Raw genomic sequence first — 115,343 nt, 5'->3', positions numbered from 1 at the left:
TCATTTGAATTTGAAATTATTTTTTTCAATTTCTTTAAGGTTGTATAGCGGTTTTTTCACATTTGCGCTGATTTTGTATTTTTTAATAATAAGGTTTCAAATAGTTCAGTATCTATAAATATTCAATGGACAAGATAATCGTTGTAAAAATTGGGATATGTTTGGCGGTTTACTTGGTGGTGGATGTTGTGATAAGGATAATGTATTTTTAGGATTTGTACCTTGTAAAGAAGATAAGAAAAAGCTTGCTAAATTAAACGATGCAGGAAAATGTCATGAAGTAGGAACTTATTGTTCTAAAAAGGTTAGTTTAGGTTTTACTAAAATTTGCGTTGAAAAAAGAAAAGTTTTTGTTGCTTCAATTCTAAATTAGGAAGAATTTTCAATGAACAAGGACGCCCTCAGCTTGGAAAAGGGTGGAGTAGTGCGGAAGGTCCGCAATGCAAAGGCTTCACTCCTGAAGAATTTCAAAAATTAGATTTTAGCGAAATTGATTTAAGTGAATTCATTGCTGATATTGTAGGAAGTTTTGACACAGGAAAAATACAAGCTGATTCTGTGAAAATACAAGAAAAGATTCAAAACAATATCGAGAATGTAACGAAAAAACCTACAAATTAAAAAAGAAAATAAATTATTAGAAAGGAGAGAAGCTTAGTTAAAAGTTTGTTTGGTAAGCCACAAGGGAGTTTCGCCCCTTAAGAAAAGGGGCAAGGCTAATAAGCCTTGACAGTAATTATACAAATTAGTATAATTATAAGTATGAGTCGTGTCATATAGTTCACCCCCTTTCTAGGGTGTGATTATGCCACAGGGTTGCAGCCTTGTGGCAAAACCCTTAATGCAATTATACCAAACAAACTCTTTAACTTCTTTAATATAGTCCATGAAAAGATTTTACTTGTTATTCCTTAGCACTTTGTTTTTTGCACCTTCATTTTTATTTGGTGCAACTGAAATAGCTAATGGAAATCTAATTTATACTTGGGGTTACGGCGATGTAATGAATGAAATCATGCAAGCGGTTAAAGGAATAACCACTGAAACAAGTTATATCGTTAATGCAGCCTTAGCTATTTCATTATTACTTTTTAGTATTAAAAAAGCAATGGATGGACAAACAAACCCTGTGTTTGAATTTGGAAAAATGTTTGTACTTTTTGCTGTAGTGTGGGTCATGTTTTTAAAAGCACCAAATGACAATAATCACCGCTTCATGATTCATGATGAAGTCACTAGCAAAGATTATGTCATTTCTCAAATTCCTATAGGTATAGGAAAAAGCTTTGCATTAATGACACAATTTGAGAAGGTTATCTTAGAAGCTATGGAAAAACATTTTTCAACTCCACAATCTACAAATTTCTCTAATGCAGGTTTAGGTTTTTCACTTCAAGTAATGAGTACTTTACCAAGTGTAAAGCTTTCGGCTATTGATGCAACTTTGCAAAAAAATATTGATTTTTACTTTAGAAACTGCGTTTCAGTAGGTATCTTGCTTAATCAACAAGGTAGAAATCTTTTTCAAAACTCTGATAATTTAATGCAAGATCTTTTCACAAACATAGGCAATGGCTCTCAGCTTACTCCTTTGTTCACAAATAACAATAATATTGAAGAACAAAGTGTTGTGCCTTGTTCTGATGCAGGTCCTCAAATCGTTGAAATGATTCAAAAAGATACAGATGAAGCTATGAAGATCCATGCTGCTTTGCTTGGTATGGTAGATGATATGACAAATTATGAGCAAAAGTTCTTAGGCGCTGCACAAATCTATAACGAACAAGCTGTAAGTGCTAGATCTTATTTGCAACAATCCATGATAATGCTTGCTTCTCAAAATGCAATCATTAATACCGCTAAATCAGTAGGATTAAATCCTGCTTCTGTGGCTGCAAATACTGCTTATGCGGATCAGCAATTTTACGCAAGTATGCACAAGCACAAGGATACTTGGCGCAAACTTATTTGCCTTTAGCTAAAGCTTATTTAACAGCTATCATCATAGGTTTGTCTTGGCTTGTTGCTTTGCTTTCTATTGTGTTTGGCTCTTACGCACATATTAAGATGTTTTTTACTCTATGTATTTGGATAGTGCTTTGGACTCCTATACTTTGTATTATTAATTTTATAAATGATTTTAATCTTATGAATGTTGCACAAGTAATAACAGGTGGAAAAGCAGCTTTAAGCTTAGGAGATAACATGCTTATCTTTAAAGAAGTAGCAAATAGATCAAATTTCATGAATTACCTTGTAATGAGTACTCCTGTTTTAGCTTATGCTATAGCTAAAGCAAGTGAGCAAGGATTTGTAACTTTTGCTTCTGGATTATCTCAAGCTCTAACAGGTGCTTCAAAAGCTGCTGGAAGCTTTGCAAATCAGCAAGCCTTATCTACACAAACTAGCATTGCTACTCCTAGAGGAGATGAAGTTTGGTCGATGAATGCAGGGGTAGCATCGCTTCAATATGCAAGAAATATAGATGGTGTGGTTACTAAATTTAATACTCAATCAGTTATGGGTGATAATACAAAGAATTCTGAAATCTCTAATGCAAATATGACAGGAACAAATGTTGATGGTATGATGTCAGGCGCCAAACTTAGCGCAGGAACTATGACAACTGTTAATAGCGTATCTCAAGCAAATTCTGATGCTTGGAATAAAAACTTTAATGATCAATATTCACATATGAGTCAAAGCGGTAGAGCAAGTGCATTTAAATGAAGCTAAAGGATTTATGGAGAAAGGAGATGAAGCATTTAAGAAGGCTTTTGCAAATAATATTGGACAAGAGATTCAAAATAGAACTGATTTAACTAGCGAAGAAAAGGCGGAAATTGCATTAGCAGCTTCTGCTCATGCAGGTTTTAGCGTTCTTGGAAATGGTGCTGAAATTCAATCAAGTGCAAGTTCAAAAAGAGGTATAGGAAATGTTGAAACTTTTTCAGAAGCTCAAAAAGCTGCATATAATGAAATAATGGAAAGAGCTTCTCTTAAAACTCTATCTACCACAAAAGGTATGGATTCTTCTTGGAGTAATACGCTTTCAGGTGGCGATTCTACAGCTTATTCAAAAATGGTTGGATATACTCAAAGCTATACCCAAACAGAACAAGGTATTCAATCTGTTAGTACTAATAATATTGACAATACACTTAATGTGGTTGCAAGAGATCTTGCTGCTGGAGATAATAAAGACTTTAGCAATCTTAATACAGCTCAACAAAATGAATACTTTGCAAAAGCAGATAATTATGTATCCGATATGGTTAAGAATGATCCTGCACAACTTGCACAATATAATAGTCAATATGGCGCTCAAAGCATTGTTAGTCCAAATAACACTACTATGCCACACGCTGCAGGTATGAATTTTAAAACCATTGATGGATCAGAAAGAAGTGTTTTAACTCAATCTAATTTAAATCAAGATCAAGTAAATCAAAGTAGTAAAAGAACAAGCAACACTACAACAATGCCAGATAGTCAAGAAGTTAAAAGCGGAGCAACTCACTCGCAAATAGCTCAAGATAATAAAAAAGGAAGTAATGCTATTAGGGAAACTTCTAAAAATTGGAATCCTATTGGAAAAGATACTCCTTCTATTTAAACAAAAGGCTTTATAGCCTTTTGTTTAAAGATAAAATAGAATCTAAAATAGCACAATTTACAGAAAAAGCTATAAAAAACAACGATAATATAAAAACTAATGCAATAAAAGCAATTACGACAGATTTAACAGTTGTTAATACTCCTAAATAAACTCCAATTAAAATCGAAATTGAAATTAGTAAGAGAAAACATAAGAGAAATAAAATTTTATTAATTATTTTAGTTTCCCTTTTTTCTGTATTTCTGTTTTTTAGAAAAATCATATAAAAACTTAAAATTGAAAAAAACAACACAATAAATATTAAAAAGCTAACAACTAAGTATGTGGAAAGCATAATATTACTCCTTGACTAATAACTTATTCATATTTTTAATAAAATTATACCATATTTTAATAAATTTTGAAAGTATTTTTGCTATAAAATGCCTATTTTTTAGTGGTTTGAAACGGATTTCTTTTTTTTATTTAACTATGTCAATTTTTAAGTGCTTATTTTATAAGACTTTATAGCGCTATTTGCAAGATCAGCTAAGAATTTACTTCTATTATCGCTTATTGTATCTATTGCCTCTACTAAGCTTTTAGGCAAGGTAATATTAATTCTAATTTTTGCTTCATTATCAATAGGTTCTTTAATATAATCACCTTTTTCAAGCATAACTTCTAATGCTCCTTTAAATGCTTCTTTGAGATCTTTTAAGGCTTCTATTTCATTTTCACCATCTCCCATAATATAAGGGAAATCTTTATATCTTGCAAAATATCCTCCGCCATCTTTTTCATCAAGTTTTTTTATAATAATTTCATAAGGTAGATTAAGATAGTAATCTAAGTCTTTCATCATTCATTCTCCTGTTATAGCTTTTAAAACCATTTTGACATATATAGCCTTTATAGGGCGTTTAAATGGAATAGTAATAAGATCACATTCTTCTTTTCTTGAATTGATAATGTGATCCGCCTTTATTAAAACATTCATAACCTTCGCTTTCTAATAAAATCTTAAGCGTTTCAAAGCGCACATTGTTAGGATTATTTTTTAAATCTTTAATAATTTTATCTTTTTTACTCACTATAATATTCTTATGAGTATGTATTATACACACTTTTTATTAAGTATCACTTATAAACCGATCGCAATTCTTTTAATCTTGTTGTCTTTGTATGTTTAATTGAAAGTATTAAGACTGAGATTATTGAGCTGCGTTTTGAAACGGATTTCTTTTTTATTTGACTTGGAAAAATGAATGAGAATTTGTAGTTTCATGTACTAACAAAGGCAAGGGGCTTTTCTGTCCTGCGGTTTTGTTAAAAATACTTCCATTTTAAACTTAAAAAACCTAAAGTTTAGATATAATCTCACAAAACGCTTACTATGTCGTTTCATAGTTAGCCTTGATTGATAAATTTCCGCCAAGAGTGAAAACTCAAGGCGGATTTTTTATTATAGCGAATCTTGTTTTTTGCTTTTCTAATTTTTTACCAATCTTTTCTATTTTTTTGTAAAAGTATTTTTGCTATGAATTTCTCATAACCGAAAGCCACGTCTCTTTCGGTTAAATGTTTTTTAGTATAAATGTATTAAGCTTAGACTAAGCGTGGTTTTTATAAAATTTTTCAATGATTATATCAAATGAGCTTGATTATCTCATTAATTAATTCTAAGACAAGAACTAAAAATTCAATGATCTTACTCATCATGTCTCTTTCTTGTAACCGAAAGAGTAGCCATGCCTAATATGCTTTAATTATAGTATTTTTGAATAAATGTTTTATCATCTTATTGATTATTTGTGTGATAGAATTTCCTTTCCGCAAATCAATGCACCTTAATACTTTTAGTCTCTTGTTAATTTTCTTATTTTTGGATATCTTTATAATCAAATACAAAAAACTTCTTATAAAAATAGTTTTTATCTTTTTTATTATGTCTTTTTGTGTAAGCATTTAAAATAAACTCCTTAAGCTAATTTCTCCTAACTTTTTAAAACAAAAAATAAAAAGTTAGGAGAAAAGTTAGGGAAAAATTTTTAAAATGGATTTTAACGGAAAAATTTAATTTAGATTTTAGATAGTTTTAAAGTCCTATTTTATAGATATTTTTTAAGTTTTATATTTATGTTAATTTATGTAGTTAGCAGTATAAATGGTGCGGTTAGCGAGATTTGAACTCGCACACGCGGAGCGCACCACCCCCTCAAGATGGCGTGTCTACCAATTCCACCATAACCGCATAGAAAAAAGCCCAAAAAGGGCTTTGATAAGTTTTATTGTAAAACTATAAAAGGATTTGCGTAAAGTGCTATTAGCGCGATAACAAGAGCATAGATAACTTGTGCTTCAATCATCGCTAAAGCGATAAACATAGTTGTCATTAATTTTGGCCCAAGACCAGGGTTTCTAGCTGTTCCTGCAATTGTTGCCGCTGCAGTATTACCCATACCGATAGCACCACCAAGTGCTGCAACGCCAAGACCTAAGCCTGCTGCAAGAACTGAAAATGCTTTAATCCATACATTAATAGCTTCTTGCTCTACTGGAGCATTAGTTTCAGCTGCAAAAGCTACTGCTGCACATGCTAATAATAAAAAAAGAACTTTTTTCATTATCTTAACCTTTCTATAAAAAAAATTTTTTTCAATTTTTAAATCAGTTCGGCTTGCGTATCCCTACTTAAGACTTAAAAATAAAGCCGAATTATAACCAAAAGTATCTTTATTTTTATTGAAATTTACAAAAATTCACATTTTTGATTTAAATTTGATTGTTTTCAATAAAGCTTAAAAGTTTTTTTGCTTTAATAATATTTTAAAATAATTTTTAAGTTAAGGTTGCAACATTGAGTTCTAAATTTTCAAAAATAGGTTTCATTTTAGCGGTAGCAGGTTCAGCAGTGGGCTTGGGTAATGCTTGGAAATTTCCAACACTAGTAGGTCAAAGTGGTGGATCTGCTTTTATCTTGCTTTATATAATTCTTACTTTGGGTGTAGGTTTTGTGATATTTTTAGCTGAGCTTAGCATAGGAAAAATTAGTGAAAAAGATCCGGTTAATGCCTATGAAAAGTTAGCACCTTCAAATAAAAAAGCTTGGTCTTATGTTGGTTTTACTATGGTGGGGGCGATTTTAATAGTTTCTTTTTATACCTTGGTGATTGGCTGGATAGTTAAATATGTGTTTTTAAGTATCACTGGAAATTTGCCTATGGATCTAGAAGTAAGTAAAGCACAGTTTGGATTTTTTACAAGTGAGGATTTTTTAAGTCAGTTTATTTGTTTTACTTTGGTTTTTTTATGTGTTTTTTATATTGTTTCTAAAGGTGTTAAGAATGGGATTGAAAAGTTAAATGTTTGGATGATGCCTTCATTATTTATTTTACTAATCTTGATGCTTGTTTATGCTATTAGTAAAGATGGTTTTATGATGGCGGTTAAATTTCTTTTTGTGCCTGATTTTTCCAAAATCAACACTTCAAATGTTCTTGAAGCTTTAGGACTTGCCTTTTTTAGTCTTTCTTTGGGTGTTGGGACGATTATTACTTATTCTGCTAGTCTGCCTGATAAAACTAATTTTATTACCAGTACTTTAAATATTATTTTTATCAATCTTTTAGTTGGTCTATTAATGGGTTTGGTTGTTTTCACTTTTATCTTTGAATTTGGTTACAATCCTAATCAGCAAGGACCAGGGCTTGTTTTTATTTCCTTGGCTACTTTATTTGAAAAAATTGGGGTGATCGGTTGTATTTTTGGAGCAGCGTTTTTTATTTCTTTAATCTTTGCTGGTATTACTTCAGCTGTTTCAATGATAGAGCCTTTTGCTTTTTATCTTATTAATACTTTTGGTATGAGCCGTAAAAAAGCTTTGATTTTAATAGGAATTGTTGTTTATATTTTAGGAATGTTGTGTATTTTATCTTCTTTAAAAAGTACTCAGTTTGGATTTTTTGGAATGAGTTTTTTTGATTTGCTTGATAGTATTTCAAGTAAGGTTATTATGCCTTTAGGTGGAATTTTGGCAGCTATTTTTGTGGGATTTGTGATGAAAAAAGAAGCTTTAAAAATTTTATTTGAACCTTATATGAGGGGTATATTTTTTGAACTTTGGTATGTGTTTTTGAGATTTATTTCCCCTTTGGCTGTTGTTATAGTTATGATAGCCGCTTTTTTAAAGTGAGTTTGAAAAATAATGAGAACATATTTTTCAAAAATCGGTTTTGTATTGGCTGTTGCTGGTGGAGCTGTTGGTTTAGGTAATGCTTGGAAATTCCCAACTTTAAGCGCAGAAAATGGCGGTTTTGTTTTTGTGCTTTTATATTTGTTTTTTACTTTAACCATAGGATTTAGTATTTTTTTGGCTGAAGTGGCTATGGGACGTTTAAGTAAAAGTGATCTTGCAAATGCTTATTCAAATCTTGCCATAAAATATGGCAATAGATGGCGATATGGCGGCGTTTTTATGTTAGGTGGTATTTTTGTTCTCTCTTTTTATCTAGTTATTATGGGATGGGTTTTAAAATATACTGTAGTTAGTCTTTATTATCTTCCTAAAACCTTAGATGAAGCAGCAAGTAATTTTCAGAATTTAATTACTACAAATTTGACAAGTTCTGTTTTTTTCTTCATTTTATCTTTTTTTCTTACTTTATTAATAGTATCTAAAGGTTTAATCAAAGGGATTGAAAAATTAAACGTTGTTATAATGCCTAGCTTATTTTTAATGCTTGTTTTTATGTTGTTTTATTGTATGGGATTTAAGCAAGGTTTTGCAAATGCTTTTTCTTATTTATTTTATCCTGATTTTTCACATTTTAAATTTAGCTCTATTGCCGAAGCTTTAGGGCTTGCATTTTTTACCTTATGCTTGGGAATAGGTTGTATAGTTACATATTCATCAGCCTTGGATAAAAAAACAAATTTTATAAAAAGTTCAGTGTATATTGTTTTGATTAACTTATTGATTTCTTTTATCATGGGACTTATTGTTTTTACTTTTATCTTTGAATTTGGAGCCGATCCGCATACTCAAGGAGCAGGAATTGTTTTTGTATCCTTGATGAGTTTGTTTAATCAACTTGGAGCTTTAGGCTATATTTTTGCATTTTGTTTTTTCTTAGCACTTTTTTTTGCTGGTATTACTTCAGCTGTTTCAATGATAGAGCCTTTAACTTTTTATATGATTAATAACTATCAAATTTCTCGTGTTAAAGCTCTATTTTTAATAGGTTTATTTGTTTTTGTTTTTGGAATTTGTTGTATCTTGTCATTAAATTTAAATTTTTTTTCTATGTTTAGTTTTTTTGGCAAAGATTTTTTTACTTTATTAGATAAATTAACTTCAAATTTTTTACTTCCACTTGGTGCTATAGTATGCTCTATATTTGTAGGTTTTTTTATGAATAAAAAACAAATTTATAAAATTTTTTCTAAATTTATAAGTAGAAAAATTTTCTTAATTTGGTTGTTTTTTATTCGTTTTATATCGCCTATAGCAATAATTTTGGTAATGTGTTATCAAATTTTTGTATAATAATGAAAAAATATTTTTTTTAAGGAAAAATAATGGCTAAAAAATTCATCGATGTAATGGATACAAGCTTTAGAGATGGTTTTCAGTCCGTTTATGGGGCTAGGGTTTTAATGGATGATTTTTTTCCTGCAGTAGAAGCAGCAAAAGAAGCAGGCATTACACATTTTGAATTTGGCGGTGGTGCTAGATTTCAAAGCTTGTATTTTTATCTTAATGAAGATGCTTTTGCCATGATGGATAGATTTAGAGCTATTGTAGGAAAAGATGCCAATCTTCAAACTTTAGCAAGAGGGGTCAATACCGTTACTTTAGACACTGGAAGTAGTGAGCTTATTGATTTGCATGCAAAACTTTTTGCAAAACACGGTACTACAACGATAAGAAATTTTGATGCCCTTAATGATGTAAATAATTTAAAATTTAGTGGTGAATGTATAGTAAAATATGGGTTAAAGCATGAAATTACTATCACTTTAATGGATTTACCGTCAAATTGTAAAGGTGCCCATGATGTGCCTTTTTATGAAAAAATTTTAAAAGAAATTTTAGCAGCAGAAATTCCTTTTCATAGTATTTGTTTCAAAGATGCAAGTGGAACTTCTAATCCAAATAAAATTTATGAAACCATTAAAATGGCTAGAAAAATTTTACCTCAAGATACACACATTAGGCTTCATACGCATGAAACTGCAGGAGTGAGTATAGCTTGCTATCTTGCAGCACTTGAAGCAGGTGTTGATGGTATCGATTTGGCTGCAGCTCCTGTAAGTGGTGGAACTTCTCAGCCTGATATTTTAACCATGATGCATGCCTTAAAAGATAAAGATTATGATTTAGGTGGATTTGAAGAAGAAAAAATTCTAAAATACGAAGAAGTTTTAAAAGATTGTTTAAAAGAGTATTTTTTACCCCCTGAAGCTACTATGGTAAATCCACTTATTCCTTTTTCTCCTATGCCAGGAGGAGCTTTAACGGCAAATACACAAATGATGAGGGATAATAATATTTTAGATAAATTTCCACAGGTCATTCATGCTATGAGAGAAGTTGTAGAAAAAGGTGGATTTGGTACTTCGGTTACTCCAGTTTCTCAATTTTATTTTCAACAAGCATTTAATAATGTTATGTTTGGGCCTTGGAAAAAAATCGCAGAAGGTTATGGAAAAATGGTGCTTGGTTATTTTGGAAAAACTCCAGTTGCACCCGATGCAAACATTATTGAGCTTGCTTCAAAACAACTTAATTTAGAACCTACTACAGAGCTTGCTATAAATATAGCTGATAAAGATGAGAGTAAAAGTATAGCTTATACCAAAACCTTGCTTGAAAAAGAGGGTATAGAAACGAGTGAAGAAAATATATTTGTTGCAGCAGCTTGTAAAGAAAAAGGTATAGCATTTTTAAAAGGAGAGGCAAAGGTAAATGTACGCAAATTAGCCAGTATGCCAAAACCTATGAGTGTAGATGAAAACAAATTTACCGTAGCTGTAAATGGTAATAAATATCATGTAGAAGTAAGTTATGGTTTTGATAAAGATGTTAATGTTAAAAGTGTGAAAAAAGTAGAAGAAAATAAAAATATTATTTCTTCAAATTCGACAAGTTCTGTCGATGCTGAAAATGAAGTTTTAGCGGGTATTTCGGGTAATGTTTTTAAAATTTATGTTAACGAAGGCGAAGAAGTAAAATCAGGTCAAGCTATCATGGTTTTAGAAGCAATGAAAATGGAGATTGAGGTTAATGCTCCAAAAGATGGAATTATTTCAGAGCTTTGTATTAAAATAGGCGATACTGTTAATGAAGGCGAAGTATTAGCTATTTACAAGAATTAAAGTGAGGGAAAAATGAAAAAATTTGATAATTTAGGTTTAGATAATATAAAGGAAATTTTTCATAATTTAAGTTATGATGAATTAAATGCTCATGAAAAAGCAAATAATGAAGGTTTAAGCACGGATAATGATACTTTTTGTGTGGATACGGGAATTTTTACAGGTAGAAGTCCTAAAGATAAATATTTTGTAAAACAAGATCCATCTAGTAAATATATAGCTTGGGGGAAGATAAACCAGCCTATTACAAAAGAATTATTTGATAAACTTTTAACTAAAGCAAAGCAAGAGTTAAGTGGAAAGAAAATTTATGTTCAAGATGCTTTTTGCGGTGCTTCTTTGCAAAGTCGCAAAGCAGTAAGATTTGTTACTGAAATTGCATGGCAAGCGCATTTTGTTAAAAATATGTTTATTCGCCCAAGTCAAGAGGAACTTGAGAATTTTAAAGCAGATTTTATTGTTTATAATGCTTGCAAATGTATTAATGAAGATTATAAACAAGATGGTTTAAATTCAGAGGTTTTTGTGATCTTTAATGTTGAAGAAAATATAGCGGTTATTGGTGGAACTTGGTATGGTGGAGAAATGAAAAAAGGTATTTTTTCTATGATGAATTATTGGTTGCCACTAGAAAATAAACTTTCTATGCATTGTAGTGCAAATGTCGGAGAAAAAGACGATGTGGCACTTTTCTTTGGACTTAGCGGTACAGGAAAAACTACGCTTTCAACCGATCCAAAAAGAAGACTCATAGGTGATGATGAGCATGGCTGGGATGATGAAGGTGTGTTTAATTTTGAGGGCGGTTGTTATGCAAAAACAATCAATCTTGATCCTGAGCATGAGCCTGAAATTTATGGCGCGATTAAAAGAAATGCACTTTTAGAAAATGTAGTTTTAAGAGCTGATAAGAGTGTTGATTATGCTGATGCTTCAAAAACAGAAAATACGAGAGTTTCTTATCCTATAGAGCATATTGAAAATCATGAGCCTAGCTTAAAAGCAGGGCATCCAAAAAATATTATATTTTTAAGTGCAGATGCTTTTGGAATTTTGCCTCCGGTGAGTAAATTAAGCAAAGAACAGGCTATGTATTATTTTTTAAGCGGTTATACAGCAAAAGTAGCTGGAACTGAGCGTGGTATAACAGAGCCTCAAGCAACTTTTTCAGCTTGCTTTGGAGAACCTTTTATGCCTTTACATCCAACGGTTTATGCGAGATTGCTTGGTGAAAAGATTGAAAAACATGAAGTTAATGTTTATCTTGTTAATACGGGTTGGAGCGGTGGAAGTTACGGTGTAGGTAAAAGAATGAGTATTAAGGCTACTAGGGCTTGCATTAATGCTATTTTAGATGGGAGTATTGCAAAATGCGAATTTGAAAATTTTGAAGTGTTTAATTTAGCTATTCCAAAAGCTTTAGAAGGTGTAGAAAGCACGCTTTTAAATCCTATAAATACTTGGTTAGATAAAAATGCCTATACTGAAACAAGAGATAAGCTAGCACATATGTTTGTGCAAAATTTCAAACGCTATGAAGATGTCAAAGAAGGTATTGAATTTAGCAAATTTGGACCAAAAATTTAAGGTATTTAAATGAAAAATGAAATGTGGTCAGGACGCTTTAGCGGTGCAAGCGATGAGCTTTTAAAAGAATTTAATGCGAGTTTAAATGTAGATAAAACTTTGTTTAATGAAGATATACAAGGATCTATAGCGCATGCTACAATGCTTGAAAGTTGTGGTATTTTAAAAAAAGAAGAATTAGATGCTATTATAAAAGGCTTAGAACAAGTTAAAAGTGAAATAGAGCAAGGTAAATTTGTTTTTGATATCAAAGATGAAGATATACATATGGCCATAGAAAAGCGTTTAAGCGAGATTATAGGCAGTGAAATTGGTGGAAGACTACATACTGCAAGAAGTAGAAATGACCAAGTGGCTACTGATTTTAAACTTTTTGTAAAAAAATCTCACATAGAACTTTTAAAACTTTTAAAAGAATTGATTCAAACCATGCTCGAACATGCTAAAGTGCATAAAAAAACTATTATGCCAAGTTTTACACATTTACAACACGCTCAGCCTGTGAGTTTTTCTTTTTATATCTTAGCTTATGCTTTTATGTTAATGCGAGATATTAAGCGTTTACAAAATAGCCTAGAACTTGCAGACTTTTCGCCACTTGGTTCTTGTGCATGTGCAGGAACAAGCTATGCTACCAATCGTGAGTTGAGTGCTGAAATTTTAGGATTTAAAGATATTATGCCAAATGCTATGGATGGAGTGAGTGATAGGGATTTTGCTCTTGATTTGCTTTATGATATAGCAGTTATTTTTACACACACTTCAAGACTTTGTGAGGAAATGATTTTATTTTCAAGCTCAGAATTTTCTTTTATAACCATAAGTGATAGTTTTTCAACGGGAAGTTCTATTATGCCTCAGAAAAAAAATCCCGATGTTTGTGAGCTTATACGTGGAAAAACAGGGCGTGTTTATGGAAATTTGATTTCTCTCTTAACTATAATGAAAGCTTTACCTTTAGCTTATAATAAAGATATGCAAGAAGATAAAGAGGGGCTTTTTGATAGTGTAAAAACGGCTAAAGATAGCTTAATTATCTTAAATGCAATGTTAAAAGAAATACAAATCAACAAAGAAAATATGCTTAATGCTTGTAAAAAAGGTCATTTGTTGGCTACCGATTTGGCAGATTATTTGGTGCGTGAAAAAAATATTCCTTTTAGAAAAGCACATTTTATAGTGGGAAATGTTGTTGCACAAGCTGAAGCACAAGGCATTGATATAAGTGAAATTAAAGATCTTTCAAAAATAGATCCTGTATTTGATGAAAAAGCTATGGAACTTTTAAATTTTGAATTTTCTTTAAATTCTAAGCAAAGTGAAGGCTCAAGTTCTATTGCAAGCGTAGAAAAGCAAATTCAAATTTTGGAAGGTTTTATTCAAAATTTATAAATATTGTTTAGGCTATTTTGCCTAAACATTGAATCTAAAATGCATTACATCGCCATCTAAAACGATATAGTCTTTTCCTTCAAGGCGTAGCTTTCCTGCTTCTTTGGCGCCATTTTCGCCTTTGTATTGGATATAATCTTCATAGGAAATAACTTCAGCTTTTATGAAACCTTTTTCAAAGTCATTGTGAATTACACTTGCTGCTTTTGGTGCTTTCCAACCTTTTTTGATTGTCCAAGAACGCACTTCAACTACACCAGCGGTAAAATAACTGATCAGTCCAAGCTTAGCAAAAGCAGTGCGTATGATTTGATCAAGACCGCTTTCGTTAACTCCTAGAGAACTTAAAAATTCATGACTTTCTTCATCACTTAATCCTACTAATTCTTCTTCGATTTTTGCACAAAGCTTGATAACTTCATGATCATTTTTTTTAGCATATTCTTTTAAAGCTTTTACATAATCATTATCTTCACTAATACCATTTTCATTAACATTTGCACCATAAATCACTTCTTTAGCAGAAAGCAGTCTTAATTCTTTGATTAAGGCTTGATAAATTTCACTTTCTTTTTCAGGGTAAGAACTTGCAGCTAAGCCTTTGTTTAAATGATCAAGTAAGGAATTTGCAAGTTCGAGACTTTCTTTAGCACCCTTTTGATTGGCTTTGGCTTCTTTGGTGAGTTTTTCTATTTTTTTACTAAGTTGCTCAATATCTGCTAAAATAAGCTCTGTATTGATAATTTCTACATCACGTAAAGGATCAACTCCACCTTCAACATGGGTGATATTTTCTTCATCAAAACAACGCACTATGTGTAAAATAACCTCAGTTTCACGTATATTTGAAAGAAATTTATTTCCCAAGCCTTCGCCTTTACTTGCACCTTTAACAAGTCCAGCGATATCTACAAATTCTATTAAAGAATGCATAATTTTTTCAGGTTTTACGATTTTGGCAAGTTCATTAAGTCTTAAATCAGGAACTTCAACCATGGCTTTGTTAGGCTCTATGGTGCAGAAAGGATAGTTTGCGCTTTGGGCATTTTGTGCTTTAGTTAAAGCATTAAAAGTCGTTGATTTGCCAACATTTGGAAGTCCTACTATACCTACACTTAAACTCATTTAGCTTTCCTTAAAATTTGAATTAAATAATTAACGCACATTCTAACTCCAGCTCCACCTGCGCCAAAACTAGAATATCCCCAAGATTTTTCTGTATAAGCAGGTCCTGCTATGTCAAGATGTAGCCATTTGTCTTTATATTCTTTACGAATAAATTTATCTAAAAATAATCCTGCGGTAATTGCACCTCCGTAGCGACTAGAGGCAGTGTTGCTAACATCAGCAATATTTGATTTTATAAGTTCTCTTAAGTGAGGGTTGAAATGTAAGATTGTGGTATATTCTCCACTTTTTTTGGAGCTTAGATAAAAATCATTTTGCAATTCTTCATTATTTCCCATAATAGCGCTTGTAAATTCTCCAAGTCCTACAACGCAAGCTCCAGTAAGAGTTGCCATATCGATAAGTAAATCAGGTTTTAAATCCTGTGCAAAAGAAAGACAATCGGCTAAAACCAAGCGTCCTTCAGCATCTGTATTTCTTACCTCTATGCTTACACCTTCACGACTGATTAACACATCATCAGGCTTATAAGCATTGCCGCCTATCATATTTTCAGTTGCACCTAAAATGCAATGCACTTCTAAATCTAAAGCAAGTTCAGCTACGGCTTTTATGATTCCCATTGCTGCTGCTGCACCGCTTTTATCAGCTTTCATTGTAAGCATAAAATCAGCTGGTTTTAAGCTTAATCCACCGCTATCGTAAGTTAAGCCTTTTCCAACAAATACAACACGTTTTTTTGCATTTGTGGCTTTATAACTTAGATGAATGAGGCGTGGAGGATGTACTGAGGCGCGATTTACTGCTAAAAAGGCATTCATTTTTTCTTTAGCTAAAAATTTTTCATCATAAATTTTACAAGTGATGTTTTTATTTTCTTTAGCTAAATTTTGTGCATCTTCTGCCATTTTTAAAGGGGTGTAAATTTCAGGAATTTCATTGACTATATTTTTGGTAAAATTTGTAGCATTGGCTAAAATTTCTCCACGCTCTAAACCTATCTTAGCTTCATCTTTATTAAATTTTTTACCATTTAATTCTTCACTTGAAATAATAAATCTTTCTAAAGTTCTTGTTTTTTTCTCGCTTTTATATTTGTCAAATTTATAAGCTCCAAAAAGTACGCCTTCAACTAAAGATGCAAAACTTCTAACTACACAATCTCCTATTATGCTAGGAAGTTTTACGCTTTTAATATTAAGTTTCTCAAGAGTTTTATATGCTGTGCAAAGACTTAATCTTATATCCTCATAAGCAAGACTTTTAAGCTCTAAATAAAGCTTTTTATTGTTTAAGTCTAATAATGCACCTTCACCTTTGTAATTATTAAGTTTAAAAAAATCTTTTTCTTTGTTAAAAATTTTTAAATTTTTATCCTGTATAAAAACAAGTTCAAAGTCTGCTTTTATAGCATCTAGTTTTTTATCGTTTAATTCAAATTTCATGATTTTTTCCTTTTATCTTTAAGTATAGCTTTTTCCATTTGTTTAAAACCAAATAATAAAAGGGATAAAAAAGCTATAATAATAATGGCTGCATAATACCAATGTTCTTCAGCCCAAGTCACCATCTTCCAAATTTGTTCTCCAAAATACCAAGCTAAAAGTATAGTGATTGATGCCCAAACCCAAGCACTAAAAAGATTGATAATAGCAAATTTTTTTGCACTATAACGCGTGATTCCTATACTCATAGGTATAATGGTTCTAAAGCCATACATATAGCGTTGTATAAAAATAATAGGCCAACCAAAACGTTGTAAAAGTAGGTGTGCTACTGCAAATTTACGCCTTTGAGTTTTTAATTTTTTTTGTATGTAGCGTTTATTATATCTTCCTATATAGAAATAAATTTGATCGCCTACAAAACCGCCAAGACCTGCTATAAATATAACAAAGCCTAAATTTACATGTCCTTGATGGGCAAAAATACCTGCTAAAATTAAAGCTAACTCTCCTTCTAAAATACACCATAAAAAAATAATAATATAAGCTAGATCTTTGTATTGGTAAAGTAAATTTTTTAAAAATTCTTCCATTTGTACCTTTCTATAGTTTTAAATTTCTAAAACACTATAAACTGAAGTAAGTTTTTCAAGTTTATTTGCTCCATTTAAATCTTTAAGATTCATTAAAAAACAAGCTTCAACACATTTTGCTCCAGCTTTTTGAATGAGTTCATATGAAGCTATAGCTGTTCCGCCAGTTGCTATTAAATCATCTACAAGTAAAACTCTTGCATTTTGAATATTTTTAAATGCATCTTTATGAAGTTCTACTTTATCGCTGCCATATTCAAGATCGTATTCGCAGCTAAAGGTTTCAAAAGGGAGTTTTCCAGGTTTTCTAATAGGCACAAAAGGAAGATTAAGTTTTGCACAAATCATAGATGCAAAGATAAATCCTCTGCTTTCTGTTCCTGCTATGAAGTCTAGATTGTAATCTTTGTAGCGTTCTTTTAAATGTTTAAGTAGAAAATTTAAAGCCTCTTTGTTATTTAGTAGAGTGGTAATATCTCTAAAGATAATTCCTTTTTTTGGAAAATCAGGAATAATTCTAATGCTATCAAGCAGGTATTTTTGTTCTTCTTGTGTTAGTTTTATCATAATAATGCCTCGATTTTTGCTTCTAATTCTTTAATTCTTTGTCTTAGTTTGTCATTTTCCAAACGATATTGAGAATTTCTAGTTCTTAAAGATGTAAGGTCTGCTTTGATTTTATTAAGTTCTTCTGTGAGTATATCTATATTTCCAAGACTTCTTTGAAGTTGAATTTGTAGTTTTCTAATGACAATCTCAGTATCATCAAGATTGTTTTTGATAAAATCTTTTGATGTTTTTTCTTTATTAAGTAGAGTTTTATAGTAAAACAACATTACAATAAGATAGATAGTTGCACAAATCAATATAGTTAAAACAAGCCAGTTTGTAAACATTATATTTTTACCTCAATTTTTTGAATTCTTTGCATATGTCTCCCTTCTTCAAAAGGAGTTTGAATGAATTTTTCTATAATATCTATAGCTAATTCAACCCCGATTAATCTTCCGCCTAATGCCAAAACATTGGCATCATTATGCCTTCTTGCAAGTTCTGCACTTAAGCTTTCATGACATAATGCACAACGAATGTTTTTATGACGATTTGCTGCAATAGAAATTCCAATTCCACTTCCACAAATAAGAATGCCAAAGCTTCGTTCGTCTATTTTTTCGGCAAGTAAATGTGCATAATCAGGATAATCGCAGCTTGCGCAAGTGTTTGTTCCTAAATCGTTAAAAATTATATTTTTTTCTTTTAAAAATACGCAAATTTTTTCTTTTAATTCAAAACCAGCATGATCACTAGCAATATAAATTTTTTCCCTAAGCATTGGTTTCCTACATTACTATATAAAATAAGATAAAAACCTAATCTTATCATATTAAATCATAAAAACAGCTTTTCTTTTTTTAAAAATAAGCTTTATTTTTCTTTATATATGTTAGAATTACGTGACAAGAAAAATAAAATTTCAATAAATTAAGGGGAGAAGAAAATGAAGCTCATACTCATAGGATCTTCAACAGGTGGTCCTAATCAGCTTAAATTTCTTTTAAAGGATATTGATATAAAAAATACTTGTGTAGTTATAGCTCAACACATGAGTGCCAGTTTTATTCCATCTTTTGTGGGGCAATTTAATAAAGAAGCTTTTAGTGAAGTGTGCTTATTGAATGATAAAGAGATATTAAGCAATAAAATTTATATTTGCCCTAAAAATACTATTTTATCTGGAAATTTAAATATTGTAGCCGCTTGGCAAGATGTGGCTTCAAGCTTTAAACCGAGTGTGGATTTACTTTTTCATTCCGCTGTTTCTTTGGTAAAAACAAATAAAATACTTGCTATTATTTTAACGGGCATGGGAGATGATGGTGCAAAAGGTTTATTTGAGCTTTATAAAACAGGAGTTAGATGTTTATGCGAGAATGAAGCAGATAGTGTCGTTTATGGTATGCCAAAAAGAGCAAAAGATATGAATCCGCATTTAAAACCTATGAGCTTAAAAGAAATTAAAAAAGAAATTGTAAATTTTATTGATCAGGATTAATAAAAGGAAAATTGCATGGAAAAAAAAATAACTCCTAGCGAATTAGAACTTAATGAATTTATAAAAATTATCAACGAAATGAGCGGTATTGATTTAACCGATAAAAAAAATATACTAGCTTTAAAGTTGAATAAATTTCTTGAAGGAACTAATACTAAAAATTTTTCCGAATTTTTGGGAAAATTAAAAAGCAATAGACAACTTAAACAAGAAACTTTAGATTTTGTAACCATAGGTGAAACTTATTTTTTAAGAGAATTGGCTCAATTGAAAGAAATAATTTATTATGCCAAAAGCTTAGAAAAGAGAGTAAATATCCTAAGTGCCCCTTGTTCAAGTGGAGAAGAGGTATATTCTTTGGCATTATTGGCTGCACAGAATTTTATTAAAGATATGTATATTTTAGGCATTGATATTAATTCAAGCGTGATTGAAAAAGCAAAACTTGGAAAATATCAAGGAAGAACTTTACAGCGATTGAGCGAGAGTGAAAAAAGAAGGTTTTTTTTAGAAAGCGAAGATAAATTTTATACTATTAATAAAAATGAGCTTTGTACTTGTAAATTTGAACTTTGCAATGTTTTTGAAGAAAAATTTTCAAGATTGGGAAAATTTGATATTATAGCTTCTAGAAATATGATTATTTATTTTGATCATGAATCAAAACTAAAACTTATGGAGAGATTTCATAGAATTTTAAATGATAAAGGAAGGCTTTATGTTGGCAATGCTGATTTAATTCCAGAGACTATTTATTTTAAAAAGATTTTCTCTCCAAGAGGTGTTTACTATGAAAAAGTATAAATTCTAAAAATTACTAAAAGTTACACTTTAGAAATTTATTAGTAAAAATAAGTTACATTTTGAAGTAGTTTTCTTTATTTAATGATAAAATAATTTTAATTAATTTTATATTTAGTTAAAAATAAAGGAAAAAACTTGATTGAATTAAAAAATGTAAACAAATACTACGGAACTCATCATGTTCTAAAGAATATTAATCTTTCTGTTAAAGAAGGTGAGAAGCTTGTTATTATAGGTCCAAGTGGAAGTGGAAAAAGTACAACTATCCGTTGCATGAATGGGCTTGAAGAAGTTAGTTCAGGCGAGGTCGTAGTTAACAATCTTGTTTTAAATCATAAAAATAAAATTGAAATTTGTCGAAAATATTGTGCAATGGTTTTTCAGCATTTTAATTTATATCCACATATGACGGTTTTGCAAAATTTGACCTTAGCTCCAATGAAACTTCAAAAAAAATCTAAAAAAGAAGCTGAAGAAACAGCTTTTAAGTATTTAAAAGTCGTAGGTTTAGTGGATAAAGCAAATGTTTATCCAGCAACCCTTTCAGGCGGACAACAACAACGCGTTGCTATAGCAAGATCACTTTGTACTAAAAAACCCTATATTTTATTTGATGAACCTACTTCAGCCCTTGATCCAGAAACCATACAAGAGGTTTTAGATGTAATGAAAGAAATTTCACATCAAAGCAATACTACCATGGTGGTTGTTACACACGAAATGGGTTTTGCAAAAGAAGTAGCAGATAGGATTATTTTTATGGAAGATGGTGCTATTGTGGAAGAAAATATTCCTAGTGAATTTTTCTCAAATCCAAAAACTGAAAGAGCGCGACTCTTTTTAGGGAAAATTCTTAAAAATTAACCAAAATTGAAAGGAGAAAAAATGGTTTTTAGAAAATCTTTGTTAAAGTTGGCAGTTTTTGCTCTAGGTGCTTGTGTTGCATTTAGCAATGCTAATGCAGCAGAAGGTAAACTTGAGTCTATTAAATCTAAAGGACAATTAATAGTTGGTGTTAAAAATGATGTTCCGCATTATGCTTTACTTGATCAAGCAACAGGTGAAATTAAAGGTTTCGAAGTAGATGTTGCTAAATTGCTAGCTAAAAGTATATTGGGTGATGATAAAAAAATAAAACTAGTTGCAGTTAATGCTAAAACAAGAGGCCCTTTGCTTGATAATGGTAGTGTAGATGCAGTGATAGCAACTTTTACTATTACTCCAGAGAGAAAAAGAATTTATAATTTCTCAGAGCCTTATTATCAAGATGCTATAGGGCTTTTAGTCTTAAAAGAAAAAAATTATAAATCTTTAGCTGATATGAAAGGTGCAAACATTGGAGTGGCTCAAGCTGCAACTACAAAAAAAGCTATAGGTGAAGCTGCTAAAAAAATTGGTATTGATGTTAAATTTAGTGAATTTCCTGATTATCCAAGTATAAAAGCTGCTTTAGATGCTAAAAGAGTTGATGCGTTTTCTGTAGACAAATCAATATTGTTAGGCTATGTGGATGATAAAAGTGAAATTTTGCCAGATAGTTTTGAACCACAAAGTTATGGTATTGTAACCAAAAAAGATGATCCAGCTTTTGCAAAATATGTTGATGATTTTGTAAAAGAACATAAAAATGAAATTGATGCTTTAGCGAAAAAATGGGGTTTATAATATGAATGAAAGTGTAGGTTTTGTTGAACATTTAAGACAAATTCTTACTTCTTGGGGTTTATATGATGAAAATAGTATAAGCCCTTTTGCGGTATGGAAATTTTTAGATGCTTTGGATAATAAAGATGCTTTTATTAATGGTTTTATTTATACTTTAGAAGTAAGCATTCTTGCTTTGCTTATAGCTACAATTTTTGGAACTATAGGCGGAGTTATGGCTACAAGTAGATTTAAAATTATCAGAGCCTACACTAGAATTTACGTAGAGCTTTTTCAAAATGTTCCTTTGGTAATACAAATTTTCTTTTTGTTTTATGCCTTGCCTGTTTTAGGTATAAGACTTGATATATTTACTATTGGTGTATTGGGTGTTGGAGCTTATCACGGAGCTTATGTAAGCGAGGTGGTTAGAAGTGGAATTTTGGCTGTGCCAAGAGGTCAGTTTGAAGCTTCTGCTTCTCAAGGGTTTACTTATATTCAACAAATGCGTTATATTATAGTACCTCAAACCATTAGAATTATTTTACCACCGATGACAAATCAAATGGTAAATTTAATCAAAAATACCTCTGTATTGCTTATTGTAGGTGGAGCTGAGTTAATGCATTCTGCTGATAGCTATGCAGCTGATTATGGAAATTATGCGCCAGCTTATATATTTGCAGCGGTTTTATATTTTATAATTTGTTATCCTTTGGCTTATTTTGCAAAGGCTTATGAAAATAAATTAAAAAAAGCACATTTAACGAGATAAAGGATTGTTAATGGAAAATGTTTTTAATGCACAAAATATTGAATTTTTAATGCAAGGTTTATTTCTGACATTAAAAATAGCCTTAGCAACTTGTATTATTTCGATTGTTTTTGGAACTTTTTTAGCTATAACTAAAAATTATGGGGATAGATTAAGTAAATTTTTAGCAGCTTGCTATATAGATATTTTTAGAAATACTCCTTTATTATTATGGATGCTTGCAGCTTGTTTTGTTCTACCTGTATTTTTTGGACAATTTCCTCAAGCTTTTTGGGGTACTATAGGATTTTCACTTTATACGAGTTCGGTTATGGCTGAAATTATTAGAGGTGGATTAAATTCTATACCAAAAGGTCAGTTTGAAGCAGCTTATTCTCAAGGTTTTGGTAAATTTTTTACTCTTTTTTATATTATTTTACCACAAACTTTTAGAAAAATAATACCTGCTTTATTATCTCAAATTGTAACCACTGTAAAGGATACAGCTTATTTAGCGGGTTTAGGTATAGCTGAACTTACTTATAATTCAAAAACTATATTGGCAAAACTAACAAGTTTTGAAGAAATTTTAGCGATGATAGGTGTTGTTGCGGGAATTTATTTTATAATATGTTTTTCACTTTCTATGTTGGTAAGATATTATGCCAAAAAGACAGCTTACATTTCTTAAAAAAGCTTATATTTTTATATAAGCTTTTTAAATTTACAGCAGTTTTTAACATTTTTTTTATTAAAATCTTTTGTATTAATTCATAATTTTATTGATTAAGGTTTTTTATGCGAGGTTATAAAATTTTTTCAGGCTCAGCTAATGTCGAATTTGCAAGACAAGTTTCTAAATATCTCTCCCTGCCTTTAAGTGATGCTGGAGTAAAGCGGTTTAGTGATGGAGAGATTAGTGTTCAAATTGATGAGAGTGTACGCGGAAAGGATGTTTTTATTATTCAAAGTACTTGCGCTCCTACAAACGATAATTTAATGGAACTTTTAATTCTTACAGATGCTTTGCGTCGCTCAAGTGCAAATTCAATTACGGCTATTATCCCATATTTTGGCTATGCGAGACAAGATAGAAAAGCAAATCCTAGAGTGCCAATTACTGCTAAACTTGTGGCTAATTTGATTCAAGCAGCTGGGATTGATCGCGTAGCTACGATAGATTTGCATGCAGGACAAATTCAGGGTTTTTTTGATATTCCAGTAGATAATCTTTATGGAAGTATAGTTTTTAATGATTACATTAAAGCCAAACATTTTAAAAATGCTATTATAGGAAGTCCAGATATAGGGGGTGTTGCAAGAGCTAGGAGTGTTGCAAAGCATTTAGGACTTGATATAGTTATAGTTGATAAGCGTCGTGAAAAAGCCAATGAAAGTGAAGTAATGAATATCATTGGAGATGTAAAAGATAAAGAAGTTATCTTAGTGGATGATATTATTGATACTGCTGGCACTATAGTTAAAGCCGCGGAAGCTTTAAAAGAAAAAGGTGCAAAATCTGTTATGGCTTGCTGTACTCATGCAGTTTTAAGTGGAAAAGCCTATGAGAGAATAGCAAGTGGAGCTTTAGATGAGCTTGTGGTAACAGATACTATACCTTTAAAAGAGCAATTACCAAATATTAAAGTATTAAGCGTTACACCTGTTTTTGCTGAAGTAATACGTCGTGTTTATCATAACGAAAGTGTAAATTCTCTCTTTATTTAGATTAAAAAAGCTTAAAGATTATTTTTAAGCTTTTCATTTTTATGCTACTTAAAGAAACAAAAAACATATATTTTTTTAAAAATGTGAAAAAACTAAACATCTTTCTATACAATTTAATCTATAAATCTGCTATTCTTTGAAAATATTTTATTTTCTTAGGAGAAATATGACTCAGTTAAGTACTAAAATTTTATGGTTGTTTGTTGCAACTTTAGGCGCTATTTGTTTTGGTTATTTAGCTTTACAAAATGGCGAAAGTGTATCAGCGATTTATTTGGTGGTTGCTGCTGTATGTATTTATATGATAGGATATAGATTTTATGGGCGTTTTGTAGCTTATAAGGTTTTAGAACTTGATAAAAATCGTGCAACACCAGCACTTGTAGAAAATGATGGGCGTGATTTTGTGCCTACAAATAAAGCTGTATTATTTGGACATCATTTTGCTGCTATTGCAGGAGCAGGTCCATTAGTAGGACCTATCTTGGCCGCTCAAATGGGGTATTTGCCTTCTATGCTTTGGATTTTAGTAGGAGGAGTTTTAGCGGGTGCTGTGCATGATTTTGTTGTTCTTTTTATATCTACTCGTAGAAAAGGTAGAAGTCTTGGCGAGATGATTAAGGATGAGATGGGTAAATTTACAGGTGGAGTTGCTATGGTGGCGATTTTTGGCATTATGCTTATTATTATTGCCATTTTAGCTATGGTGGTTGTAAAAGCTTTAGCAGAATCTCCATGGGGTTTATTTACTATCGCAATGACTATTCCTATAGCAATATTTATGGGAATTTATATGCGTTTTATCCGTCCAGGTAGAGTAGGGGAGGCTTCTATAATAGGTTTTGTGCTTTTAATTTTGGCTATTCATTATGGTAGTGTTATAGCTGCTGATCCTTATTGGGCTAAAATATTTACTTTAGAAGCTCCAACTTTGGCAATTGTTATGATGGCTTATGGTTTTATTGCTTCTGTTTTACCTGTGTGGTTTTTACTTGCTCCAAGAGATTATCTTTCAACTTTTTTGAAAATCGGTGTTATTGTGGTAATGGCTGTAGCTATTGTTTTGGTTGCTCCTGATTTACAAATGCCAAAAGCAAATACTCAGTATTTTGATGGAACAGGTCCAGTATTTGCAGGTGGAGTGTTTCCATTTTTATTTATTACCATTGCTTGTGGTGCGATCAGCGGTTTTCATGCTTTGATTTCTAGTGGAACTACTCCTAAAATGCTTGAAAACGAAACTCATGCTTTGGCTGTTGGATATGGCTCTATGCTTGCTGAAAGCGCTGTGGCGATTATGGCTTTAATTTGTGCTTGTATTTTACATCCAGGTCTTTATTTTGCTATAAACTCAAGCTCTGCTTTGATAGGAACAGATGTTGTAAATGTAGCACAAACCATTTCAAGTTGGGGATTTAGTATTACTCCTGAAGAAATTACTACTTTAACCACAAATATAGGAGAGCATACTATACTTTCAAGAACAGGTGGAGCTCCAACTTTTGCTATAGGTGTAGCTTTGATCTTGCATGAACTTTTTGGCGGCGTGGATTTGATGGCTTTTTGGTATCATTTTGCTATATTGTTTGAAGCTTTATTTATTTTAACAGCGGTGGATGCTGGGACAAGGGCTTGTCGTTTTATGGTGCAAGATATATTGGGTAATGTTTATAAACCTTTAGGAGATATTCATAATTATCCAGCTGGACTTTTGGCTACGGCTTTAAGTGTTGCAGGTTGGGGATATTTTCTTTATCAAGGTGCCATTGATCCTAAGGGAGGAATTTATACGCTTTGGCCTCTTTTTGGCGTGAGTAATCAAATGCTTGCGGGTATGGCTTTGCTTCTTGCTACAACTATACTTGTAAAAATGGGCAAGGCAAGATATACTTGGGTTACTTTAGTACCTGCGGTATTTGTCTTAGTGGCAACTCTGTATGGAGGAATTCAAAAAATTATGCCTTATGAAGAAGGCAATAAAGTAGCAAATGCGGTAAGTCATGTAGCCGCCGTTAGCATACAAAGTCAAAAAATTAAAGATTTAGAATTTAAATTAAATAATACTAAAGATGAAAAAGAAATTTCTACAATTAAAAAAGAAATTTCAATAGCCACTCAAAATAAAGTTGGAAATTTACTTAATGCAATTCTTTGTGTGTTCTTTATGATAGCTACCTTGCTTGTTATAATTTCTTGTATAGGAATTTGCTTAGGTAAAATTAAAATTCCTCTTAAAGAAACTAAGTATATTAAGATTGATGAATTTCAAAAAATTTAAGTATTATTATGAAAAAGCCGAAAGGTTTTTTCATCCCTTGGTGGGACTTTCTAGTTATGATAAGTATTTAGAACACATGAAACAAAAACATCCAGGAAAAATTCCAAAAACCAGAGGGGAATTTTTCAAAGAATGTCTAGATAAAAAATATAATAGCGGCGGTTTAAATAAATGCTGATAAGCTTAAAGGATAAAGTTTTATCATACAAAATAAGCTTTAAGCATTTAAAAAGCCATGAATTCTTTTAAGTTCTTCACTAATAGGCTTTTTCTTTCCATCTCTTGTAACACTTACATAAGTTACTAAAGCCGAAGTTACATTAATGCAAGAAGTACAACCTTGAGAATCCACTCTTTGAGCTGTGACTTCTACTTCAACGCTGATTGAAGTGTTGCCCACATTTACAACTTTAGAGTAACAAGAAATTATATCGCCTATAAAAACAGGTTCTTTAAAAACTACTTTATCCATAGAGATGGTTACAACGCGTTCAGGAGAAAGTTCTCTTGCTGCGATAGCTCCTGCTAAATCGATTTGTGAAAGTATCCATCCGCCAAAAATATTTCCTGCTGGATTTGTGTCACTTGGCATAGCTACAATTTTTAATTTTGGTTCTCCCATATCTCTCATTTTTACTCCTTATTTTAAAAAATGAATTATAATTAAAAAAGTTAAAAAGGAGAATAAAAGTATGAATAATTTTAAAGAAATAGCTAAATTGGTTAGAAAATACAAAGAAAGAAATAATGCATTATATGAGTTTTTAGACAAAGAAGATGTGGGCGAGTATTTTAGATCTTTGATTTCTTTAAGTGAGTTAAAACAAGATAAAACAACTATGCTAGCCATACTTAGGCGTTTGATTGATTTAAAAGAAGAAAATTTAGTTCAAGAGTGGAAAAAAAACAACTTTAAGGAAGATAAGATTATAGAGTTAAAACATAAGTTCTATGAAGAGGTTAGAAAGTTTTATGAAAAAGAACATCAAAATTTAATTAATGAAATAAAAGAGAAAAAGCTTTTAAATAATTTTTATCAGTCCTTAATACAAGGAGTGCATAATATAGGTTTAATTATGAATATTTTTGAAATTTCTTGGACTAAAGAAATTATAGAAAAAAATAATAAAATTTTATCTACTCAATTTCCAAATTTAGATGATGCAATGGAATTTTTACGTAAAAATCATTTATATCAAAAAACTCCAGAAGGAGAAATTTGTGAGCGAAGCTATGGTGTTTTAGTTAGAATAGGAAATTTATGGAAATTTGTTCCTTATGCGAGATTTTTCGAGAATGAAATTTTAAAATTAGAATTTGCTTTTGAAAATATGATTGATCAGCTTAAAATATTTGCTAGCAGCGAAGAGGAAAAAGCTTATATAGAATATTTTGAAAAATTAAAATTAGCGTTTTGTGAAAAAGATGAAGATAGGGTTATAAAAGCTTGGCAAGAAGCTGAATTTGCTTGGATGAAAGTAAAATCACCTTTACAAGTGGGACATCCTTTAGAATATTATGAAGATAATTATACTCATGCGGTGGCATTAGAATGGGATATAAGAATAGAAGATGAAAATGATTTTGATGTTTTGAAATTTGGTAGTGAAATTAAGGAAAGTTTTGAACATGTTTATAAAAATATAGGACTTGAAGATTGTGAATTAGAAAAAGAAGTTTTATCTAATATAGAAAAAACTCAACTTTATATTTGCACTCCGATGATATTTTATGGTGCTGAACTTAAAGGTTTATTCTCAGCTCAAGTCGTTCCAAATGATGAGTTTGTAAGTTCTAAGGCGGGCAAAAAAATATTTGCCTTTATAAATTTTGTATATGAAAATGCTAAAACAAAGCCTTTTATGAAAATTTCTAGCGAGGTTTTTGATAAAGAATTTTTGGATTTTGGAAGAAATATTTTATTTTATCAGGAAAAAATTTGGAAAAGGGTTTATGAGGTATCAACTATAGGCCATGAATTTGGTCATATATTTTTTATTGCTAATGATACCGAAAAAACAATGAATCAGAGTGGTTTTTTTAAAAATATAGAAGAATATAAAGCTACTACAGGTGGACTTATAAATTTCTTTTATCATGAACAAGATGACTTGATAATGCCTGTTTTTCATGAACTTATAAAAAGAGCTATTGGACTTATTTCTTGGCAAAGGGTTGATGAAGTTAGACCTTATTATACAGAAGGACTTATTCATCTTAGTTTGCTTTTTGAAAGTGAAGTATTGATTTTTGAAAATAATAATTTGAAGATAAATTTTGATTTAGGGCATTATGAAAAATTTAAAGAACTAACTTTAAAAAATTATCATGAATTAGCAAAACACTATGCTTTAAGACTTGATGCAAAAGAGTTTTTAAGTAGATTTTGTGAAATTAAAGATAATATTTTTCTTCCTATTATGCCTAAGTGTAAAGAATTTGTTAAATTTTATTATGATTTATACGAGAAAATTGGCAATGAAATTGATAATAGCGGAGAATTTGAAAGATATAAGAAAAAATAATAAAGTTTTTTGAAAAAAACTTAAAAAAAGCTGTTTTTTACTTGATATTGTTTTTTAAATATGCTAAAATTAGGCGTTTCAATTAAAACAAAGGAGCTTTTATGACTAAAGCAGATTTCATTTCATTAGTTGCTCAAACAGCTGGGCTAACAAAAAAAGACGCTACTACTGCTACTGATGCAGTTATTTCTACTATTACTGATGTTTTGGCTAAAGGTGATAGCATTAGTTTTATTGGTTTTGGTACTTTTTCAACTCAAGAAAGAGCTGCTAGAGAAGCTAGAGTACCAAGCACAGGAAAAACAATCAAAGTTCCTGCCACAAGAGTTGCAAAATTTAAGGTAGGTAAAAACCTTAAAGAAGCTGTTGCAAAAGCAAGCGGCAAAAAGAAAAAATAAAACTTCGGCTAGATAAATTCTAGCCTTCTTTCTTAATTAATTCAGATATTTTGTATCTTTTATTTACTTTATTTTTTTAAACTTTTATAAAACTATCATTATTAAACAAAAAAGGATATTAAAATTATGAAAGTACATGAAAAAGTAAGTGAGCTTATAGGAAATACTCCTATTATACATTTGAAAAAATTTGGTATCAATGTTTTTGCTAAATGTGAATTTTTAAATCCTAGTCATTCTATAAAAGATAGAGCAGCTTTTGAAATGATTAAAGATGCTTTAGATAGTAAAAAAATTAATCAAGATACTACAATAGTTGAAGCAACTAGTGGAAATACTGGAATTTCTTTGGCTATGATTTGTGCAGATTTGGGACTTAAATTTATTGCTGTAATGCCTGAATCTATGAGTTTAGAAAGAAGAAAAATGATAACACTCTTTGGCGCTAGGTTAGAATTAACTCCTGTAAATTTAGGAATGAAAGGAGCGGTTGATAAAGCAAATGAAATATTATTAAATACTCCAAATTCTTTTATGGTTTCTCAATTTGAAAATATTTCAAATAAAAATGCGCATCGTAAGAATACGGCTTTAGAAATTTTAAGAGATTTGGATAATGAACTTGATATTTTTGTAGCTGGTTTTGGAACTGGCGGTACTATTAGTGGAGTTGGGGAAATACTAAAAGAAAAATTAGAAAAAGTGCATATTGTTGGAGTCGAGCCTCTAAATTCTCCATTGCTTAGCAAAGGTGAAGCGGGAAGCCATAAAATACAAGGAATAGGGGCGAATTTTATACCTGCTATTTTAAATAAAGAAATTATAGATGAAGTGATCACGGTAAGTAATGAAGATGCTATAAATACAGCCAAAGAACTTGCCAAAAGTGGTTTAATGGTAGGTATATCAAGTGGAGCAAATGTATTTGCCGCAAGTATGCTAGCAAAGAAATTTCCAGATAAAAGAATTTTAACTATGCTAAACGATACGGCTGAAAGATACCTCTCAACTGATCTTTTTGCTTAAGTATAATTATTGAGAATTTAGAAAAATTCTAAGTTCTCTTAAAATTTCTTGTGGATTTAAATCGCTAATTTCTTTATAAAAATGACCTTTTTCATCAATAAGATAAAGCATATTGCTATGTGTTATAGAATAACCCATAAAAGAATCATTTAGATCTATTTTTTGATATTGAACATTATATTGTTTTGTTATTTTTTGAAGAGTTTTTTCATCTTTTGCAATTAAAGCATCTGCTTTTGGATAAAAGTATCGTAACCATTCGTTTGTATTGCTTAAGTTATTATCTCTATTTGGATCTAAAGAAATAAAAAGAAGGTGAGCCTTAGGATTATTGATTTGCTTTAAGGCTTTGCCTGCTAAACTAAGAGTTGCTGGACAAACATCAGGGCAATAAGTGTATCCAAAATAGATAATAAGCTTATCTCCTTTAAAATCTTTTAGGGTGGTTTCCTCTTTTAAGTCTGATTTTAAGATAAAATCATAAGAATTTTGATGATTTTTAATAAAAAATATTACACCTAAAATAATGGCAACTATAACTATAAACAAAATAATATTTTTTTTCATTTTTTTAGCTCAAAATCAAAATAAAACCCTATGGGTTTATTATTATCCATAAATTCTACCCTAAAACGCATAGTATCTAAAACGCAAGCAGCAAGAACTATTTTACTTTCATAGTCTGTTGAATTTAATCGATGTATTTTAGGTTTAATTTCACCCATATACATATTTAATCCATAAATTTTAATTCCTAAGTTGTTATAATTTCCTAGATTTACAATCTTTAGATTTGTAACATCTAAAGATTGTAAGGGTTTGGGATTTAGGGAAATTAAGACTTCTTTATTATTAAAACTATATGTGCAGTCTTTAACATTAAGATCGCAAGTCAATGGGGTAGAAAAATCAGCTTTTGTTATTTTTTTAGAATCTTTTATTATATAAAAATCAAAAATAATATATAAAATAACAATAACAAAAGCAAAAGCTAGGATAAAAATAATTTTTCTCATTAATTAAAATTCTTTAGAATCAATATTTTTTAACTCTATGATTTTATGATTATTAAATTTTAAATCTAAATTTACCTTCGTGTCTTTAATAATAGGTTTTTTTAGTTTTAAAAGCATTATATGATAACCTCCTGATTTAAGCTCTGTGCTTGAATGAGCTTTTATAATAATTTCAGGAATTTTTTGCATCATCATTTTTCCATCTTTATGTATATGTGTATGCAGTTCACTGACTTCACTGATATCGCTTTTGGCACTTATTAGAGCAATATCCTTATCAGTATTATTAAAAATGGTAAGAAAAATAGCACTATTTTGTGCATGAGGTGGAGTTTGTTTTACAAAGGCATTTTTTACCTCTATATCATTAACAGCCCAAAGATTTACAGCAAAAAGAGCACCTAAGAGAAGAATTTTTTTCATATTGTATCCTTATTTTTATAATATTAAATATTTGTTCATTATATCAAAAAATATTTTTATTTGAATATAAAATTTTGAAAATTTTTCAATGTGTGTTACCTGTTTGAAAATTTTTTTGCATAGTAACATCAAAATCAAAGAAAAAACCAGTTGGAGCATTATTGTTTAAAAATTCAACCCTAAATCTAGAATCATCGGTAATGCTTCTACCTATAAAATTTATAAGAATATCACCATTAACTATATTAAATTTAGGAATGATATCGCCTATATAGGAATTTAAACTATAAATTTTAATCTTTAAATTAGAATAATGAGGAAAATTTTTAATTTTTATAGTAGTTTTATTGAAAATTTTTATAGGTTTTGGGTAGGCTGAAACTTCAATATTTTTTTTATTAAAAGAAAAAACACAATCTTGTAAATTTAAGTCACAAGTTAGAGGTTGGCATGTATTTAAGCTAAATACACTTTCTTTCTTTTTATCATATAATGCATAAAAAGCTAAAAACAAAATGCCTAAAAAAGACATTCCTATAAAAAAATTTCTTATCATTATAGACAACCTTTTAAAACAAGCCTTTATGATTTATAAAAATTATATCATAAATAAGGCCGCATTGTTAATATAATTAATATTTTTTAAGAAAAAAAATATTATAATCACAAACATTTTTGACTTAAAAAATTTTGAAATACCTAAGGAAAAACATTGTTAAAACGACTTGCTTTATTAATTACACTTTCTTCATTGATGTTACATGCCTCAGATCTTGTTAAAATTTATCTTAATCAAGGGTTAGATGCTGTTGGTGTAGCGATTGAAAAAGAATTAACTCAAAAGGATTTTTGGTTAAGTGAAATAGGAGATAAAAATATTTCACTTGGATATTATGATGATAATGTTGCTATCGTGCTTACAAATAAAACAGATAAAATTCTCCGTGTTTATTCTTATGAGGACGGAAAAATAAGAAAAGATTTTGAACAAAAAGAAATAATAACTGGATTAATGGGCGATAAAAAAATAGAAGGAGATTTGAAAACGCCAGTAGGTTTTTATGAGTTAGGCCGTAAGTTTAATCCAGGTGATCCTTATTATGGTCCCTTTGCTTTTGCCACAACTTATCCAAATTTACTTGATAAAGTACAAGGAAAAACAGGTGGTGGTATTTGGATCCATGGCTATCCTTTAGATGGTTCTAGACTTGATGAATTTAAAACAAGAGGGTGTATTGCTTTATTTAATAATAATTTAGAGAAATTTGCACAAGTTGTACAAGATAAAAAAGTTTTTGTTATGACAGAAGAAAAAGAAAAAATTAGAGCTAAAAAGGATCAAATAGCTAGTTTATTGGCTGATCTTTTTACATGGAAACTAGCTTGGACAAATAGTGACACTAATACCTATTTAAGTTTTTATGATGAGCAAGAATTTAAACGTTTTGATAAAATGAAATTTGAACAGTTTGCTTCCATGAAAAAATCTATTTTTTCTCGTAAAGAAGATAAAAAGATTAAATTTTCAGATATTAATATCAGCCCTTATCCGAATTTAGAAAATGAAACTATGTATAGAATTTCATTTTATGAGGATTATTACACTAAAAACTATCAGTTTAGAGGCGATAAAATTTTATACGTTAAGATAGATAGTAAAGGTAAAATGAAAATTTTAGCAGAGCAATAAATGTCTTTAATAAAAATTGATCAAAAAGCTTATGAATATAATTTAAGACATATTGCTAAAAAAATAGGGAGTTTTCAAAGATTAATTTGCGTTTTTAAAGATAATGCATATGGACATGGAGCTAAGCTTTTAGCTCCATTAGCCAAAAATTTAGGAGTTTCTTTTGTTGCTGTTAAGAGTGAAGAAGAAGCTCAAGAAATCGAAGAATTTTTTGAGAATATATTAATACTATCACATCGTCCTCATGGTAATGAAAATTCTCGATTTATTTATGCTTTAAATGATATTTCCCAAGTAAAAAAATACAAGCAAGATATAAAAATACATCTAAAAATAGATACAGGCATGCATCGCAATGGAATTTGTGTAGAAAATTTAGAACATGCTATAGATCTTATTCGAAGTAGTGATTTAAAACTTACTGGAATGTTTACACATTTTGCTAGTGCAGATGAAATGGATGGAAGTTTTTTTGTTCAAAAAGAAAATTTTCAAAAAGCTAAAAAGATAGTAAAAAAATATTTTTCAAATTTATTATTTCATTCGCATAATTCTGCAGCATTATTTAGAGGGAAAATTCCCGAAGATGAATATTGTAGAGTTGGGCTTGTTCAATTTGGATATGGGGATTCAAATTTAAAAAGAGTTTTAAGCTTGTATGCTCATAGATTAAGTCAAAGGATTTTGCAAAAAGGACAGAGTATAGGATATGGAGGCATTTTTACTGCTGCAAAGGATATGGAAGTAGCAACTTATGATTTGGGTTATGCTGATGGTCTTTTCCGTTACAATGGAAAAGGGGAGTTGGTGCTTGGAAATGGAAAAGTAATGCTTGGAAAGATGTCAATGGATAGTTTTTCTTGTGAAAATTCTGGTGAGGAAATTTGCGTGTTTAAAGATGCTGATATTTGGGCTGATTTTTTTCATACTATTAACTATGAAATTTTAGTAAAATTAAATCCTAACATTCAAAGAGTTCTAGTATAAATATGTTTAATATAGTTTTAGTTCACCCTAGAATACCGCAAAATACAGGTAGTATAGGTAGAATGTGTTTTAATGCTGGTTTTAAACTTCATATCATTAAACCAACTGTTTTTGATATTTCTCAAAAGGCTGTTAGAAGGGCAGGGCTTGATTACTGGGATAAATTAGAACCCATTATTTGGGAGAATCTTGAAGAATTTTTGAATGAAAATATGATTTATAAAAATCGCTTTTTTTTCGCAACAACCAAGAGTCAAAAAGCTTATTTTGATGCAGAATTTCAGAAAAATGATTTCTTATTCTTTGGAAGTGAGAGTTATGGCTTACCTATGGAATTAATGCAATTAAATTGGGAAAATGCTATAACTATACCTATGAAATCTTATGGAAGAAGTTTAAATTTAGCTACAAGCGTTGGTATAATCTCTTATGAAGCTTTAAGACAAAATTTTAGCAATTTTGTTTCTTAAAAGTTTCAAATTTACACAACAACTTAAAACAAATAAAATCATAAAGTCCTTTTTATAAAAATTATGTTAAAGTAAAATTTAGATTATTTTTTGAGGAGTTTGGATGAATTTAGATATTATGCTAGATTTTGCCAATAAAGCGTCTGATATTATAGCTAATAAGATTGTCCCAAATACAGACATTATTATGGTAGTTTTACTTATTGTTTGTGGGCTTTATTATAGTTTTTTAACTCGCTTTGTTCAGTTTCGTATGTTGAGTTCTGTATTTAAAATTCTTACAGAAAAAAACGAAGGACACACTAAAGAACATATTTCACCTTTTCAGGCATTGATGATCTCAACTGCTTCTAGAGTTGGTATAGGAAATATCGCTGGAATTTCTTTGGCATTGGCTACAGGTGGAGCTGGTGCTTTATTTTGGATGTGGGTTATGGCATTTTTTGGTGGTGCTTCAGCATTTGCTGAAAGCACCTTAGCTCAAGTTTATAAATCAAAAGATGATACAGGCGGGTTTAAAGGTGGTCCAGCTTATTATATAAAAAAAGCCTTAGGCTCACATTTTTTTGGAGCTTTTTTTGCTTTTATTCTTATTATTACTTATGCTTATGGATTTAACGGACTTCAAAGTCAAACAATGACTTCGTCTTTTAAAGTTTATTATGATATGTTTAATCCAAATGCTGCTGTAGATTTTGCATCAAGCTCTTGGCCAATGATTATTGGTATTGTTTTAACTATTTTTGGTGCATGGATGTTTTTTTCTCACCATACTAAAATAGGTAAAATTAGTTCTTTAATTGTTCCTTTTATGGCTTTAGCTTATGTTTTACTTGCTGTGATTGCTGTTTTAATGAATTTTGATAAAATTCCTTCTGTGGTTCATATGATTTTACAAAGTGCTTTTGATTTTAAAGCGATTTTTGGTGGTTTTGCTGGTTCTGCTTTAGTTATAGGGATTAAAAGAGGACTTTTTTCAAATGAAGCGGGTATGGGCTCGGCACCTAATGCAGCTGCAGCAGCTTTGACAAGTCATCCAGCCAAACAAGGTGTTATACAAGCCTTTTCAGTTTTGATTGATGTTGTTGTTTGTACAAGTTCTGGATTTTTGGTTCTTTTTTCTATGGCATATTTAGGACTTGGAGAAAGTAAAATCGATGGTGGAATGCCTTTAGTTCAAGAAGCTATGCGTGAGTATTATGGTAGCTTTGGAATCCATTTTATTACTATAGCTATTGTTCTTTTTGCAATAACTTCTTTAATAGGAAATTATTATTATGCTCAAGCTAATGTTAAATATTTAACAAATTCCAAATTTGTAATGAATTTGTTTAGAATTACAGCTGTGGCTATGATTTTTATAGGCTCGCAAATGAATTTAAAACTTGCTTGGAATTTGGCTGATTTGACTATGGCTTTCATGGCAACGACAAATATTATATCTTTATTGCTTTTAGGTGGTATAGTAAATAAAGTTTTAAAAGATTTTAATACGCAACAAAAATCTGGTATAGATCCTAAATTTAACGCTAGCAAACTTGGAATTAAAAACGCTGAATGTTGGGATTAAAATTCATAAGCCTTAATGGCTTATGAATTAATGATTTAAAACCTTGTTTAAAAATTCTCTCAATCTTTCATTACTAGGATTTTCAAATACTTCTTTAGGGCTTGCATCAACAGCAATTTTTCCTTTATCCATAAAAAATATACGATTGGCAACATTTCTAGCAAAGCCCATTTCATGAGTTACTACAAGCATAGTTAAACCTTCTTTTGCAACATCTTTCATAATGCTTAGAACCTCGCCTATCATTTCAGGATCTAGAGCTGAAGTAGGCTCATCAAATAAAATAACATCAGGATTCATCATCAAGCTTCTAGCAATAGCTATGCGTTGTTTTTGTCCGCCAGAGAGCTTATGGGGCATTATATTTTCTTTGTCTGCTAAACCCACCTTAGCAAGAAGTATTTTTGCTTTTTTTATGGCTTCTTCTTGACTTAAAATTCCTGTTTTAATGGGTGTTAAACATAAATTTTCCATAACATTTTTATTAGCAAAAAGATTAAAATGCTGAAATACCATGCTAACTTTTTGCCTGATCTTATTAATATCAATTTCTTTATCAAGTATGTTTTGCTTATTGATTAAAATTTCCCCACTATCAGCTGGTTCTAAGCGATTGATGCAGCGTAAAAATGTACTTTTTCCTCCTCCACTTGGACCTATGATAGCTATTACATCGCCTTTTGAGATTGTAGTGTTAATATTTTTTAAAACTTCTAATTCTCCATATTTTTTTTGTAAATTTTTAACTTCAATCATTTTTATTCATCCTAAGTTCAAGTTTTTTTGCAAAATAGCTAAAAATTTTTACACTTACGTAATAAACAAGTCCAGTGAAAATAATAGGTTTTGGATTGTAAAGTACGGCTTGCAAGCTTTGACTTTGCATGGTAATATCAATAACACTAATAAATCCTACAACAGAAGTTTCCTTAAATAAAGAAATAAATTCATTAGCTAATGCAGGTAGAATGTTTTTAGTAGCCTGAGGAAGAATAATTTCTTTCATTGAAGTTTTGTAATCAAGTCCCATTGCTCTTGCAGCTTCCATTTGTCCTTTATCTACACTATTAATGCCGCTTCTTACAATTTCTGCTATATAAGCCGAGCTATTAAGTCCTAGTGCAAGAATGGCTGCATAAAGGTTATCTATAAAAGTAAAAATTACAAAAGCAAAAATCATCAATTGTAAAATTACCGGTGTTCCTCGTATAATGTCTATATATTCATCTATAATAAAATTAAGTGTTTTAAATTTAGAGAAGCGTAAAATAGCTAAGCTAAAACCAATAATCACTCCGATAATAACAGCACAAGCAGTTAATAAAAGCGTAATAAGATAGCTTTTTAAATAAGCTTTTGCATTTTCTGTATAGCCATAGCTTACAACTCCACTAGGATCTTGAATTTTTAATATTTCTATCGGGAAAGAAAAATAGCCCCATAAAATAATAATAACAAAAAAAACAAAAATTCTTATATTTTTCTGATTCAATTTGTAAACCTTTTCAGAGAAATTATTTAAAAAAAGATTTTATAGAAATATCTTTGAATTTTCTCTAAAGATTTAAAAAAATGTGTTAGAATTTCCCAAAAATAAGGTTGTATTTATGGAAATTTTAGATTTCATTCTAATAGTTATTTTTGTGTTTTTAATGATTGTTTTGGTCATAGGTTTTAATCGTCAAATGATGCAAAAAAACAAAGAAAGAGAAGAAAGATTTAAAAAATATAAAAAAGGAGAACAAAATGAGTAAAAAAGTATTAATTCCATTGGCTCAAGGTTTTGAGGAAGCTGAATTTATAGGAATTGCGGATGTTTTAAAACGAGCAAGAGAATTAAATCCAGATTTGGAAGTTGTTATAGCTTCGTTAAACAGTGAGTTATTAGTAAAAGGTGCTAACGACATTAGTATAAAAGCAGATTGTTCTATAGAGGATGTTGATATAGAAAATTTAGATGCCATTGCTTTGGCGGGTGGCTTTGAAGGTATGATGAATCTTAAGAATTCAAATGTTATTTTAAATATCATTAAACAACTTCATAGCAAAAATAAAATTGTTGCCGCAATCTGTGCTTCTCCTATAGTCTTAAATGAAGCAGGTGTTTTAGAGGGTGAGTTTGCTTGCTATCCTAGTTGTGAAGTTGGACTTAATGGAAATCGTGTTAACAAGGCTGTAGTTGTAAATAAAAATGTTATAACTTCAGCAGGTCCAGCTACGGCAATTCTTTTTGGTTTAGAACTAGCTAAAAAGTTATGCGGTGATGAAATTTATCAAAAATTATATGAGGGAATGTTGCTACCTTTGACAAAATAGTTTAAATGGTAGTTTTTCTACCATTTAAATTAAAATAAAGCTTGAGGATTTTCTTTTTTTGTTTTTTCCTTAGGTAGTTCAAAACCTCCAAGCATATGAAAATGCAAATGAAAAACTTCTTGTCCACTATTTTTTCCACAGTTTGTTACCAAGCGATATCCACTTTTATCTACGCCTAAAAGAACAGCTAATTCTTGTATGAAACTTGTCATTTTGGCCATAAGTTCAGGATCAAATTCTTGAAAGTCTTTAAAGTGTTTTTTAGGGATTATAAGTATATGTATGGGTGCTTTGGGTGCAATATCATGAAATGCTAGAAAATCGTCACTTTCAAGCACTTTATTGCATGGAAGTTTACCTTCAACTATGAGTTCAAAAATTGTTTTTTTTTGCATTATTTATCCTTTTTTATTGTTGGTTTGATACAATTATATCTTTAAAGTTTGGTTTTTATGCTGAATTTAAAATAGTTTTTAATAGAATTAGAACTTGAAATATTTTATTTAAGGTAAGAAAATTGCAAAATTTTATAGAACAGATTCAAAAATGTGAGAATTTAAATGATTTGGAAGCCATTAGGATTTCCGTTCTTGGAAAAAAAGGTATTTTAACAGAAGGCTTTACAAAGCTTAAAGAGTTAGAAGATGAGGCGAAAAAAGAATTTGCTGCTAAACTAAATGCACAAAAAGAAATATTTAATGAGGCTTATTTAGCCAAATTTAAAGATTTGGAAAATCTTGCTTTAGAAGAAAGAATGAAACAAGATGCTTTAAATTTTAACTATTTTGATGAAAGTATTACAACAGGTGCCTTGCATCCTGTTATGAGCACCATGGATAAAATCATAGAGTATTTTATAGCTTTGAATTTTAGCATAGAAAAAGGGCCTTTAATAGAAGATGACTTTCATAATTTTGAAGCGTTAAATTTACCTAAATCTCACCCTGCAAGAGATATGCAAGATACCTTTTATTTTGATGATAAAAGGCTTTTAAGAACACAAACTTCGCCAGTGCAAATACGGACAATGCTTGCACAAAAACCTCCTATTAGGATGATAGCCCCTGGTGCTGTATTTAGAAGAGATTTTGATATTACGCATACTCCTATGTTTCATCAAGTTGAAGGCCTTGTGGTGGAAGAAGGGCAAAAGGTTAGCTTTGCAAATTTAAAAAGTGTATTGGAAGATTTTTTGCGTTATATGTTTGGAGATGTGAAAGTTCGTTTTCGTCCAAGTTTTTTTCCATTTACAGAACCTTCTGCTGAAGTTGATATTTCTTGTGTATTTTGCAAAGGAAAGGGTTGTAGAGTTTGCAAACATACAGGTTGGCTTGAAGTTTTAGGATGTGGAATAGTTGATCCCAATGTTTATAATTTTGTTGGCTATGAAAATGTAAGTGGTTATGCCTTTGGATTGGGAGTAGAACGTTTTGCAATGCTTTTGCATCAAATTCCAGATTTAAGATCTTTATTTGAAGGTGATTTGAGATTATTGGAGCAGTTTAGATGATAATTACTAAAAGTTGGTTGAATGATTGGTTAGAACTTGAAGAAATAAGTTCGGATAAAATAGCTAAAACTTTAAACTCTATAGGTATAGAAGTTGATAGGGTTGGCGCTTTAAAAGCTCCAGATAAAGTTGTTGTAGGCTATGTTAAGGAAAAAATTAAACATGAAAATTCAGATAAATTAAGCATTTGTCAAGTTGATATCGGAAGTGAAACCTTGCAAATTGTCTGCGGTGCTGCGAATGTTGATGCAGGACAATTTGTAGCTGTTGCAACTAAAGGTGCTATCATGCCAAATGGTATGGAAATAAAAGAAGCAAAATTACGAGGAGTGGATTCTTGTGGTATGCTTTGTTCTAGTTTAGAACTGGGTTTTGAAAAAATCAATGAAGGAATTATGCTTTTAGATGAGAGCATAGGGAAATTAGAACTTGGGAGAGCTTTAAATACTTATGAAATTTTTAATGATGAGCTAATAGAAGTAGAACTTACTCCTAATAGGGGTGATTGTTTAAGTATTTATGGTATTGCTCGTGATTTGGCTACTGCTTTAAATTTAAATTTAAAAGAACCAAAACCATTCAAAGAAAGTGAAAATGTTTTAGGTATCGGTAGAATTTTGCGCTTAGCAGCTGAGAAAGAACTTAATGGACTTTATAATTATCGAGCTATAGAGTTAAAAGAAGAAATTCAAACAAATTTATTGCTTAGTTTAAGACTTGCTCAAATTGAAGGTTTGGGAAAAAATTCCATAGAAAATTTATTAAATTATGCAACGCATTCAACTGGTGTTCTTTTTAATGCTTATGATTTAAGTAGTTTTTCTGAAAAAGATGAAGAATTTACCATTAATTTAAGCAAGCAAGTGCATGGAGAAACAAAAGTATCTTGCAAAGATAAACTTTTAAGCTTTAGCGGAATTTTCCAAAATAATGAAAGTAGATGTAAAGATGATTCTAAAATAATTATTATTGAGGCTAATTATACCGATCCATTGGTAATTGCAGATGCTAAAATATATCATAAAGATCAAGATGAAAAAATGCTTTATAGAAGTTTTAGGGGAAGTGAACCTAAATTAAATTTAGGAATGGATTTTTTGCTTAGTATTTTTGAGCAGATTCCAAATCTTGTTATTTATAGTTCTTCTCAACAAATTTTAACCGACAAAGAATTACCAATCATACCAATAAGCATTGAAAGTATTGGCGATATAATAGGGCAAAATGTTGATAAAGATGAAGTATTAAAAATATTGAAAAAATTAGGTTTTGAACTCATACTTTCAGGTGAAGGGCTTATAAATGTTAAAGCACCTTTACATCGTCCTGATATTAAAAATTTATCAGATATTTGCGAGGAAGTTGTAAGAATTATAGGTATTGATAATATTGCTTCTAAGGGTTTAGAATTTATAGAAAAAAATCGTTTAAATTCTGCATATAAAAATTATATTGAGTTTTTGAATTTAAGGAAAAGAGCAGTAGCTAGTGGTTATTTTGAAAGCTTACATTATGTTTTGGATAATGAAGAAGAACTTAAAAGATTGGGTTTTGACTCTGTTAAATTAAAACTAATTAATCCAATTACAGCAGAACTTAATACTTTAAGAACAACCCTTTTAAATCATTTGTTAAATGCAGCAAGTTTAAATGCAAAAAATTCTAAAAAAATTATTAAACTTTTTGAACTAGGGGCTGTTTTCAATGTTAATAATCAAGAATTAAATCGTATCGCATTTATCCATTCTGGCTTAAAAGAAGAAGCTAAAATTTCCAACAAGGCCAAACCTGAATCGGTGCAATTTTATGATTTTCTTTTAGACATTAAAAATATTATAGGTGATTTTAAACTAAAATCATCAAAATATAATATTTTAAGCCCTTATGAACAAGCAGATATTTACCTATCGGATATTAAAGTAGGTTTTATAGGCCGTTTGCATTTAAAAATAGAAAATGAGAGAGATTTACCAAAAACATATATTTGCGAACTTGATTTAGATTTAATCAGGCAAGATTTTAAAATAGCTAAGCCTTACTCCAAATTCCCAGCTATCACTAGAGATCTTAGCGTGTTAATACCTAAAGGTTTTGAATACAATCAGATTAAAAATTGTATCGAAGAATTGAATTTAGAAATACTTGAAAATTTTCGTTTAGTTGATATTTATAGTGATGAAAACCTTAAAGAATTTTATAGCATTACTATAAGTTTTTCTTTTAGGGATATAAATAAAACTCTAGAGGATAATCAAGTCAATGAATGTATGGATAAAATTTTAAATACTCTTAAAAATTTGGGTCTTGATTTAAGATGAAAATTTACAAATTGCAAACCCCTGTAAATGCTATACTTGAAAATATAGCAGCAGATAAAAGCATATCTCATCGTTTTGCTATATTTTCGCTTTTAACACAAGAAGAAAATAAGGCTCAAAATTATCTCTTAGCTCAAGATACTTTAAACACTCTTGAAATTATAAAAAATCTTGGAGCTAAAATTGAACAAAAAGATTCTTGCGTCAAAATTATACCCCCTAAAGAAATTTTATCTCCAAATTGTATTTTAGACTGTGGAAATTCAGGAACTGCTATGCGTTTGATGATAGGATTTTTAGCAGGAATTTCTGGTTTTTTTGTTTTAAGTGGAGATAAGTATTTAAACAATCGTCCTATGAGAAGAATAAGCAAACCACTTACTCAAATAGGCGCTAGAATTTATGGAAGAAATGAGGCAAATTTAGCTCCACTTTGTATAGAAGGTCAAAATTTAAAAGCTTTTAACTATAAAAGCGAAATTTCTTCGGCTCAAGTTAAAACAGCTATGATTTTATCTGCTTTTAGAGCTAATAATGTATGCGCTTTTAGTGAAATTTCTCTTAGTCGAAATCATAGCGAAAACATGTTAAAGGCTATGAAAGCTCCAATAAGGGTTAGCAATGATGGCTTAAGTCTTGAAATAAGTCCTTTAAAAAAACCTTTAAAAGCTCAAAATATAATCATTCCTAATGACCCTTCTTCGGCTTTTTATTTTGCTTTAGCAGCTATTATTTTGCCTAAATCTCAAATTATTTTAAAAAATATTTTACTTAATCCTACTCGTATAGAGGCGTATAAAATTTTGCAAAAAATGGGTGCCAAACTTGAAATGACAATAACTCAAAATGATTTTGAAACTATTGGTGAGATCAGAGTGGAGTCTAGCAAGCTTAATGGCATAGAAGTTAAAGATAATATTGCTTGGTTGATAGATGAAGCGCCTGCTTTGGCTATAGCTTTTGCTTTGGCTAAGGGTAAATCTAGTTTAATAAATGCTAAAGAATTACGCGTTAAAGAAAGCGATAGGATTGCTGTGATGGTTGAAAATCTAAAGCTTTGTGGTGTTGAAGCTAGAGAACTTGATGATGGTTTTGAAATAGAAGGTGGATGCGAACTAAAATCTTCAAAAATTAAAAGCTATGGAGATCACCGTATTGCTATGAGTTTTGCTATTTTAGGTTTGCTTTGTGGAATTGAGATTGATGATAGTGATTGTATAAAAACTTCTTTTCCAAATTTTATAGAGATTTTATCAAATTTAGGAGCTAGGATTGATTATTGAATTAGCAAAAAACTATGGTTTTTGTTTTGGTGTTAAAAGAGCTATTAAAAAAGCAGAACAAATAAAAGATGCTGCAACTATAGGCCCTCTTATTCATAATAACGAAGAAATTTCTCGTTTACAAAAAAATTTTAATGTCAAAACTTTGGAAAATATACAAGCTTTAAGCAATGAAAAAAAGGCTATTATAAGAACTCATGGTATTACAAAGCAAGATTTAGAAGAATTGAGAAAAAAAGATATAGAAATTTTTGATGCCACTTGTCCTTTTGTTACAAAACCACAACAAATTTGCGAGCAAATGAGCAAGGAGGGTTATGAAGTTGTTATTTTTGGAGATGAAAATCATCCCGAAGTTAAAGGAGTAAAAAGTTATGTAAGTACAAAAGCTTATGTGGTTTTGGATAAAAAAGAACTTCAAAATATAAAACTTCCTAATAAAATAGCTGTGGTAAGCCAAACAACTAAGAAGCCTGAGCATTTTATGGAGATAGTAAATTTTTTAATACTTAAAACCAAAGAAGTAAGGGTTTTTAATACTATATGTGACGCAACCTTTAAAAATCAAGATGCCATTAAAGAACTCTCGCTTAAAAGTGATGTTATGGTTGTTGTAGGGGGTAAAAACTCAGCCAATACAAAACAACTTTTTTTGATTGCAAAAACCAATTGTGAAGATAGCTATCTAATTGAAACCGAAGAAGAGTTAAAAAAAGAATGGTTTTTGGATAAAAAACATTGTGGCATTAGTGCAGGTGCTAGTACTCCTGATTGGATCATACAAAAAGTTATCGCCAAAATAGAAAATTTTAAGATTAATTAAAAAATGTTTTCAAATAGAATAAAAAAGTCAAAAATTTAAAAAAAATTAACAAAAATAAAAAAACTTAACACTAATTAAAGAAAAATAAGGTAAAATCAATCAATTTCTAAAAATTATTTTAAAGGACCATAATGAGCGAGGTGAACAAAAAAGTTCAAGGCGGCGTAGATGATTATCTTGAGGAAGAAGATTTTGGACAGCTTTTGGAGGCTTTCGATAAATCAAGAGAAGAGGCTACAACAGAGGGTGTGATTGTAGAGATCAAAAATGATGAAGTTTATGTAGATATAGGTAAAAAATCTGAAGGTATTTTAGCTCTTAGCGAAATACAAGATGATAATTCTAAGCTATTATTTAATGTAGGCGATAGTATTAAAGTTGCTGTTATGGGTTCTCGTGGTGGCAGATCTTTACTTTCTCATAAAAAAGCTTTGAGAAAAGAAAAAGTTATTGAATTTATTAAAAACTATCAAGAAAATCAAGATGATATTTTTACCGTAAAAGTAGTTGGAAAAAATAAAGGCGGATTGATAGTTGTTGATGAAAATGATGTTGAATTTTTCTTACCAAAATCTCAATATGGCTTTAAAGAAACAAATAATATTATAGGTAAAACATTTAAAGTTAAAATTATTAAAATCGACAAAGATGAGCAAAGTATTATTGTTTCTCGTAAAAAAACTTTAGATGACGAGAGAAGAAAACGCAAAGAATTGATCAATAATGTAGCACAACAAGAAGATTTAATTGAAGGTATTGTGAAAAAAATTACTACTTATGGTATGTTTGTGGATGTAGGAGGTGTTGATGGTCTTGTTCATTACAGCGAAATTTCTTACAAAGGACCTGTAAATCCTGGAACACTTTATAAAGAGGGTGATAAGGTTCCAGTTAAAGTTATAAAGTATGATAAAGAACGCAAACATTTATCCTTGTCTATAAAAGCGGCTTTACCTGATCCATGGAGCGAGATAAAAGATACTCTTGATGTAGGTGATACCATTAAAGTAATAGTATCAAATATAGAGCCTTATGGTGCTTTTGTGGATTTAGGAAATGATATAGAAGGATTTTTACATATCAGTGAAATTTCTTGGGATAAAAACATTAAAAATCCAAAAGATTATATCAACAAAGGTCAAGAAATTGATGTTGAAGTAATTGAAATCAATCCAAATGAAAGACGCTTAAGAGTTTCTTTAAGAAATTTACTTTCTAGACCTTTTGATGAATTTATGAAATCTTATAAAATTGCAGATGTGGTTGAAGGAGAAATCACCTCAGTAACTTCTTTTGGTGCATTTGTTAAACTTGGTGGTATTGAAGGTTTATTACATAATGAAGATGCTTCTTGGGATAGAAACGATAAATGCAAAGACAAATTCTCTCAAGGGGATAAAATCAAGGTAAAAATTATCAAAATAGATGAAGAAAACCAAAAAATATCATTAAGTACAAAAGAATTAAGCAGTTCTCCAGTGCAAGAATATGCTAAAATTCATAAAGTCGGCGATATTGTAAAAGGCGCTATCCGCGATATTAAAGATTTTGGTGTTTTTGTAGAACTAAGTAAAAATGTTGATGCTTTAATTCATAAAGAAGATATAAGCACTTCTATGCTTGAAAATTTAAAAATTGGCGACGATATTGAAGCTGCTATAGTTTTTATTGATGAAAAGAAAAATAGAATTCGCCTAAGTGTTAAAAATCTTGTTAGAATGAAAGAAAGAGAAGTTCTTAATGAAATCAATAATGATGATAAAGTGACTTTAGGTGATATCATTAAAGATCAGCTAGCTTAATGAAAAAATACATTACAATAAGCATTTTGAGTATTTTATTACTCATTTTGCTTGCTGTTGTTTTTACATTGCTTTGGCAATTTAAAGCTAATGTAAATTTCATTCCACAATTTGCTAAAGATACAAATACACAGCCAAGCATTCAAACCCAAAATCAAGATCTTTCATGGCAAGAAGAATTAGCAAAATGGCCTACAAGAGATTTTACCCCAGCAGCAGAAAAATTTACCTTATATTTTGATGCGGATACTAGCGAGCTTAAGGAGAAAAATAAATATTATCAACTTATAGTTGGAAAATATGATATTTATTCTATGTTTTGCTTAAGACAGACTTTAAATTCTTTTAATGTGAAGTATTTTCTTCTTAAATCAGGTGATAGTCCAGAAATCTTTTTGGATACAGGTAATGAAAAACTTATAGATGATATTATCAAAGAATTAAAAAAATATAAAATAAATACAGAAGTAAAGGAAATTTGGTTATGAAAAAAAAGATTATAGTATGTGATGCTATTTTGGATAAAGGTGTCGATATTCTAAGAAAAGCTGAAGATATTGAGCTTATAGAAGCTGCAAAAGTTCCAAAAGATGAACTTATGCAAATGCTAAGCGATGTTGAAGTTGCTATTACTAGAAGTTCTACAGATGTAGATATAAATTTCTTAAATCATGCCAAAAAATTAAAAGCGCTTGTGCGTGCTGGGGTGGGCGTAGATAATGTTGATATTCCAGAGTGTTCTAAAAGAGGAGTGATTGTGATGAATGTCCCAACTGCAAATACTATTGCCGCAGTTGAACTAACAATGGCACATCTTTTAACATCAGCTAGAAGCTTTGTCAATGCTCATAATTTTTTAAAAATTGAAAGAAAATGGGAAAGAGAAAAATGGTATGGCATTGAATTGATGAACAAAACCCTAGGGGTTATAGGTTTTGGAAATATAGGTTCAAGAGTAGCTATCCGCGCTAAAGCATTTGGTATGAAAATTTTAGCCTATGATCCGTATATTTCTGCTTCTAAGATTACAGATTTAGATATGGAGCAAGCAAAAAATTTGGATGAAATTTTAGAAAAAAGTGATTTTATTACCATTCACACACCAAAAACCAAAGAAACCAATGGTATGATAGGAAAGCAAGAAATTGCAAAAATGAAAGATGGAATAAGATTAATAAATTGTGCTCGCGGAGGATTGTACACAGAAGAGGCTTTATATGAAGGTTTAAAAAGTGGTAAAATAGCATGGCTTGGTATAGATGTGTTCGATAAAGAACCCGCGACTAATCATCCTCTTTTAGACTTTGAAAATATTTCGGTTACTTCTCACCTAGGAGCAAATACTTTAGAAAGTCAAGATAATATCGCAAGAGAAGCTTGTGAGCAAGCATTAAGTGCAGCACGAGGCGTGGCTTATCCTAATGCCTTAAATTTACCAATTAAAACTGAAGACTTACCACCTTTTGTAGCTCCTTATATAGAACTTGTTTCTAAAATGGCTTTTTTAGCTGTTCAAATTGATAAAAATCCGATAAAAAGTATTAAATTAGAGGCTGAAGGAATTATTGGCGAGTATGCAAATTCTATGCTAACCTTTGCAGCTGTTGGTGCTTTGGGTGGAATTTTAGGAGAGAAAATTAATTATGTTAATGCAGAATTTGTAGCCAAAGAAAAAGGAGTTGAATTATCTTGCGAAACTCTTCCAAATAGTGGTTATAATAATAAACTTAGTGTTAAAATTATCACCGAAAATTCAAATATCAGTGTTTCAGGAACAGTGTTTAATGAAAATGAACAACGCATAGTTGGATTAAATGGCTTTAAAACTGATTTTAAGCCAAAAGGGAAAATGATTATTTTTAAAAACAAAGACATACCAGGAGTTATAGCTAAAATCAGTTCCGTTTTGGCAGCTAAAAATATCAACATAGCTGATTTTAGGCTTGGTAGAGATGGTTTTGGGTATGCTTTGGCTGTTGTTTTGATTGATGAAAAAGTTCAAAAAGAAGTATTAGATGAACTAAAACAATTAGAGGCGTGTGTATTTGTCCAATATGTTGAAATTTAAAATTTTAATTATAGAAGATGATATAGATTTAAACGAACTGCTTGTTTTAAAGTTGAAATCTAGTGGTTATGAAGTTATATCTTTAGTGGATTTTTTTGGAGTTGAAGATTTGCTCGATAATGAGCAAATCGATCTTTTAATAGTCGATAGAAATTTGCCCAGTGGAGATTCTTTAGAAAAAATTCAAGATTTAAGAGAGCAAGGATATAAAGAAGCAGTTATTTTTCTTACAGCCAAGGCTTTGCATCAAGATTTGCTCGAAGGCTTTGAAAGTGGTTGTGATGATTATGTTTGCAAACCTTTTGATTTCAATGAGCTTTTGCTTCGCATTAAAGCAATTTTAAAACGCCATAAAAAAGAAGAAGAAAAACTATCTTTTGGTGATTTTATTTTAGATTTGGCTAATTATGAATTCTTTTACAAAAATCAAAAATTAGAAATCTCAAATCTTGACTATGAGCTTTTAAAATGTTTTTTTGAAAATCCAAATACCTTGCTTACTAGACAATTTTTAAGCGAAAGTGTTTGGAAAGATGATACTACAAGTGATAAAACAATCAATATAGCTCTAACAAGACTTAGAAATAAATTTCCAAAACTAAAAGATCATATTATAAGTGTTAGGGGTGTTGGCTATAAATTATGCTAAAAACTAAAAATATTTTTATAGTTTTTTTTGTTGTATTGGCTTTGATTTTTGGGTTTATTTTTTATACTTTTACTAATTCTTATCTTAATTTCTTGCTTATAAAACAATATGAACAAAAAATCAAAAGTCTTGATGATGTTTTAAAATTTTCTCTCTTAGAGCATTTAAATGATGCTAATATCAAGGATTTTGCTAAAGATACTAGGGCTGATTTTATTATCTTAAACAATGATATGAAAATAAGTTCTGTAAAAAATCCTGATTTTTTTTCTAATCTTAAAGAAGGAGAAATTTTAAATTTCAATTCAAAAAAAATTCTTACTAAAAGCTTTATTTACAAAGGATATAAATATATTATTATTGTTTATCCTCGTTTTTTAGATTTAGAACTTTTTTGGACAAAAATAGCAATCGGTTTTGGAGTGTGCTTGCTGTTTGTTTTTATTTTAATGTTGTTGCTAGGTAGAAGAATAGAGAAAAATTTTAATAAAATTTTGGATTTTTTAGATTCTATAGGGGATCATAAAGTTGTTATATTAGAAAAAGGAATGTTTAAAGAATTTAATTTACTAAATGAGAAACTTTTAAAAACTAAGGATAAAATTCTAAAGAATACCCAAAAAAATAAAAAACAAAGCGATAAAATTACTTTAAAAAATACTCAGCTTGCTAGTGTGATTTCTGCTATTTCTCATGAGCTTAAAAATCCATTAAGCGTGATTGATCTTAGCTTAGAGATGCTAAAAGATGAGAAATTGGAAGATAAAAAATTAAAAAAGGAATTACTAGAAAAAATTTCGCGTCAAAGTATTAAACTTAATGCTTTAACCCATAAGCTTAATTTTGTTTTTAATCTTAATAGTGAAGCCTTGCAAATGCAAGAATTTGATCTTTTTTTTCTATGTGAAAAAATCACTAAAAACCCAGGCTTTGAAAGAGTTGTATTGCAAGGTAAAAGCACGAAAGTTAAGGCTGATGAATTTTTAATCGAGCAAGTGATTATAAATTTGCTTTCTAATGCTTTAAAATATAGTCAAAAAGAAGTCATTTTAACAGCAAGAGATCAAAAGATAATAGTGCAAGATTTTGGAAAAGGCATAGAAGAAGATAAAATAAAATTGATTACAAAAAAATTTTATAAAATTGATGTAAAAAGCGATAATTCTTTTGGTTTAGGACTTTTTTTAGTAAAGAAAATTTTAAATATACATAAAAGTTATCTTGAAATTTCTAGCACTTTAGGCTATGGTTCTAGTTTTAGCTTTAAACTCAGTCAAGGATAAAAAATGGCTCTTATAGATTTAATTGAAGCTTCAAAAAAATTTGGAGACAAAATAGTTTTAAATGAAGCAAATTTTAGTGCAAACGAGGGAGAAAAGATTGCTATTATAGGGAAAAATGGAGAAGGAAAATCTACTTTTTTAAAAACGCTTTTAGGCACACTTCCTTTAGATAGCGGTAGAGTAATAAGACAAAATGGAAAAAGCATAGCCATGCTTTCACAAAGCGTTGATTTTAACGCAAATTTAAGTGTAAAAGAAGCTATCAAGCAAGAGCTTGCAGAAATTTACAATGCTTTAGAAGAATATGAAATACTGCATAAAAAATTAGAAGAAGATCCTAGTAATAAAGATTATCTTAAAAAAATAGATACACTTATGACTTTGATTGATAGTAAAGATGCTTGGAATATAGAATCTAAAATAATACGCGTTTTAAAAGAATTTAGTTTGCTTGAGTATGAAAATCGCATTATATCTACTTTAAGTGGCGGAGAAATACGCCGCGTTGGGCTTTGCATACTTTTACTAAAAAATCCTGATATTTTATTGCTTGATGAACCAACTAATCATTTAGATGTATATATGACAAGCTTTTTGGAAGAATTGCTAAAAAATTCAAAGATGTGTGTGATTTTTATTTCCCATGATAGATATTTTATTGACGCTATAGCACACAAGTGTGTAGAAGTAGAGCAGGGTAAACTTAGTATTTTTAAAGGCGGATATGCAAACTATTTAGAGAAAAAAACACAAATTTTACAAAGCCTTGCTAAGAGCCATGAAACTCTTTTAAAGCAATTAAAAAGCGAAGAAGAATGGCTTAGAAGAGGGGTTAAAGCAAGACTTAAAAGAAATGAAGGACGAAAAGAACGCATTTTTAAAATGCGTGAAGAAGCGAAAAAAAATCCTGGAGCAATCAAACGCTTAAAACTTGAAATTTCAAGAGCGGCTTTAAATTTTAATGGAGAAAAAACGATCAATCGTAAAAAAATGCTTTTTGAGCTTAAAAATATAAGCAAAAATATAAACAATAAAAATCTTTTTAAAGATTTTTCAACGCGTATTTTACAAGGTGAACGTATAGCTATCGTAGGAAGAAATGGTTGCGGGAAATCAACATTGTTAAAAATTCTTCTAGGGCAAATAAAACAAGATTGCGGTGAAATAAAACGCGGAGAGCTTAAGATAGGATATTTTGATCAGGCTAGAAGCTTGGTAAATTCTGATAAAAGCTTGCTTGAAATTTTTTGTCCCAATGGTGGAGATAGGGTTGAAGTTCGCGGTAAAAATATGCATGTTTATGGATATTTGAAAAATTTTTTATTTCCTAAGGAATTTTTAGATAAAAGCGTGGCTCTTTTAAGCGGTGGAGAGAAAAATCGCGTTGCTTTAGCCTTGCTTTTTACTAAAGAATATGATGTTTTGATTTTAGATGAGCCAACTAATGATCTTGATATAGCTACGATTAATATATTAGAAGAATATTTACTTAGTTTTGAAGGGGCTATTTTGCTAGTATCGCACGATAGATACTTTGTTGATAAAATCGCAACAAAACTTTATGCTTTTGAGGGAGATGGATATATAAATATTTTACACACTCTTTACACTGAATATCTTGAAAATGAAAAAGAAATTGAAGAATTGGATAATTTTGCTTTAGAACTTCAAACCCAAGAGCAAAATAATAACCAAAAAGAAAAAAGCTCTAAAAAATTAAGCTACAAAGAAAATGAGATATTAAAAAACCATCCTGAAAAAATAGATTTTTTAGAGCAAAAGATAGCTAAATTAAATCAAGATTTATCCGATCCAAATGTATATCAAGAAATAGGTATTAACAAGCTTTATCAAGAACTTGAAGTAATGCAAAAAGAACTTGAAATTCTAGAAAATGAGTATTTTTTAGTATTAGAGAAAAGCGAGAATTTATAATTAAAAAGATTTTATATTTTTTTACTCTATGGAGCGGGAAACGAGATTCGAACTCGCGACCCCAACCTTGGCAAGGTTGTGCTCTACCCCTGAGCTATTCCCGCAAAAAATAAGTGGTGCCCGAGGTCGGACTCGAACCGACACAAGGTTGCCCTTACCAGATTTTGAGTCTGGCGCGTCTACCAGTTTCACCACTCGGGCTCATTTTTAAGATTTAAAGCTAAAATTATACTTTTTTAGGCTAAAAAATACTTTAAAAATAAAAAGTATTTTCAAAAAGACGATATAAAATTATATAATTTAAATTTTTGGAACAGTTATTGCTTTTGTTTATTAGCAATGTTTGAAAAGATTTTAACTTTAATACTTTAGAGGAAAAAAATGAGAATTACAAATAAACTTAACTTCACAAATAGCGTGAATAATTCTATGGGCGGTCAAAGTGCTTTATATCAGATATCTCAACAACTTGCTTCAGGTTTAAAAATTCAAAATTCATATGAAGATGCAAGCACTTATATAGATAATACGCGTCTTGAATATGAAATTAAAACATTAGAGCAAGTAAAAGAATCAACTAGTAGAGCTCAAGAAATGACTCAAAATAGCATGAAAGCTTTACAAGACATGGTTAAACTTCTTGAAGATTTTAAAGTTAAAGTAACTCAAGCTGCAAGCGATAGCAATTCTCAAACCTCAAGAGAGGCTATAGCAAAAGAACTAGAACGCATAAAAGAAAGTATAGTTCAGCTTGCAAATACCAGTGTTAATGGTCAGTATCTTTTTGCAGGTTCTCAAGTTGCAAACAAACCTTTTGATTCTAATGGAAATTATTATGGAGATAAAAATAATATTAATGTAGTAACTGGAGCTGGAACTGAAAGCCCATACAATATACCAGGCTGGGATTTATTTTTTAAAGCAGACGGAGACTATAAAAAACAAATAAGCACCAATGTTAGTTTTACAGATAATCGTTGGGATTTAAATAAAGACCCTGATAAAACTAAATATCTCACAGGAGATTCTAAATGGCAACAGCTTATCGGACAAGGTTATGTAAAAGATAATGGTTTGGATCCTGATAAAGATTTTGAATATGATGATAAACTAGATTTTCCTCCAACAACTCTTTATGTTCAAGGTACTAAACCTGATGGAACAAGCTTTAAAAGCGCTGTACTTGTAAAACCTGAAGATACTTTAGAAGATGTAATGGAAAATATCGGAGCTCTTTATGGTAATACTCCAAATAATAAAGTAGTAGAAGTAAGCATGAATGATAGTGGTCAAATTCAAATTACAGATCTAAAGCAAGGCAACAACAAACTCGATTTTCACGCTGTAGCTTTCACACCACAAGCCGATGATAGAGCTGAACTTACAGGTATTATTGATGCTGCCAAACAAGAAGGCATTTCAATGGATGAAGTTACAAATAGGGTTATGCAAGCTGCTACAGCTGCTCCTAGTAACGGAGATATAACAAAATTAAACAGCCCTGTAACTGTAACAATCAATAATCAACAATTCACAATCGATTTAAAACAAACTGATTTTATCAAAAGTAAAATGACAGATACAGATGGAAATGCTACTAATGGGGCTGATTATGATAATGTATATTTTGAAAAAAATGGAAATACTGTTTATGGTAATGTTTCTCAAGTTATCAAAGGAAGCAATGCTTATGCGACTGATTCAACCAAACTTAGTGAGGTAATGGCAGGAGATAGCCTAAATGGTACTACTTTAAATTTAAAAGTCAATTCCAAAGGTGGAAATTCTTACGATGTTACTATAAATTTACAAACTTCAACTGTAAGCTATCCTGATCCTAATAATCCAGGTCAAACTATAAGTTTTCCTATAACCCATACCGATCCTGCAACTGGAAATAGTGGAGTTGTTACAGGATCAAATGATATTACTTATGGTCAAATTAATGATATTATAGGTATGTTTGCTGCAGATAAAATTCCAACCCAAAGCATAACAGCTACAAATGGAAAAGTTGATGCAAATGGTTATAATAATTTACAACAACTCATGAAAGATTCACAAGCTACTGTTGATGTAAGTATGGATTATAAAGGCCGTATTAGTGTTACTGATAAACTTTCTTCAGGTACTAATATAGAAATTTCTCTTAGCGATTCTCAAAGTGGCCACTTTCCACAACCACCATTTAGCACAACTTCTTCAGTAACAAATGGTCCAAACTTTAGTTTTAGTGCAAACAACTCTTTGGTTATTGATGAGCCAAATGTGGATATTATTAAAGATTTAGATTCAATGATTGATGCTGTTTTAAAAGGCAATATGAGAGCAGATTCTGAAAGTGAAGATCCTAGAAATACAGGTATGCAAGGAGCTTTAGAAAGGCTTGATCATTTAGCAGATCACATTAGTAAGCTTAATACAACCATGGGTGCATATCACAACACAATAGAAGATGTAAATACTCGTTCTACTTTTTTAAGCGTGAATGTACAATCTATCAAATCAAATGTTATTGATGTAGATTATGGTGAAGCAATGATGAATTTAATGCAAGTTCAACTTGCATATCAAGCTTCTCTTAAAGCTAGTACAACAATTTCCCAACTTAGCTTATTAAATTATATGTAAAATTTTTTATGGTATAATTTGGCTTTGATTTTATTTTCAAGGAAAGAATATTAAAAAAGAAGCCATTTTTACCAGCTCTACACTTGTTATTTTTTATCTTTGTCTTTGTATGCTAGCACCTAGCATGGGAGAATGGGTTTACAAGGCTAATTTATTTTTATTTGGAGAATTTGGGTATTATTATCCATTTTCTTTGCTTATATTAAATTATCTCTATTATAAAAAAAATTATAAAATAGAAAATTTTAAGCGTAGAGAACTTTTTGGTTTTTCTTTAGCCTTTTTTTCTACTTTACTTTTATTTTCTGTCTTTTATAGAGGGTTTGGGTATATTTTAGAAATTGTATATGGATTTTTTTCTATAATCTTAGGGCATACAGGGAGTGGAATTTTCGCTCTTTTGCTTTTACTATTTTCTTTGATCTTATTGTTTCCAAAATTTGCAAAAGAAATTTTAAAAATAGAATTAGATTTTACTTATTTATTAAAAGTAGAGCAAGCTTTTAAATCTTTACTTATGCGTGTATTTGGTGGAGAAAACGAGAAAGAAGATATAGGCAAATCAGAACCTATGGTGCCAAAATTAAATATTTTACAAGATAATATATACGAAAATTCACAAATAAATGAAAAAGAAAAAACCAATAACTTAGAACAGATAATTAAAGATAGCAATATCAACGCAAGTAAAAATTCAATTACCACAGCTAAGGAAAACTTTGAAAAACTAAAAAATCAAATTTTAGATGAAACCATAGAGATTGATAAACAAAGCTTAAAAGAATCGAGAAGTTTTGTTTATGAGCATTCTCAACAAGTGCGAAATTTCGCACAAAAAGCTAGTAAAATGAGCATTAGTCTTGATGAAGATTTTAATTTTATTTCAGAAGAAGAGGTAGATATGATTCCTGAACGTTTTTTAAAACCTAAAAAACTTGAAGATATAAAGCAAATAGATACAAATAAAAATTTAGATGAGCCAAGTTATAAGCGTAAAAATATTGAAATTCCAGTTTCTAAACAAGAAGTTAAACCAAAAATTTTTACAAAAGAGCTTGAACTTAGAGAGAATTTGATAAAAAAAGAAAAACTAGAACAAGAATACAAAGCCTATCAAAATGAAATTTTAGAAAATAAAGTAAAACAAGAAATTAAAAAATTAGAAGAATATGATGCGATAAATTCAAGCGATATTATAGAAGGGAATAAATATAGTTTTAATAGCCCAAAAACAATTAAAACAGAAACAGAAGAATCAAACAAAATAAATGAAAATAAAAATCCAGATAAAACAGACAATATCTTTGAATTTGCTCCCATTGTAGAAGAGTTAAATCATCCTTATATAGAACCTACTCCTATAAAAAATATAAATGAAATAGTTATAGAAGAAAAAAATACACTCGATTTTATCCAAAATACAGAAACTAAAATTGATGATAAAAAAACAAATGATCAAGAAATTAAACTTCAAAAAGCAGTTTTAGCCAAAGAAATTGCTATTAACCAAGCTTTATTGCGTGAAATAGAGCAGGGCGAAGTAGAAAAACCAAAAGATTTCACCTTGCCGCCATTAGATTTTTTAGCTAATCCAAAAGAACATAGACAAGAAATCAATGAAAGTGAAATAGATAAAAAAATTTATAATCTTCTTGAAAAGTTGCGTCGTTTTAAAATAGGCGGTGATGTTATAAGCACTTATGTTGGTCCTGTTGTAACTACTTTTGAATTTCGTCCTAGTGCAGATGTAAAAGTAAGTCGTATTTTAAATTTACAAGATGATTTAACTATGGCTTTAATGGCAAAATCAATCCGTATTCAAGCTCCAATACCAGGAAAAGATGTTGTAGGCATAGAAGTTCCAAATGATGAAATTCAAACCATTTATCTAAGGGAAATTTTACAAAGTGAAGTTTTTAAAAATGCTAAAAGCCCTTTAACCATAGCTTTAGGTAAAGATATAGTAGGTAATGCTTTTGTAACCGATCTTAAAAAACTTCCGCATTTGCTTATTGCAGGAACTACAGGTAGTGGTAAAAGTGTGGGGATAAATTCTATGCTTTTAAGTCTTTTATATCGCAACTCTCCTAAAACCTTGCGTTTGATGATGATAGATCCTAAGATGCTTGAATTTAGCATTTATAATGACATTCCTCATCTTTTAACTCCTGTTATCACAGATCCAAAAAAAGCAGTCAATGCACTTTCAAATATGGTAGCCGAAATGGAAAGACGCTATCGTTTAATGGCTGATGCAAAAACCAAAAATATAGAAAATTACAATGAAAAAATGAAAGAATTAGGTGAAGAAGAACTTCCTTTTATTGTAGTAATTATCGATGAACTTGCTGATTTAATGATGACTGCGGGTAAAGATGTAGAATTTTATATAGGAAGACTTGCTCAAATGGCAAGAGCAAGTGGAATTCACTTGATTGTAGCCACACAACGGCCTTCTGTTGATGTTGTAACAGGACTAATTAAAGCGAATTTGCCAAGTAGAATTTCTTATAAAGTAGGGCAAAAAATTGACTCTAAGGTTATCTTAGATGCTATGGGTGCTGAGAGTTTACTTGGAAGAGGAGATTGTTTATTTACTCCTCCTGGAACAAGTTCTATAGTGCGTTTGCATGCACCTTTTGCGAGTGAATTTGAAATAGAAAAAATCGTGGATTTTCTAAAAGATCAACAAAGCGTAGAATATGATGAAAGCTTCTTAAAAGATCAGCAAAGCGCGGGTGTTACAACAAATGAAAGCTTTGATGGGGAAGTAGATGAGCTTTATGAAGAAGCTAAAAGAGTAATCTTAGAAGATGGAAAAACAAGCATTTCTTATTTGCAACGCCGTTTAAAAATCGGCTATAACCGCTCTGCAAATATTATTGAACAACTTACTCAAAATGGAGTTTTAAGCGAACCTGATGCCAAAGGACAAAGGGAAATTTTATAAGATTTTTTTTATTTTGATATAAAAACTAATTACATAAAGAAGAATTTATAAAGATAAAAGCCCAGTAAAAAGGGCTTAAAATTATTTATCTCTAAGATTTAATTCGGTAATTAACTTACTATAAGAATTATAATCTTTTCTTTTAAGATAAGATAAAAGTCTTTTTCTTTGACCTACAAGTTTTAAAAGTCCTAATCTTGATGAAAAGTCTTTTTTGTAGATTTTTAAATGTTCTGTAAGTTCTGCAATTCTTGCAGTTAAAAGAGCCACTTGAACTTCTGTTGAACCAGTATCACCTGGTTTTTTAGCGAATTTCGCAACTATTTCTGCTTTTTTGGCCGAATCCAAAGCCATGATAGACCTCCTGATTGGTAAAATAATAAAATTAAAGAACTATAATTTTACCTTAAAAAGCAAAAAATAAACTGAATTTATCTTTTTTAGAAGGTTTTGTCAAAATTTAAGTCTTTTTCTAAGAATTATTTATTATAATTACAGCTATTTCTGTAGTTATAATAAGGAGAATCTGTGCTATTTACCAAAGCTAGCGAATACGCTTTACTTTCTTTAATTTATATTTCTCAAAAAGAAACACCTCAAGATGTAGATTCTTTAGCTTTAGAGCTTGATATTCCTAAAAGTTTTTTAGCTAAAATTTTACAAACTTTAGCTAAAGATGGCTTGTTAAAATCCTTTAAAGGGGCAAAAGGTGGTTTTGTTTTAATCAAAGAACCAAGTCAATATACTATAAAAGAAATTGTTAATAGTGCCGAAAAAAAGGATATCAGTGTATTTGAATGCAGTGGTGGCACTTGTCCAAATAATAAAGAAGAAAATTGCACCTTAATGCCTATGTTAGTAAATTTACAAAATAAAGTAGATGAATTTTTAGATTCTATTACTTTAGAAGATATTATGAAAAATAATGGCAAAAAATAAAATAGTCGATTTAGTTTTTCCTTTCTTGGGGCCTTTAATTGCTCCTGTTTTAAAAGCTAAAAGCTTAACTATTGTTGGTTTTTTAGTTTGTATTTTAGCTATTATTATAGTTCCTTTACCAAGTCCTATTTTGGACTTTTTCTTAGCTTTAAGCATAGCTTTATCGGTATTAATTATTTTAATTTCTATTTATATACCCAAACCGACAGATTTAACAACTTTTCCAACTTTAATCTTGATTATTACTTTATTTAGACTTTCATTAAATATAGCTACTACAAGGATGATTTTAAGCGAAGGGCAAAACGGCCCTGAAGCCGTGAGTGAGATTATAGCAGCATTTGGAGAATTTGTTGTTGGTGGAAATATGGTCATTGGTGTGATTGTATTTTGTATCTTAGTATTGATTAATTTCATGGTTGTAACAAAAGGTAGTACAAGGGTTTCTGAAGTACAAGCAAGATTCACACTTGATGCGATGCCAGGTAAACAAATGGCTATTGATGCGGATTTAAATGCAGGGCTTATTGATGAACAAACCGCTAGAGCAAGACGTCAAGAAGTTATTGCTGAAGCAAACTTCTATGGCGCAATGGATGGTTCTTCTAAATTTATCAAAGGAGATGCTGTTGCAGGAATTATCATAACTATTATAAATATCATAGGTGGTTTTTTAATAGGATCTTTTCAGCACGATATGGCTTTAAGCGATGCTGCTTCTACTTATACTATTTTAACCATAGGTGATGGACTTGTATCGCAAATTCCAGGGCTTATTACTTCTACTGCAACCGCTATAATTATCACTCGTGCAAGCAAAGATGAGGAAAATTTTGCAGAAGGAACTTTAACTCAACTTTTAAGCGAATATCGCACGCTTTTAATAGTAGGTTTTGTACTTTTTATCTTTGCGTTAGTACCTGGCTTGCCAACTTTATCCTTGGGCTTTATGGCTTTAGTTTTTTTAAGTCTTGGCTATCTTACCAAGCAGGTTAAGGAAGGTAAAATTGATATAACTACAGTTAAAAAAAGCAAACCAAGTGCTGCAGCTGCATCTCAAAGTGGAGCAGGTGGGACAACGGCAGCGCCTGCTAAGAAAAGCGAAGAAGAAATTCTCAAAGAAGAAGAACACAAGATTAACGACATACTTAAAGTTGAAATTTTAGAACTTGAACTTGGATACGGACTTATTAAGCTTGCTGAAAACGAACTTACAGAAAGGATTCGCTCAATGAGAAGAAGTATTGCTGAAAGTTTAGGATTTTTAATGCCAAAAATAAGAATAAGAGATAATTTAAGACTTAAACCAAATGAGTATAGTTTTAAACTCAAGGGCGTGTCTATAGCAAGTGCCGAAATTTATCCGGATAAATATTTAGCCATGGATAGTGGTTTTATCACAGAAGAGATAGAAGGGATTGCTACAAAAGAACCCGCTTTTAACTCTGATGCACTTTGGATTGATGCGAATTTAAAAGATGAAGCAACATTAAATGGCTATATAGTAATAGATCCTGCAAGTGTTATTTCAACACATATGAGCGAACTTATCAAAGCACATGCAAGCGAACTTCTTACACGCCAAGAGGTGCAAAATCTTCTTGATAAGATTAAAAATGATTATCCAATCATCGTAGAAGGTGCTTTAGGTGTTGCACCTGTAAGTCTTATTCAAAAAATTCTCAAAGACTTGCTTAAGCATCACATACCAATTAAAGATATGCTTACTATTTTAGAATCTGTAAGCGATATAGCAGAAGTAAGCAAGAGTTTTGATATGATTATTGAACATGTAAGAGCGTCTTTAGCTAGGATGATTACAAATATGTATTTAGATGATAAAGGAAATTTGGATATTTTTATCTTAGACTCTGCTAGCTCTGCAGTTTTAATGGAAAATGTACAATTTAGAGATGGAAGTTATCACTTGCCTTTAAGTGTAGCTCAAACAGGCACTTTAGTAGATACTCTAAGGGCTGAAGTTGCCGCGGTAGCAAATGGTCGTATCAAGCCTTTTATACTTTGCGTTGAACCGCAGCTTAGAAAATTCATTGCTGATATTTGTTATAATTTTAGCATTAATATAGTAGTGTTAAGTTTTGCAGAAATTGCAGAAAATACAAATTTTAATACCGAGGGTATTATTAGGATAGAACTTTAAGGAATATAATGAAAATTTATCATCTTTCGCATACAGATCTTGATGGTTATGCTTGTCAATTTATAGTAAATTTTTATTTTAAAAATGTGAGATTTTATAATTCTAATTATGGTAAAGAAATTAATGAAAATTTTAACTCTATTATAGGCGATATAGAAAAAGATGAAAATTTCGGAAAAGCTATTATTCTAATAACAGATTTAAATTTAAATTTAAATCAATGTGAAGAATTTGAAAAAATTTGCAAAGAGAAAAATATTAAAATTTTTCTTCTTGATCATCATCAAAGTGGCGAAGAATGTGCTCAAAAATATTCTTGGTATTTACTTGATTCTAAAAGATGTGCAACTAAAATCGTTTATGATTTTTTCTCTAAAATCTGCACCCCTGTTTTAGAGCTTTCAAAATTTGTTGATGTGGTTAATGCTGTTGATATTTGGCTAAGCGAGGATGAAAATTTTGAACTTGGAAAGGTTTTTTTAGGCTTGATTGCCAATGCAAAAGAAATAAATCGTGTGATGTTTAAAGAATCTCAAATCGATTATATGTTTTTCTTGCTTGATAAGGCTTGGAAATTTATAGGAAAAGAAAATGCAAATATTTTACTCGATAATGCTACTCATTTTATAAAAAAGGATTATTTTGCCAGAAAAAATGATGATACTCTTTCTAATTTAATTTCTTATTTTGTAGTTGAAAAACTAAGTGAGCTAAAAGAAAATTTCAGTATAGAATATGAAGGCCATAAAGGCATCTTAACTTCAAATATAGGCAATACTTCTGTTATTGGAAATGATTTTTTAGTAAAAAATCCTGATTATGACTTTTTTATTGATGTTAGTTCTAGAAAAACCTTAAGTTTTCGTGCAAATGGAAAAATAGATGTAAGTTTAATGGCTAAAAATTTAGTAGGTGGCGGTGGACATAAAAATGCTAGTGGTGGACTTTTTGCGACATTTAAAGATGGGGCAAATTATAATTATATTAAGGCTCAAATTATTGATTTAATTAAGAGCAAAGAACTTAAAAAGGAAAACAATGAATCAAAACAATAATAAAACCTTAAAAAATGAACTAGAAGATTTACAATATGAGCTTAGCATAGTTTTAGAAGCTATGCTTTTATACGCTGGAGTTAAAAGAGAAAAATTAGAAAATGCAATAGAAGCTTATATTGATAATATAGATAATGTGCTCGAAAATTCCAACAAAGAAGGGGTTGATGAAATTTTAGAAGTTGTGGAATTTCTAAAAAATAAATACAAAGATTTTTTTCAATGAAAAAGTGTATTTTATTTTTTTTTAGTTTATATTCTTTAAGTTTTGCCAATATTTATGAAAAATTAAATGATTTTGCTTATGAAAAAAAACCAAATAAAGATTTTAAGATTCAAGAAGTTAAATTAGTGCAATTTTCACAAGAAAATAAAGATTGCCTTGAACTTTTAATAGAAGCTGGTCAAGTTAGAATTTTAAATAGCTATAATTCTTGTCAAAAATTATCTAAAGATGAAAGTTTTCAAAAATTTCTTAATGAAGATTTTTTAAAACTTTATAAAAATAATGGATACTTGATTAATGAAAATTTACAAAATTTGAAAAATACCATGCAGGATATTATGATATATTATAAACTCCGATATTCTTTTAGTAAAGATGTAAAAGATATGAGTAAAAATAAGAATTTGGATATTTTAAATATAGATGAAAAAGACGGTGGCACTTTACTTTACAAAATCAACAATCAAGCTTGCGTTGGAATAGAACTTACAAGACATGACTCAAGAATGGCTATGAAAATATACGGAATAGAAAATTTGGATAAAGAGTGCAAACTATTTATCCAATCACCTTCTTTTAAAGATCTTTCCTACACAAAAAAAGATTTTAAGTGGTATTATTTAGAATAAATAAATGCTTTAATTTTTAAATAAAAATTTTTAAAAATCGCGCTTAAAGTAAAAGTATCTTGCCTTCCAAGATTTTGAAAAACACAGTTGTCTAAGTCTTTTTTTTCTTGAATGCTTAAATTTTTCATTAACCTAACCTTTAAAAATATTGCAAGATTTTATTATAGCGAAAAAACTTTATTTTTGCTTTAAATATTTATAAGTTCTATTTTAAATATAAATGAATATTATTTTAAGGTTTAAAGCTTTTTTCTTAAAATGTAATTAGGTTTTATTGACTTTTTCTAAATAAAGTCTTATACTGAATTTAAATTACGCAAAATAAGGAGGAAAATTGATGAATAAATTTTCTATAGTTTTAACTTTGTTGTTATGTGGAAGTTGTGCTTTAGCCTTAGATCCAAATTTGGAAAAAACCAAGAGTGCAACAGGTATTGACCTGCCTACTGCTAAATGGAATTTGCCTAAGGCTTTAAATGAAGATGGCACTATAGATGAAACTAAAATGCCAAAAAATTCAGAATATAGCAAAATGGTTATTTTAGGAAATAAAATTCTTAATGAAACAAGCAAATATGTGGGTCCACAGGCCAAAGATCCTAAAAAAAGATTTGCGGGAAATAATCTTTCTTGTTCAAGCTGTCATGCTAATGGTGGAAGTGTGCAAAATCAATCGGGTTTTGTAGGAATTTGGGCAAGATTTCCACAATATAATGCCAGAGGAGATAAAGTAATTACCTTAGCAGATAGGATCAATGGCTGTTTTGAACGCTCTATGAATGGCAAAAGAATGCCTAGCGATACACCTGAAATGAAAGCCATGCTAACTTATATGCAATGGTTATCTCAAGGAGTTCCAGTAGGAGCTAAGATAGAAGGGCAGGGACTTAAGAAGATAGATTTTATCTCAAGAGCAGCTGATCCTAAAAAAGGTAAGGCAATTTATATGGATAAATGTGCCGTTTGTCATCAAGAAAATGGCTTAGGGCTTAAAAATGAGGATAGCGCAGGGGCGTATTATCTTTATCCACCACTTTGGGGTGATGATAGTTATAATACAGGAGCTGGAATGTATCGTCTTATCAAAGCTGCTTCTTATATTAAAGAAAATATGCCTCAAGGTGCGCCTGACTTAAGTCTTGAAGATGCTTATGATGTAGCAGCTTACATGAATTCACAAGCTCGCCCTATTAAAGCAAATAGAGATAAAGACTTTCCAGATAGAAAGGTTAAGCCTTTAGATATGGATGTAGGACCTTATGATGATAGCTTTTCTACAACCCAACATCGCTATGGACCTTATACAAATATGATCAAAAAATAATTTTAAGGCAATTTTTATTGCCTTAAAAATTTATTATTTCATATTGCTTAATTTTTTAACTAGATCTTCTAAATCTTGCATTGAATTGATTGCGCTTGGGTTAATTTGATATTTTCCATTAACAACAAAAGCAGGGGTGCCATAGGTTTTAGCTATATCATTAGCTCTTTGAAACTCGCTTAAAATTTCTTTAGCTTTTGGGGTATTTAAAAAATTTAATACTTCATTTTTATTTACATTCATAGCCTTTAAGCCTATGTCGTAAAATTCATCTAAATTTGAAAAATTTCTTTGCTTGTTTAAAAAATAAGAAACAAAATAAACATCAGCAAGTTTATGAGATAAACTATCAGAATAACTCGCATCTTTACCATTTTGCTCATCTTTGTATTGAGCAAAGGCAAAAAGCTCATTCATTTCTTTGGAAAATTCCCCATTCATTAAACTTACAGGATAGAGTTTAAAATGTAAATTTGGAAAAGCTTCTCTTAGTTTTTCAAGAGTTCCAAATTTATGATGATTATAACAATGTATACATTTATAAGAAAATGCTTCTATTACACTATTTTCAGAGTTGGGTAAACTTGGATTAAGGGTAATAAAACTATTATTTGCTAATGCAAAACTTGAACAAAATACAAGCGTTAAAACAAATTTGCAAAAAAATTTACGCATATTATATCCTTGGTTAAATAAAATTTTCAAAGATAATTTTATTTAAAAAAAATAAATAAGCCCAAATTTATTTTTGGGCTTATTGTTATTTTTTAAGATTGAATGCTTGATCAACACTAAAAGGCATTGCTTGGTAACCCGTGCCTGAACCGCTAAATTGAATTTGAACCGAAGGTTCCTTAGCGCCCCAGTTAAATTCATCAATTTCAGGTTTTGGTTCCCTAAGACTTACACCTTTGCTAAGATCAAAAGCCATTCCAGCTGTTGCGCTATAAACCATAATAGAATCTTTATCTGGTTCATATTGAGTTAGAGAAGTTACAGGAGAAAACCATTCATTTCCACGATTTTTACCATATTCCCAAATTTGTTCCACAGTTTTATTTTGCTGATCGATTTTATAAATTACAGCACGAGAATATTTTTGACTTGCAAATGCAGGTTGTTCAGCTCCTCTTGCATCACCATTATCAAAAACACTTATATAAATATAACGCTTGTTTGATTTACTATCAATTCTCCAGCCTGTATGTTGCGTCCAAGTGAAATCAAATCCACCATTGTCATTTTCATAACCTGGGCATTTGCTATAATCATCATCACAAACAATTTTTTTGCCATTTTTATCTACAGGTTGCAATAAATATTTTTGAAATTCTTTATTCCACCCTTTATGTGCTCCTAAAATCCATTTTATTTTTTTATCACGACCAATTTTAACAACAGCACTTTGATGGCGACTAGAAATAATAATACTGTCATCACTTGGATCATAATCAACGCTATTTACATGAGCCCAATTCCTACCTATACCTGTACCTGCTATATCTCCAAATTTGTCGCTTTCATCCATTTTGGCAAGCTCTTCATCGCTTAAAGTTTTACCCGCTTTGCTTGCATCTATATTTAAACACACTGCACCTTGATCTAAAGCTTTGATAATGGTACTTCTATAAGGATCTAAAATCTCATACAATCTCCAATCATCAACAACATTACCATTCTCATCTACTTCTACAATAGTATCACGCACTGTGCGTACATGCTTACCATCTGGACGCAAAGTATTTGCTGAAGCTACTCTTAATAAATAATGCCCATTTTGCATATTGTCCATAGCATGAGAAAAATCTATATAGGCAGCAGGTAATTTGCGATTGAAAATTTCTCTTCCTAAGATATCATATTTTACATATCTTTGACCAAATCCCCAAGTTAAAGCTCCATCTTTGTTTTGATGAAAGCCCATCATAATTCCACGATTGTAAATATTATCCCAGTTCATTAGTTTATCGTTATCAAAATACCATCTGATTTCACCCTTAGTATCTATGATAAAGACATTTGAATTTTCATCCCATTCCATAGCACCACCTACAGGATTATTCCATACAGATTGTGAGCCTTTGCCAGATTGTTTTCCAGGAGCATTATTTACTAAATATAGCCTATCTGAAAATTTTGGATCCATTTTTAATACTTTCACATTTTCAAAAGGAGTTCCTCTTTGATCAGTACTTCCACTTGGTTCTATGCTAACCCCTGGAGTTGTAATTTTATAAATCTCATCAATGACTTTTTGACTTTTACCATTTGCAGTTTTAGTATAACTTACCTTTACCGTATTTAAATAAGAAGGATAAAGTCCAAAAATAGGAATTCCACCGTAAGTCTTAGCCATTTTAGAATTCACATTATAAGAAATAGTTTGACCATTTGGTTTAGGAACAATGGTTACTTTTATATCGCTTAAGACATAACCATTGTCCATAATAATAGCGGTCAAAGGAGACAATCCATAAGGATTCATTTTAATCGCGCCTATTTGTCCTTGAATTTGCCAATCTATTTTCGCTCCACTAGGACCACCCATGGCCATTAAAGCATTAGGTGCAAGTAGGGTAGAACCCGCCAAAAGTGCCATGCAAAGAGTTTTGCTAAGTCTCATGATCAATCCTTTAAAATTATTTAAGCCATCCTAAAATAGCTTAATAAAATTTTAATAATACGCAGCAAAAATAATTTGTTGCGTATTTTAAGAGTATCTTTAAACGACTTGATTTAAATGATTTAAACTAGCTATATTTTGATTTGGATTTTTTGGTTCGCCTATAAATTTAAGCACTAAAACCAAAATAACAATCACCAATGCAAAAATTTTAGCATTAAGTTTATTTTTATCTAAAACATAGGCTATAAACATTGCAAAAAGCACAATAAAACAACATAAAAATGCTATAAGACAGCAAATTGCCATATTCATAAACTTTAAACTAGGAATCAAATACCAACCATTGCTATAAAGCCCATTTTCAAAATCAGGTGGAGTTCCTATAAAAAATTTTTGAAAAGCATTAAGATGATTATAAGCGTTTTCTGGAGCTACAGGGGTATCCATCCCACATTCTCCTGTTGGCAAAAACCAACTAGGAGCCCACTCATGCAAAGGTAAATTAAATGGATAAATAGGAATTTCACGACATCCATCTACACCTGCAAAAGGATTTTCAGAATGAACCACTTCATGAATATGATTTAAAGTTAGACAATGCTCCAAGCCAAGCCAAATTCCATAAAAAGCTAAGCTATAAGAAAAAATTTTTATAATATTATTTGTAGGGTTGATTAATGCAATCATACCGCCTATAGCCATAACAAGCATATCAAATCTTATATACACACATTGTTCACAAGGTTCCATAAAAAGATATTCTTGAAATAAAAAATGTGCTATACAAGTAAGTCCTATAGTAACTATAATCAAAATTAACCAAGGTTTGCGCGTATCTTGCCATTTAGAAAGTGAAAATTTTCTGCAATTATCTTTCATTTTTATACAACTCATTTTTGTTTGCTAAGTTCTTTAGTAATTTCAATCAAAGCCTCTGGAGAGTTGATTGCACTTGGAATGATTTGATATTTTCCATTAACAACAAAAGCAGGGGTGCCATAATTTTGCGAAATAGGATTGGCAATTTCATAACTTTTTAAAAGCTCTGCAGCCTCTGGAGTTTTTAAGAAATTTTCCAAATCAGCCTTACTCACATTCATTGCTTTTAAACCGACACTATAAAAAGCTTCAGGATTTTTACCATTTTCCCATCTTTGTTTTTTCTTAAAATATGCATTAAAATAAGCTTTAGCAACTTTATGAGTTAAGCTATTTTTATCCGTAGGATCAATTTTATTTACACCATCCTTAAATGCCGCAAAAGCAAAAATTTCATTAGCTTGCCTTCCATAATCTCCCATAGAACTTACAGGATAAAATTTGTAAGTTAAATTAGGTAATTTTTCTTTAACTTTACCCATGGTATTAAATTTGTGATGATCATAACAATGAGTACAGCGATAAGAAAAAATTTCAATCAATGAATTATCAGCGTTAGCAATAGGATTTTTAAGAATTATATATTCTTTACCTTCACTTAATGCACTAGCACTTATACCTGCTAAAAAAGCACATACAACAATAGATCTTGCTAATTTTACTGGAAATTTCATTACCTTCTCCTTGAAATTTGGTTTTGATAAAACTTTTTATTAAGTTTTTATGTAATAACCATTATAAAACTATTAAAATAAAAATATTCTTAAAAATTTTATAACTAAGAATATTTACTTTAACTAAAAATCAAGAATAGGGGATTAAAAAATTTAATGCACAAGTTATCATTTTTATGTATATTTTGATAATAATATAAAATAATTTAATTTTTAAATATTCTTTATAGTTTTCAAGAAAAGTAAAATATAATTTTAATTTACAAAATAAAATTATCAATTTTTTACATTATATTTTATGGATAAGTTTATTTCACTCAAAAGGTAAAATCATAAAAATATGTAAAAATAGTAATTTAATCCATATCAAAGTAGAATTATCTAGGCGTATATAAAAAAGTTTGAAAATTACAGTTTTCAATACAAAATTATAAATTTTACATATTTTTACCTTTTATCATATCTTTTTATGATTGATATAAGATTTATTTAATAAAAATATTTTAATCTTTTTGCCTTGTATATAAAAACAAACTTTTTCCTAAAAAAGCTTTTTTTTACTAAGTTAATACTAAAATACCTTTTCTAGTTAAAAAGCTAAAAATTTTAGATTTAGGAAAAGTTTTTATGAAATACCCTTTAGATTGTGAAGAAAATTTTGAAAAATCATTCTTATTTTGGCTAGCAAAATATGTAAAATTTAAACTCAACTCACTATCTAACAAAGAGTTAAAAAATCCACAAGCTTTAGCAGAAGTTAATTTTGCTCTTACAAAAGGTGTAAAAAACATTGATGAACTTGACGCTCTAGCAAAAAAAGCAAGAAATGCTGGTTTAAGTGGAGTTAATACTTATTTTAATCCTTTAAAAAAAGTATTCGAATATTTAAATTTTTACAAGCTTTATTCTTTAAAACAGATTGATGAAGAACTCATTGTAGAAGTTTTAGCAAGTATAACAGGTGCTTTATCAGATGCAAGTAAAAAAAATTACCGTATTGCTGTGATTAATTTTTTTGATTTTTTAGACAAGCAAAATGAAGAAGATGAAAAAGCGCATATTTTCGATATCAATCTTAAAAACTGGGCAGGTATAGCGGGTTCTAAAGGGGTAAAATTACCTGAATTTATGAGCGAAGAAGAGCTTAAAAAATTTCTTGATGCTATTGAAAATGCAGATTTTAGAAACAATACTGTACGCAATAAACTTATTATTAAAATCATCATTTTTACAGGCATACGGGTAAGCGAAGCTATCAATATCAAAATGGGTGATATTAGCGAAGAAAATGATCTTTATATCATAAGAATAAGAGCTAAAGGCAATAAATATCGTGTTGTAATGATAAAAAAAGAACTTATTTACGATTTGCTTAAAAATGTAAGTATTAATTATATGAGCAAAGACGCCCTACTTTTTGTCAATAAAAAAGGCACTCCACTGACTCAATCTTATGTCAGTCGCATAGTAGAACAGCTTTTATTTCGTGCAGGAATTCGCAAACAAAAAAATGGTGCTCACATGTTGCGTCATACTTTTGCCACCCTACTTTATAAAAAACAAAAAGATTTAGTTTTAGTTCAAGAAGCTTTAGGGCATGCAAGTTTAAATACCTCAAGAATTTACACTCATTTTGATAACGATAAATTAAAACTTGCCGCACAGGTTGCAAAGGAATTAAGTGACTCTTGAAAACTATGCTATTTTTGGTAAATATTTTTACCATGATTTAAAACACACTTTAAAAGCCTTTAATCACAAAGAAAGTAAAAAGTGCTTTAAATTTATAGAAAAATATAAAAATGATTTTTATATTTTAATGCTTGCTGATTATGAGCTATATAGATATTTTCAAGATAAAAATTTCACAAGCAAAAAAGCTTATTTGTCTGTATTTGCTTTTAAAAAAAGAAAAAAATTTCAAAAAGAAGATATCGATGAAGAAAAATTTATTCCTGAATTTATAAATTTTTTAGATCAAGATAATTACAAAGAAAATTTCATCAAGGTTAAAGAGGCAATCTCCAAAGGAAGAGTTTATCAAATCAACCTCACTCAAAATTTTAAATTTCATAGCAAAATGGATTCTTTTGAACTTTTTAAACTTTTACTTTCTAGACAAGATACTGAATTTAAAGCTTTTATAAAAGATGAAACAAGAGAAATTTTGTCCTTCTCACCTGAACTTTTCTTCAAGACCAAAAAAAGAAAAATATTTACAAAACCTATGAAAGGCACAATTAAGCGTGATAAAGATCCTATAAAAGATGAAGAAAATAAAACCTTCTTGCAAAATGATACAAAAAATCTAAGTGAAAATGTTATGATTTGCGATCTTTTACGCAACGATCTTTCAAAAATCATCACAAAAAAAAGCTTAAAAACCAAACTTTTTGAAATTCAAAGTCACCCTACTTTACATCAAATGACTTCAAGCGTACAAGGAAAACTTAAAAAAAATATTTCTTTATATCAAATTTTTAAAGCTCTCTTTCCTTGTGGTTCTATTACAGGTGCTCCAAAGCTTGAAAGCATTAAATTTATTGAAGAATTAGAACAAAGAGATCGTGGTATTTACTGCGGAACTATAGGTTTAATACACAAAAATAAAAATAAATTTAGCGTAGCCATACGCACCTTAGAAAAACAAGATGAAATTTATACTTATAGCACGGGTAGTGGCTTGGTTTGGGACTCAAAATTCAAAGATGAATTTGAAGAATTAAAACTTAAAAGTGCGATTTTAAATCCTTGTGATTTTCATCTTTTTGAAACCATATATTTTAAAAATTCTCAAATTTTATTTTTAAAAGAACATTTATTAAGGCTTATAAATTCAGCTCTTAAATTTAATTTTAATACTCACAAGCTCTTTAAAGATTTTTATAATATTTTAAATCAAAAAAGTTCTTATAAAGAATATCAAAATTTTACACTTTTTAAACTCGATGAAAAAATTTTCCACAAAAAACACTCTTTATTTTATAATTTTCCCCTACCCTTTAAAAATCCACACAAAGAAGGAATTTTAAAGCTTATTTTATACAAAGACGGAAGATACGAATTTCAACAAAGTGCCTTAAAACAAAATTCAAACGATATTCTGCTTTTAAGTGATGATAAAATTAACTCAAAAAGTGACAATCTCTATCACAAAAGCTCGTTGCGTACTTTTTATAATCAACACTCATACAAATGGCAACAAAACTTGTGTTATGACATAGCTTTTTTTAACGAAAAAGATGAACTTTGCGAAGGCTCAAGAACCAATCTCATCTTAGAAAAAAACACTCAATTTTATACTCCACAAATTCAAAGCGGTATGTTAAATGGCGTATATAGAAATTTCTTAATCAATCTTGGTTTGATAAAAGAAAAAGCATTATTTAAACAAGATTTATTTGAAGCAGAAAATATTTATTGTATTAATTCCGTGCGTGGTTTAAAAAAGGTAAAATTGCAATGAAGAAAATTTTATTTATAGATAATTATGATTCTTTTAGTTATACCATCATCTATTATCTTAAAGAACTTGGTTTTGAATGTAAAGTGATAAAAAATGATGCCTTTAAAAAAGCTAAAGAATTAGAAAAATTTGATTTCACTCATCTTATCATCTCTCCTGGCCCTCATTCTCCTAAGGAATCTAAATTAAGCTTAAAAGCAATCAAATATTTTAAAAAAAATAAAAAAATTTTAGGTATATGTTTAGGACATCAGTGTATAGCTGAAATTTTTGGCGGTAGGGTTTCTAAAATGCAAAATCCCATGCATGGCAAAATTTCTAAACTTTATTTTAAAAAAGATCCTATTTTTAAGGGTATTAAAAAAGAAATTGAAATTTGCTTATATCATTCTTTACACATTAGTTCTATGCCTAAAAAATGCAAAATTTTAGCTCATAATTCAGAAAATATTATTATGGCAATTAAACATAAAAAATATCCTATTTATGGATTGCAATTTCACCCTGAAGCGGTTTTAACTCAAAAAGGCAAAAAAATACTTAAAAACTTTATGAAGCTTTAGTCTTTTTTGCATTTAAAATAACACTCAATATAATCAAAACAAAAGCAAAAATATCAAGCAAGCTATAACGGGTTTTTAAAAATAAAAAACTCATTAAAGCAGCTGCTACAGGTTCTATGGAAGCAATCATACTAGCTCTTAGAGCGCCTATATATTCCACTCCTTTTAAATACAAACAAAAAGCCCCTATAGTTCCGATAAAGACAATCCCGCCCATAGAAAAAAATGCTTTTAAGTTAAAAGCATAGTGAATTAAACCCTTATCAAATTGCAAGATTAATAAAAATACAAAAGAAGCAAAAAGACTCGCCCAACCCATTATCCAAAAAAGACCATATTTTAATATCACTTCTCTAGCACTTAAAGAATAAAAAGCAACTCCAAAAGCTCCTATAACAGCCCAAAAAATACCCCAATAATTTAAAACCACCGCTTCAATATCTCCTTTAGTTGCAAGCAAAAACAAAGCAAAAATAATCAAAATCAAAGCAAAAATTTCTATCAATTTAGGAAATTTTTTATTTTTAAAGCACAAATAAAGCATTATAATTAAAGGTGCACAATATTGTATCATAGTTGCAGTTCCAGCATCGGTATAATAAATAGCCTTAAAATAACCAAATTGTGTTAGCAAAAGCCCAAAAAATCCAAACATACAAATACTTAAGCTTTCTTTTAAATTTGTAAAAACTAAAATCTTTTGAGCTTTAAAACTTAAAAAAATCAAAATCAACCCTGTAGATAAAAGCCTATAAAAACAAACCCAATCTACGCTATAATTATTTTTAAAAAGGTATTCAGCTAAAACACCGCTAATAGCCCAAAAAATACCTCCCAAAAGAACTAAAAATACGCCCATTGCAAACCTTAATAAAAATTATTTTAAATTATAGTATATTTTTTTTAAATAATGTCGATTTAGTGTAATATATATTATAAATTAAGGAGAAAATATGCAAATTAACAATTCCTTAAATAGCTTAAGTCAATATGTTAAAGTCAACTCAAACGAAGAAAATCAAAACTCTAAAAATCAAGAACAAAACGCTTTAGCGCAAGATCCAGCTGTAGAGGTAAATATCAGCAAAGAAGCCAAAGAAAAATCAAATACTTCTAATCAAAACAATTCTCAAGCTCCAGCTCAAGCTTTAAACGCACAAAACAACACACAACAAGATAGTAGCAGCGATAGTGAAGATAAACTTACAGAATTAACACAAAAGCTTGCAGAAATTCAAGCAAAAATTGTTGAACTAACTGCGAAAATGTCTAAAGCTAATGAGGATCAAATCAAAAGTATTGAAAGTCAAATAGCAACATTAAATGCCCAAGCTTCAACTATTCAAGCTCAAATTCAAGAACTCCAAAGCCAACAAGCTTGATTATATTTTTTCAAAAGTTTAAGAATGCTATAATGATGCATTTTTAAACTTTTTCAAGGAAAAATATGACTTATCTAGAAATCGAAGGCACAAATCATCTAAGCGGAAATGTTACAATAAGCGGAGCAAAAAATGCTGCCCTACCCTTGATCGTTTCAAGTATACTTGCTAAAAATGAAGTAAAAATCAACAATGTTCCTAATGTTGCTGATATAAAAACTCTTATATCTTTGCTAGAAAATTTAGGCGCTAAGGTCAATTTTCAAAACAATAGTGCTTTATTAAACACAAACACTCTTAATCAAACCATAGCCAAGTATGACATTGTGCGTAAAATGCGTGCTTCCATACTTACTCTAGGGCCTTTACTTGCTCGTTTTGGGCATTGTGAAGTATCTTTGCCTGGTGGATGTGCCATAGGACAAAGACCTATTGATTTACATCTTTTAGCCTTGGAAAAAATGGGGGCAAATATACAAATCAAACAAGGCTATGTCGTAGCTAGTGGAAATTTAAAAGGCAATGAAATTCTTTTTGATAAAATCACGGTTACAGGTAGTGAAAACATCATCATGGCAGCAGCTCTAGCTAAAGGTAAAACCAAACTCTTAAATGTTGCAAAAGAACCCGAAGTAGTTCAACTTTGCGAAGTTTTAAAAGACGCAGGACTTGAAATTAAAGGCATAGGTACAGATGAACTTGAAATTTATGGCACTGATGGAGAACTTTTAGAATTTAAAGAATTTAGCGTTATACCTGATAGAATTGAGGCAGGAACTTATCTTTGTGCTGGGGCTATTACAAATTCTAAAATTACTTTAGATAAAGTTAATGCCACTCATCTTAGTGCAGTTTTAGCAAAACTTCATCAAATGGGTTTTGAAACTTTGATTGCAGAAGATAGTATCACCCTACTTCCTGCTAAAGAAATTAAACCTGTAGAAATCATGACAAGTGAATATCCAGGCTTTCCAACCGATATGCAAGCGCAGTTTATGGCATTAGCCTTAAAAGCTAATGGAACTAGTATTATCGATGAAAGACTATTTGAAAATCGTTTCATGCATGTAAGTGAACTTTTAAGAATGGGTGCGGATATTAAACTCAACGGTCATATTGCTACTATAGTAGGCGGAAAAGAACTTAACGCTGCTGATGTCATGGCTACAGATTTGCGTGCTTCTTCAGCCCTTATCTTAGCAGCTCTTGCAGCTAAAGGCACAAGCAAAGTCCATAGAATTTATCATCTTGATAGGGGTTATGAAAATTTAGAAGAAAAATTTAAAGGCTTAGGGGCTAAAATCACAAGGCTTGAAGAATGAAAAATATCTTTGAAACCTTAAAAGACTTAGAAGATCAAATTTCATGCTTAGATGAAAGTGAACTTATTAGCCTTGAAAAAGCAAAAGATAGAATTTTAGCTAAAGATTTATACGCTAGAAAAAATCTACCCAGTTTTGACAATGCTGCTCTTGATGGCTATGCTTTTAATTATACTGATATCAATGAAGCTTTGGAGATTAAAGGGACTATTTTTGCAGGAGATAAAAATTTTTATACAGTTGCTAAAAATGAATGCTATAAAATCATGACAGGGGCTAAAATGCCCAAAAATGCTGATACTATCTTAATGTTAGAAGATGAGTATATAGAAGAAAATAAACTCATCATTAAAAAAGCTCCTAAACAATACAATGCCTATCGCTATAAAGGCGAAGAATTAAAAAAAGGTGAAATTTTACTTCAAAAAGGCACCAAACTTAATGATAAACATATCGCCCTGCTTGCTTCTCAAGGGCTTTATAAAATAGAAGTCATAAGAAAAATTCGTATAGGTATTTTTTCAAGTGGAAATGAGCTAAAAGAACCTTGGCAAGAATGCGATGAAGAAAGTATTTATAATACCAATGCTTTGTCTTTACTAACCATGCTTCAAAATACTTCTTATTTGGGCATCATCAAAGATAATTTTAAAAGCACTAAAGAAGCTTTAGAAAATACAAATTTTGATCTTTTAATCACTTCAGGAGGTGCAAGCGTTGGCGAGGCTGATTTTATGGAAAAAGCTTTAGATGAATTAGGCTTTACTCCGCTTTTTAAAGGACTAAAAGCACGCCCTGCAAGACCTACTAAACTTTATAGAAAGGGTAAAAATTTCGTATTGATTTTACCAGGAAATCCTATGGCAGCTTATCTTTCTTGTTTTATTTTTGCTAAAAAAATTATTGCTTTATTAAGTGGAAACCTAGACAATCCTTTAAAATTTCATGCTACAATGGGTATGGATTTAAAGCTTAAAAGTGGAAGAAACAATCTCATTTTAGGAAATTTAGAAAAAGATATTTTTACACCATTTAATGAAAATAAATTTGGATCTGGTATGATACTTCCACTTATTAAAAGTGAGTTTTTACTTATAAGCGAAGAAAATACAAGTGAATTAAAAAAAGGTGATGAAATCACGCTTTTAAAAATATAATGTTTGTGTTTTTCACAAACATTAGCTTAATTTATCCTCATCATCATGATCATGGATATATTGTTCATCATTTTCCAAGGTGTCAACAAAACGCCCTATCCTTTCCCAGCGAACATTTTTATCTTTATCCCAAGAGAAATATACAAACCAAGGTTTACCTACTATCAACCTATAAGGAACAGAACCCCAAAAACGACTATCATAAGAATAATCGCGATTATCACCCATCATGAAATACTCATTTTCAGGTACATCAAAAACATAAGCATTTCCGCCGCTAAAACCTATATGATTTCCAAGTTCTTTAATATAAGTTGGAGACATGGCAAAATCACCTATGCTAAGAAAGCGTAAAATATCGCTTTCTATATCTTTTTTTGGATCATAATGAATACCTTTTTGTTTATAAGGTTCTTTTACATAAATTTGCCCTCCAAGAGTAACAAGATCATTCGGATAATGTTCTTTCATAAATTCATCACCCTCATGCATTCTTACATAAAGTGTTTTATTTGCATAAACTATCCTATCTCCTCCTGTGCCTACACAACGCTTTACAAAGTGTTCTTTTTCATTTCTAGGATTTCTAAAAACAACTATATCTCCTCTTTGTGGCCCTTGTGCTTTTATCAAATGCCCATCTTTATTAAAATCAGGCAAAACAGGAATTTCCAACCAAGGAATATGAGGAGTTGGGATACCATAGCTAAATTTTTTAACAAATAAAAAATCCCCTACCAACAAGGTGTTTTTCATAGAACCAGAAGGAATAACAAAAGCTTGTATAAAGAAAAAAATCACCAAAAGAACAATAACTACAGTTCCAGTCCAAGACTGTGAAAATTTATATAATTTCTTTAAAATTTCCATAGATTTTCCCTAATTAAGTCTATTTTTAGCAGATTTAACTGTGTTTTCTAAAAGCATGGCTATAGTCATAGGACCTACTCCACCTGGAACAGGAGTTATATAACTAGATTTTTTAGATACCTCTTCAAAATCCACGTCTCCAACTATCTTTCCACTTTCAAGACGATTGATTCCAACATCAACAACAATCACTCCTTCTTTTACCATATCCGATCGAAGTAAGTTCACACAACCTGCTGCTACTATAATCAAATCAGCTTGCCTAGTATAAAGGCTCAAATCTTTGGTTTTAATATGACAAACGCTTACTGTAGCTCCAGCGTTTAAAAGCATAGTAGCCATAGGACGACCTACTATATTTGAAGCACCTATAATAACAGCGTCTTTTCCTTCTAAATCAATTTCATAAGCCTTCAAAAGCTTCATAACTCCAAGTGGAGTACAAGGCAAAAACCCACTTTCTAAGCCTAAATTTAAATATCCTACATTAATAGGATGAAAGCCATCAACATCTTTACTACTTATAATACTTTCAAGTATTAAATCTTTACAAATATGATCAGGTAAGGGAAGCTGAACCAAAATTCCATGAACACTATCATCGTGATTTAAGGTATTAATCAATGCCAAAAGTTCATTTTGTGTAGTATTTTCATTAAGATGATAAACTAAAGATTTAATTCCACATTCTTCACAGGCTTTAGCCTTAGATTTTACATAAGTTTGACTTGCAGGATTATCTCCAACTAAGATAACAGCTAAACAGCTTTCAATCCCTTTGCTTTTCAAAAATTGATTTTTTTCTTTTAATTCTTCTTTGATTTTTGCGCTTAAAGCTTTACCATCAAGCAAAGTCATTATTTTCCTTCTATAAATTTAATCACTTTTTTAAAGTAAAAATTGTATCATATTAAAACTTCATTAACAAGGTGAAACTTTGAAAATTGTTTTAATGTTTTTTTTATTTAGTATCAGTCTTTTTGGTGCTGATTTTATCACTCTTAAAGAATACTCTAAAATGCTTTATGAAAATCCAAGGGGCATTAGTTGTAAAGAATGTCATGGAGCAGATGGAAGCGAACAAATTTTAGGATATTATATGAAAAATGGTATTAAAACAGCTTATAAAGTTCCAAGTATACAAAATCTTAGTTTTGAGAATTTTAAAAATTCTCTTAATCAGAGTAAAGACGCAAAATCAATCATGCCAAATTACTCTTTAACAAATGATGAAATTGTAACTTTATATAATTACATCAAGCAATTTAGCAAGGAAGAAAAATGACAAACAAAAAAGCTTTTAAAGAAGCGTGTAAATTCATCGCAGGCGGTGTAAATTCTCCAGTTCGTGCTTTTGCAAATGTTCAAAGTGAGCCAAAATTTATTTCTCATGGAAAAGGTGCTTATATTTTCGATATAGATGGAAATTCTTATATAGACTATGTTCAAAGCTGGGGGCCTTTACTTTTTGGACATTGCGATAAAGATATACAAAAAGCTTGTCAAAAAGCACTTCATAAAGGTTCAAGTTTTGGAGCTCCAACTTTATTAGAAACTGAACTTGCCAAGCTTGTTTTATCTGATTTTCCTCATTTAGAAAAGATCCGCTTTGTAAGCAGTGGAACAGAAGCAACCATGAGTGCTATTCGTCTTGCCCGTGGTTTTACTAAAAAAGACAAAATTTTAAAATTTGAAGGATGTTATCACGGGCATTCTGATTCATTATTAGTGAGTGCAGGAAGTGGTGCTGCTACTTTTAACTCTCCTAGTTCTTTGGGTGTTTTAGAAGATGTAGCTAAACACACTTTAGTAGCTAAATATAATGATATAAATAGCGTTAAAGAGCTTTTTGAAAAAAATAAAGATATTGCATGTGTTATCATTGAGCCTATTGCTGGAAATATGGGGTTAGTTCCAGCTAAACAAGATTTTTTAGAAGAACTTGCTAAGATCTGTAAAAACAATCAAACTCTGCTGATTTTTGATGAGGTAATGAGTGGATATAGAGCATCTTACCTTGGTTCCTATGGAATCAATCATATCCAAGCAGATATAATTACTTTTGGTAAGGTAATAGGAGGCGGTCTACCTGCAGCAGCATTTGCTTCTAGAGCTGAAATTATGGATATTTTAAGTCCTTTGGGTGGAGTTTATCAAGCAGGAACTTTAAGTGGAAATCCTTTGGCAATGGCTGCAGGTATAGCAAGTCTTACAAAAGCCAAAAAGAAAACCAAGCTTTATGACAAACTTGGAAAATTAGCAAAAAAACTTACCCAAGGAATGAAAAAATTAGCAGATGAAAAAGGACTTCCGCTGCAAGCTTGTCATGTAGGTTCTATGTTTGGATACTTTTTCACCAAAGATCCTGTATCAAACTACCAAGATGCATTAAAATCTGATCTAGCATTATTTTCAAAATTTCACAAAAATATGCTTGAAAATGGAATTTATTTAGCACCTTCTCAATTTGAAACAGGCTTTATATGTTCAAAAATGGATGATAAAATTATAGATACAACACTAGAGGCTGTTAGGGAAAGCTTTAAAAGAATATGAGTAATATTTTAAAAGAAGAAAAAAATCACTTAGAAAATTCCAACAGCAAAAGACAAAAAATCATTCGCAAAACTCTTGAAGCTGCGGATGGTTTAAGTCTTGGCATCTCTATGGTTGTTGCTGTATTTATAGGTGTGGGAATAGGATATTTACTTAAAAAATTTACTCCTTATCCTTGGCTTTTTTGGCTTGGAGTTTTTTGGGGGATCAGTGCTGCCATACTTAATGTTTACAAAGCTTATAAAGTTCAAGTAAAAAGCTATGAAGAATTTAAAGAAAGAGATGAGTTGATCAAAGAAAAAATTCAAAAAGAAAAGAACAAATAATGGAACATAAAAAAGCTCTATTTTGTATTTTTGCCATTATTCATTTATTTTTTTGGATCATATTTTCATCGTTAAATCATTTTAAATTAGATACATTTTTAAGCTATGAAATAGCTTTTTTTAGTGTTTTATTGATTATTTTTGCTTCTTATTTAAATTATAAAAAAGTCATTATAAAAAAATCAAAAAATTATGAAAAAAATTTTAATTTCATTTCATCGCTTTTTATCAAAAAAAAACAAAATTTATCAAAAATTATTCATTTTAAAGTTCTAAAAGACGATTTAAAGCCAAATGTTAAAGAGAAAATCCATTTTTTTGCTATGTTTTTTACTCTCTTTAAATTGATGGCTTATGTAATATTGGTTGCTGGATTTTTATTTTTACATCGCCAAGATAAATTAGATATCTTTGCTTATATTTGTGGAATTTCATCCTTGCTAGTTTGTGTGTTTATTTTTATTTTATATATAAAAAAGTATGAGTCCAAAAAAAATTATTAAATCAATGACAGCACTTTTTGCTGGTATGGCATTTTTATTTGCAGGTAATGCCTTGATAGTAAGCTCTATAGGTGTTATATTAAAAGAAAACGGAGAAAGTTCTTTAGCTGTTGGAGTAGTAAGTTCTTGTTTTTTTGTAGGCGCTCTTGTTGGAACTATCAGTGCTCATAAAATTATTTCTCGTATAGGTCATATACGCTCTTTTGGGCTATTTGGTGCTATTTTTGGAATTTCAGCTATGCTTCATACAGTAAGCGAAAATCTTATTTTTTGGGCTGTTTTAAGATTTTTCATAGGAATTTGCTACTATGGACTTTTAATGGTCATAGAATCATGGCTTAATGAAAAAAGCAAAAATGCCATTCGATCTAGAATTTTAGGTTTTTATGAAATTGTTTTTTATCTTGCGTTTGGTATTGGAGTTTTAATCATAGCGTTAAATTTGAGCAAACATAGTGTATTTATTCTCAGTGCAACTTTAATTTTACTTTCATCTTTACCTTTAAATCTAATTAAAATCAAAGAACCTGTTTTGCCCGCATCAAGTCCTATTTCTATACCTAAAATTTTTGATATAGCTCCTTTGGCTATCGTCACAAGCTTTATAGCTGGAATGCTTATAAATGGCTTTTTTTCTATGGCATCTTTATTTATACTTTTGCAAGGTTTTGATACAAAAGCGGTTTCTTATTTTATATTTTGTGGGGTTTTAGGTGGTTTTATTGCACAAACCATCATAGGAACTATTTCAGATAAACTTGGTCGCAAATTTGCTATTATCACTTGCGCAAGCATAGGATTTATCACTATGCTTATATTTATCTTTTTTAAACTTCATTTGTATATGCAATATTTTTTAGGAATTACTCTTGGTATAGGAATATTTTGTTTATATGCTTTAGCACTTGCTAGAGCAAACGATGTTTTAGTAAGCAAAAATAAAGGCGTAGAGTTAGGTCGTGGGGTTCTTTTTTGTTATTCTTTGGGCTCTTTGTTTGGCCCTTTAATTTTAGGTTTTTTAATGCAATATTTTGAAATCAAAGGTTTTATATGGTTTTATATAATTTCTTTAGCATTTTTAATTCTTTTTGCTATCAATAAACCAAATATTTTAAATAAAAAATTTAAGAAAAAGCCTGGAAATATGGTGATATTTGATGATTAATACTCAACTAGCAAGTCAAATTGTCAATACGCAAAAAAATGATTTAAAAGTAGATAACTCTGCTTCAAAAGATAAAACAAATTTAAAAGACAATCCAAAAGAAGCACTTGCACAAGCTTTAAAGCAAAATTTAGGTTTAAGCAAGGACGCTAGTAGTGAGGAAATACTAGCAAAATTTGTTCAAAATGAAACAGGTACCAAATTAAAAGAACTTGTTAATAAACTTTTAGATCAAATCAATGCTCAAAAAAATCCCGATTCCCCTGTACTTAAACAAGGAAAAAATTTAAATTTAGCTCCTAATTTTGCTAATGAATTAAAAACTTTAAGTACAGAACTTGCAAAAAGCGATACTTTTACACAAGTTTTAGATAGATTAAATCAAATTTTAAAACCTGCCAGTGAAATAAAAAACAATAACTTAGCTCCTTTGTTTAAAAATTCAGGCGTATTTTTAGAAGCTAAATTAAAAGATGCCCTAAACGAAGAATTACTACCCAAAAGTTTTCACTCTCTTTTAAGTACAATCAAAGGTCTTAGTAGCGAAAAACTAAGCGTTCAGATAGCCCAGCTTGCAAATACAAATTTAAGCCCAAAAGACACTTTAAAAGAATTAAAAAATATTATTAATTCTAGCAAAAATGAAAATAAGCAAATTTTAAATCAAAGTTCTTTTAAAGCACTTTTAAATTTAAGTTCTAAATTGGAAAATTTTAAAAATTATATAAGTAAAAATCCCAGTCATGCTCAAGAAAAAATCACCCCTATAGCTAATAAAATTTTAAAAGAATTAAATTCCATCAAAAATGATTTTTTCAAAGCTCTTAATAAGCCAGAAAATTTAATGATAAAAGATCCAAACATCCTTAAGCAAACTGCTACCGCCTTTGAAAAACTTGAAAATACTTTAAAAAATATACTAGGCAATCAAGCTTCTAAAATACAAGATAAAGAAAATATTTTAGAAAATCTTTTAAGCAACAAAGAAAATATGAAAGAAGAAAAACTTAATCATAACACAAAAAACCAAGATGAAGAAAAACATATAAAAGCATCAAAAGAAGAAACTCTCACAGATGATACTAAAACCGATATTAAGCAAGATTCAAAAAACGAAGAAAATTCGCATGCAAAAGAAACTGATATAAAAGAAGATGAAAATTTAGATTCTGATATAAAAACTCACGAAGAAGATACTCAAGATACAAAAAATGATATTCAAAACAATGAAACAGAAAATAAGCCAGACAATGATATAAAAAACTCTACTCCAAACCAAGAAAAAATTAAAGATGGAAAACAAGAAAAATCAAAAGAAAATATCAAAGAAAATCCAAAATTTTATGAAACAAAAACAGAAAACAAAACTTCAATCAATACAAATACCAACACTTCAAATCCTAACACAAACAATACGCAAAATTTAAATAATTCTCAAAATATTCAATCTAACAATAACCAAACTATGCAAAATATTTTTAAAAATCAGGAATTTATAAAACAAAATATTGTAAAAAATTTAGCATTTAATGTAGAGAATTTAGATCTAGAACAAGTGCAAGATTTAAGTAAAAATTTAAACAATCTTTCTCGTAGACTTAATGAAAGCTTGAAAGAACTTGAACCCTATACTCAAAATGCCAAGCTTAATCAAGCAGAACTTAAAAATCTCGAACACAAACTCAATCTTTCTACCAAAGATCTAGCGCAAATTAAACCAAAAACAGAACAAGATATAGCTGAATCTTTACATCATGATGTAAAATCAACACTTTTGCAAATTTCAAATTTGGCTAAAAATGAAGGCAATGAAGCTGTATATAATCAAGCTAATCGTCTTTTAGCACAAATTGAAATCAATCAGCTTATGTCTTTAGCTAATGATTCTATCAATACTTATCTGCCTTTTTCTTGGGATGATTTAAATGATTCTAAAATTATGTTTAGACGCGGAAAAAAGGATAAATTTTTTGCTCAGATTAAACTCGAATTTGCAAAACTTGGGGATTTGGAAATTCTTATTTCTTTAAATAATGAAAAATATATAGATATTAATATTATGGCAGAAAATATTGAATTTAGAAAAACCATCTATGAAAATGCCCATGAGCTTAAAAGAAATATCAATAAAGCAGGACTTTTAAGTGCAAATTTCTTTGTAGGTGATATCATAAGAAGTAAATTTGATACTAGAAATATGAAAAATTTAGATCTTGAAATGGGTATGGATAAAAAAGTATGAGCAAAATCAAAAGATCAATTAAAAAAGCTGTAGCTCTAGGCTATCAAAAAGAAAAAAACTCTGCCCCAAAAGTGCTTGCAAGTGGCAAAGGTGAAAGTGCTGCTAAAATTATTTCTTTAGCCAAGGAACACGGAGTTCCCATTAAAGAAGATGAAGATTTAATAGAAATTTTAAGCAAACTTGACTTAGGCGATGAAATTCCACCTAATATGTATAAAGCTGTAGCTGAAGTTTTTGCCTTTATCTATCAAATGGCAAATAAAACTCCTAAAAACTAATCCGCTATTTTTTCTCCAAATTTAATACCCTGCCCTGCTTTTAAATTAAAATTTAAAATCCCTTTTTGAGAGATTAAAACTATAGTAGAACCCAGTTCAAAATTTCCTAGTTCTTCGCCTTTTTTGAAATTTAAATTTTCATATTTTCTAGTAAAATTATGAGAAATTTTAGCATTGGTTTGTATGCTTGTATCAAAATTAAAACGCATTTTTCCTACATTTTGCGCTCCTACAAAAACAAGCCAAAAAATACCTTTTTCATTTTGACATTTTAAACTCACTCTTTCATTTTTTACATATAAATTACTAATGCGTTCTAAATGCTTTTCATTTACACTATAAAGGGCGCCGCTTGTGTAAGTTGCGCTTAAAATTTGCATATCACAAGGGCTGTGATAACGATGATAATCTTTTGGAGAAAGATAGATATTGACATAATCAAGCCCATTTTTAAGCTCATCTTTTTCAAAGCTATCTTTTAAAAGCTCCTCAATGCTATAAGTATGCCCTTTTATAGAAAAAGCAAAATGTTCTTCATTTGCCAAAAAAGTACTTCCACACTCTAAAATTTTACCATCACTTGGACTGATAAAACCTTCTTCAAGTTTTCTTGGAATGTGCAAAGTTCTTGTAAAAAGAGCATTTAAACTCTCGTATTCACAAGGAGATTTAAATTCACTCATATCGATATTAAAATACTTAACATAATTTTCATTAATAACTTTTTGTATCATTTTAGGAAATTTAATCCCCGCTACAAAACCAAAAAGCCTCGAACTTTCTTTTGAAAAACTCATTTTTTTCCTTTTAAATTTAAAATCACTATTTCACTCGGAGCAAAAACTCTAAGACTTGGCCCCCAAAATCCTGCTCCACTACTCACATAAAGCTTAGTTTTTTCTCCTAAATTATAAAGCCCATGAACAAAACCTTGCTGAAGTTTAACTAAAAACATAAAAGGAAAAATTTGCCCTCCATGCGTATGCCCACTTAAAACAAGGTCAAAATCACTTAAATCATAAAGCAAAGCTGTTTTAGGTTGATGTGTGAGTAAAATACTAGCTTTACTTGTATTTAAATCCACTTTTATTCTTGCTAAATCAGGAGCATATAACCCCTTATTAAGTCCGGCTAAATCTCCAAGTCCAGCAATATTTATAAAACCCAAATCTAAATTTTGATTGACTAAAATTTTCATATTAGCATGTTTTCTAAGTAAATCCAAAACTTCATTGATACCATGATAATACTCATGATTTCCCAAGGCATAAAAAGTTCCATAAGTGGAATTAAAATCATTAAGTTTTGAGATGTAATTTTTTAAATCTTTAGGATTAGTATCAATCAGATCTCCTACTATTACAACCATATCAGGACTTTGCAAATTCACTTTAGTGATGAGCTTATCTAAAAAATTTTCATGCAAATTTTTACCCAAATGTATATCAGTAAGCATGGCAATTTTTAAATCTTGTTTAAGATTTGGTATTTCAACATCAACACTCTTTACTTCAGGTGTTTTTAGAGCATTATTTATACTTATATAAATTAAAAACACACTTAAAACTATAAGAGAAAACTCAAAAATCAAACGCAAAATAAGATTATATTTTTTATCTCTTTTACCCATAAGAGCTAAAATCAATTTAATAAAATCCCAAGCTAAAGTCATAAAAAACAAACAATAAGTCGGCGCATAAAGCATGGCTAAAATTTCATACCAAGTATCACTTAAATATTCATCTCTACGAAATATTAAAAACACAGCTTGGGCTAAAAAAAGCACAATAAAAATAAAGGCAAAAATTTTATAAAAATACTTAAAAAGAGTAATTTTCTTGATTAATCTTTTATAAATATAAACATTTGCTAAGCCAAAAATCAATAATACAATGAAAGAAAAAATTAAAAATATCATAAAAGTATTATAACCAAGTAAAATTAAATATCCGTATAAATTTTTCTGTTATAATAAGCTTTTAAATAATTTTAAAGGCTATAAAATGTACCGTTTTGCACCTTCTCCCACAGGTGATATGCACATAGGAAATTTACGCGCAGCAATTTTTAATTATATCTGTGCAAGACAAAAAAATATGGATTTTATCTTACGTATTGAAGATACTGATAAGGCTAGAAATATAGCAGGAAAAGAAGAAGAAATCAAAGAAATTTTAAATCTTTTTGGTATTTCATGGCAGCATTACTATATACAAAGTGAAAATTTAAAATTCCATCGCCAAATGGCTTTAAAACTTATAAGTGAAAAAAAAGCTTTTGCTTGTTTTTGTACCGAAGAAGAACTTGAAGCAAAAAAAGAGTTAGCTAAAAAACAAGGTAAAGCTTATCGCTACGATGGCACTTGTGAAAAACTAGCCGATATTGATGTTTTAGAATGTGAAAAACCCTTTGTTATCCGTCTTAAAAAACCTACTCATACTATGAAATTCACTGATTTTATCAAAGGCGAGCTTAGTTTCGAGCCTGAAAACATAGACTCTTTTGTCATCATGAGAACAGATAAAACTCCAACTTATAATTTTGCTTGTGCGGTTGATGATATGCTTGAAAATGTTACTTGTATTATACGCGGAGAAGATCATGTTTCAAACACTCCAAAACAAGAACATATCCGCGCAAGCTTAGGTTATAATAAAGCTATGACTTATGCACACTTGCCTATCATTTTAAACGAAGAAGGTGTTAAAATGAGTAAAAGAGAAGCACATTCTTCTGTAAAATGGCTACTTGAAAGTGGAATTTTACCTAGCGCAATCGCAAATTATCTTATCATGCTAGGCAATAAAACTCCTTGTGAAATTTTTACCTTAGAAGAGACTATAAAATGGTTTGATATTTCTAAAGTTTCAAAAGCTCCAGCAAGATTTGATCTTAAAAAACTTTTGCAAATCAATCGCGAACATATCAAAATGATAAAAGATGATGAGCTTAATAAAATTTTAGATTTAAATAAAGATCTTGCACAACTTGCTAAATTTTACACTCAAGAAGCAAGCACCATAAAAGAACTTAAAGAAAAAATGCGAGCTATTTTCAACACAAAAGACTTTGGAGAGTTTGAAACAGAATGTAAAATTTTAAAAGAACTCTTAAAAGATATTGAACTTTTTGAAAACTATGAAGATTTTAAAAATGAACTTTTAAGCAAAAGCGACTTAAAAGGTAAAAAATTTTTCATGCCTTTAAGGATAATTTTAACAGGAAATATCCACGGACCTGAGCTTGGTGATCTTTATCCTTATATTAAAAATTTTATTCACGAATTAGCAAGGATTTAACTATGGTTATAGACTCTTTTATTATTTCTATTTTTCAAGTACTACAAATTGTCATTAACATTTATACTTGGATTATTATCATCGCAGCACTTTTAAGCTGGGTAAACCCTGATCCTTATAATCCCATAGTGCAAATTTTATATAAATTAAGTTATCCTGCTTACACCTTAGTTAGAAAAATTCCAACACGCATTGGTAATATTGATCTTGCGCCTTTGATTATAGTCTTAGCATTGCAGTTTCTTGGCATTTTTCTTGGGAATATCTTAAGGAGTATATTGTGATAAAAAAAATACTCGTTTTTTTATTTATTTTTTCAAGTTTAAATGCTACACAATATAGCATAGAAAAACTCAAAAAGGAAGAAAATTCACTTGCTAAGGATTATTATATTTATAGGCTTTTAGAAAAAAATAAAATCAGTAAAAAAGATGCACAAGATTTAAATTCTCATATTTTTCGCTATATAGGAAAAATTAAATCCGAACTTGAAAAAATCATCCCTTTAAAGCCTTATATCAACCCAAAATATGCTAAATGCTATACCTATACAGCAAATACTATCTTAGATGCAAATTTAACTTGTCAAAGTGTGCGCTTAAATTCATTAGTTTTTATAGCGAGTTTAAATTCCAAAGACCGAACGACTTTAGCTCAAACCTTTAAAAATCAAAGACCTGATTTGACAAATTTATTACTAGCTTTTAATACTTCTGATCCTATGAGCTATATAGTACAAAAAGAAGATATTAATGGTTTTTTTAAACTTTATAATTATTCTAAAAAATACGACTTAGATTTAAATACAAGTTTAGTCAATAAACTACCAAACCACATTGGTTTTAAAGATTTTGCACAAAATATTATTATTAAAAAAGAAAATCCAAAATTTAGACATTCTATGCTAGAAATAAATCCTGAAAATGTAAGTGAAGATTCTGCTTTCTATTTGGGAGTCAATGCCTTAACTTATGATAAAACAGAGCTTGCTTATGACTTTTTTAAAAAGGCGGCACAAAGTTTTAAATCGCAAAGCAATAAAGACAATGCTATATTTTGGATGTGGTTGATTAAAAACAATGAAGAAGATTTAAAAACTTTATCACAAAGTTCTTCTTTAAATATTTATAGTCTTTACGCAAAAGAACTTACTAACACACCTTTTCCAAAGATAGAAAGCCTTAATCCAAGCAAGAAAAAAAATAATTTTAATATGCAAGATCCTTTTGCTTGGCAAAAAATAAACAAACAAATTCGCGATGCTAACGCAAGTCAACTAGATGTCTTGGCAAAAGAATTTGACACACAAGAAACCTTGCCTATTTATGCTTACATATTAGAACGCAAAAATAATTTTAAAAAACATTATTTTATAATGCCTTATTATGACAATATAAAAGACTATAACAAAACAAGACAAGCTTTAATTTTGGCTATTGCCAGACAAGAAAGTCGTTTTATTCCAACTGCTATTTCAGTTTCTTATGCTTTAGGCATGATGCAATTTATGCCATTTTTAGCCAATCACATAGGGGAAAAAGAATTAAAAATTCCAAATTTCGATCAAGATTTTATGTTTAAACCTGAAATAGCATATTACTTTGGAAACTATCATCTAAATTACCTTGAATCGCGTTTAAAATCTCCACTTTTTGTCGCTTATGCTTATAATGGCGGTATAGGATTTACTAACCGTATGCTTGCAAGAAATGATATGTTTAAGACAGGCAAATTTGAACCTTTCTTGTCTATGGAGCTAGTTCCTTATCAAGAAAGCCGAATTTACGGAAAAAAAGTTCTAGCTAATTATATTGTGTATCGACATCTTCTGAACGATAGTATAAAGATTTCGGATATTTTTGAAAATTTAATTCAAAACAAGGCAAATGATCTAAACAAATCTTAGTTACAAGCTTAGTCTCTTCCTTGACATTAGGAAGAGATACTTTAAAATAATCAGTATAGTTGTTTTGTATTATATATTTTAAGTACTCATCATCCAATTTTTCAATATTGGCTTTTTTATTATTGATAAAAACTTCTAAATTTTGAATTTTTAATGTATTTGGAGTAAAAGACAAGGCCAATACATCATCTTTACTTGTCTTATCTAGAATTGGATTTAAATAAGACATAGTTATAATGGCATTAATCTTATCTTGTGTGATTTTGTATTTTTGAGTAAACATTAAAGTTTGAGATTTTAAATTTATATCCACAATCGCCTGATCTTTTAAAGAACAAGCTCCAAGCAAAAAAGCACCTAAAATTACACTATAAATTTTCATTCTTTTTCCATATTTTTTAGTATTATTGTAGCCTTTTAACCCTATTTTTTGGTTTAAAAAGATATAATTTTACAAAAAAATTAAGAGTATATTTTATGAAACAACTTATCATGGCTTTTAGCGGGCCTTCAAATTCAGGAAAAACTACACTTATCACAAAAATAGCTGATAATTTTTTGCAACAAAATTTAAAAGTTTTAATCATTAAACATGATCCTGCCGATAAAGCTCAATTTGATTTTAACGGTAAAGATAGTTTTAAATTTTTCCAAAGCGGAGCTGAAGTCATGGTTTTAAGCCCTACAAGAACAACTTTTTTTTCTCATGAAAATAGAGATATTTTAAAAGCTTTAAAATTAGCACCCAATTTTGACATTTGTTTGGTTGAAGGATTAAAAACTCTTGATTTACCACGCATTAGCGTATTTTGCAAAGAAATTGATGAAAGTTATTTTACTTTTTCAAACGCTATTGCAAGCTATGAAAAAATTTCCCACCCTTATCTTACTTGGCTTGATTTAAACGATATACAAGCTATTTGTCGATACATACTTAAAAATGCTAAAAATTTACAAGGAGAATTATAAAATGCAAGAAGTGATTTCTTATATACAAAAAGCGGTTTTAGAAATTTCTAACGCTTTAAAATTTCCCGATACAAGCTACAGTCAAAATCAAAATTTTACAGGCGATACCCAACTCAAATTTGATGTTTTAAGCGATGGAATCATCACAAAAACTCTAAGTCAATGTTCAAGCATTAAAGCCATCATAAGTGAAGAAAAAGACGAAATTTTAACGCTTAACGAGAGGGCAAATTTTATCGTAGCTTATGATCCTTTAGATGGTTCTAGCTTAATGGATGTTAATTTTGCCATAGGTTCTATTTTTGCCATCTATGAAGAAAAAGCAAGTGCTAAAAATTTAAGAGCTGCACTTTATAGTATGTATGGAGCGCGCTTAGAACTTGTGATTTGCAAAGATCAGCCAAAACTTTATCGCTTAAATGCAAATAATGAATTTATTTTTATAAAAGATCTTAAAATGAATGAAAAAGGCAAGATTAATGCTACAGGCGGAACGCAAAAATTTTGGGAAGAAAAACATGCCAAATTTATCAAAAGTCTTTTTGATGAAGGCTATCGCTTAAGATATTCTGGAGCCATGGTAAGCGATATCAATCAAATTTTATTAAAAGGGGGTGGCATTTTTAGCTATCCTGCAACACAAGATGCGCCTAATGGCAAACTTCGTGCCTTTTTTGAAGTCTTTCCTCTAGCCTTTATCATAGAAAAAGCAGGCGGAAAAACTACAAATGGAAAAAACCACTCCTTACTTGAACTTGAATTTGATAAAATCCATGCGACAACTCCTTGTTTTTTTGGCTCAGAATATGAAATTTCAAAACTTTTAAAGGCTTATAATGAGTGATATTAGAGATGAATTTGAGCAAGATATGGATAAAAAAAAAGAAATTTTACTTTCATGTCAAAACTCAAAAAACCTAAACTCTTGTTATAATTGCGATGAAATTTTTAACTGCCAAACTAGAAAAAATTATGTTGATGCAGTCTATAACAGTATGTCTAAGGGTAAAACCGAAGGCGGATTTGACTTTTAAAGGAAAAAAATGCGTTATATTACAACACCAATTTATTATGTAAATGATGTGCCTCATTTAGGTCATGCTTATACTACCATCATAGCCGATACTTTAGCAAGATTTTATCGTTTGCAAGGACATGAAACAAGATTTCTAACAGGAACAGATGAGCATGGACAAAAAATCGAAGAAGCTGCCAAACTAAGAAATTCCACTCCTCAAGAATATGCTGATAAAATCAGTTTTGAATTTAAAAAATTATGGGATGAATTTGAAATCACCTATGATATTTACGCAAGAACAACTGATACAAGGCATATTGAATTTGTTAAAGCTATGTTTTTAAAAATGTGGCAAAAAGGCGATATTTATAAAGATGAATACGAAGGACACTATTGTATTTCTTGCGAAAGCTTTTTTACTCAAAGTCAGCTTATCAATGATTGTTCTTGTCCAGATTGTGGCAAAAACACTACGATTTTAAAAGAAGAGAGTTATTTTTTTAAACTTTCAAAATACCAAGATAAAATTTTACAATGGTATGAAGAAAAAGATCCCATCCTACCAAAAAACAAAAAAAACGAACTTATAAATTTTGTCCAAAGCGGCCTTAAAGATCTTTCCATTACAAGAACAAGTTTTGATTGGGGGATTAAACTGCCTCAAGAAATTAATGATGATAAACATATTATTTATGTATGGCTTGACGCACTTTTTATCTATATAAGCTCTCTTGATTTTCAAAGCAAGGGAGAAAATGCTAAATTTTGGCCTGCGCATGTGCATTTAGTAGGAAAAGATATTTTGCGTTTTCATGCCATTTATTGGCCAGCTTTTTTAATGAGCGTAGATTTACCTTTGCCAAAATTTATAGGTGCACATGGCTGGTGGACTAAAGAAGGTGAAAAAATGAGCAAATCTAAAGGCAATGTTGTAAAACCTAAAGAAGTGGTTGATGCCTATGGAAGCGAAGCTTTTAGATATTTCTTGCTTAGAGAAGTGCCTTTTGGTAATGATGGGGATTTTAGCGAAAATATGCTGATAAATCGTATCAATGCTGAACTAAGCAATGAATTTGGGAATTTGCTTAATCGCATTATAGGTATGAGTACAAAATATTCTCAAGGAAATATTTTAAAAGAAGGTGTTTTAAAATATTACAATACTGAACTAAATCAAGCAAAAGAACACTTAAATTTAGCGGTAGAATTTTTAGAAAACTTACAGTGTAATCGTTATTTAGAAGAACTTTTTAAAGCCTTAAGCGTAGCAAATTTAGCCATCAGCAAATACGAACCTTGGAATTTAATCAAAGAAAACAAACACGAACAAGCTAACGCTTTAGTTGCACTTTGTGCAAATATTTTAGCCAAAACAAGCCTTTTATTAAGCCCTACTCTACCAAAGTCCTGTGAAAAAGTGGCTTTAGCTTTAAATTTTGAAATTTCATCTACAAATTACGCAAAAATGATACTTGATAATGAACTTTTAGATTTTAAAGCAAATCCTTGCGAAGCTTTATTTCCAAAAGTAGAAAAAGCTCTTTTAAAACAAGAAATTAAAGAAGAACCTAAAAAAGAAGAAAGTCCTAAAATAAAAATCGATGATTTTGCAAAAATTGAAATCAAAGTCGCTAAGGTGCTTGATTGTCAAAATATAGAAGGGAGTGAAAAACTTTTGAAATTTCAACTCGAACTTGACGATAAAGAAATCCGTCAAGTACTCTCAGGCATAGCAAAACACTATAAAGCCAGTGATTTAATCGGTAAACAAGTTTGCATTATAAGCAATCTTAAAAAAGCTAAAATTTTTGGACATGAAAGCGATGGTATGATACTTTCTGCAAAAAGCGGAGATAAACTTGTTTTAATCACCCCTGAACAACTTGTACAAAACGGTTCTTTAGTAGGCTAAAATATGCAAATTAGCAATTTAGGTGAACTTTTAAACGCAACGCTCATTCATGAAGGTAGCGTTTTAAGTGTGGAAGGTTTTGCCATAAATTTAAACGAACTTAAAGCAGGCTTTGCCTTCTTTAATAACGATAAAAAAGAAATTACCCAAGCTGTAAAAAAAGGCGCTTATGCTATAATTACAGAAAATGACATTACTATTGAAGATAAAGACATTTTTTACTTTAGAGTAGAAAATCTAGAACAAGCTCTTGTAAGATTTTTACGCTTTTTTTGTGAAGATAAAGAATGTGAATTTTTACTTTTTAAATCTTACGAACTAAGTCTTTGCAAGGCTTTTTATTTTAACATTTTAAAAGGAAATATTTTTGCTGATTTTGAAAAACTAATCAAAGCAAAAAAGGGTGAAATTTTTTGTTACTGTGAAGAAAATTACTTAAATAAACTTTGCGCCTATTCTCATAGTCTAAAAGATGCTAATTTTACCTTATTATCGCGATCTAGCTTCTTTTTTACAACTTTGATTTGTGAAAATTTATATTTTAAAAATCTTAATTTGCCTTTTTTTTACGCAAATAGTTTTGCAAAAATTATTTCTTTTTTAAAAGAAAAAAGTCAAAAAATAATATTTGATTTTAATAAGATTGATGATTTTAAAATTTATTTTATTGATGATAAATTTGAAATCACTCCTTTTGGTTCAAGCTCTCAAGCGTTTATTGTAAGCAACAACCAAAATACCTTTGAATTCTGGAAAGAAAAATTTAAAAACATAAAAGACTTTAAAATTGCTTCTAAAAATTCTTTATTTTGTGATTTTTCCTATAATCAGCTTTCAGATTTAAGAAAATTAAAAAATTTTAAATATTGTTTAATTCTTGAAAATTATGATATTTTTGAACAAGAATTTGAAAACAAAGAAAATCAAACCCCAAGCTTATTTTAAATTCACTCCTTCATTTTCAAGCAAAAATCTTTTTATTTCAAGCCCTCCATTATATCCTCCTATGCCATTACTTGCAATAACTCTATGACAAGGTATAAAAATAGGAATCTGATTTTTAGAATTTGCATTTCCGACAGCTCTAAAAGCTTTTGGATGATTAATTTTTTCTGCTATATCTTTATAAGTAGCTATTTTACCATAAGGAATTTTCATTAAAGCCTTATAAACCTTTGATTCAAAATCTGTACCTTGTATCAAAACAGGAATGCTAAATTTTCTAAGCTTATGAGTAAAATATAAATCAAGTTCATATTTTACTAAGTCAAGCAAACTACAATTTTTTTCTGATCTTTTATTATCACAAAAATCGACTCTAGTTAAAAATTTTCCATCACTATGTAAAGATAGGTAACATAAAGGCATTTTATAATAAACTTTAAACATTTTTTATCCTTCAAAGAGCTACAATTATAATAAAAAATATTTAAGGAGTAGAAAATGTCTTTTATGCAAGAATACAATAAACTTGTTGAAGAAAGAGCCGCTTTGGGTATACCACCCCTTCCTTTAAATGCAAATCAAACTAAAGAACTTTGTAAACTACTTGAAAATGAAAATAATGAAGAGCTTGCAAATCTTTTAGAAAATAGAGTAAATCCTGGTGTTGATGATGCAGCTTTAGTAAAATGTGAATTTTTAAATTCTATACTTAAAGGCAAAATCAGTGCTCCAAATATAGACAAAAAAAGAGCCTTAAGAATGCTTGGAACTATGTTAGGCGGATATAATGTTAAAGTTTTAATCGATGCTTTAAAAGATGAAAACATAGCCAAAGATGCTGCAGAAGTGTTGAAAAATATTATTTTTGTTCATGATAATTTTCATACCATAGCTGAACTTAGCAAAAACAATCCACACGCTAGGGAAGTTTTACAAAGCTGGGCAAATGCGGACTGGTTTAACAAAAAAGAAAAATTACCTCAAGTGATTAAATGTATAGTTTTCAAAGTAGCAGGGGAAACAAATACCGATGATCTAAGCCCTGCAGGAGATGCTTTTACAAGAAGCGATATTCCTTTGCATGCAAATGCCATGCTAAAGGTAAGACAAGCAGGATCCTTAGAAAAAATCAAAGAGCTTAAAAAAAGCGGTCGCGAAGTAGTTTATGTAGGTGATGTTGTAGGAACAGGTTCAAGTAGAAAATCAGCAATAAATTCTATACAATGGCACTTAGGAAAAGAAATAGAAGGTGTACCAAACAAGCACAGCGGTGGTATAGTAATGGGTTCAACCATAGCACCGATTTTCTTTAACACTGCTCAAGATAGTGGGGCTTTACCTATCATCTGTGATGTAATAAACTTAGAAATGGGCGATGAGTTTGAAATTCATCCTTATGAGGGAAAAATCATAAAAAATGGCTCTACAATTGCAGAATTTACACTCAGTCCAAACACTCTCTTAGATGAAGTTAGAGCAGGAGGAAGAATCCCACTTATCATAGGTCGTGGGCTTTGTGCTAAGGCTAGAGAATTTTTAGGTATGGAAAGTGAAAATATCTTTACCAAACCTGAACAACCTAAATCTTCAAGCGGTGGTTATACCTTGGCTCAAAAAATGCTAGGTCGTGCCTGTGGAGTTGAAGGTGTGCGTCCAGGTATGTATATAGAACCTATGACTTTAACTGTAGGCTCTCAAGATACTACAGGTCCTATGACTAGAGATGAAATTAAAGAGCTTGCAAGCCTAGGTTTTAATGCAGACTTTGTGATGCAAAGCTTTTGCCATACAGCTGCTTATCCAAAAGTAAGCGATTCAAATTTACATAAAACCTTGCCCAATTTCATGACAAGTCGTGGTGGGGTGAGTTTAAAACCAGGTGATGGGGTTATTCACTCTTGGCTTAATCGTTTTGTATTGCCAGATACCGTAGGAACGGGCGGGGATTCTCACACACGCTTTCCTATAGGAATTTCTTTCCCTGCAGGAAGCGGACTTGTAGCTTTTGCTGCGGTTACTGGCTCTATGCCTTTAAATGTACCCGAAAGTGTTTTAGTACGTTTTAGCGGAGAATTGCAAGCTGGAGTTACCTTAAGAGATTTGGTTAATGCTATACCTTATTATGCAATCAAACAAGGACAACTTACTGTTGAAAAGAAAAATAAGAAAAATATTTTTGCAGGAAAAATTTTAGAAATAGAAGGCTTGCCAAACTTAAAAGTCGAACAAGCTTTTGAACTCAGCGATGCAAGCGCTGAAAGATCTGCCGCTGCTTGTAGTGTGGATTTAAGCATAGAAAGTGTAAGCGAATATATCAAATCCAATATTTCTTTAATTGAAGCTATGATAGAAGCAGGATATGAGAATAAAGCTACCCTTGTTAGAAGGGCTGAAAAAATGAGAGAATGGCTTAAAAACCCTACTCTTTTAAGAGCAGATAAAGATGCAAAATACGCTTATATTATAGATATTAATCTTAATGACATTAAAGAGCCAATCCTAGCTTGTCCAAATGACCCTGATGATGTGGCAACCTTAAGCGAAATTTTAGCCGATAATAAGCGTCCAAAAAATATAGATGAAGTTTTTGTAGGTTCTTGTATGACAAACATAGGACATTATAGAGCTTTGGGAGAAATTTTAAAAGATAAAGGCATACTTAAAACCAGACTTTGGGTAGTGCCTCCAACAAAAATGGATAAAGCACAACTTACTAATGAAGGTTATTACAGCATCTTTGGTGCAGCAGGTGCTAGAATAGAAGTTCCTGGTTGTTCTTTGTGTATGGGTAATCAAGCTAGAGTAAATGATGGAGCTGTAGTTTTCTCAACTTCTACAAGAAATTTTGACAACCGTATGGGAATGGGTGCTAAAGTATATTTAGGCAGTGCAGAACTTGCAGCAGTTTGTGCGATTTTGGGTAAAATTCCAAGCAAGGAAGAATACTTACAAATTGTTAGCGAAAAACTAAGTGATGAGCATAAGGCAAATATCTATAGATATTTAAATTTTAATGAGATTGAAAATTTCAAACTTGAAAATTAATTCAAATTTAATACTTATTTGGATTAAATAACAAAATTAAAATTTTCAAAGGAAAAATATTGAAGTTATTATTCACTTCCTTTTGTTGTTTTGCAAGTTTAATGGCTAGCGATGCCATTAACTGCGACAACATTAAAAATAATAAAACATTGCTAAATGAAAGTTCAAATTTAGATTATTTAAATATAGCTTCAAGCTGTAAAGAATCTTTAAAAAATCAAGATTTTACAAAAAAACTCTATGCGATTTCCAATGAAATTCGCGGAAGCAATAGCTCTTGTAATGGTGTGGCTTATTTGCCCAAATTACAACAATTTGATTTTTTATTATTAAAAATAGCCATCGACCCCATCACTTATCAAAAAACTTTAGATACACCTGAGAATTTAGAAAAAAAATATGATATTTTAAAATCTTACTTTAGATATTGGGCATATCAAAGTATAGGAAATTTTAGACTTTACAAAGCTTTTTGGCAAGAATACAATAACGCTATAGAACCTTTAGAAAAGTATTTTGAAAGTAATTTTAATTTTGACAAAGGTAGCAATATTTACTATACTAGCAATGCCTTAAACGAATTTTTAAATTGGGCTGTTGGAGAAACAAAAATTTACAAAGACATTAGTCCTTTAGCAAAAATCATGTCAAATAAAAATTATTCGGTATCTTATATACAAGATTTTATTTTTTCAAATAATCCAAGTCAAGATGATCTTACTATAGCCTTACAAGCAGCGCTTCTAAATCAAAGAGAAAAAGAAATTTTAGAACTTTTGATTCGTTTTGGCGCTAGGATTGACGAAGGTTATGAAAGTGCTATTTTTTACGCATTGGAAAATTATGAAAATACAAATTTTTTAATCCAAAATGGAGCGAATGTTAATCAAGCCAATGCCTTTGGTAAAACTCCGCTTTTTTATGCCATAGAGTTTAATCGTCTTGATATCATAAAACTACTTCTTGATAATGGAGCAAATGTTAATCAAAAATATATTAATAACAATGAAAAATTAGCATTAAGTGCGAACATAGGTTCAAATACGCCTTATTTTATTACATTTTGTGCTCTAGAGCACACTTCAAAAAATGTTTTAATGCATGCTGCAGCTTATGGAAATGTTGAAATTTTAAAACTTCTTATCTCAAAAGGAGCAAATCTTAACGCTGTTGATGATCTTGGTTTTAATGCACTTGACTTTGCGCTAGCAGCAGGCAAAAAAGAAAATGCTGATTATCTAAAAAGCTTGGGTTTAAAAGCAAATGAAAATCTATTTTACGGAGGTAGTTTAGAATGAAAACCGCATTTATTACAGGAGCTAGTTCAGGTTTTGGTAGAGCTTGCGTTGAAGCTTTTATACAAAAAGGCTACAAAGTAATCGCCCTTGCTAGACGCAAAGAGCGTCTAGAAGAGTTAAAAAATTCTCACAAAGATAAGATTTACACGCTTTGCATAGATGTAAGAAATCAAAAAGAAATCTTTGAGGCTATTGAAAATTTACCCAAAGAATTTCAAGAAATTGATGTGCTTTTTAATAATGCAGGCTTAGCTTTAGGGGTAGATGAATTTGATAAATTAAACCTTGAAGATATTAACACTATGGTAGATACAAACATCAAAGGATTTTTATATGTTGCAAAAGTTGTTATTCCTATACTTCGTAAACAAAAAAATGCTTATATTTTTAACTTAGGTTCGGTTGCAGGACGCAATCCTTATTTTGGAGGCAATGTGTATTGTGGAACCAAAGCCTTTGTAGGACAATTTTCATTGGCCTTAAGAAATGATCTTAGAGGAAGCAATATCAAAGTAACAAACATTGCTCCAGGACTTTGCAAAACTGAATTTAGTGAAGTGCGTTTTAAAGGAGATATCCAAAAAGCTGATGCAGTGTATGAAAATACGCAATTTATCAGTGCTAATGATATTGCCAAAGTGGTAATGTCTATTATTAACCTACCAAGCCATATTAATGTTAATGAAATCGAGCTTATGCCGGTAACACAAACTTGGAATGGATTTTATATAGAAAGAGATGAATGAATAAATTTTTAGTTTTATTGTTTTTACCTTTAGTTGCATTTGCAAACTCCTCAGAAGCAGCTGCAAATGCTAATTTATTTGGAGCTTTTACGCTTATACCGCCTTTAGTTGCTATTGCTTTAGCCTTTATCACAAAAGATGTTATTTTGTCACTCTTTGCTGGAGTTTTAAGCGGAACTTTTCTACTTAGCCTTTCTGCAAATATTTTTAAAGCACAACATTTAGCTTTTGTAAATTTTTATAATACCGCAGTAGAATCTTTTTCAAAGATTATTTCTTATATCTTAGGTTCAACTTCAGATCCAGTAAATGCAGGAATCATTTTACAAATTCTTTGTATAGGTGGTCTTGTGGCACTTATCACAAAAATGGGTGGTGCAAAAGCTGTAGCATTAAAATTTGCCAAAAGAGCCAAATCAGCTGTATCAGCTCAAGTTAACACTTGGTTTTTAGGGCTTTTAATATTTTTTGATGATTATGCTAATTTACTGATCGTAGGTCCAATTATGCGTCCTTTGGCGGATAAATTTAAAATTTCTCGTGAAAAATTTGCCTTTATTATCGACTCTACCGCAGCTCCTGTGGCAGGAATAGCTGTAATTTCTACTTGGATAGGCTTAGAAGTTTCTTTAATTAAAACCGCTTATGAACACATAGGCATTAGCGATATTAGTGCTTTTGGAATTTTTGTCGAAACCATACCTTATCGTTTTTATAATATCTTCATGCTTTTTTTTGTAGTCATGACTGCAATCATGGGACGTGAGTTTGGTTCTATGTACAAGGCTGAAGTGCGTGCAAGAACCACAGGACAAATTGCACCTCTACCTAAATCAGGCACACTAGATACTGCTGAATTAGAGGATCAGTTTTTAGCGCCAAAAGAAGGTATTAAAATTCGTGCTTTTGATGCTATTGTTCCTATTTTTACTTTAATCATTTTAGCTATATTAGGATTTTATTTTAATGGACTTAGCACTTTAGAAGGCGAAGAACTTGCAAAAGCAAGTGCCAATCCTTTGTCTTTTGAAACTTTTAGGGCTGCTTTTGGAAATGCTGATTCTTCTGTGGTGTTATTCCAAGCTGCTTTGTTTGCTGCTATTGTAGCGATTTTTATCGGGGTGCGTCGTAAAATTTTCAATCTTAAAGAAGCGGTAGAAACTTGGATATATGGCTGGAAAACCATGATTTTTACCATAGTATTGCTTTTATTTGCTTGGTCGCTTTCAAGTATAGTAAAAGATCTAGGAACTTCTTTATTTATCACCAGTTTGCTTGCAGATAAATTGCCTGAGTTTATTTTGCCTGCTACTATTTTTGCTTTTGCTTCAGCCATTTCTTTTGCCATAGGAACAAGCTATGGAACTATGGGGATTTTAATGCCTTTGGCTGTGCCTTTAGCTCATGAAATCGCCAAAATCAATGGTATGGATGCAAATGCTATGCATCATTATATGGTTATTAATATAAGCTGCGTTTTAACAGGTGCGATTTTTGGAAACCATTGCTCACCAATTTCAGATAATGTAATCCTTTCATCTATGAGCGCAAAATGCGATCATATGGAGCATGTAAGAACACAAATTCCTTATGCTTTATTTATCTGTGGTATTTCTTTAATCGCTGGATATATTCCTGTATCTTTAGGACTTAGCGTTTGGTTTGTCTTGCCTTTAAATTTCATACTTATTGCGCTTTTACTAAGACTCATCGGAAAGAAAGTTCCATGAGTCTTGAAAATTTTGGAAATTTTCTCACTTTAGATGAAAAACACTCTTTCATAAAAAAATATTTTAAAGAATTTTATACAAAGGATTTTAAACTTTTTGCCTCAAAAGATAAACATTATCGTACAAGAGCTGAACTTTCATTTTATCATGAAAATGATACGCTTTTTTATGCAATGTTTGATCCAAAAAGCAAAAAAAAGTACATTATAGAATATTTAGATTTTGCTGATGAAAAAATTTGTGCTTTTATGCCAAAACTTCTAGAATACTTGCGTCAAGATAATAAATTAAAAGAAAAACTTTTTGGTGTAGAATTTTTAACCACAAAGCAAGAACTTAGCATAACCTTACTCTATCATAAAAATATAGAAGATATAAAGTCAAATTTAGAAAATTTAAGCAATATTCTTCATATCAACCTCATAGCAAGAAGTAAAGGCAAAAAACTTATTTTTAAAACAGAAAATCTAAGACAAACTTTAAATATTCAAGATAGAAAAATATTTTATGAATTTAACAACGATTGTTTTATTCAGCCTAACACTACTATAAATGAAAAAATGATTACTTGGGTGTGTGAAATTTTAAATACTCAAAAAAGAATGGATTTACTTGAGCTTTACTGTGGATATGGAAATTTTACTTTAGCTTTAGCACCATTCTTTTTTAAAGTTTTAGCCACTGAAATTTCAAAAAGTAATATTAATTTTGCTTTAAAAAATTGCAAACTTAATAATACAACAAATATCCACTTTGCAAGACTTTCAAGCGAAGAATTAAGTCTTGCTATCAAAAAAGAAAGAGAATTTTTTCGTTTAAAAGATATTCGATTGGATGATTTTAATTTCTCTCATGTTTTAGTTGATCCACCCCGTGCAGGACTTGATAAAAGCGTAATTGACTTAATAAAAAAATATGAAAATATTATTTATATTTCTTGTAATCCTATCACTTTAAAAGAAAATTTAAAAGAATTAAGCCTAACACATAGAGTGGAAGAGTTTGCTCTTTTTGATCAATTTGTCAATACTCCACATCTTGAATGCGGAGTATTTCTTAGCAAGGTATAAAAAAATAATTCATTAATTTAGCCAGTATTACTATCGCGATACAAAGCACAAATACAAAAGGGTGGATAAAAGCACCGAGTGGATTTTTCTTCTTTAATATAAAATGACAAAATAAAGAAAAAACAACTAAAGATAAAATTCCAAAAGCCAAAATAATTTTTACAGCAAAAAGTAAATTTAAAGGTTTAAAATGAAAACCTGCCAAAGCACCTCCGCTTAAAAAAAGCAAAAGAACCACAAAAGGCATTATTTTAACCCCAGTAGCACTAAAAAGACTTTTGTCAAAATTAGGATTTTTCTTTTTAACTACGCCCAAAACAAATACATCAACAAACAAATAACCTATAAACAAAATAGCACAAAGAAGATGGATTGTTAAAGTATATGGATAAAATTCTTCCATTTTTCCCTCCTTATTAAACTTCGGAATTTGCTATATTATAACACTTTTTTCATTTTTTGAATTCACTTTAGTTAATTTTTTAATCATTTAAGATAAAATACCAAAACAAAGGTTAACAATGAATGAAAAAGAAACTATCTCTTATATTATAAATGCAAGTAAAAATATTGCCATATTTGCCTTAAGTCCAGATAAAACAAAAGCTTCTTATAGGGTAGCAGAATTTTTACAAAGAAAAAATTATAAAATTTTTCCTATTTATCCTAAAGAAGAGTTTATTTTAAATGAAAAAGTTTATAGAAATTTAGATCAAATAGAAGAAAAAATCGATACACTTATACTTTTTAGAAAAGGCGAAGTGGCACTAGAAATTCTTCCTAAGCTTGTTGAAAAAAATATTAAAAACCTATGGCTTCAACTTGGTATTAGTAATGAAACAGCCAAAGAAGAATGTAAAAAATTAGATATAAATTTTATACAAAATCGTTGCATTATGCTAGAATATCCGCATTTTAAAACAAAGGAAAAATAGTGTTAGAGCTTAATAAAATTTACAAAGCAAAACAACAAATTTCAGAGTTTGTAAACAAAACTCCTTTCATATACTCTTCTTTTTTAAGTGATATTTGTCAAAGTGAAATTTATCTTAAAAATGAAAATTTACAAATTACAGGTGCTTATAAAATTCGTGGAGCTTATAATAAAATAGCCAATCTTAGCACTGAACAAAAACAACATGGAGTCATTGCCGCAAGTGCGGGAAACCATGCTCAAGGCGTGGCCATTAGTGCAAAAAAATTTGGCATTAAGGCAGTTATTGTAATGCCAGAATCCACTCCGCTCTTAAAAGTTTCTGCTACAAAAGCCTTAGGAGCAGAGGTGATACTCAAAGGGGATAATTTTGATGAAGCCTATGCCTTTGCAACCTCTTATGCTAAAGAAAATAATCTTAGCTTTATTCATCCTTTTGAAGATGAATTTGTAATGGCAGGACAAGGAACTTTGATGCTTGAAATGCTTGATGAAATAAGCGATCTTGATATGATTATCGCACCTGTTGGAGGTGGAGGACTTATAAGTGGTATCGCAAGTGCAGCTAAACAAATCAATCCAAACATTAAAATCATCGGCGTTGGAGCCAAAGGAGCTCCTGCAATGTATGAAAGTTTTCATGCTAAAAAAATCAAAAATGCAAAAAGCGTACGCACTATAGCCGATGGTATTGCTGTGCGTGATGCAAATCCTATTAATTTTAATATTATTTTAGAATGCGTAGATGATTTTATCCAAGTTGATGATGAAGAAATCGCTAATGCGGTATTGTTTTTACTTGAAAAACATAAAATCATAGTTGAAGGCGCAGGAGCTGCGAGTGTAGCTGCCCTGCTTCATCAAAAAATAAATACACAAAATCATAAAAAAATTGGCGTAGTTTTAAGCGGAGGTAATATCGATGCACAAATGCTAAATATCATCATAGAAAAAGGTTTATTTAAATCCTATAGAAAAATGCAAATTCATGTTACTTTAGTAGATAAACCTGGGGCATTATTACACCTTACAGACAGCTTAAAAATAGCCAATGCAAATATAGTAAAAATCGACTATGATAGATTTTCCACCAAGCTTGATTATGGCGATGCGATGATTTCAATTACCCTAGAAACCAAAGGTAAAGAACATCAAGAAGAAATAAGAAAAATTTTAACCCAAAAGGCCTTTAATTTCTATGAAAGTTTTTAATAACATATACGGCTTAAATAAAGCCCATTTGGCGGTGCTAAAAAGTGATTGTATTGCTTTTTAGCTTCAATCTGTTCTTTGAGTTCTTTTTCACTCATTTTTCCTTCTAAAACCTTTAAAACACTTGCTACGCTTAATCTAATTTGCCCTCTTAAAAAACCATTAGCTTTAAAATGAAAAATGCTAAAATCTTTATAAGCATAAGCTCTAGCAATAAAAATTTCTCTTAAAGTCGTTTTATTATCCCCTCCACTTTTGCAAAAAAACTTTAAATCCTTTTTTCCCACAAAAAAACCCAAAAGCTCATTAGCCTTATCTAAGTCAAATTTAGGATAAAAATGTACATAAGAAGCCATAAAAGGACTATAAGAAGAGTGAGAAAATATATAGCGGTATTCTCTACTTTTTACATCAAATCTTACTTCAAAATCATCTTTTACTTTTTCAATTTTTTTGATATGGATAAAAGGATGGGAAAATTTATTAAGCTGTTTTTGAAGATATTCTAAATTTACAAAATGATCTCCACATTCTACACTAGCTACAGCATAGCTTGCATGCACTCCTTTATCTGTACGAGAAGCCATCAAAAGAGGTGAAACAATACCCAAATGCGATAAGACCCCACTTAAAGCATCTTGAACACCTTTTTTATGAGGCTGAGTAGCAGAACCTAAAAAAGCAGAGCCATCATAAGAAAATATAATTTTTATTTTCATCAATAACGACTCAAAATCATTTTCTTAAAACAATAAGCCGAAACAAATAAACTTAAAGAAAAAATTCCAAGGCAAGCCAAAATTGGAGGTTGAGAAAAAGAACTTAAAAGTCCAAAATATATAGCAATCACTCCAAACATACCTAAATACACATAGCCTTTTTCATAACGATAAGTAACCAAACCAAAACAAAGCGCAAAAAGCGTACTAGCAAGTGGAAACAAGGCTATAGTTGTATAAATCACAAATTCTCTTGCTCTTTGTGGATTTTCGTTTAAATCATTCCAGTATTCATAAAATTTCTTTGTTTGAAGATTGTCTGTATTAAACTGAGTATTTACTACTAAAGTGTCAAATTCTCCACTAAAAATACTTTGACCTTGCTCAAAATTATACATTTTGCCTTGATTTAAGCTAAAAGCAAAGCTATCATCTTTTCTTTGCACATGCGCTTCTTTGGCTATGATAAGTTGTTCTTTATCATCTGCTTTATGTTTAGGGCGATACATAATTATGTTTTCATACTTATCACTATCTTGTTTTTCTATAAAAATCATCCAGTCTAAAAATTTTTGCCCAAATTCTCCTGTTTTGTAGTTAAATTTCACTTGAGTGCTTTTATAGTTTACAAAGTTATCCTGAAGTTCAAATACTATAGGTATCATTACCAAAGCCACAACAAGCATAAAAGCACTAATCAAGCTTGCAATTTTAAGGAAAAATTTTGCCAAAATCATTGGTGAAAATCCCAAAGTAAAAAGTACTATGCTTTCATTTTCCTTAGAAAGCCTAAACAAAGCCAAAGTTAAAGAAATAAAAAAAGATATAGGCAAGGTAAAAATTAAAATTCTAGGCAACATAAACCCATAAAGCTTTAAAAGATCCAAAAAACTAATCTCTATGCTTGAAGTAAGTTTTGCAAGTTGAATAAAAAACACCATAGATACAATAGCAAAAAGTACGAAAAATATAGACAAATTCGTACTTAAAAATTGATTTAAAACATATCTTAAACTAAGCTTCATTAGAATAATCCTAAGTTTTTATAAAATAAAACTGCCACAAAAGCGATATTTAAAAAGGGTATCATAGCAAGTTCTTGCTCTTTTATTGCTTTAATTTTAAAAAAAATAAAAAAAGGCAAAGTTAAAATAGAAGCTATAAGTAATACTAAAAATCCATACTCAAAACCTAAAATTCCACCTATACAAGACATAATGATAATATCAGCATCACCCAAATTTTCTAAAATTTCATCTTTTTTTCGGAAATTCATTAGAAAAAAAACCAAACTTTTTAATAAAAAAACAAATCCTCCAAAACTAAAAGCATTTAGCAAAAAACCTCCGCTAAACTCTTTAAAAATCAAAAAATGTAAAATTTCACTTTCCCTAAAGGCGTAAAAAAAAGCAAATAAAAAAGCGCTCCAAAGTAAAATTTGTGGTACGGCTTTGAGTTTAATATCAATTAAAGAAAGCAAGAAAAGATTAAATAAAAATAGAGATAAAAATAAAAAATCATAAAAATTTTGACTTAAAGAATAAGCCAAAATAAGCAAAATTATGCCTAAAATTTCATTGATTAACAAAGAAATAGGCAAATGACATTTGCAAGTTTGACATTTTGCTTTTAAAAAAATATAAGAAAAAATAGGAATAATTTCATAGTATTTTAATTTTGTATCGCAAGAAAAACAAAAAGAGCGCGAGATAAAAAAGGGCTTTTTTTCAATTATCCTACTTGCCAAACTTGTGCAAAAAGAACCCAAACAAGCCCCTAGAATTATTATGAAAAATATCATTTTCCAAAAGTTCTTTCTCTATTTCTAAATTCTTTAATAATCCTTTTAAATTCTCTCTTGGTAAGAGATGGAAATAAAGTTTCACTAAAATAAATTTCAGCATATGAACACTGCCAAAGTAAGAAATTTGAAAGCCTTTTGGCATTTCCAACGCGAAGCATCAAATCCACATCTAAAGGTAAATCTAAATTTTGCGTTAAATTTTCTTCATTTAGCTCAAGTTTTTTTTCAATCACACGCTTAGCAGCTCTTATAATTTCATCTCTTGCACCATAACTTATAGCCAAATTAACACAAAGTGCGTCACAATGCTTTGTTTTTTCTTCAACTAAGGTAATTTTTTCTCTTACTTTATCTTCCAAACGCGATAAATCACCTATAGCTCTTAAACGCACATTATTTTTTTCAAATTTTTCTAAAGCTTCATCTAAACAACGATCTAAAAGTTCAAAAATAAAATCAATTTCATCTTTAGGGCGCTTCCAATTTTCCGTACTAAAAGCAAAAAGGCTTAAATTTGAAATATTTTCCTCCATGCAAACTTCCATCAATTTTTGCATAGTTTTGACTCCTTGGGAATATCCAAGTTTTGCCAAAAAACCCTTAGCTCTAGCCCAGCGCCTATTGCCATCCATAACAACAGCAAGGTGTTTTAATTCATTCATTTTTCATCCTTTAAAATCAAAAAGCCTTTTAAAAACAAACAAAGGTTCAATCTTGTTTTCTTGCGATACATTAAAATCTAAATGTTCATTTAAAAATTTTTGCACCTTAGCAAAAGGTGTAAAAACACTAATGCCTTGCGAGTCTATTAAAATTTTCAAAGCTCCAAAAACACTAAAATATAAGTAAATTTCTAAATATTTTGCTCTTTTACGCATTTGAAATAAGCAAGATTTATTTTCAAAGATAAAAGGAATATGATAAATATTTTCAAAACTTGCAAAAAGCATTTCTTTTAATATCTGATAACGCTCTATATCTTTACAATCTAAAAGATTTTGTATGATAAATTTTTTATAAGAAATTTTATCCTCTAAAATAGCGATTATCAAAGCCAATCCCTCTTCAAAAGGTTTGAAATTAGGACGCTTTGAAAGATGTTTAAATTGTATAACTCCACCATTTTGCATATAAAGTTCGGCTAAATATTCAGCACCAATTTCAAGCTCTATCATGCTTTTGGTTTGAATCTTTTTGTGATTTAACAAAAGCGTATAATGTCCATAACCTGATTTAGCCAAAACTTTCATTTGTATAGGCAAGGTAGAATTAATCATACTCATAATTTTTCACACCATTTTACTAATTCAAATGCCAATTTTTCTTTGCTTTGCAAAGTGCTTTTATTTTCATTGTTTAAAGTGATAAAATAAAGTTCATTTTGATCACTTCCAAAATAATTTTTTTGATCAATGATATTAAGACAAACCATATCAAGTTGCTTATCTTTTAAAGATTTTTTCGCATTTTCTAAGGCATTTTGAGAATCAAATTCCATCTTAAAACCTATCTTTTTGCCTTGAAATTTACAAGTTTTAAGCAAATCTTCATTTAAAGATAGATGTAAATTTAAACCCTGCAAATGCTCATTTTTTTTAATTTTTCCTTTTACACTTTGTGGGATAAAATCACTCACTGCAGCTGTCATAATCAAAAAGTCATGACTTAAATTTTTATCCAAAAGCTCCTTTAGATCCTTAGAACTTTCAAATTTGCAAAGCTCATAAGGCGTATCAAATTCCACAGAGCTTAAAAGTTTTACCCTAGCTCCTAAAAAATAAAAAGCATCAGCTATGGCCTTTGCCATTTTTCCACTTGAAAAATTACTCACACAACGCACATCATCGATTCTTTCCCTTGTGCCACCACCTGTGATAACTACGCTTTTATTGCACCAAAACTTTTCTTTTAAAAGCTCTCTTTTGGTGATATTAAAAATATCCTTAACTTCAGCTAAGGCTCCTACGCCTTCATCTTTACAAGCTAAAACTTTACAAATAGGTTCTATAATCAAAGCTTTATTTTCTTTAAGTATCTTTAAAGAATTTTGCGTGCTGAAATGATGAAACATATTTGTATTTGCCGCAGGAGCAATGATAAGAGGTTTATTTGCTGCGATTAAGGTTTGGATAAAAAGATTATCCGCTATACCAAAAGCAAGTTTATTGATAGAATTAACACTTGCAGGAGCAAATAAAACAAGATCTACATCCTTGCTAAAAGCTATGTGATTGTTTGAATTTTGCCAACTTTCATTTTCCTCGCATAAAATCTCATCAGCCAAGGCTTCAAAACTCATTTTGCTAGCAAATTTTAACAAACTATTAGAAAGCAAAACTTTCACCCTAAAGCCTTCTTTTTTAAACAAAGAAATAAGCTCGTAAGATTTATAAAAAGCTATACTGCCACTAATGGCTAAAAGTATGGTTTTCATTTTTGAAATTTCTTGTAATAATAATCTTTTATCATCTTATGCTCTGCTCTATTGATAAACAAAGCACCTTTTTCTACATTGACACTTACTGTGCTTCCTGCTGCTATGATCACTTCATCTTCGATTTTTACAGGTGCGATAAATTGCGTATCCGAACCTACAAAAACATTTTTTCCTATGATGGTTTTATGCTTTTTTACCCCATCATAATTACATGTAATAGTCCCACAGCCTATATTGGTTCCACTATCTATCTCACAATCTCCCAAATAGCTCAAATGCCCTGCTTTTACGGTATTTAACTTTGCATTTTTGCATTCTACAAAATTTCCTATATGAGTGTTTTTTAACTCACAATTTGGACGCAAATGTGCCAAAGGCCCCACATCGCTATTTTCTACAATGGAATTTTCTATCACGCTTGAACTTTTAATGATAGAGTTTATAATCTTACTTTTACCCTCTATCCTTACATTTTCATATACTTCGCATTCACCCATAAATTCAACATCTGTACCTATAAAAGTGCTTTGCGGTAAATGAAAAATCACACCCTGTTGCATCCAGTATTTTTTAATTTTTTCTTGCATGAAATTTTCAGCTATACTGAGTTCAAATTTATCATTGATCCCCATAAATTCATCTTCATCTACAAAAACCGCTTTAATCATCACATCTTTTTCTTTTGCTAGTTTTACAATGTCGGTTAAATAATACTCTTTTGCCGCATTATTGTTATCAATCAAAGGTAAAAGCTCTTTTAAAAGCCTAGAGTCAATCACATAAACCCCAGCATTGCAAGTATTTATCTCTTTTTCTTGTGTATTTGCATCTTTAAATTCAACAATTTTTTCAACGCTATCGTTTTTTATCACCACTCTGCCATAACTTTTAGGATCTCTTGCTTTAAAAACTGCTAGATTTAATTTTGCATTATTACTCAACAAAGCTTCCAAACTTGTTTGCTCAACCAAAGGCATATCGCCACAAAGAATCAACACTCTTTCATTTTTAGGCTCAAACCCCCTTAAAGCTCCCGCAGTTCCTGGATAATTTTGCAAGTCTTGCTCTAAAATTTGTGTTTTTGGAAAATATTCTAAAATTTCTTTTTCAACGCGTTCTTTTTGATGCGATAAAACTACACTTACATCATCACTTAAAGCAAAAGCCTTTTTTAAAATGTGTAAAATCATACTTTTTTGACAAAGCTCTTGCAAAACCTTTGGCTTTTGTGATTTCATTCTAGTGCCTAATCCTGCCGCTAAAATCAAAATAGAAGTTTTCATTTTTTACCTTTGTTATTAAGAAGTCTAAAAGACTATTTTAGCAGTTTAAAGTTAAAATCCTAATACCCTTAAACTAGTTTTTAGTCATCAAAAGATAAAATTTAAATTTCTTTAATAAAAAACAAAAAAAAGGTTTTTAAATTTTGAAAAAAATATTATTATTTTTACTTTTAAGCATGAGCTTATTTGCTGCTGAAGCAACTATCCCTACAGTAAATTTAAGCTTAAGTGCACCCAATACACCTAATCAGCTTGTTACTACTTTAAATATAGTGATTGTTTTAACCATACTTGCGCTCGCTCCAAGTATAGTTTTTGTTATGACTTCTTTCTTGCGTCTTATTGTGGTATTTTCATTTTTGCGACAAGCTATGGGGACGCAAAGTATGCCACCTAACACTATTTTAGTAACCTTGGCTTTAATTTTAACTTTTTTTATCATGGAACCTGTAGCTACAAAATCCTATAATGAAGGTATAAAACCTTATTTAGCAGAAAAAATAGGCTATGAAGAGGCTTTTATAAAAGGAGCAAAACCTTTTAAAGATTTTATGCTTAAAAATACTCGAGAAAAAGATTTAGCCCTTTTTTATCGCATACGCAATCTACCCAATCCCAAAACCATAGATGATGTTCCCCTTACAGTTTTAGTTCCTGCTTTTATGATTTCAGAGCTTAAAACCGCTTTTGAAATAGGGTTTTTAATCTACCTACCCTTTTTAGTCATAGATATGGTTGTAAGCTCAGTTTTAATGGCTATGGGTATGATGATGCTACCTCCTACTATGATCTCTTTACCTTTTAAACTCTTGATTTTTGTATTAGTGGATGGATGGAATTTGCTAGTGCAAAGGCTTGTGGAAAGCTTTGTAACTTAAGAAGGAAAATCCTTCTTAGAAAAAGAATTCTAAATTATTCTTTTTAAAAGTATCTTTAACATCTTTAAGATATTTTTCTCCTAAAGAATCAAAAAGCCCATCTTTTTTGCTTTCTGCAATAAATTCATCAAGCTCTTTTTTAAGTTCTGCATTGCCTTTTTGTACTGCTATACCCCAAAACTCAGGATTTTCTTGAAAAGGCACCAAAATGGCTCTAGTTGTATCTTGATGTTTTTGCCAAGTGCGATAAATCGTAAGTTGATCATAAAAAAATCCATCAGCCTTACCTTGAATCACCTCCAAAATAGCAGCATTTTCTTTATCAAATAAATTAATAGTTGCATTTTTTAAATTTTTAACCGCATATAAATGTCCTGTAGAGCCACGCTTTAAAGCCAAAACTTTGCCCTTTTTATCTAAATCTTTGATATTTGTAATATCAGAGTTCAAAGGAGTTAAAATAGCCAAATTTGCCTTAGCATAAGGAATGCTAAAATCCACCACTTTCTTTCTCTCATCGGTAATTGTCATAGAAGACATGATAAGATCTATCTTGGCTGTTTTTAAAGCAGGTATCAAACCATCCCAAGCGATATTTTTTACTACAAGTTTATAGCCGTTTTTCTTTGCAAAAGCTTCTAAAAAATCCACACTAATTCCACTTGCTTTGCCTGTTTTATCGCTCATTTCAAAAGGCGGATATCCAAGCTCCATTCCTACAACCAAATCTTTTGCACTCAAATTTAAAGCAAAAAAAGAGATAAAAATCAAAATAATTTTTTTCATAATTTCCTTTCAAAATTTTTTGTAAAAAAATTATACTAATTTTATCTTATTTTGTTATTAGCAATTTGTTTCAAACTTAAAAAATTAAAACTTCTAAGCCCTAGTTTGTCCTATAAGATTATTTAATCTATCCATTATAGATCCAACATAAGAATTTATACTTTCACTACTTGCTTTCCAGCCATTAGCAAGAGCTTGTTTAATCTCAGCGTCTAAAGCCCAATTGCCTAAAGCTTGCTTAGGAGACATACCCTTTTCATACATATAAAGCTCTCCAGCTATACGACCTCTATCAAGTTCATATTTTAATAAACTTGCAAAATCAACCTTACCTGTCATGATATCAGTCAAATCAACGCTAGTGGTTGAAAAACTCTCCTTAGTCATAGCTGTATTGTAAGCTTCTACTTTTGGATTAAGTGTAGTTTTTGGACTCTCAACGGGTTGTCCATTTTGAGCTTTTAAAAAACTCATAAATAAATCTTCTTTAGTATAAGTTCCATCTTCATTTTTTGGATAAAATGACATATCAGGTTTAAATTGCCAATCTTCACCTTTAGAAACATTTTTGATTTCTTCTAAGGATAAACCTAAAGTTTTAGGCAATAATCCATCAATCATATATCCTGAATCAACCCAAAGATCATCAGCTTCTTTTGCTTGTTCATGGGTTTTATAAACATTTGAAATTAAAGAATTTGAAAAATCTTTTAAACCTGTAATATTCATTCTATTGCTTGGATCATTAAAGTCCATCCATTGCGTTCCACTTACACCATAACCACTAGGCATAGAATTTATATCTGCTTCACTAAAACTTGTTTTATCACTTGGAAAACTTTGACCTAAAGCATTAGAAAAAAGATTGTAGTATTGTTTTATGGTTTCAGCCATATCTATATTAGAATAATATTTATCTACACCTAGATATTCTCTTATATCAGAAACATTATATTCAGCCACTCTCTCTATCTCATCCAAAGTAGATTTATGTATCTTAAAATCTTCAGGCAATCCTGCAGCTTTGTTAAAATCACTTCCCATATAGCCATCTTTATCTACACTATAACCATAGGCTGTATTATTACTTATATCTGCTTGTTTATATTTTAGAGTATAAATAGAGTTTTTAAATTCACTAGATATATCATAATTAGGAGAACTTGTCTTACTACTTATACTAAAATTAGTGTTATTGCTAGTATTTGTTGTATTAGTAGAATTTAATACTTCACTTCTTGCTAGAGTTTGTGAATTTGCACTTTGAATTTCATTTAACTTACTAGCATTTTGTTTTAAAAAAGCATTAGCAAAACTTATTTTAGAATTTTCTTTACTTTCTTTATTGGCTTTACTTTGTGAAAGTATAGAATTATAGTTTGAGTTATCATTGATACTAAAGATACTCATATTAATTCCTTGATTTAGATTTTTTTGCCTTCAATCTAAATATATTAAAATAATATAAGCAAAATCTGTTCCGTTTTGGGGTGGAGTTATTTTTCTAAATAAATTTTTAAAGCCCTTTCATAGTCTTCTTTAGTATCAATCCCCATGCTTGTTGTTGAAATTTCAAGCATTTTGATTTTTTTACCATTTTCTATAGCTCTTAATTGCTCTAACTTTTCCGCTCTTTCAAGCGCAGAACTTGATAAAGAACAAAACTCCCTTAATGCTTTTACACTATAAGCGTAAATGCCTAAATGCCCTTTAAAACTTTCCTCGTAATTTTCTCTTTCATAAGGGATTTTAGCTCTTGAAAAATACAAAGCATACCCTTCTTTATCGCAAAGCACTTTAACCAGATTAGGATCCATAGCTTCTTCTTGAGTGATTTTTTTATAACAACTCGCCATAAAAGCTTTTTTATCCAAGCAAGAACTTGCAAATTCTTTAAATTTTAATAAATTTTCACATTCTATAAAAGGCTCATCAGCTTGGACATTGATAATAATCTCATCATCTTTTAAAGCTAGTTTCTTACAAGCTTCATTAATCCTATCCGTACCGCTTTCATGATCTTTGCTTGTTAAAACCGCATTTAGACCATATTCTTTAGCGATACTTAAAACCTTTTCATCGTCTAAAGCTATACAAACTTCATCCACGCTACTTACTCTTCTTGCAGTAGCCACAAACATAGGCACTCCACCTATATCACATAAAATTTTCTCATGAAAACGACTTGATTTTAATCTTGCAGGAATAATAATCATTTTTGCATCCAATCTAAAATTTCTTTTTTTATATTTCTGGCTTCAAATACCTTTTCATCGCTATTTTTCAAATCAAATAAAGTCAAAATTTCATCTTTAACTTGGACATTAAACTCTTTAGCTATAAATTTTAAATCTTCTTTTTCATTCTTAGAATCCCTATCATATAAAGCTTTTATCATACTTGGAGTAAATTTTGTCCATTCTGCTGTAGAAGTGATAATGCTAGGTTTTAAAGGATCAAGCATTTTAAAACAAGTTGCGGTATGCGGATCAATTAAAATTTTACTTTGTTTGATAAATTGCATACATTCTTCATCGGTGCAAAAATCCGCCTCAAAATCTTCTTGCAAACTTTGTAATTCTTCTTTTTCAAGTTTAAAATATCTCTCATTTTTTAACAAATTCATCAGTTCTTTAGTTCTTTTATCTTTAAATTTCGCAAACAAAAGTCTTTCGATATTAGATGAAATAAGTATATCCATAGCTGGAGAAATAGTCTTCTTAAGACTTTTTTCACGCAAATCATAAACGCCTTGATTAAAAAATTCACTCAAAATATTATTTGCGTTTGAAGCGATTTTGATTTTTGAAATTTTAGCTCCCATTTTTTTAGCATAAAAAGCTCCTAAAGCATTGCCAAAATTTCCACTTGGAACGATGATTTGTACTTCTTCTAAAAACTCATTAAAAAGTTTTAAACTCGCATAATAATGATAAATAATCTGAAATAAAA

Annotated in this window: 113 protein-coding genes, 3 tRNA genes and 3 pseudogenes (1 of these 119 only partly in view); 74 read left to right on the top strand and 45 right to left on the bottom strand. The window is 30.1% G+C overall.

Annotated features, from left to right (window positions below; translation table 11 throughout):
- Positions 1–118: 118 nt before the first annotated feature.
- The 4 genes and pseudogenes from traN to SR63_RS08625 all read left to right on the top strand — a co-directional run.
- Positions 119–621: pseudogene (gene traN, locus SR63_RS08695) on the top strand (conjugal transfer protein TraN); the annotation flags it as partial.
- Between the two features lie 265 nt (positions 622–886).
- Positions 887–2,730 (top strand): annotated as a pseudogene (locus SR63_RS04020) (conjugal transfer protein TraG N-terminal domain-containing protein).
- Between the two features lie 13 nt (positions 2,731–2,743).
- Positions 2,744–3,616: a hypothetical protein gene (locus SR63_RS04015; RefSeq protein ID WP_002866006.1), complete on the top strand. Its 873-nt coding sequence runs from the start codon at positions 2,744–2,746 to the stop codon at positions 3,614–3,616.
- A gap of 20 nt (positions 3,617–3,636) precedes the next feature.
- On the top strand, positions 3,637–3,768 hold the full coding sequence (locus SR63_RS08625) for a hypothetical protein (RefSeq protein WP_002853808.1): 132 nt from the start codon (positions 3,637–3,639) through the stop codon (positions 3,766–3,768).
- 332 nt (positions 3,769–4,100) lie between these two features.
- Here the strand turns inward: SR63_RS08625 and SR63_RS04010 are convergent, their stop codons facing one another.
- The 4 genes and pseudogenes from SR63_RS04010 to SR63_RS03990 form a co-directional block, all read right to left on the bottom strand.
- Positions 4,101–4,460: a type II toxin-antitoxin system HicB family antitoxin gene (locus SR63_RS04010; RefSeq protein ID WP_002779573.1), complete on the bottom strand. Its 360-nt coding sequence runs from the start codon at positions 4,458–4,460 to the stop codon at positions 4,101–4,103.
- A 3-nt stretch (positions 4,461–4,463) separates the two neighbouring features.
- Positions 4,464–4,692, bottom strand: a pseudogene (locus SR63_RS04005) (type II toxin-antitoxin system HicA family toxin).
- 1,074 nt (positions 4,693–5,766) lie between these two features.
- Positions 5,767–5,852 (bottom strand) — tRNA-Leu (locus tag SR63_RS03995).
- A 34-nt stretch (positions 5,853–5,886) separates the two neighbouring features.
- Entirely contained in the window at positions 5,887–6,225 is a 339-nt protein-coding gene (locus SR63_RS03990) for a F0F1 ATP synthase subunit C (RefSeq protein ID WP_002853683.1), read from the bottom strand.
- 233 nt (positions 6,226–6,458) lie between these two features.
- On the opposite strand from SR63_RS03990, the gene SR63_RS03985 reads away from it, so the two are divergent.
- From SR63_RS03985 to argH, 5 genes are read left to right on the top strand one after another with little or no spacing between them, the layout of a single operon-like run.
- Positions 6,459–7,793, top strand: coding sequence for a sodium-dependent transporter (locus SR63_RS03985; RefSeq protein WP_012006702.1), 1,335 nt, complete (start codon positions 6,459–6,461; stop codon positions 7,791–7,793).
- A 12-nt stretch (positions 7,794–7,805) separates the two neighbouring features.
- Entirely contained in the window at positions 7,806–9,146 is a 1,341-nt protein-coding gene (locus SR63_RS03980; RefSeq protein ID WP_002866010.1) for a sodium-dependent transporter, read from the top strand.
- Positions 9,147–9,178: 32 nt separating this feature from the next.
- Positions 9,179–10,978: a biotin/lipoyl-containing protein gene (locus SR63_RS03975; protein ID WP_002866011.1), complete on the top strand. Its 1,800-nt coding sequence runs from the start codon at positions 9,179–9,181 to the stop codon at positions 10,976–10,978.
- Between the two features lie 12 nt (positions 10,979–10,990).
- On the top strand, positions 10,991–12,565 hold the full coding sequence (gene pckA, locus SR63_RS03970; RefSeq protein WP_002866012.1) for a phosphoenolpyruvate carboxykinase (ATP): 1,575 nt from the start codon (positions 10,991–10,993) through the stop codon (positions 12,563–12,565).
- A gap of 9 nt (positions 12,566–12,574) precedes the next feature.
- Positions 12,575–13,957: an argininosuccinate lyase gene (gene argH, locus SR63_RS03965; protein WP_002866013.1), complete on the top strand. Its 1,383-nt coding sequence runs from the start codon at positions 12,575–12,577 to the stop codon at positions 13,955–13,957.
- A gap of 21 nt (positions 13,958–13,978) precedes the next feature.
- On the opposite strand, the gene ychF is transcribed toward argH, so the two are convergent.
- From ychF to rpiB, 6 genes are read right to left on the bottom strand one after another with little or no spacing between them, the layout of a single operon-like run.
- Complete coding sequence (gene ychF, locus SR63_RS03960) at positions 13,979–15,082, bottom strand: redox-regulated ATPase YchF (protein WP_002866014.1); 1,104 nt, start codon at positions 15,080–15,082, stop codon at positions 13,979–13,981.
- Positions 15,079–16,530, bottom strand: coding sequence for a leucyl aminopeptidase (locus tag SR63_RS03955; RefSeq protein ID WP_002877145.1), 1,452 nt, complete (start codon positions 16,528–16,530; stop codon positions 15,079–15,081). Before SR63_RS03955 ends, ychF begins: the two co-directional genes overlap by 4 nt.
- Positions 16,527–17,123, bottom strand: coding sequence for a DedA family protein (locus tag SR63_RS03950; protein WP_002854047.1), 597 nt, complete (start codon positions 17,121–17,123; stop codon positions 16,527–16,529). The genes SR63_RS03955 and SR63_RS03950 overlap by 4 nt, the downstream gene beginning before the upstream one ends.
- An 18-nt stretch (positions 17,124–17,141) precedes the next feature.
- Positions 17,142–17,690: an adenine phosphoribosyltransferase gene (apt, locus tag SR63_RS03945; protein ID WP_002865899.1), complete on the bottom strand. Its 549-nt coding sequence runs from the start codon at positions 17,688–17,690 to the stop codon at positions 17,142–17,144.
- Positions 17,687–18,019: a membrane protein gene (locus SR63_RS03940; protein ID WP_002853247.1), complete on the bottom strand. Its 333-nt coding sequence runs from the start codon at positions 18,017–18,019 to the stop codon at positions 17,687–17,689. Before SR63_RS03940 ends, apt begins: the two co-directional genes overlap by 4 nt.
- Positions 18,019–18,456 carry a ribose 5-phosphate isomerase B gene (rpiB, locus tag SR63_RS03935; RefSeq protein ID WP_002856024.1) on the bottom strand — a complete coding sequence of 146 codons (438 nt, stop codon included), beginning with the start codon at positions 18,454–18,456 and terminating at the stop codon, positions 18,019–18,021. The genes SR63_RS03940 and rpiB overlap by 1 nt, the downstream gene beginning before the upstream one ends.
- A gap of 165 nt (positions 18,457–18,621) precedes the next feature.
- On the opposite strand from rpiB, the gene SR63_RS03930 reads away from it, so the two are divergent.
- The 9 genes from SR63_RS03930 to kcuS all read left to right on the top strand — a co-directional run bounded on the left by SR63_RS03930 (position 18,622) and on the right by kcuS (position 26,562).
- Entirely contained in the window at positions 18,622–19,176 is a 555-nt protein-coding gene (locus tag SR63_RS03930) for a CheB methylesterase domain-containing protein (protein ID WP_002865900.1), read from the top strand.
- Positions 19,177–19,191: 15 nt separating this feature from the next.
- A complete protein-coding gene (locus tag SR63_RS03925) occupies positions 19,192–19,980 on the top strand; it encodes a CheR family methyltransferase (protein ID WP_002865901.1) in 789 nt (262 codons plus the stop codon).
- 135 nt (positions 19,981–20,115) lie between these two features.
- Positions 20,116–20,844 (top strand): amino acid ABC transporter ATP-binding protein, encoded by a 729-nt coding sequence (locus SR63_RS03920; RefSeq protein ID WP_002865902.1) that lies wholly within the window; start codon positions 20,116–20,118, stop codon positions 20,842–20,844.
- A gap of 21 nt (positions 20,845–20,865) precedes the next feature.
- A complete protein-coding gene (gene peb1A / locus SR63_RS03915) occupies positions 20,866–21,645 on the top strand; it encodes a bifunctional adhesin/ABC transporter aspartate/glutamate-binding protein PEB1a (protein WP_002865903.1) in 780 nt (259 codons plus the stop codon).
- 1 nt (position 21,646) lies between these two features.
- On the top strand, positions 21,647–22,399 hold the full coding sequence (locus tag SR63_RS03910) for an amino acid ABC transporter permease (protein ID WP_002853332.1): 753 nt from the start codon (positions 21,647–21,649) through the stop codon (positions 22,397–22,399).
- A gap of 10 nt (positions 22,400–22,409) precedes the next feature.
- Positions 22,410–23,069, top strand: coding sequence for an amino acid ABC transporter permease (locus tag SR63_RS03905; RefSeq protein ID WP_002853290.1), 660 nt, complete (start codon positions 22,410–22,412; stop codon positions 23,067–23,069).
- Between the two features lie 107 nt (positions 23,070–23,176).
- Entirely contained in the window at positions 23,177–24,106 is a 930-nt protein-coding gene (locus SR63_RS03900) for a ribose-phosphate pyrophosphokinase (protein WP_002856539.1), read from the top strand.
- Positions 24,107–24,272: 166 nt separating this feature from the next.
- Positions 24,273–26,384 carry a carbon starvation CstA family protein gene (locus tag SR63_RS03895; RefSeq protein ID WP_002865904.1) on the top strand — a complete coding sequence of 704 codons (2,112 nt, stop codon included), beginning with the start codon at positions 24,273–24,275 and terminating at the stop codon, positions 26,382–26,384.
- The gene (gene kcuS, locus SR63_RS03890; RefSeq protein ID WP_002867452.1) at positions 26,365–26,562 is read left to right on the top strand and encodes a KCU-star family selenoprotein; all 198 of its coding nucleotides are present in this window, start codon (positions 26,365–26,367) and stop codon (positions 26,560–26,562) included. The genes SR63_RS03895 and kcuS overlap by 20 nt, the downstream gene beginning before the upstream one ends.
- A 39-nt stretch (positions 26,563–26,601) precedes the next feature.
- Here kcuS and SR63_RS03885 read toward each other — a convergent pair whose 3' ends face one another.
- On the bottom strand, positions 26,602–27,015 hold the full coding sequence (locus SR63_RS03885; protein WP_002853544.1) for an acyl-CoA thioesterase: 414 nt from the start codon (positions 27,013–27,015) through the stop codon (positions 26,602–26,604).
- A gap of 61 nt (positions 27,016–27,076) precedes the next feature.
- Here SR63_RS03885 and ciaB point away from each other — a divergent pair, with 61 nt between their 5' ends.
- From ciaB to cysM, 3 genes are all read left to right on the top strand, one after another.
- Entirely contained in the window at positions 27,077–28,909 is a 1,833-nt protein-coding gene (gene ciaB, locus SR63_RS03880) for an invasion protein CiaB (RefSeq protein WP_002865905.1), read from the top strand.
- A gap of 101 nt (positions 28,910–29,010) precedes the next feature.
- Positions 29,011–29,307, top strand: a complete 297-nt coding sequence (locus tag SR63_RS03875; protein WP_002859562.1) for an HU family DNA-binding protein — start codon at positions 29,011–29,013, stop codon at positions 29,305–29,307.
- A 126-nt stretch (positions 29,308–29,433) separates the two neighbouring features.
- Entirely contained in the window at positions 29,434–30,333 is a 900-nt protein-coding gene (cysM, locus tag SR63_RS03870; protein WP_002877147.1) for a cysteine synthase B, read from the top strand.
- Positions 30,334–30,339: 6 nt separating this feature from the next.
- On the opposite strand, the gene SR63_RS03865 is transcribed toward cysM, so the two are convergent.
- The 4 genes from SR63_RS03865 to SR63_RS03850 all read right to left on the bottom strand — a co-directional run bounded on the left by SR63_RS03865 (position 30,340) and on the right by SR63_RS03850 (position 32,328).
- A complete protein-coding gene (locus tag SR63_RS03865) occupies positions 30,340–30,900 on the bottom strand; it encodes an SCO family protein (protein WP_002865907.1) in 561 nt (186 codons plus the stop codon).
- A complete protein-coding gene (locus SR63_RS03860) occupies positions 30,897–31,349 on the bottom strand; it encodes a hypothetical protein (RefSeq protein ID WP_002865908.1) in 453 nt (150 codons plus the stop codon). Before SR63_RS03860 ends, SR63_RS03865 begins: the two co-directional genes overlap by 4 nt.
- Positions 31,350–31,352: 3 nt before the next feature.
- Positions 31,353–31,772 (bottom strand): copper chaperone PCu(A)C, encoded by a 420-nt coding sequence (locus SR63_RS03855; RefSeq protein ID WP_002856967.1) that lies wholly within the window; start codon positions 31,770–31,772, stop codon positions 31,353–31,355.
- Between the two features lie 85 nt (positions 31,773–31,857).
- Positions 31,858–32,328, bottom strand: coding sequence for a hypothetical protein (locus tag SR63_RS03850; RefSeq protein ID WP_002867455.1), 471 nt, complete (start codon positions 32,326–32,328; stop codon positions 31,858–31,860).
- Positions 32,329–32,484: 156 nt separating this feature from the next.
- Between SR63_RS03850 and SR63_RS03845 the strand changes: the two genes are divergently transcribed.
- The 4 genes from SR63_RS03845 (at position 32,485) to SR63_RS03830 (ending at position 36,489) form a co-directional block, all read left to right on the top strand.
- Positions 32,485–33,462, top strand: coding sequence for a murein L,D-transpeptidase family protein (locus SR63_RS03845; RefSeq protein WP_002856863.1), 978 nt, complete (start codon positions 32,485–32,487; stop codon positions 33,460–33,462).
- A complete protein-coding gene (locus SR63_RS03840; protein ID WP_002865911.1) occupies positions 33,463–34,449 on the top strand; it encodes an alanine racemase in 987 nt (328 codons plus the stop codon).
- Positions 34,450–34,451: 2 nt separating this feature from the next.
- Positions 34,452–34,919, top strand: coding sequence for a tRNA (cytidine(34)-2'-O)-methyltransferase (locus tag SR63_RS03835; RefSeq protein WP_002865912.1), 468 nt, complete (start codon positions 34,452–34,454; stop codon positions 34,917–34,919).
- A 103-nt stretch (positions 34,920–35,022) separates the two neighbouring features.
- On the top strand, positions 35,023–36,489 hold the full coding sequence (locus SR63_RS03830) for an alanine/glycine:cation symporter family protein (RefSeq protein WP_002865337.1): 1,467 nt from the start codon (positions 35,023–35,025) through the stop codon (positions 36,487–36,489).
- A gap of 27 nt (positions 36,490–36,516) precedes the next feature.
- On the opposite strand, the gene SR63_RS03825 is transcribed toward SR63_RS03830, so the two are convergent.
- Positions 36,517–37,245, bottom strand: a complete 729-nt coding sequence (locus SR63_RS03825; protein ID WP_002877347.1) for an amino acid ABC transporter ATP-binding protein — start codon at positions 37,243–37,245, stop codon at positions 36,517–36,519.
- Positions 37,238–37,981, bottom strand: a complete 744-nt coding sequence (locus SR63_RS03820; protein WP_002865915.1) for an amino acid ABC transporter permease — start codon at positions 37,979–37,981, stop codon at positions 37,238–37,240. Before SR63_RS03820 ends, SR63_RS03825 begins: the two co-directional genes overlap by 8 nt.
- An 82-nt stretch (positions 37,982–38,063) precedes the next feature.
- Between SR63_RS03820 and SR63_RS03815 the strand changes: the two genes are divergently transcribed.
- Positions 38,064–38,243 (top strand): hypothetical protein, encoded by a 180-nt coding sequence (locus SR63_RS03815; protein WP_011812746.1) that lies wholly within the window; start codon positions 38,064–38,066, stop codon positions 38,241–38,243.
- Positions 38,236–38,805: a DJ-1 family glyoxalase III gene (locus SR63_RS03810; protein WP_002865916.1), complete on the top strand. Its 570-nt coding sequence runs from the start codon at positions 38,236–38,238 to the stop codon at positions 38,803–38,805. Before SR63_RS03815 ends, SR63_RS03810 begins: the two co-directional genes overlap by 8 nt.
- A 29-nt stretch (positions 38,806–38,834) precedes the next feature.
- Here SR63_RS03810 and SR63_RS03805 read toward each other — a convergent pair whose 3' ends face one another.
- Complete coding sequence (locus tag SR63_RS03805) at positions 38,835–39,200, bottom strand: histidine triad nucleotide-binding protein (protein ID WP_147498365.1); 366 nt, start codon at positions 39,198–39,200, stop codon at positions 38,835–38,837.
- 122 nt (positions 39,201–39,322) lie between these two features.
- On the opposite strand from SR63_RS03805, the gene pheS reads away from it, so the two are divergent.
- The 10 genes from pheS to abc-f all read left to right on the top strand — a co-directional run bounded on the left by pheS (position 39,323) and on the right by abc-f (position 52,476).
- On the top strand, positions 39,323–40,315 hold the full coding sequence (gene pheS / locus SR63_RS03800) for a phenylalanine--tRNA ligase subunit alpha (RefSeq protein WP_002852567.1): 993 nt from the start codon (positions 39,323–39,325) through the stop codon (positions 40,313–40,315).
- Positions 40,312–42,633: a phenylalanine--tRNA ligase subunit beta gene (gene pheT, locus SR63_RS03795; RefSeq protein ID WP_002877346.1), complete on the top strand. Its 2,322-nt coding sequence runs from the start codon at positions 40,312–40,314 to the stop codon at positions 42,631–42,633. The genes pheS and pheT overlap by 4 nt, the downstream gene beginning before the upstream one ends.
- On the top strand, positions 42,630–43,916 hold the full coding sequence (gene aroA / locus SR63_RS03790) for a 3-phosphoshikimate 1-carboxyvinyltransferase (protein WP_002865918.1): 1,287 nt from the start codon (positions 42,630–42,632) through the stop codon (positions 43,914–43,916). Before pheT ends, aroA begins: the two co-directional genes overlap by 4 nt.
- A complete protein-coding gene (locus tag SR63_RS03785; protein ID WP_002857098.1) occupies positions 43,906–44,739 on the top strand; it encodes a 4-hydroxy-3-methylbut-2-enyl diphosphate reductase in 834 nt (277 codons plus the stop codon). The genes aroA and SR63_RS03785 overlap by 11 nt, the downstream gene beginning before the upstream one ends.
- Before the next feature lie 131 nt (positions 44,740–44,870).
- Positions 44,871–46,541, top strand: a complete 1,671-nt coding sequence (locus tag SR63_RS03780) for a 30S ribosomal protein S1 (RefSeq protein ID WP_002877345.1) — start codon at positions 44,871–44,873, stop codon at positions 46,539–46,541.
- Positions 46,541–47,029, top strand: a complete 489-nt coding sequence (locus SR63_RS03775; protein WP_002856886.1) for a hypothetical protein — start codon at positions 46,541–46,543, stop codon at positions 47,027–47,029. The genes SR63_RS03780 and SR63_RS03775 overlap by 1 nt, the downstream gene beginning before the upstream one ends.
- On the top strand, positions 47,026–48,609 hold the full coding sequence (gene serA / locus SR63_RS03770; RefSeq protein ID WP_002865920.1) for a phosphoglycerate dehydrogenase: 1,584 nt from the start codon (positions 47,026–47,028) through the stop codon (positions 48,607–48,609). Before SR63_RS03775 ends, serA begins: the two co-directional genes overlap by 4 nt.
- Positions 48,596–49,258 carry a response regulator transcription factor gene (locus tag SR63_RS03765; protein ID WP_002865921.1) on the top strand — a complete coding sequence of 221 codons (663 nt, stop codon included), beginning with the start codon at positions 48,596–48,598 and terminating at the stop codon, positions 49,256–49,258. Before serA ends, SR63_RS03765 begins: the two co-directional genes overlap by 14 nt.
- On the top strand, positions 49,252–50,541 hold the full coding sequence (locus SR63_RS03760; protein ID WP_012006695.1) for a sensor histidine kinase: 1,290 nt from the start codon (positions 49,252–49,254) through the stop codon (positions 50,539–50,541). The genes SR63_RS03765 and SR63_RS03760 overlap by 7 nt, the downstream gene beginning before the upstream one ends.
- A 3-nt stretch (positions 50,542–50,544) precedes the next feature.
- Positions 50,545–52,476, top strand: a complete 1,932-nt coding sequence (gene abc-f, locus SR63_RS03755) for a ribosomal protection-like ABC-F family protein (protein WP_002865923.1) — start codon at positions 50,545–50,547, stop codon at positions 52,474–52,476.
- A gap of 29 nt (positions 52,477–52,505) precedes the next feature.
- On the opposite strand, the gene SR63_RS03750 is transcribed toward abc-f, so the two are convergent.
- Together SR63_RS03750 and SR63_RS03745 are read right to left on the bottom strand one after the other, a co-directional pair.
- Positions 52,506–52,580 (bottom strand) — tRNA-Gly (locus SR63_RS03750).
- A gap of 10 nt (positions 52,581–52,590) precedes the next feature.
- Positions 52,591–52,677: transfer RNA gene (locus tag SR63_RS03745), tRNA-Leu, on the bottom strand.
- A gap of 180 nt (positions 52,678–52,857) precedes the next feature.
- Between SR63_RS03745 and flgL the strand changes: the two genes are divergently transcribed.
- Together flgL and SR63_RS03735 are read left to right on the top strand one after the other, a co-directional pair.
- Positions 52,858–55,107 carry a flagellar hook-associated protein FlgL gene (gene flgL, locus SR63_RS03740; RefSeq protein WP_012006694.1) on the top strand — a complete coding sequence of 750 codons (2,250 nt, stop codon included), beginning with the start codon at positions 52,858–52,860 and terminating at the stop codon, positions 55,105–55,107.
- A 109-nt stretch (positions 55,108–55,216) separates the two neighbouring features.
- Positions 55,217–58,057, top strand: a complete 2,841-nt coding sequence (locus tag SR63_RS03735) for a DNA translocase FtsK (RefSeq protein ID WP_012006693.1) — start codon at positions 55,217–55,219, stop codon at positions 58,055–58,057.
- A gap of 81 nt (positions 58,058–58,138) precedes the next feature.
- Here SR63_RS03735 and rpsO read toward each other — a convergent pair whose 3' ends face one another.
- The gene (gene rpsO / locus SR63_RS03730) at positions 58,139–58,411 is read right to left on the bottom strand and encodes a 30S ribosomal protein S15 (protein WP_002852579.1); all 273 of its coding nucleotides are present in this window, start codon (positions 58,409–58,411) and stop codon (positions 58,139–58,141) included.
- 174 nt (positions 58,412–58,585) lie between these two features.
- Here rpsO and SR63_RS03725 point away from each other — a divergent pair, with 174 nt between their 5' ends.
- The 5 genes from SR63_RS03725 to SR63_RS03705 are packed head-to-tail and all read left to right on the top strand — an operon-like array spanning position 58,586 to position 63,067.
- The gene (locus SR63_RS03725) at positions 58,586–58,996 is read left to right on the top strand and encodes an Rrf2 family transcriptional regulator (RefSeq protein ID WP_002852609.1); all 411 of its coding nucleotides are present in this window, start codon (positions 58,586–58,588) and stop codon (positions 58,994–58,996) included.
- Complete coding sequence (gene flhA / locus SR63_RS03720; RefSeq protein ID WP_002865927.1) at positions 58,983–61,157, top strand: flagellar biosynthesis protein FlhA; 2,175 nt, start codon at positions 58,983–58,985, stop codon at positions 61,155–61,157. The genes SR63_RS03725 and flhA overlap by 14 nt, the downstream gene beginning before the upstream one ends.
- Before the next feature lie 8 nt (positions 61,158–61,165).
- A complete protein-coding gene (locus SR63_RS03715; RefSeq protein ID WP_002865928.1) occupies positions 61,166–62,212 on the top strand; it encodes a DHH family phosphoesterase in 1,047 nt (348 codons plus the stop codon).
- The gene (locus SR63_RS03710) at positions 62,196–62,438 is read left to right on the top strand and encodes a hypothetical protein (RefSeq protein ID WP_002852415.1); all 243 of its coding nucleotides are present in this window, start codon (positions 62,196–62,198) and stop codon (positions 62,436–62,438) included. Before SR63_RS03715 ends, SR63_RS03710 begins: the two co-directional genes overlap by 17 nt.
- Positions 62,435–63,067, top strand: coding sequence for a hypothetical protein (locus tag SR63_RS03705; protein ID WP_002865929.1), 633 nt, complete (start codon positions 62,435–62,437; stop codon positions 63,065–63,067). The genes SR63_RS03710 and SR63_RS03705 overlap by 4 nt, the downstream gene beginning before the upstream one ends.
- On the opposite strand, the gene SR63_RS08555 is transcribed toward SR63_RS03705, so the two are convergent.
- Positions 63,055–63,195 carry a hypothetical protein gene (locus tag SR63_RS08555; protein ID WP_002861506.1) on the bottom strand — a complete coding sequence of 47 codons (141 nt, stop codon included), beginning with the start codon at positions 63,193–63,195 and terminating at the stop codon, positions 63,055–63,057. The two genes, SR63_RS03705 and SR63_RS08555, sit on opposite strands and share 13 nt — an antisense overlap.
- A gap of 209 nt (positions 63,196–63,404) precedes the next feature.
- Here SR63_RS08555 and SR63_RS03695 point away from each other — a divergent pair, with 209 nt between their 5' ends.
- Positions 63,405–64,391 carry a c-type cytochrome gene (locus SR63_RS03695; protein WP_002865930.1) on the top strand — a complete coding sequence of 329 codons (987 nt, stop codon included), beginning with the start codon at positions 63,405–63,407 and terminating at the stop codon, positions 64,389–64,391.
- Between the two features lie 33 nt (positions 64,392–64,424).
- On the opposite strand, the gene SR63_RS03690 is transcribed toward SR63_RS03695, so the two are convergent.
- From SR63_RS03690 to SR63_RS03675, 4 genes are all read right to left on the bottom strand, one after another.
- Positions 64,425–65,066: a thiol:disulfide interchange protein DsbA/DsbL gene (locus SR63_RS03690; RefSeq protein ID WP_002865931.1), complete on the bottom strand. Its 642-nt coding sequence runs from the start codon at positions 65,064–65,066 to the stop codon at positions 64,425–64,427.
- A gap of 85 nt (positions 65,067–65,151) precedes the next feature.
- The gene (locus SR63_RS03685; protein ID WP_147498364.1) at positions 65,152–67,014 is read right to left on the bottom strand and encodes an aryl-sulfate sulfotransferase; all 1,863 of its coding nucleotides are present in this window, start codon (positions 67,012–67,014) and stop codon (positions 65,152–65,154) included.
- Positions 67,015–67,113: 99 nt separating this feature from the next.
- Positions 67,114–67,911 carry a protein-disulfide oxidoreductase DsbI gene (gene dsbI, locus SR63_RS03680; RefSeq protein WP_147498363.1) on the bottom strand — a complete coding sequence of 266 codons (798 nt, stop codon included), beginning with the start codon at positions 67,909–67,911 and terminating at the stop codon, positions 67,114–67,116.
- Positions 67,908–68,570 carry a thiol:disulfide interchange protein DsbA/DsbL gene (locus SR63_RS03675; RefSeq protein WP_002865934.1) on the bottom strand — a complete coding sequence of 221 codons (663 nt, stop codon included), beginning with the start codon at positions 68,568–68,570 and terminating at the stop codon, positions 67,908–67,910. Before SR63_RS03675 ends, dsbI begins: the two co-directional genes overlap by 4 nt.
- Before the next feature lie 627 nt (positions 68,571–69,197).
- On the opposite strand from SR63_RS03675, the gene SR63_RS03670 reads away from it, so the two are divergent.
- From SR63_RS03670 to SR63_RS03660, 3 genes are read left to right on the top strand one after another with little or no spacing between them, the layout of a single operon-like run.
- Positions 69,198–70,262, top strand: a complete 1,065-nt coding sequence (locus SR63_RS03670; RefSeq protein ID WP_002871813.1) for a tyrosine-type recombinase/integrase — start codon at positions 69,198–69,200, stop codon at positions 70,260–70,262.
- A complete protein-coding gene (locus SR63_RS03665) occupies positions 70,252–72,036 on the top strand; it encodes a bifunctional chorismate-binding protein/class IV aminotransferase (protein ID WP_002877202.1) in 1,785 nt (594 codons plus the stop codon). Before SR63_RS03670 ends, SR63_RS03665 begins: the two co-directional genes overlap by 11 nt.
- Positions 72,033–72,599 (top strand): anthranilate synthase component II, encoded by a 567-nt coding sequence (locus SR63_RS03660; RefSeq protein ID WP_002871815.1) that lies wholly within the window; start codon positions 72,033–72,035, stop codon positions 72,597–72,599. The genes SR63_RS03665 and SR63_RS03660 overlap by 4 nt, the downstream gene beginning before the upstream one ends.
- Here the strand turns inward: SR63_RS03660 and SR63_RS03655 are convergent.
- Positions 72,586–73,458: a DMT family transporter gene (locus tag SR63_RS03655; RefSeq protein WP_002866934.1), complete on the bottom strand. Its 873-nt coding sequence runs from the start codon at positions 73,456–73,458 to the stop codon at positions 72,586–72,588. The genes SR63_RS03660 and SR63_RS03655 overlap by 14 nt on opposite strands.
- 94 nt (positions 73,459–73,552) lie before the next feature.
- On the opposite strand from SR63_RS03655, the gene fspA1 reads away from it, so the two are divergent.
- The 3 genes from fspA1 (at position 73,553) to SR63_RS03640 (ending at position 76,460) form a co-directional block, all read left to right on the top strand.
- Positions 73,553–73,981, top strand: a complete 429-nt coding sequence (gene fspA1, locus SR63_RS03650) for a flagellum-secreted nonflagellar protein FspA1 (RefSeq protein WP_002866935.1) — start codon at positions 73,553–73,555, stop codon at positions 73,979–73,981.
- 65 nt (positions 73,982–74,046) lie between these two features.
- Positions 74,047–75,303: a UDP-N-acetylglucosamine 1-carboxyvinyltransferase gene (gene murA / locus SR63_RS03645; protein ID WP_002866936.1), complete on the top strand. Its 1,257-nt coding sequence runs from the start codon at positions 74,047–74,049 to the stop codon at positions 75,301–75,303.
- Entirely contained in the window at positions 75,300–76,460 is a 1,161-nt protein-coding gene (locus SR63_RS03640) for a molybdopterin molybdotransferase MoeA (protein ID WP_002866937.1), read from the top strand. Before murA ends, SR63_RS03640 begins: the two co-directional genes overlap by 4 nt.
- A gap of 21 nt (positions 76,461–76,481) precedes the next feature.
- Here SR63_RS03640 and lepB read toward each other — a convergent pair whose 3' ends face one another.
- Positions 76,482–77,330: a signal peptidase I gene (gene lepB, locus SR63_RS03635; RefSeq protein ID WP_002866938.1), complete on the bottom strand. Its 849-nt coding sequence runs from the start codon at positions 77,328–77,330 to the stop codon at positions 76,482–76,484.
- Between the two features lie 9 nt (positions 77,331–77,339).
- Positions 77,340–78,188, bottom strand: coding sequence for a bifunctional methylenetetrahydrofolate dehydrogenase/methenyltetrahydrofolate cyclohydrolase FolD (gene folD / locus SR63_RS03630; RefSeq protein ID WP_002852542.1), 849 nt, complete (start codon positions 78,186–78,188; stop codon positions 77,340–77,342).
- Positions 78,189–78,267: 79 nt separating this feature from the next.
- Here folD and SR63_RS03625 point away from each other — a divergent pair, with 79 nt between their 5' ends.
- From SR63_RS03625 to SR63_RS03595, 7 genes are read left to right on the top strand one after another with little or no spacing between them, the layout of a single operon-like run.
- A complete protein-coding gene (locus tag SR63_RS03625; RefSeq protein WP_002852485.1) occupies positions 78,268–78,615 on the top strand; it encodes a c-type cytochrome in 348 nt (115 codons plus the stop codon).
- Positions 78,612–79,886 (top strand): glutamate-1-semialdehyde 2,1-aminomutase, encoded by a 1,275-nt coding sequence (hemL, locus tag SR63_RS03620; protein ID WP_002866940.1) that lies wholly within the window; start codon positions 78,612–78,614, stop codon positions 79,884–79,886. Before SR63_RS03625 ends, hemL begins: the two co-directional genes overlap by 4 nt.
- Complete coding sequence (locus tag SR63_RS03615; protein ID WP_002852414.1) at positions 79,883–80,212, top strand: AtpZ/AtpI family protein; 330 nt, start codon at positions 79,883–79,885, stop codon at positions 80,210–80,212. The genes hemL and SR63_RS03615 overlap by 4 nt, the downstream gene beginning before the upstream one ends.
- A complete protein-coding gene (locus tag SR63_RS03610; RefSeq protein WP_002877200.1) occupies positions 80,212–80,715 on the top strand; it encodes a membrane protein in 504 nt (167 codons plus the stop codon). The genes SR63_RS03615 and SR63_RS03610 overlap by 1 nt, the downstream gene beginning before the upstream one ends.
- Positions 80,693–81,880, top strand: coding sequence for an MFS transporter (locus SR63_RS03605; RefSeq protein WP_002877194.1), 1,188 nt, complete (start codon positions 80,693–80,695; stop codon positions 81,878–81,880). The genes SR63_RS03610 and SR63_RS03605 overlap by 23 nt, the downstream gene beginning before the upstream one ends.
- Complete coding sequence (locus SR63_RS03600; protein WP_002866943.1) at positions 81,873–84,122, top strand: flagellar hook-length control protein FliK; 2,250 nt, start codon at positions 81,873–81,875, stop codon at positions 84,120–84,122. Before SR63_RS03605 ends, SR63_RS03600 begins: the two co-directional genes overlap by 8 nt.
- A complete protein-coding gene (locus tag SR63_RS03595; protein ID WP_002852641.1) occupies positions 84,119–84,400 on the top strand; it encodes a FlhB-like flagellar biosynthesis protein in 282 nt (93 codons plus the stop codon). The genes SR63_RS03600 and SR63_RS03595 overlap by 4 nt, the downstream gene beginning before the upstream one ends.
- Here the strand turns inward: SR63_RS03595 and SR63_RS03590 are convergent.
- Together SR63_RS03590 and SR63_RS03585 are read right to left on the bottom strand one after the other, a co-directional pair.
- Positions 84,397–85,197: a phosphatidylserine decarboxylase gene (locus tag SR63_RS03590; protein ID WP_002866944.1), complete on the bottom strand. Its 801-nt coding sequence runs from the start codon at positions 85,195–85,197 to the stop codon at positions 84,397–84,399. The two genes, SR63_RS03595 and SR63_RS03590, sit on opposite strands and share 4 nt — an antisense overlap.
- A complete protein-coding gene (locus SR63_RS03585) occupies positions 85,194–86,318 on the bottom strand; it encodes a metallophosphoesterase (RefSeq protein ID WP_002866945.1) in 1,125 nt (374 codons plus the stop codon). Before SR63_RS03585 ends, SR63_RS03590 begins: the two co-directional genes overlap by 4 nt.
- An 85-nt stretch (positions 86,319–86,403) precedes the next feature.
- On the opposite strand from SR63_RS03585, the gene gltX reads away from it, so the two are divergent.
- Genes gltX through SR63_RS03570 form a run of 3 tightly spaced genes read left to right on the top strand, consistent with a single transcriptional unit; the run spans position 86,404 to position 89,605 of the window.
- Complete coding sequence (gltX, locus tag SR63_RS03580; RefSeq protein ID WP_147498362.1) at positions 86,404–87,699, top strand: glutamate--tRNA ligase; 1,296 nt, start codon at positions 86,404–86,406, stop codon at positions 87,697–87,699.
- A 2-nt stretch (positions 87,700–87,701) separates the two neighbouring features.
- Positions 87,702–87,983, top strand: coding sequence for a YggT family protein (locus SR63_RS03575; protein ID WP_002866947.1), 282 nt, complete (start codon positions 87,702–87,704; stop codon positions 87,981–87,983).
- On the top strand, positions 87,980–89,605 hold the full coding sequence (locus tag SR63_RS03570) for a lytic transglycosylase domain-containing protein (RefSeq protein ID WP_002861483.1): 1,626 nt from the start codon (positions 87,980–87,982) through the stop codon (positions 89,603–89,605). The genes SR63_RS03575 and SR63_RS03570 overlap by 4 nt, the downstream gene beginning before the upstream one ends.
- Here SR63_RS03570 and SR63_RS03565 read toward each other — a convergent pair.
- Positions 89,502–89,987 carry a hypothetical protein gene (locus SR63_RS03565; RefSeq protein ID WP_002877189.1) on the bottom strand — a complete coding sequence of 162 codons (486 nt, stop codon included), beginning with the start codon at positions 89,985–89,987 and terminating at the stop codon, positions 89,502–89,504. The two genes, SR63_RS03570 and SR63_RS03565, sit on opposite strands and share 104 nt — an antisense overlap.
- A gap of 95 nt (positions 89,988–90,082) precedes the next feature.
- Here SR63_RS03565 and mobB point away from each other — a divergent pair, with 95 nt between their 5' ends.
- The 5 genes from mobB to SR63_RS03540 are packed head-to-tail and all read left to right on the top strand — an operon-like array spanning position 90,083 to position 94,449.
- The gene (gene mobB, locus SR63_RS03560) at positions 90,083–90,574 is read left to right on the top strand and encodes a molybdopterin-guanine dinucleotide biosynthesis protein B (RefSeq protein WP_002856787.1); all 492 of its coding nucleotides are present in this window, start codon (positions 90,083–90,085) and stop codon (positions 90,572–90,574) included.
- A 1-nt stretch (position 90,575) separates the two neighbouring features.
- Positions 90,576–91,418 carry a class 1 fructose-bisphosphatase gene (locus tag SR63_RS03555; RefSeq protein ID WP_002866948.1) on the top strand — a complete coding sequence of 281 codons (843 nt, stop codon included), beginning with the start codon at positions 90,576–90,578 and terminating at the stop codon, positions 91,416–91,418.
- Positions 91,411–91,608, top strand: coding sequence for a hypothetical protein (locus SR63_RS03550; RefSeq protein ID WP_002856855.1), 198 nt, complete (start codon positions 91,411–91,413; stop codon positions 91,606–91,608). Before SR63_RS03555 ends, SR63_RS03550 begins: the two co-directional genes overlap by 8 nt.
- A 9-nt stretch (positions 91,609–91,617) precedes the next feature.
- Positions 91,618–93,504 (top strand): methionine--tRNA ligase, encoded by a 1,887-nt coding sequence (gene metG / locus SR63_RS03545; RefSeq protein WP_002877188.1) that lies wholly within the window; start codon positions 91,618–91,620, stop codon positions 93,502–93,504.
- 3 nt (positions 93,505–93,507) lie between these two features.
- Positions 93,508–94,449 carry a hypothetical protein gene (locus SR63_RS03540; RefSeq protein ID WP_002866951.1) on the top strand — a complete coding sequence of 314 codons (942 nt, stop codon included), beginning with the start codon at positions 93,508–93,510 and terminating at the stop codon, positions 94,447–94,449.
- On the opposite strand, the gene SR63_RS03535 is transcribed toward SR63_RS03540, so the two are convergent.
- Positions 94,441–94,893, bottom strand: a complete 453-nt coding sequence (locus SR63_RS03535; protein WP_002866952.1) for a methylated-DNA--[protein]-cysteine S-methyltransferase — start codon at positions 94,891–94,893, stop codon at positions 94,441–94,443. The two genes, SR63_RS03540 and SR63_RS03535, sit on opposite strands and share 9 nt — an antisense overlap.
- 54 nt (positions 94,894–94,947) lie before the next feature.
- Here SR63_RS03535 and SR63_RS03530 point away from each other — a divergent pair, with 54 nt between their 5' ends.
- The 5 genes from SR63_RS03530 to trmA are packed head-to-tail and all read left to right on the top strand — an operon-like array spanning position 94,948 to position 102,338.
- Entirely contained in the window at positions 94,948–97,494 is a 2,547-nt protein-coding gene (locus SR63_RS03530; protein WP_002866953.1) for a bifunctional aconitate hydratase 2/2-methylisocitrate dehydratase, read from the top strand.
- Positions 97,495–97,553: 59 nt separating this feature from the next.
- Positions 97,554–98,792, top strand: coding sequence for an ankyrin repeat domain-containing protein (locus tag SR63_RS03525; RefSeq protein ID WP_002877184.1), 1,239 nt, complete (start codon positions 97,554–97,556; stop codon positions 98,790–98,792).
- The gene (locus SR63_RS03520) at positions 98,789–99,538 is read left to right on the top strand and encodes an SDR family NAD(P)-dependent oxidoreductase (protein ID WP_002866956.1); all 750 of its coding nucleotides are present in this window, start codon (positions 98,789–98,791) and stop codon (positions 99,536–99,538) included. Before SR63_RS03525 ends, SR63_RS03520 begins: the two co-directional genes overlap by 4 nt.
- Entirely contained in the window at positions 99,535–101,268 is a 1,734-nt protein-coding gene (locus SR63_RS03515; RefSeq protein WP_002857112.1) for a Na+/H+ antiporter NhaC family protein, read from the top strand. The genes SR63_RS03520 and SR63_RS03515 overlap by 4 nt, the downstream gene beginning before the upstream one ends.
- Positions 101,265–102,338: a tRNA (uridine(54)-C5)-methyltransferase TrmA gene (trmA, locus tag SR63_RS03510; RefSeq protein ID WP_002866957.1), complete on the top strand. Its 1,074-nt coding sequence runs from the start codon at positions 101,265–101,267 to the stop codon at positions 102,336–102,338. The genes SR63_RS03515 and trmA overlap by 4 nt, the downstream gene beginning before the upstream one ends.
- Here the strand turns inward: trmA and SR63_RS03505 are convergent.
- Positions 102,325–102,741 (bottom strand): membrane protein, encoded by a 417-nt coding sequence (locus SR63_RS03505; protein WP_002856751.1) that lies wholly within the window; start codon positions 102,739–102,741, stop codon positions 102,325–102,327. The genes trmA and SR63_RS03505 overlap by 14 nt on opposite strands.
- A 118-nt stretch (positions 102,742–102,859) precedes the next feature.
- Here SR63_RS03505 and SR63_RS03500 point away from each other — a divergent pair, with 118 nt between their 5' ends.
- Both SR63_RS03500 and ilvA read left to right on the top strand, forming a co-directional pair.
- Complete coding sequence (locus SR63_RS03500) at positions 102,860–103,273, top strand: CoA-binding protein (RefSeq protein ID WP_002877179.1); 414 nt, start codon at positions 102,860–102,862, stop codon at positions 103,271–103,273.
- A complete protein-coding gene (gene ilvA, locus SR63_RS03495; RefSeq protein WP_002877177.1) occupies positions 103,273–104,484 on the top strand; it encodes a threonine ammonia-lyase in 1,212 nt (403 codons plus the stop codon). Before SR63_RS03500 ends, ilvA begins: the two co-directional genes overlap by 1 nt.
- Here ilvA and truA read toward each other — a convergent pair.
- From truA to glmU, 7 genes are read right to left on the bottom strand one after another with little or no spacing between them, the layout of a single operon-like run.
- The gene (truA, locus tag SR63_RS03490; RefSeq protein WP_072238681.1) at positions 104,481–105,206 is read right to left on the bottom strand and encodes a tRNA pseudouridine(38-40) synthase TruA; all 726 of its coding nucleotides are present in this window, start codon (positions 105,204–105,206) and stop codon (positions 104,481–104,483) included. The genes ilvA and truA overlap by 4 nt on opposite strands.
- Complete coding sequence (locus tag SR63_RS03485; protein WP_002856798.1) at positions 105,203–106,228, bottom strand: LptF/LptG family permease; 1,026 nt, start codon at positions 106,226–106,228, stop codon at positions 105,203–105,205. Before SR63_RS03485 ends, truA begins: the two co-directional genes overlap by 4 nt.
- Positions 106,228–107,004, bottom strand: coding sequence for an A24 family peptidase (locus SR63_RS03480; RefSeq protein ID WP_002868803.1), 777 nt, complete (start codon positions 107,002–107,004; stop codon positions 106,228–106,230). The genes SR63_RS03485 and SR63_RS03480 overlap by 1 nt, the downstream gene beginning before the upstream one ends.
- Positions 107,001–107,669, bottom strand: a complete 669-nt coding sequence (gene uppS, locus SR63_RS03475) for a polyprenyl diphosphate synthase (RefSeq protein WP_002852565.1) — start codon at positions 107,667–107,669, stop codon at positions 107,001–107,003. The genes SR63_RS03480 and uppS overlap by 4 nt, the downstream gene beginning before the upstream one ends.
- A 3-nt stretch (positions 107,670–107,672) precedes the next feature.
- A complete protein-coding gene (locus tag SR63_RS03470) occupies positions 107,673–108,290 on the bottom strand; it encodes a hypothetical protein (protein ID WP_002877171.1) in 618 nt (205 codons plus the stop codon).
- Positions 108,287–109,441 (bottom strand): bifunctional phosphopantothenoylcysteine decarboxylase/phosphopantothenate--cysteine ligase CoaBC, encoded by a 1,155-nt coding sequence (gene coaBC, locus SR63_RS03465; RefSeq protein WP_002866965.1) that lies wholly within the window; start codon positions 109,439–109,441, stop codon positions 108,287–108,289. Before coaBC ends, SR63_RS03470 begins: the two co-directional genes overlap by 4 nt.
- Entirely contained in the window at positions 109,438–110,727 is a 1,290-nt protein-coding gene (gene glmU, locus SR63_RS03460) for a bifunctional UDP-N-acetylglucosamine diphosphorylase/glucosamine-1-phosphate N-acetyltransferase GlmU (RefSeq protein ID WP_002866966.1), read from the bottom strand. The genes coaBC and glmU overlap by 4 nt, the downstream gene beginning before the upstream one ends.
- Before the next feature lie 143 nt (positions 110,728–110,870).
- Here glmU and fliP point away from each other — a divergent pair, with 143 nt between their 5' ends.
- The gene (fliP, locus tag SR63_RS03455) at positions 110,871–111,605 is read left to right on the top strand and encodes a flagellar type III secretion system pore protein FliP (RefSeq protein WP_002852529.1); all 735 of its coding nucleotides are present in this window, start codon (positions 110,871–110,873) and stop codon (positions 111,603–111,605) included.
- A gap of 15 nt (positions 111,606–111,620) precedes the next feature.
- On the opposite strand, the gene SR63_RS03450 is transcribed toward fliP, so the two are convergent.
- The 4 genes from SR63_RS03450 to thrC all read right to left on the bottom strand — a co-directional run.
- The gene (locus tag SR63_RS03450; RefSeq protein ID WP_002868799.1) at positions 111,621–112,391 is read right to left on the bottom strand and encodes a transporter substrate-binding domain-containing protein; all 771 of its coding nucleotides are present in this window, start codon (positions 112,389–112,391) and stop codon (positions 111,621–111,623) included.
- A 93-nt stretch (positions 112,392–112,484) separates the two neighbouring features.
- The gene (locus SR63_RS03445) at positions 112,485–113,801 is read right to left on the bottom strand and encodes a Cj0814 family flagellar-dependent secreted protein (protein WP_038402108.1); all 1,317 of its coding nucleotides are present in this window, start codon (positions 113,799–113,801) and stop codon (positions 112,485–112,487) included.
- Positions 113,802–113,887: 86 nt separating this feature from the next.
- Positions 113,888–114,607 (bottom strand): 3-deoxy-manno-octulosonate cytidylyltransferase, encoded by a 720-nt coding sequence (kdsB, locus tag SR63_RS03440; protein ID WP_002856736.1) that lies wholly within the window; start codon positions 114,605–114,607, stop codon positions 113,888–113,890.
- Positions 114,604–115,343, bottom strand: partial view of a threonine synthase gene (gene thrC / locus SR63_RS03435; protein ID WP_002878020.1) — the 3' portion only. The gene runs 673 nt beyond the window's last position; 740 of the gene's 1,413 nt are visible here — the last part of the coding sequence; its start codon lies off the right edge, out of view; its stop codon occupies positions 114,604–114,606. The genes kdsB and thrC overlap by 4 nt, the downstream gene beginning before the upstream one ends.

Source organism: Campylobacter sp. 2014D-0259, from assembly GCF_008000505.1.
In the GTDB taxonomy this organism is placed as follows: Bacteria; Campylobacterota; Campylobacteria; order Campylobacterales; family Campylobacteraceae; genus Campylobacter_D; species Campylobacter_D jejuni.
Note: the sequence above shows the minus strand (reverse complement) of the source record. Positions and strands in the feature narration are given on the sequence as shown.

Bases quoted from the DNA above. Each gene is read 5' to 3' on its own strand.
- SR63_RS04015 (WP_002866006.1), top strand. From the start codon at position 2,744: ATGGAGAAAGGAGATGAAGCATTTAAGAAGGCTTTTGCAAATAATATT.
- SR63_RS04010 (WP_002779573.1), bottom strand. From the start codon at position 4,460: ATGAAAGACTTAGATTACTATCTTAATCTACCTTATGAAATTATTATA.
- SR63_RS03990 (WP_002853683.1), bottom strand. From the start codon at position 6,225: ATGAAAAAAGTTCTTTTTTTATTATTAGCATGTGCAGCAGTAGCTTTT.
- SR63_RS03980 (WP_002866010.1), top strand. From the start codon at position 7,806: ATGAGAACATATTTTTCAAAAATCGGTTTTGTATTGGCTGTTGCTGGT.
- SR63_RS03975 (WP_002866011.1), top strand. From the start codon at position 9,179: ATGGCTAAAAAATTCATCGATGTAATGGATACAAGCTTTAGAGATGGT.
- pckA (WP_002866012.1), top strand. From the start codon at position 10,991: ATGAAAAAATTTGATAATTTAGGTTTAGATAATATAAAGGAAATTTTT.
- argH (WP_002866013.1), top strand. From the start codon at position 12,575: ATGAAAAATGAAATGTGGTCAGGACGCTTTAGCGGTGCAAGCGATGAG.
- ychF (WP_002866014.1), bottom strand. From the start codon at position 15,082: ATGAGTTTAAGTGTAGGTATAGTAGGACTTCCAAATGTTGGCAAATCA.
- SR63_RS03955 (WP_002877145.1), bottom strand. From the start codon at position 16,530: ATGAAATTTGAATTAAACGATAAAAAACTAGATGCTATAAAAGCAGAC.
- SR63_RS03950 (WP_002854047.1), bottom strand. From the start codon at position 17,123: ATGGAAGAATTTTTAAAAAATTTACTTTACCAATACAAAGATCTAGCT.
- apt (WP_002865899.1), bottom strand. From the start codon at position 17,690: ATGATAAAACTAACACAAGAAGAACAAAAATACCTGCTTGATAGCATT.
- SR63_RS03940 (WP_002853247.1), bottom strand. From the start codon at position 18,019: ATGTTTACAAACTGGCTTGTTTTAACTATATTGATTTGTGCAACTATC.
- rpiB (WP_002856024.1), bottom strand. From the start codon at position 18,456: ATGCTTAGGGAAAAAATTTATATTGCTAGTGATCATGCTGGTTTTGAA.
- SR63_RS03930 (WP_002865900.1), top strand. From the start codon at position 18,622: ATGAAGCTCATACTCATAGGATCTTCAACAGGTGGTCCTAATCAGCTT.
- SR63_RS03925 (WP_002865901.1), top strand. From the start codon at position 19,192: ATGGAAAAAAAAATAACTCCTAGCGAATTAGAACTTAATGAATTTATA.
- peb1A (WP_002865903.1), top strand. From the start codon at position 20,866: ATGGTTTTTAGAAAATCTTTGTTAAAGTTGGCAGTTTTTGCTCTAGGT.
- SR63_RS03910 (WP_002853332.1), top strand. From the start codon at position 21,647: ATGAATGAAAGTGTAGGTTTTGTTGAACATTTAAGACAAATTCTTACT.
- SR63_RS03905 (WP_002853290.1), top strand. From the start codon at position 22,410: ATGGAAAATGTTTTTAATGCACAAAATATTGAATTTTTAATGCAAGGT.
- SR63_RS03900 (WP_002856539.1), top strand. From the start codon at position 23,177: ATGCGAGGTTATAAAATTTTTTCAGGCTCAGCTAATGTCGAATTTGCA.
- SR63_RS03895 (WP_002865904.1), top strand. From the start codon at position 24,273: ATGACTCAGTTAAGTACTAAAATTTTATGGTTGTTTGTTGCAACTTTA.
- kcuS (WP_002867452.1), top strand. From the start codon at position 26,365: ATGAATTTCAAAAAATTTAAGTATTATTATGAAAAAGCCGAAAGGTTT.
- SR63_RS03885 (WP_002853544.1), bottom strand. From the start codon at position 27,015: ATGAGAGATATGGGAGAACCAAAATTAAAAATTGTAGCTATGCCAAGT.
- ciaB (WP_002865905.1), top strand. From the start codon at position 27,077: ATGAATAATTTTAAAGAAATAGCTAAATTGGTTAGAAAATACAAAGAA.
- SR63_RS03875 (WP_002859562.1), top strand. From the start codon at position 29,011: ATGACTAAAGCAGATTTCATTTCATTAGTTGCTCAAACAGCTGGGCTA.
- cysM (WP_002877147.1), top strand. From the start codon at position 29,434: ATGAAAGTACATGAAAAAGTAAGTGAGCTTATAGGAAATACTCCTATT.
- SR63_RS03865 (WP_002865907.1), bottom strand. From the start codon at position 30,900: ATGAAAAAAAATATTATTTTGTTTATAGTTATAGTTGCCATTATTTTA.
- SR63_RS03860 (WP_002865908.1), bottom strand. From the start codon at position 31,349: ATGAGAAAAATTATTTTTATCCTAGCTTTTGCTTTTGTTATTGTTATT.
- SR63_RS03855 (WP_002856967.1), bottom strand. From the start codon at position 31,772: ATGAAAAAAATTCTTCTCTTAGGTGCTCTTTTTGCTGTAAATCTTTGG.
- SR63_RS03850 (WP_002867455.1), bottom strand. From the start codon at position 32,328: ATGATAAGAAATTTTTTTATAGGAATGTCTTTTTTAGGCATTTTGTTT.
- SR63_RS03840 (WP_002865911.1), top strand. From the start codon at position 33,463: ATGTCTTTAATAAAAATTGATCAAAAAGCTTATGAATATAATTTAAGA.
- SR63_RS03835 (WP_002865912.1), top strand. From the start codon at position 34,452: ATGTTTAATATAGTTTTAGTTCACCCTAGAATACCGCAAAATACAGGT.
- SR63_RS03830 (WP_002865337.1), top strand. From the start codon at position 35,023: ATGAATTTAGATATTATGCTAGATTTTGCCAATAAAGCGTCTGATATT.
- SR63_RS03825 (WP_002877347.1), bottom strand. From the start codon at position 37,245: ATGATTGAAGTTAAAAATTTACAAAAAAAATATGGAGAATTAGAAGTT.
- SR63_RS03810 (WP_002865916.1), top strand. From the start codon at position 38,236: ATGAGTAAAAAAGTATTAATTCCATTGGCTCAAGGTTTTGAGGAAGCT.
- SR63_RS03805 (WP_147498365.1), bottom strand. From the start codon at position 39,200: ATGCAAAAAAAAACAATTTTTGAACTCATAGTTGAAGGTAAACTTCCA.
- pheT (WP_002877346.1), top strand. From the start codon at position 40,312: ATGATAATTACTAAAAGTTGGTTGAATGATTGGTTAGAACTTGAAGAA.
- aroA (WP_002865918.1), top strand. From the start codon at position 42,630: ATGAAAATTTACAAATTGCAAACCCCTGTAAATGCTATACTTGAAAAT.
- SR63_RS03780 (WP_002877345.1), top strand. From the start codon at position 44,871: ATGAGCGAGGTGAACAAAAAAGTTCAAGGCGGCGTAGATGATTATCTT.
- SR63_RS03775 (WP_002856886.1), top strand. From the start codon at position 46,541: ATGAAAAAATACATTACAATAAGCATTTTGAGTATTTTATTACTCATT.
- serA (WP_002865920.1), top strand. From the start codon at position 47,026: ATGAAAAAAAAGATTATAGTATGTGATGCTATTTTGGATAAAGGTGTC.
- SR63_RS03765 (WP_002865921.1), top strand. From the start codon at position 48,596: ATGTTGAAATTTAAAATTTTAATTATAGAAGATGATATAGATTTAAAC.
- SR63_RS03760 (WP_012006695.1), top strand. From the start codon at position 49,252: ATGCTAAAAACTAAAAATATTTTTATAGTTTTTTTTGTTGTATTGGCT.
- abc-f (WP_002865923.1), top strand. From the start codon at position 50,545: ATGGCTCTTATAGATTTAATTGAAGCTTCAAAAAAATTTGGAGACAAA.
- flgL (WP_012006694.1), top strand. From the start codon at position 52,858: ATGAGAATTACAAATAAACTTAACTTCACAAATAGCGTGAATAATTCT.
- SR63_RS03735 (WP_012006693.1), top strand. From the start codon at position 55,217: ATGCTAGCACCTAGCATGGGAGAATGGGTTTACAAGGCTAATTTATTT.
- rpsO (WP_002852579.1), bottom strand. From the start codon at position 58,411: ATGGCTTTGGATTCGGCCAAAAAAGCAGAAATAGTTGCGAAATTCGCT.
- flhA (WP_002865927.1), top strand. From the start codon at position 58,983: ATGGCAAAAAATAAAATAGTCGATTTAGTTTTTCCTTTCTTGGGGCCT.
- SR63_RS03715 (WP_002865928.1), top strand. From the start codon at position 61,166: ATGAAAATTTATCATCTTTCGCATACAGATCTTGATGGTTATGCTTGT.
- SR63_RS03710 (WP_002852415.1), top strand. From the start codon at position 62,196: ATGAATCAAAACAATAATAAAACCTTAAAAAATGAACTAGAAGATTTA.
- SR63_RS03705 (WP_002865929.1), top strand. From the start codon at position 62,435: ATGAAAAAGTGTATTTTATTTTTTTTTAGTTTATATTCTTTAAGTTTT.
- SR63_RS08555 (WP_002861506.1), bottom strand. From the start codon at position 63,195: ATGAAAAATTTAAGCATTCAAGAAAAAAAAGACTTAGACAACTGTGTT.
- SR63_RS03695 (WP_002865930.1), top strand. From the start codon at position 63,405: ATGAATAAATTTTCTATAGTTTTAACTTTGTTGTTATGTGGAAGTTGT.
- SR63_RS03690 (WP_002865931.1), bottom strand. From the start codon at position 65,066: ATGCGTAAATTTTTTTGCAAATTTGTTTTAACGCTTGTATTTTGTTCA.
- SR63_RS03685 (WP_147498364.1), bottom strand. From the start codon at position 67,014: ATGAGACTTAGCAAAACTCTTTGCATGGCACTTTTGGCGGGTTCTACC.
- dsbI (WP_147498363.1), bottom strand. From the start codon at position 67,911: ATGAGTTGTATAAAAATGAAAGATAATTGCAGAAAATTTTCACTTTCT.
- SR63_RS03675 (WP_002865934.1), bottom strand. From the start codon at position 68,570: ATGAAATTTCCAGTAAAATTAGCAAGATCTATTGTTGTATGTGCTTTT.
- SR63_RS03670 (WP_002871813.1), top strand. From the start codon at position 69,198: ATGAAATACCCTTTAGATTGTGAAGAAAATTTTGAAAAATCATTCTTA.
- SR63_RS03660 (WP_002871815.1), top strand. From the start codon at position 72,033: ATGAAGAAAATTTTATTTATAGATAATTATGATTCTTTTAGTTATACC.
- SR63_RS03655 (WP_002866934.1), bottom strand. From the start codon at position 73,458: ATGGGCGTATTTTTAGTTCTTTTGGGAGGTATTTTTTGGGCTATTAGC.
- fspA1 (WP_002866935.1), top strand. From the start codon at position 73,553: ATGCAAATTAACAATTCCTTAAATAGCTTAAGTCAATATGTTAAAGTC.
- murA (WP_002866936.1), top strand. From the start codon at position 74,047: ATGACTTATCTAGAAATCGAAGGCACAAATCATCTAAGCGGAAATGTT.
- SR63_RS03640 (WP_002866937.1), top strand. From the start codon at position 75,300: ATGAAAAATATCTTTGAAACCTTAAAAGACTTAGAAGATCAAATTTCA.
- lepB (WP_002866938.1), bottom strand. From the start codon at position 77,330: ATGGAAATTTTAAAGAAATTATATAAATTTTCACAGTCTTGGACTGGA.
- folD (WP_002852542.1), bottom strand. From the start codon at position 78,188: ATGACTTTGCTTGATGGTAAAGCTTTAAGCGCAAAAATCAAAGAAGAA.
- hemL (WP_002866940.1), top strand. From the start codon at position 78,612: ATGACAAACAAAAAAGCTTTTAAAGAAGCGTGTAAATTCATCGCAGGC.
- SR63_RS03615 (WP_002852414.1), top strand. From the start codon at position 79,883: ATGAGTAATATTTTAAAAGAAGAAAAAAATCACTTAGAAAATTCCAAC.
- SR63_RS03610 (WP_002877200.1), top strand. From the start codon at position 80,212: ATGGAACATAAAAAAGCTCTATTTTGTATTTTTGCCATTATTCATTTA.
- SR63_RS03605 (WP_002877194.1), top strand. From the start codon at position 80,693: ATGAGTCCAAAAAAAATTATTAAATCAATGACAGCACTTTTTGCTGGT.
- SR63_RS03600 (WP_002866943.1), top strand. From the start codon at position 81,873: ATGATTAATACTCAACTAGCAAGTCAAATTGTCAATACGCAAAAAAAT.
- SR63_RS03595 (WP_002852641.1), top strand. From the start codon at position 84,119: ATGAGCAAAATCAAAAGATCAATTAAAAAAGCTGTAGCTCTAGGCTAT.
- SR63_RS03590 (WP_002866944.1), bottom strand. From the start codon at position 85,197: ATGAGTTTTTCAAAAGAAAGTTCGAGGCTTTTTGGTTTTGTAGCGGGG.
- SR63_RS03585 (WP_002866945.1), bottom strand. From the start codon at position 86,318: ATGATATTTTTAATTTTTTCTTTCATTGTATTATTGATTTTTGGCTTA.
- gltX (WP_147498362.1), top strand. From the start codon at position 86,404: ATGTACCGTTTTGCACCTTCTCCCACAGGTGATATGCACATAGGAAAT.
- SR63_RS03575 (WP_002866947.1), top strand. From the start codon at position 87,702: ATGGTTATAGACTCTTTTATTATTTCTATTTTTCAAGTACTACAAATT.
- SR63_RS03565 (WP_002877189.1), bottom strand. From the start codon at position 89,987: ATGAAAATTTATAGTGTAATTTTAGGTGCTTTTTTGCTTGGAGCTTGT.
- mobB (WP_002856787.1), top strand. From the start codon at position 90,083: ATGAAACAACTTATCATGGCTTTTAGCGGGCCTTCAAATTCAGGAAAA.
- SR63_RS03555 (WP_002866948.1), top strand. From the start codon at position 90,576: ATGCAAGAAGTGATTTCTTATATACAAAAAGCGGTTTTAGAAATTTCT.
- SR63_RS03550 (WP_002856855.1), top strand. From the start codon at position 91,411: ATGAGTGATATTAGAGATGAATTTGAGCAAGATATGGATAAAAAAAAA.
- metG (WP_002877188.1), top strand. From the start codon at position 91,618: ATGCGTTATATTACAACACCAATTTATTATGTAAATGATGTGCCTCAT.
- SR63_RS03540 (WP_002866951.1), top strand. From the start codon at position 93,508: ATGCAAATTAGCAATTTAGGTGAACTTTTAAACGCAACGCTCATTCAT.
- SR63_RS03535 (WP_002866952.1), bottom strand. From the start codon at position 94,893: ATGTTTAAAGTTTATTATAAAATGCCTTTATGTTACCTATCTTTACAT.
- SR63_RS03530 (WP_002866953.1), top strand. From the start codon at position 94,948: ATGTCTTTTATGCAAGAATACAATAAACTTGTTGAAGAAAGAGCCGCT.
- SR63_RS03520 (WP_002866956.1), top strand. From the start codon at position 98,789: ATGAAAACCGCATTTATTACAGGAGCTAGTTCAGGTTTTGGTAGAGCT.
- SR63_RS03515 (WP_002857112.1), top strand. From the start codon at position 99,535: ATGAATAAATTTTTAGTTTTATTGTTTTTACCTTTAGTTGCATTTGCA.
- trmA (WP_002866957.1), top strand. From the start codon at position 101,265: ATGAGTCTTGAAAATTTTGGAAATTTTCTCACTTTAGATGAAAAACAC.
- SR63_RS03505 (WP_002856751.1), bottom strand. From the start codon at position 102,741: ATGGAAGAATTTTATCCATATACTTTAACAATCCATCTTCTTTGTGCT.
- SR63_RS03500 (WP_002877179.1), top strand. From the start codon at position 102,860: ATGAATGAAAAAGAAACTATCTCTTATATTATAAATGCAAGTAAAAAT.
- SR63_RS03485 (WP_002856798.1), bottom strand. From the start codon at position 106,228: ATGAAGCTTAGTTTAAGATATGTTTTAAATCAATTTTTAAGTACGAAT.
- SR63_RS03480 (WP_002868803.1), bottom strand. From the start codon at position 107,004: ATGATATTTTTCATAATAATTCTAGGGGCTTGTTTGGGTTCTTTTTGC.
- uppS (WP_002852565.1), bottom strand. From the start codon at position 107,669: ATGAATGAATTAAAACACCTTGCTGTTGTTATGGATGGCAATAGGCGC.
- SR63_RS03470 (WP_002877171.1), bottom strand. From the start codon at position 108,290: ATGAGTATGATTAATTCTACCTTGCCTATACAAATGAAAGTTTTGGCT.
- coaBC (WP_002866965.1), bottom strand. From the start codon at position 109,441: ATGAAAACCATACTTTTAGCCATTAGTGGCAGTATAGCTTTTTATAAA.
- glmU (WP_002866966.1), bottom strand. From the start codon at position 110,727: ATGAAAACTTCTATTTTGATTTTAGCGGCAGGATTAGGCACTAGAATG.
- SR63_RS03450 (WP_002868799.1), bottom strand. From the start codon at position 112,391: ATGAAAAAAATTATTTTGATTTTTATCTCTTTTTTTGCTTTAAATTTG.
- SR63_RS03445 (WP_038402108.1), bottom strand. From the start codon at position 113,801: ATGAGTATCTTTAGTATCAATGATAACTCAAACTATAATTCTATACTT.
- kdsB (WP_002856736.1), bottom strand. From the start codon at position 114,607: ATGATTATTATTCCTGCAAGATTAAAATCAAGTCGTTTTCATGAGAAA.